Source organism: Propionivibrio sp. (assembly GCF_049316945.1).
GTDB lineage: Bacteria > Pseudomonadota > Gammaproteobacteria > Burkholderiales > Rhodocyclaceae > Propionivibrio.
Map to the genome: position 1 here is coordinate 1 of NZ_JBMOJE010000005.1, position 89,689 is coordinate 89,689.

The following is an 89,689-nucleotide window of genomic DNA, read 5'->3' on the forward strand; positions in this document are numbered from 1 at the left end:
CATAATCAGCTAAAACAAGAACCCACACCTATCGATTGTCATGTTGTTAAAGAGCTTTTAAATCAGCTACTTGCTGATTTGCTGCAGTGCTTCAGCAGCGAAGGGGCGTATTATAACGACGTTTTTGATTGCGTCAACTCTTTTCAGAATTTAGTCTGGAACCGCCGAAGCGCTAACAGAAATAACGTAACCCATTGATTTCCTTACTATTTAACCCTTGCGTTACCAAGGAAAGATGCGAATTATACAGAGCTAAACTGGAGCGTCAACACTTTCACGAAACAAATTTGAAACTATTTCACCCTAAGTCGCCAAGGCCTTGTTTTTAAAGGTTCAGCTAATTTTCACGCGCGCGAATTTTCGCTTCCCAACTTGCAATACAAAATCGCTTTGCGCCGGAAAGGCGAGATTTTTATCTTCAATTTTCGTTCCATCGACCCTGACCCCCCCCTGCCCGATCATGCGCAGAGCTTCCGAGGTACTTGCCATCAATCCGGATTGCCTGAGAATCTGAGCAATTCCCAACACTCCATCTACAGAATCCAGTACCACTTCGCGAATATCGTCAGGAATCGCACCTTGACGAAAACGAGCATCAAAGTCAGAAAGGGCATCCACCGCTGCAGAAGCCCCGTGAAACCGGGCAACAATTTCCTGAGCAAGAAGCACCTTGACATCGCGTGGGTTGCGTCCAGCCGCTATCTCGCGCTTGAATCCAGCCACTTCTCCGATGGCGCGGAAGGATAGAAGCTCGAAGTATCGCCACATTAGGTCATCAGATACAGACATGAGCTTGCCGAAAATTTCGCGTGGCGGCTCATTGATCCCAACATAATTCCCCAGCGACTTGGACATCTTGTTAACGCCGTCCAATCCCTCCAGCAAAGGCATCATCAAAACGCACTGCGGAGCCTGACCATAGTGTTTCTGAAGTTCACGTCCGACAAGAAGGTTAAATTTCTGATCCGTACCGCCGATTTCTACATCGGCCTTCATCGCGACGGAGTCGTACCCTTGGCAGAGAGGGTAAAGGAACTCGTGAATTGCGATAGGTAGCCCCCCCCGATAACGCTTGGCAAAGTCGTCACGCTCCAGCATGCGGGCAACGGTGTGCAAAGCCGCCAGTCGAATCATTCCAGACGCACCGAGCGGCTCGAACCAGGTTGAATTGAAGCAGATCTCGGTCTTTTGAGGGTCGAGTATCTTGAATACCTGCTCCTGATAGGTTACGGCGTTGGCAAGTATTTGCTCACGAGACAGCGGCGGTCGAGTTGAATTCTTTCCGGTAGGGTCACCAATCATCCCGGTAAAATCCCCGATCAAAAACATCACATGGTGACCCAGATCTTGGAAATGCCTCAACTTGTTGATCAGAACGGTATGCCCCAAATGCAGATCAGGGGCTGTCGGATCAAAACCAGCCTTGATACGTAGTGGCCGACCACTTTTCAGTCTATCGACCAGTTCAGCCTCAATCAGCAACTCATCAGCCCCGCATTTAATCAGAGCAAGACTGTCTTCAATACTTAACATGCAAAGCCTCTATCATTTGCTCCCAAGAGAATGTTCTTGTGGAGTCTTTTTTGGTAAACTGCAGTGTGATTTTTCTCGGTAGCAGTTAATGGAAAAACAGAAGAGCAGGATTCTAGCGCATTCCCTTCCAGCGATCGAACGATTGCTTAGGCACCACTGGGCTGCAGCAGGCGTTGGTGGCGTTGCATTATTCGGCATGATGGCGGCGTTTGCACTTGCTCCCTCTAGCAACGACAACCATGTTCAACTGCAGACAGTCCTTGAACTATTGACCACGCATCCTGGCACACTTAACAATACTGAAAGCGCAACATTTCTGCGCGAAGAGCTGATTTTACGTTCAGACACAGTTTCAAGTCTGATGGCTCGCCTCGGAATTTTGGATCAGGATGCCTTGGAATTCATGCTCAAGAATCGGGAAACCCAAGCCATCTCACGCCAACTTCGCCCCGGCAAGGTTGTAACTGCAAAAACTGGAGAACATGGGAAGCTGATTGCGCTTTATTTTCCCCTCAACAACAAGGATGCGATGCTGGTCGTCGAGAAGCGCGACAATAGCTTTTTTTCTAGCGAACAGGCGTTGAGCCTAGAAGCACAAACAGTCGTCAAATCTGGCGAGATCAGTAGCTCGCTGTTTAACGCCACTGACGCGGTAGGGATACCCGATGCGATAGCAACTCAACTGGCTGAAATTTTCAGTGGGGATATTGATTTTTATCGCGACTTGCGCAGAGGCGATCGCTTTTCGCTCGTATATGAATCCCTCACCCACCGCGGACAGCCCATTCGCAGTGGTCGCATTCTCTCTGCCGAGTTTACCAACAATCAAAAGACGTATAGTGCTTATTGGTTCCAGTCAGAAGTTGGAAAAGGGGGGTACTACACGGCAGCGGGAAAAAACCTTCGTAAGGCTTTTCTCCGCTCACCATTGGAGTTTTCCCGAGTCACATCAGGTTTTTCGAGTTCAAGACTTCACCCTGTGCTGCAAATCTCACGCGCCCACAAAGGGGTTGATTACGGTGCTCCAACGGGCACCCATGTTCGCTCTGTTGCTGATGCAACCGTCGAATTTTCTGGGCGCCAAGGCGGCTACGGCAACCTGATTATCCTCAAACACCAAGGCACCTACTCGACGGCCTATGGCCACCTTAACGGGTTTGCTGCCGGAATTCGAAGAGGGGCACGGGTCAATCAGGGCGATACCATAGGTTACGTGGGGCAAACTGGACTATCTTCAGGACCGCATCTTCACTACGAATTCCGTGTCAATTCCCAGCAGGTCAATCCGCTGGCTGTAACGCTACCTGGTGCGATTCCGCTTGAGGCATCACAAATAAGTCAATTCAGGACCGCCACCGAACCGCTTCGGGCGCATCTCGTTCTAGCAAAACAAATCAATCTCGCAGCGATTGAATAGCGACACACCCGAGCGATACTTATCAGTTCCGTGCTCTGCAATAAAAAAGGCGGCCTTGGTCGCCTTTTTTTCATCACTAGACTAGAGATTCAGGCGGTGAAGGACGAACCGCAACCACAAGTCGATGACGCATTAGGGTTCTTGATCACGAACTGAGAGCCCTCCAGCCCTTCCGTATAGTCAATCTCAGCGCCAACAAGATACTGGTAACTCATCGGGTCGACCAAGAGCGTGACTCCGTTCTTCTGCAAGGAGGTATCGTCTTCGTTGGCAACCTCATCAAAAGTAAAACCATACTGGAAGCCTGAGCACCCACCACCTGTTACGAAGACACGGAGCTTCAAATCCGGATTTCCTTCTTCCGCAATCAGATCCTTGACCTTGTTGGCTGCACTATCCGTAAAAACAAACGGCAGGGGAATATCCGTCGCTGTATTCATTACCATTACCTCCCAATTCTCGCGTTTAAAACTGTTCCAGAAACTGCCTTAGCCTAGTTACTGGATGCCAGCTTGAGTTCTACAGTCTTGGCGCTTATCTGATGTACAAGACGCCCCTGTATTACAGATCCTTGCTGCATTTCGATCTGAATATATTCGACATCACCTGTGACACGGGCTGCGGACAAGAGTTCCAGCGATTCACCAGCAAACACCGGGCCTATAACGGTTCCGTTGATAACCACGTGGCCGACCGAGATAGCGCCCTCTACGCTCGCCTTTTCGCTGACAACTAGTGTTCCTTCGCCATTTTCACTACTGATGTTGCCGTGAACCGCGCCGTCAATGCGCAGGCCACCGGAAAAGATCACATTCCCCTCTACACGGGTACCGGCACCGATGAGGCTATCAATACTATTCTTAGTAGCTCTACCTTTTTTTATACCGAACATGGTTTCTCCATCTAGAGATTCACGGACTGCCTTGCGCGTACGATACTATCCTGCAGAAAGCGCGCTTCGACCTCTTTTACTACTACCTCTGAGGGGACAGAGAAAACGCCTTCAAGCCGATGAAAGTGCTTGATTTCGAAACGAAAACGCTGGGGGTTTGGCTCTGTCGCAGAAGGCAGGATGATCATAACATCTTTGCCACCCTGCTGCACTTTGACCAAAATCTGAAGCGCACCCTTGATCTCTCTGGCCTGGCGGCCAGCGTTATTGACCACCAGCATACGATACCGATACTCGCCCAAAACGCCGCTCGGTTCAATCCTCAGGTGATCAATCCTGGCCCCAACCTCATCTCCAGCCTCGGAAGTTGGCATCAGGCCTTCGAAAAACGCCAGATCCTCTTTCAAAATAGCGTTCTCCGCTTCGAGAGCCTTCGCCTGTAGGGACAACTGCTTTTGTGTAGCACGCTCTATCTGTAGGCTGCTTTCACCTGATCCTGCGAGGCTGCGCAATTTGGTCAACTCGGCATCAAGTTCCATAAGATGATTTCTGAGTGACTGAATCTCCCTAATCGACTCATTGCTTTGGAACCCGGCAATGCGCCTTCCTGCATCATAGATCCACGCAGCGAGCGCCAATGAAACTGACAAAATCGTAATTGATGCCAGTGCACGCCAGTACCAAGCCACATACGTTCTGATTGCCAGCCTCGGCGCATTGATGCCAAAGCGCTGACGAAGACGCTTAAGCCTTACGGAAGCACCGGGAGTTGCCATAGTCCGTCAGTTTCCGGCAGTCCAAACATGATGTTCATGTTCTGTACGGCCTGACCAGCCGCTCCCTTGACAAGGTTATCGATAACGGAGAGCACCACCAGCGTATCTCCGCCCTGTGGTCTGTGTACCGCAATACGGCAAATATTCGCCGCGCGAACCGAACGTGTATCCGGATGCGAATTCATCGGTAAGATATCAACAAAGGGCTCGTCTGCGTAGCGCTTCTCAAAGATGGACTGGAAATCGCCTTCCCCCTTGATCTGAGCGTAAAGTGTGGCATGGATTCCGCGAATCAATGGCGTCAGATGCGGCACGAAGGTCAAACCAATGGCGCGTCCTGCAATTCGCGACAAGCCCTGCCGAATTTCAGGCAAGTGCCGATGCCCTGGGACACCATAAGCCTTGAAATTGTCAGACGCTTCGGAGAACAACGATGACACCTCAGCTTTGCGCCCAGCACCGGAAACTCCGGACTTGGCATCTGCGATCAAATGTTCAAGATCAACCAACCCTGACTCTACAAGCGGCATGAATCCCAATTGCACAGCGGTTGGATAACACCCAGGGTTAGCCACCAAGCGTGCAGAACGAATAGCAGCGCGATTGACTTCAGGCAAACCATAGACAGCTTCAGCCACCCATTCCGGGCTGGTGTGCTGCATGCCGTACCATTTTTCCCAGTCGGCGACATCGGTAATGCGAAAATCTGCGGCAAGGTCGACGACGCGAACCCCGGCATTGAGCAACTCGGGCGCCTGTTGCATGGCCACGCCATTCGGTGTGGCAAAAAAAACAAGATCACAGGATTTCAGATTAGCGGCCGCTGGATCTTCAAATCTCAGATCAACACGCCCCCGTAGACTCGGAAACATACTGGAAACAGCAGTTCCTGCATCTCCGCGTGAAGTAATTGCGACGAGTTCAACCTCAGCGTGCTGTGCAAGCAAGCGCAACAACTCAACACCCGTATAACCGGTACCGCCAACAATTCCAACCTTGACCATTAAATCCTCCTCAAAAGGTGTGGAATGATAGTCCGCACGCCCCAAAAACACAAAAGCCACCCTAAGGCGGCTTTTGATGCGTAACAGAATCCAGTATCGATTAACGCTTGGAGAACTGCTTACGGCGACGTGCTTTGTGCAGACCGACCTTCTTACGCTCAACCTCACGGGCATCACGCGTAACAAAACCGGCCTTCGACAACGCTGGCTTGAGCTCTGCATCGTATTCAATCAGGGCGCGGGTAATGCCGTGACGAACAGCACCAGCCTGACCAGACTCACCACCACCGGCAACATTGACGAGAATGTCAAAACTAGAAGTTTGTTCAACTAACACTAGCGGTTGACGAACGATCATGCGACCCGTAACACGGGAGAAAAATTCGTCAACAGGCTTGCCATTAACGACGATATTGCCAGTGCCACGTTTCATGAAAACGCGTGCTACGGCGCTTTTGCGACGGCCGGTGCCGTAGTAAAAATTTTCAGCCATTTCGACCCCTTAAAGTTCCAGAACTTTTGGCTGCTGGGCAGCGTGTGGATGTGTATCACCCGCGTAGCACTTCATTTTCTTGAGCATCGCGTAACCAAGAGGCCCCTTCGGGAGCATGCCTTTGACAGCCTTTTCCAGGACGCGGCCAGGGAAACGCTGCTGCATCTTGGTGAAGTTGGTTTCGTAAATACCGCCTGGGTACCCCGTGTGTCGGTAGTACACCTTGTCTTCAGCCTTGTTGCCGGTGACGCGCAACTTCTCCACATTCGTCACGACGATGTAATCGCCGGTATCCACGTGAGGAGTAAATTCTGGTTTGTGCTTACCACGCAAGCGACGAGCGATTTCAGTAGCAAGGCGGCCAAGCACCTTGTCAGTGGCATCAACTACGAGCCACTCGCGCTTAACTTCATGCGATTTGGCGGAGAAAGTCTTCATTTAAAACGCCGTCCTTGTATGCCTGATAACGGAAAGCCGAGCATCTTATTGCAAATTGACGAATCATGTCAATCGCTGTTTAGAATGTAGGCAAAAAAAACGCGACCCGTATGAGTCGCGTTAAATCCACACCAAAGGAGGAGGGTGGAGGAGACAAATCTAAAACACACTGAAAAATCAAAACACAAAAACAACAAGATGTTTGAATTATGCCTTAACCAGCTACGAAGATCAAGACAGTATTGTTCGACCAGTCACATCACCAAACCATTCGCCACCCGGAACAATGATTATTTAATGTTATTCGTTTCATAGACTTAAAATAAAATAATATAATGCATTTCAAAATAGTAAATTGCAGAATATCATTCTAAAAAAGCATTTTGACAGCAATTTTATTGCACCGCAACATCCTCCCTGACGAGCATTAAAAATGCCACACGCCTTCGCCTAAAATCGATGTATTTTGAAATAACGTGGCCTGCATGTGCAAGGTGAAATGGATCGGAGACGGCATGTCGTTTCTGACCGACACTGACACTGGAAGCAATCACCCTGTGGTAATCGATGCATACCCTGAAGCAGGCGAAAAAATCTGGCTCCACGACCGATGGAAATGCTGGTTGCCGGCAGCGGCGGATGCAGGCAGAACGTGCCATACAGGGCCAAAAGCATTCACCCGGATTCATTCCCACCCCCGGATTAGCGGAAAACAACTGAAACCCGATGCAGTTGCACGCGAATCGAACTATCCAAAGGCAAGTATTGCTCAGCTTCAATCATGCTTGGTAAGACAGTCGAAATCACCCACCACTTCGATATCGTGGAAGATTAACTCGATTGGCGTCAAGATATCGTCAGGAGTTTTCTCAGCGACCAGTGTGCAAACCGAATTTTCAGAGATTTCTTAGAGGTAGTAGGAGGTACGGGTCATTACTCCTGCCATTAGTCGCATGGTTTTCTTGACAATGGTGGGCAGTTCACGTGCGCCGAGGCGAACCGCCATCTCGGCATGAGATTTCTCATCAATCTTCATTTGCAGAACAATCGCCAGAGACTTGACATCTTCCGTCGGCAACTCGGACAAATGGTGGTCAAGATGAGTTTCAACCTGTCGTTCAGTCTCGGCAAGAAAACCCAGACTCCAGGCATCCCCAAGTTTCCCGGCAAATACACCCAGCGACAGCGCCCCCAGATACCACAAAGGGTTTAACAAACTCTTGCGCGCGTCCAGTTCATTGATTCGCCGCGCAGTCCAATCCAGATGCTCGGTTTCCTCGTAGGCTGCCTTATTCATAGCCTGCCGAATCTCCGGATCGTGACAAATCAGCGCCTGGCCCTGATAAAGCGCCTGCGCACAGACTTCTCCGACATGATTGATCCGCATCAAGGCCCCCGCGTGCGCTCTGTCTTCCGCAGACAATTCCGGCTCAACACACTCTCCCCCAGGCATGCTACGAGTTGTCGACGCAGCAGAAAAAAGAGTGCGCAAAGCTCTATCAAACCCCAGAATGATGGGATCAAGCATTACGAGTCCTATCAGCGGATATTGCCTAAAACGAAAAACTAAGGACGTGCCGCCAAGGGTTTACCGCCGTAGCGCAACGCCCGGCGAGCATCGTCGGCATTCTTGATTAAAGCGGTGCCAACAGAGCAAAAGTAATTGGCATAAAGCTCGACGTGATGATTGTTGCTATCACCTTGAATCTTGACCCATTGATTACGCCGCGCCTTTGACCAAGTCTTGTCTGATCGGCCAAACGCATAAAACCTGCGCTCTGCGGTAGCGCAGCGCAAACCTTCATAACTGATGTTCTGCGCCCCTGCGGAACTGATCACGATTAATGTATAACGCAGAACGCCATCGGAGCCAACAGACAGCGAATTTCCATCGATCAGATACTTGGTATCGGTTATCGCGCCTACCTGAAACGGGATCAGGTCGGCTTTCTCAGGGAAAGCTGGGAGTTGCACTTCAATTTCAGCCCAAGGCTTTTCCTCATACTGGTTGTCAAAACTATCCGCCAACGATTGTGCTGACAACAATGCCAGAGCGAGGGCAAAAAACCACTCTATAGTTTTAAAAAAAAACATTGAAACAACGCTCCAGTTGAATCAACAAACTCGCACGGAAAAAAACGAAACAACGCTATTTTTCAGCACTCGACCTCACCCACTCCCACCAAACGCTCAGGTACGTACACCTTCATGACGTGGACGACGGTGATCAGCATCGAGAAAGCGTGCGAGTTCGTTCAATGCCTCCTCATACACTTGGCGTTTAAACTCGATTACTGCATCGAGCGCTACCCAATAATGATTCCAGCGCCATGCATCAAACTCGGGATGATTACAGGCGCGCAAGGAAACATCGCTGTCCCGCCCTACCAGACGCAGCAAAAACCATATCTGTTTTTGCCCTCTGTAACTGCCACGCCATTCGCGTTTTACCCAGTGTATCGGCACATCGTAACGCAACCAGTCTTTGGTTCTGCCAAGGATACTGACATGTTCGGGACACAAGCCAACCTCTTCGTAGAGTTCCCGGTACATCGCCTGCTCAGGGGTTTCACCCCGTTTGATGCCACCCTGTGGAAACTGCCATGAATGTTCACGGATACGCTTGCCCCAAAAAACCTCATTCTTCGCGTTACATAGGATGATGCCGACGTTGGGGCGATAGCCTTCACGGTCGAGCATTTTGTAAACCTGCTAAATTATTAGTCAAATACATTCTTCCACATTTCAAATCGCTTGGAAAGCTCGCCATGGAAAGAAACGCCTAATCACACGACAGAGCACGATTGGCATCGCACTCTACTGATCTGTCTTGTAAAATCTCAACTTTATTTCAAGAAATACGATTCCCATGCGTACCTCGCAATTTTTCATCTCCACACTCAAGGAAGCTCCGTCAGACGCCGAGATCGTCAGCCACAAATTAATGTTGCGCGCCGGCCTCGTCAAACGTCTGGCCGGCGGCATCTACACTTGGATGCCGGTTGGTCTGCGCGTGTTGCGCAAGGTTGAAAACATCGTCCGTCAGGAAATGGATCGTGCAGGCGCCATTGAGCTTTCGATGCCCGCCGTGCAGCCGGCCGAACTGTGGCAGGAATCGGGCCGCTGGGAAAAATACGGCCCTGAGTTGCTGCGACTGAAGGATCGCCACCAGCGCGATTTCGTTATTGGACCAACGCACGAAGAAGTCATCACCGATGTCGTACGCAAGGAAGTGAAAAGCTACCGTCAGTTGCCCCTGCATTTTTACCAGGTGCAAATGAAGTTCCGCGACGAAATCCGCCCGCGCTTCGGCGTGATGCGTGGCCGCGAGTTCCTGATGAAGGATGGCTACTCCTTCCACACCAGTTTCGAGGACTTGCAGCGCGAGTACCGCAACATGTTCGAGACCTACACGCGGACTTTCATTCGCCTTGGCTTGAAGTTTCGTGCTGTTGCCGCCGACACGGGATCGATCGGCGGCACCGGCTCGCACGAATTTCACGTGCTGGCCGATTCTGGGGAAGACGCACTGGCCTACTGCCCCGACTCGGACTATGCCGCCAATGTCGAACTGGCCGAAGCAATGGCTCCGGATACTCCACGAGTTGCAGCTTCCGAGGCCATAAAGAAAGTCGCTACACCGAGCAAGATCAAGTGCGAGGACGTTGCTGCCCTCCTGAATGTCACAGGAATGAAAATGGTCAAGGCCATCGCCATCATGCGGAATCAGCAGGAAAACGGCTCCGCCGAGTTCGTACTGATTCTGTTACGCGGCGACCATGACTTGAACGAAGTCAAGACGCAAAAGATCGTCGGCGAATTCCGCTTCGCTCACGACGAAGAAATCGTTGCTGCACTTGGCTGCAAACCAGGTTACATTGGCCCGGTAGGCACCAACAAAATCCCCGTGTTCGCTGATCGAAGCGTGGCTGTAATGAGCGACTTCGTTTGCGGTGCCAACGAAGCAGGATTTCACATCACCGGCGTCAACTTCGGCCGCGACCTGCCGGAACCCGCTTTAATCGCCGATCTTAGGAACGTGGTCGCCGGCGACCCCTCGCCCGACGGCAAAGGCACGCTGGAACTGTGTCGTGGCATTGAAGTCGGTCACATCTTCCAGTTGCGAACAAAATACGCCAAAGCACTGAAATGCGCCTTCCTCGACGAAAGCGGCCAGAGTCAGACCATGGAAATGGGCTGCTACGGGATCGGCGTGTCACGCATTGTCGGTGCCGCCATCGAGCAGAACCATGACGATAGAGGAATCATATTCCCCCAGGCCATCGCCCCCTTCGAGGTGTGCATTGTGCCCATGGGCTATAGCAAGAGCGATGCCGTAAAAGTGGCAGCGGATACACTTTATGCAGATCTGATGGCAGCAGGTGTCGACGTTCTTCTCGATGACCGGAACGAACGTCCTGGCGTGATGTTCGCTGAAATGGAACTGATCGGCATCCCGCACCGCGTCGTCGTCGGTGACCGCGGTCTGGCGGAAGGCAAACTTGAGTACAAAGGGCGCACGGATGCAGAACTAACCATGGTACCGGTTGCTGAAATCGGTGCTTTCCTGAAGGCCAGGTTGTGCCACTAGCCATTCTGATACTGGCTCTCCTGATTCCCTGTACAGCGATTGCCGGAACACAAAAGTACGAACCGCTGTCGGCCAGCGTACAAGCAGCACTTTCGCGCACCATTTCGGACCAGGCACCGCCAAAGAGTTCATTTCTTGACTCGATGGAGGCCATTGACTGGCTGACCGAGATGTCGGGACGTCTGGAAAAACGAATCGCCAATCGCGAGAGCCGGCTGGAATTCCTGCGTGCAGTCCACTACGAGGCCACCCGCGCGGGACTCGACCCGCAACTAGTGCTGGGTCTGATACAGGTTGAAAGCGGTTTCAAGAAATACGCCGTTTCATCAGCCGGCGCGCGGGGCTTCATGCAGGTCATGCCCTTCTGGCTGAAGGTTATCGGTCGTAGCGATGACAACCTGTTTCATTTACGAACCAACCTGCGCTACGGCTGCACCATCCTGCGCCACTATCTGGACATTGAACAAGGCGACCTCTACCGCGCGCTCGGTCGTTACAACGGGAGCCTGGGGCAAGCCGAATACCCGAATCTCGTGCGTGGAGCCTGGCACAGCCAATGGGTCTATTCAAGAGGCAGAACGGCCCCTAGCCCATTCCGGGCAACATCCCTTTCATGCCCCGCATCAGCTTGGCCATGCCGCCCTTGGAGAACTGCTTCATCATTTTTTGCGTTTGCTCAAACTGCTTGAGCAAACGATTGACTTCCTGCACCTGAACGCCTGCCCCTGAGGCGATACGGCGTTTGCGCGAAGCCTTTAGCAACTCGGGCTTGCTGCGCTCGGAAGGGGTCATCGAATTGATGATGCCTTCAATCCGACTGATCGTTTTTTCTTCGCCTCCAGCGGGCATCTTGCTTGCGGCCTGGGCAAACTGAGCCGGCAACTTGTCCATCATTGATGAAATCCCGCCCATCTTGCGCATCTGGGCGATCTGTTCCTTGAAGTCGTTAAGATCAAAGCCCTTGCCCGATTTGAGCTTCCTGGCGAACTCAACGGCCTTTTGCTCATCAATCCCCTTCTTTGCATCCTCGATCAACGACAGAACATCGCCCATGCCAAGGATGCGCGAGGCCATCCGCTCAGGATGAAAGGCTTCAAGCCCCGACAGCTTTTCGCCGACACCGGCGTATTTGATCGGTCGCCCGGTCACATGGCGCACAGAAAGCGCGGCACCGCCTCGCGCGTCGCCATCCAGCTTGGTAAGAATGACTCCGGTAAGCGGCAAGGCCTCGCTAAATGCCTTGGCGGTGTTGATCGCATCCTGACCCAGCATGGCGTCGACGACGAACAGGGTTTCTATCGGTTCGATTGCCGCATGAAGTTCGGCAATCTCCTTCATCATTGCCTCGTCGATCGCCAGACGACCAGCGGTATCGACGAGCAACACATCGTGATAGTGACGCTTGGCCCAATCGACTGCACTGCGTGCGATATCGACAGGCTTGTCTGTTGAAAGAGAAGGGAAAAAATCGGCCCCGGCCTGTTCGGCAACGGTCTTCAACTGCTCAATGGCCGCCGGACGATAAACGTCGCAGGAGACTACCAGCACCTTCTTCTTTTGCGTTTCGCGCAAAAGCTTGGCCAACTTGCCAACCGTGGTGGTTTTGCCCGCCCCCTGCAAACCGGCCATGAGAATAATCGCTGGCGGCTGGGTAGCCAAGTTTAGGCCGTTATGTGCTTCACCCATCAGTAGCGTCAGTTCGCGATGAACCACGCCGATCAGAGCCTGACCAGGGCTTAATGAGCCAATCACTTCCTCACCAACCGCTTTTTCCTTGACGGCAGCGATCAGTGCTTTGACGGCAGGAAGTGCAACGTCAGCCTCCAGCAAGGCGAGACGAACCTCACGCAGAGCATCGGCAATATTATCTTCGGTAAGGCGTGCCTCACCACGTAGCGTCTTCATGACGCGGGCAAGGCGTTGGGTCAGGTTGTCGAGCATTTGGCTTCCCGCTTGGTGTAGACTGAATAAATGTTGGACATTCTACTGCACCTTCTGCCGCTCATCGCTTCGTGCCTGCTGTATGCGGCGCTGGGCTTCCATTTCTGGCATACACGCTGGCGAGAAACCGAAACACACCTAGTCCCCCTGCCGATGCAGCCGTGGGAACGTGTGGCAATTTTCATTGCCCTGACGCTGCAGGGTATCGGCTTGTACGATGGCTTGTTCGGTGCCGGCGGAATGCGCTTCTCTTTCAGTTTCGCCCTATCGCTGATGCTCTGGCTGGCCGTTCTCATATACTGGCTGGAAAGCTTCCGCTCGCGCATGGACGGTCTGCAGCCGATGGTGCTGCCACTGGCAGCACTTTGCGCAGTACTTCCCGTCATCTTCCCGCAGGTTCACTCTATTGCACATATCGACGCCTGGGGCTTCAAAGTGCATTTTCTGGCGGCCATGCTGGCCTATAGTCTATTTACGTTGTCAGCGATGCACGCCGTGTTCATGGGCTTTGTCGAACGAAAACTGCACCACAGGGAACTCAACAAGTATCTTGCCAGCCTTCCTCCACTCATGACCATGGAAGCGTTGCTCTTTCGCATGATCGGCCTCGCTTTTTTTCTGCTTACCGTTGCGCTGGGTAGCGGAATCATGTTTTCAGAAGCACTTTTTGGAAAAGCCGTATTGCTTGACCACAAGACAATGTTTGCTTTTGCCTCATGGGGAATTTTTGCAGCTCTGTTGATCGGACGCCGCGCCTACGGATGGCGGGGGCGCATTGCACTACGCTGGACTTTGGCGGGATTCCTGCTTCTCTTACTAGCCTACATTGGCAGCCGTTTTGTTTCCGAAGTCCTGCTCGGCCGCATCTAAACATCTGCCCAGAATATATTCGCCCATACAATACCTCTTCCCCGTGTCTTTGCTTCTGTAAAAACTGGCCGACTCAATTCATCATCAAACTGGCATTTTCTGTACAATCAACACAGACATGATTTCTGACGTTACCAAGCGTCTTTTAGCAAACTATGGCAGCTAATCCGCAGCAATCATCACTTAGTGGCCTCGCTCGCGCGCTCGTCCAAGCCGGCCGAATCAAGGAAGCCGAGGCCGAGGCCTTGCTGACACAGGCTGCCGCAACAAAGACCTCGTTCATCGAGCAATTGGTCAGCAGCAGGAAAGCGAGTGCGCCTGATATTGCTCGCTTTGCTGCCGATACCTTTGGCTATCCGTTGCTTGACCTCAACGCATTCGACGACGCACATATCCAGAAGAACGCGATTGACCGCAAGCTGATCGCTACACACCGTGTCATCCCGTTGCACAAACGCGGCAACCGCCTGTCGATCGCCATCGCTGATCCGACCAACCTGCGCGCGCTTGACGAGATTCGCTTCCAGACCGGGATGGCTGTCGACCCGGTAATCGTTGACGAGAGCCAACTCGCTCCCCTGGTTGCCAAACTCTCAGAATCAGCCGAAGACACCCTCAAGAACCTGACCAACGAGGACATCAATCTCGAGTTTACTGACGAAGATGCGGCGGAAAAGACTGACGAAGCCTCAACCCTTGAGGTCGACGACGCCCCGGTTGTCAAGTTCATTCAGAAAATGCTGCTTGATGCCATCAACGAGGGCGCATCCGACATTCACTTCGAACCCTACGAGAAAAGCTATCGCATCCGTTTCCGGACGGATGGAATTTTGCGCGAAGTCGCCTCGCCGCCATTGATCATCAAGGAAAAAATTGCCTCGCGCATCAAGGTGATTTCTCGCCTGAACATCGCCGAGAAACGCGTTCCGCAGGATGGTCGAATGCGACTCGTGCTGTCCAAGAGCCGGGCGATTGACTTCCGTGTCAGCACCCTGCCGACCATGTACGGTGAAAAAATAGTTCTGCGCATCCTTGATCCTAGCAGCGCGACCCTAGGCATCGAGGCGCTGGGTTATGACCCGGTACAGAAAGCGCTTCTTCTCGACGCCATTCAGCGCCCTTACGGCATGGTTCTGGTTACCGGCCCGACCGGGTCGGGCAAAACCGTTTCGCTTTACACCTGCCTCAATATTCTGAACAAACCCGGCATCAACATTTCTACGGCAGAAGACCCGGCGGAAATACCCTTGCCAGGCATCAATCAGGTCAACATTGAGGACAGGCAGGGGCTGACCTTCCCGGTCGCACTCAAAGCCTTCTTGCGGCAGGATCCGGACATCATCATGGTCGGCGAAATCCGCGACCTGGAAACAGCGGAAATCTCCATCAAGGCTGCCCAGACAGGGCACATGGTGCTTTCTACCCTGCACACCAATGATGCCCCATCGACGCTGACTCGTCTCATGAACATGGGAATTCCGACCTTCAACATCGCTTCGAGCATCCTGCTGATTACTGCTCAGCGCCTTGTACGCCGCCTGTGCACCTGCAAGAAGCCGCTTGACACACCGATCGAGACACTGCTGAATGCGGGGTTTACCGAGTCAGACTTAGACGGCAGCTGGTCTCTTTACGGCCCGGGAGAATGCGATCGCTGCAAGGGAAGTGGCTACAAGGGACGGGTTGGCCTCTATCAAGTCATGCCCATTACCGAAGACATACAACGCATGATCATGGCCAACGGGACGGCACTGGACATCGCTGTTCAGGCACAGAAAGAAGGCGTCAACGATTTGCGCCGTTCCGGCCTGCTTAAGGTCAAGCAAGGACTCACCTCACTTGATGAAGTCCTTGGCAGCACCAACGCTTAAAGAACAACCAAGGGGGACAGCATGGCGACCGCAACAAAACCGGCAAAGCGCACCCAGGAAGTCAAGGAATACACTTTTCTCTGGGTCGGGAAGAACAAGGCTGGAAAGATAATTCGTGGAGAACAACGCGCTCCAAGCGAAACCGTTGTTCAGGCTACCTTGCGACGCCAAGGGATTCTTCCCACCAAGATTTCCAAACAAAGCTTCAGGAGAGGCGGCAAGGTCACCGAAAAGGACGTCGCCCTGTTCACCCGGCAATTGGCGACCATGATGAAGGCCGGCGTCCCTCTGCTGCAAACTTTCGACATCGTTGGCCGTGGCCACGACAACCCGGCTGTCGGCAAGCTTCTGATTGACATCAAGACCGATGTGGAAACCGGTAGCTCGCTATCGCAGGCTTTCCGCAAATTCCCGCTGCACTTCGACCAGCTCTACTGCAACCTGATCGCGGCTGGCGAACAGGCGGGCATTCTTGAGACCCTGCTGGAGCGACTGGCGACGTACAAGGAAAAGATGATCGCCATCCGTTCAAAAATCAAAGCCGCACTTTTTTACCCCGTAGCCATCATCGTCGTCGCCTTTGTCATTACTGCAGTAATCATGATCTTTGTCATTCCTGCATTCAAGGAAGTATTCAAAAGCTTCGGCGCCGATCTGCCCGCCCCGACACTGATTGTCATGGCGATTTCGGATTTCTTTGTCACTTACTGGTGGGCAATTTTCGGAGCTATTGGCGGTGGATTTTATGCGTTCTTTTATTTCTGGAAACGCTCCGAACCCATGCAGATTGTCATGGATCGGTTTCTTCTCCGCTTACCTGTTTTCGGCAGCCTGATTCGAAAATCCGTAATTGCCCGCTGGACGCGCACCCTGTCCACCATGTTCGCTGCTGGCGTTCCGTTGGTGGAGTCACTGGATTCGGTCGGCGGTGCTGCCGGAAACTATGTCTACAAGCTCGCGACAAAGCAAATACAGAGCGAGGTCAGCACTGGCACCAGCCTGACCTCTGCCATGCAGAACGCTCAACTGTTTCCCAACATGGTCGTTCAGATGGTAGCCATTGGTGAAGAATCCGGTGCGCTGGACGCCATGCTCGGCAAGGTAGCTGACTTCTTCGAAGCAGAAGTCGATGATGCGGTAGATGCCCTTTCCAGTTTGATGGAACCGATCATCATGGTTGTCTTGGGAACACTGATTGGCGGCATGGTGATCGCCATGTACCTGCCGATTTTCAAGCTGGGCGCTGTGGTCTGATGACTCAAGGCTGGCTGACCGGCTTTCTGGATCCGACCGTATTCAGTATTTCCTGCGGCATTCTTGGCCTTCTGGTCGGCAGTTTCCTCAACGTGGTCATCCATCGCCTGCCCAAGATGATGGAGCGTGACTGGCATAGCCAGTGCGCTGAACTGCGTGGCGAAGAGACGCCGGACAGTGAACCGTTCTCCCTTGCCAAGCCACGCTCGCGCTGTCCTGAATGCGGCCACTCGATCACGGCGCTGGAAAACATTCCGCTCATCAGCTGGCTGGCCTTGCGCGGCAAGTGTTCTAGCTGCCATACAGCGATTTCACCTCGCTACCCTATTGTCGAAGCACTGACTGGCTTACTTTCCGCACTGGCGGCCACGCATTTTGGCTTTGGCGGGGCCGCGGCGGGGGCCATTGTGTTGATCTGGTGCCTGATTGCACTGACTTTCATCGATTTTGACACTCAGCTCTTGCCTGACTCGATTACCTTGCCGCTGCTCTGGCTCGGCCTGCTGTTCAACCTGTTTGGCACCTTTACCGATCTTCCATCGGCGGTGATCGGTGCCATGGGCGGTTATCTCGCCTTGTGGTCCGTATATTGGGGATTCAAACTCGTCACCGGCAAGGAAGGCATGGGCTACGGGGATTTCAAGCTGCTCGCCGCACTCGGCGCCTGGCTGGGCTGGCAAATCCTGCCCTTGACCATTCTGCTATCCTCCTTGGTCGGCGCGGTTGTCGGCATTGCTCTGATTGTACTGACCAAGCGCGGTCGCAATATACCGATTCCCTTCGGCCCCTATCTGGCCGCCGCCGGATTGCTCGCCCTTTTCTGGGGCAAGGATCTCACGCAGAGCTATCTTCGCCTGATGTAGGCGCTTGAAAATACTGCTTTTAACCCAATCTGCTTGCTGACGAAGCCAGCGAATGGGCTCTCCCTTCGGGTATAATTCCCGTTTTTCGAGCGTTTCATAGAGGTTTGCCATGCCGATTTATGCTTATCGTTGCGATCCCTGCGGTTTTCAGAAGGATCACCTGCAGAAGCTCAGCGACCCAGTGCTAAGCACCTGCCCTGAATGCGGCGAGGAAACGTACGCCAAACAGGTCACATCGGCGGGCTTCCAGTTGAAGGGTAACGGCTGGTACGCCACCGACTTCAAGGGTGGTCCGCCCCCTGCTGCCGCCAAGGCACAAGCCAAGGAAAGCGCCCCTCCCTGTGCCGGAGGCACCGGAGCTTGTCCGTGCGCGGGCAGTTGATCAAGCGCTATTTCCTGACTGGTCTGCTGATCTGGGTACCGCTGGCGATCACCACCTGGGTACTATCACTGATCGTCAATACGATGGACCAGTCGCTGCTCCTGTTGCCGACGGCCATCCACCCGCACACGCTGTTTGGGTTCAACATACCGGGGGCTGGTGTCATCCTGACCCTGGCGATCATTCTCCTGACCGGGCTGGTCACCACCAATTTCATCGGCCAGAAACTGGTGATCTGGTGGGAGCGATTGCTGGCGCGCATCCCCTTTGTAAATTCAGTCTATAACAGCGTCAAGCAGGTATCCGACACGCTGTTTTCATCGACCGGACAGGCCTTCCGCAAGGCATTGCTCATTCAGTACCCACACGAAGGGGCGTGGACCATCGCCTTCCTCACGGGCAAGCCGGGCGGCGACGTGCTCAATCATCTCAAGGGCGACTACGTCAGCGTCTATGTCCCGACGACTCCGAACCCGACCTCCGGTTTCTTCCTCATACTGCAAAAAAAGGATGTCATCGAGCTCGAAATGAGCGTCGACGAAGCACTCAAATACATTATCTCGATGGGCGTTGTCGCACCACCCGCCCGCCCCAAACGGCCGTTTATCGCCCCCAACAACCAGCTTTCGTAACCCCGGAAAAAGCATGCGAACTCATTACTGCGGTCAACTCAATTCACAAACCATCGGTCAGGAAGTCAGCCTCTGCGGCTGGGCGCACCGTCGGCGCGACCACGGCGGCGTCATCTTCGTCGACTTGCGCGACCGCGAGGGACTGGCGCAGATCGTCTGCGACCCGGACCGCCCCGAAATGTTCGCCATCGCCGAATCCGTGCGTAACGAGTTCTGCCTGAAAATTACCGGCAAGGTACGCGCTCGCCCGGCCGGCACGATCAACGCCAACATGCCGAGCGGCGAGGTTGAAATCCTCTGCCACGAAATCGAAGTCCTGAACCCTTCGGTAACGCCTCCGTTCCAGCTTGACGATGACAATCTCTCGGAGAACGTCCGCCTGCTGCATCGCGTCATCGACCTGCGCCGCCCGCACATGCAGCGCAACATGCAGTTGCGTTACAAGACGGCGCGAGCCTTCCGCCGCTTCCTCGACGACGCCGGCTTCATCGATATTGAAACGCCGATGCTGACCAAGAGCACGCCGGAAGGCGCACGAGATTACCTGGTCCCGTCGCGCGTGCATCCCGGCCAGTTCTTCGCCCTGCCGCAGTCACCGCAGTTGTTCAAGCAACTGCTGATGGTCGCCGGTTTTGACCGCTACTACCAGATCACCAAATGCTTCCGCGACGAAGACCTGCGCGCCGACCGCCAGCCCGAATTCACCCAGGTCGATATGGAAACCTCGTTCATGAACGAGGATCAGATCATCACGTTGATGGAAGAGCTGATCCGCACCGTATTCAAGGAGGCGATCGACGCTGACCTGCCCAACCCCTTCCCGCGCCTGACTTACGCCGACGCCATGCACCGCTACGGCTCCGACAAGCCGGATCTGCGCGTCACGCTGGAGTTGACTGAAGTCACCGACGCTTTCAAGGAAGTGGCCTTCAAGGTCTTCGCTGGCGTTGCCAACAGCGAAGGCGGTCGCATCGCCGCCCTGCGCATTCCAGGTGGTGCCACCTTGACGCGCGGCGAGATCGACGCCTACACCCAGTTTGTTACCATCTACGGGGCCAAGGGGCTGGCCTACATCAAGGTCAATGATGTCACCCAGATCAACGAAACCGGTCTGCAGTCGCCGATCGTCAAGAACCTCAGCGAAGCCTCGCTGCGCACCGTCATCGAGCGTACCGGCGCGCAATCCGGCGACCTGATCTTTTTCGGCGCCGACAAGGCCAAGGTGGTCAACGACGCTCTGGGTGCACTGCGTGTCAAGATCGGCCATGAAAAAGGCTTTCTCAATGGCAAGGCCTGGGAGCCCTTGTGGGTCGTCGACTTCCCGATGTTCGAATACGACGAAGAAAACAAGCGCTGGTCGGCCTGCCACCACCCCTTCACCAGCCCGAAGGACGAGCATCTCGAACTGCTGGCCAACGATCCGGGCAAGTGCCTGGCCAAGGCCTACGACCTGGCGCTCAACGGCTGGGAACTCGGTGGCGGCTCGGTGCGTATCCACCGCGCCGAGATTCAGGAGCAGGTGTTCAAGGCACTCGGCATTGGCGAGGAAGAAGCCCGCATCAAATTCGGCTTCCTGCTCGACGCGCTCAAGTACGGCGCGCCCCCGCACGGCGGCCTGGCCTTCGGTCTCGACCGCATCGTTACCATGATGACCGGCGCCGAGTCGATCCGCGACGTGATCGCCTTCCCCAAAACACAGCGTGCCCAGTGCCTGCTCACCGACGCGCCAAGCGACGTGGACGAAAAGCAGTTGCGCGAACTGCATATCCGCCTGCGGCAAAAGGTTGAGGTGCAAGTTGAATCCAAGGTAGAAGCCGGCAAGGCATAAACCCTATGCTTCGGTTTACTGCATTCCTCCGGCTGGCGCTTTTCCTGGCGCTGGCCGGATTTTTTGGCATGGCTGGTACGGCGGCCAACACGGCGCAGGCACGCGAGGCCTATTACGACAACCGCAGTATCGCGCTCGCCGATCTACCGCCAGAAGCGCAACACACCCTACGCCTGATCCAGCGTGGCGGACCGTTCCCTTACCCGCACAAGGACGGCAGCACTTTCGGCAATTTCGAAAAGCGCCTGCCGCTGCAAGCTCGCGGCTACTACCGCGAATACACCGTTCCAACCCCGGGCAGCCGCGATCGCGGCCCCCGACGCCTGATTGCCGGCAGCGGCCGAACGGGCAATGTCGCCACCTCCGGCGAGTACTACTACACCGGCGATCACTACCGCAGCTTCCGCCGGATACGCGAACCATGACCCAGCACCGCAACCCGCCACACGAGAAACAGGTGGCAAACATCAGCGCCGGCATCTTCAGACTGGCGCGCAAGGATCTGCCCGCGCTCCGTCAAGCTGCGGACGAGCTCAAGCAGGCCTTTTTCAGCGTTGATCTTGAGCAGGCCCACAATGTCCCGGGCTTCATCAATGCCTTGCAACGTGATCTTGAATTCCCTGACTGGTTTGGCGGCAATCTTGACGCGCTCCATGACTGCCTGACCGACTTCTCCTGGCACCCGGCGCCCGGCTACGTCATTACCCTCGCCGGGAGCGACAAGCTGAGCGCCAACCCGACCAGTTTTGCGGCATTCAACGAAGTCCTCGCCAGCGCTGTCGAGGCGTGGCAAACGAGGAACATTCCGTTCCGCATCTTCTATCTGCAGGACGACCCAGCCCCGGCCATCCGGCAAGATTTCTCTACCGGCAAGTCATGACTGGCGACAAACGGCCAGTCTCCGTACTGGTCGTTATCCACACGCCGGATCTTCACATCCTTCTCCTCGAACGTAGTTCGCACCCCGGCTATTGGCAATCAGTTACCGGCAGCCAGGAAAACGATGAAAGCCTGATTGATACCGCCGCGCGCGAAGTCGAGGAAGAAACGGGCATCGCCGCCAGCCAAAGCGCTTTCAGAGACTGGCAGATCACCAACACCTTCGAGATTTTCGCCGAATGGCGCCATCGCTATGCGCCCGGCGTCACCCAAAACACCGAACACGTTTTCTCACTCGAAGTCCCCGCACAGCAGCCGGTCACCATCGCCCCCGACGAGCATTTGAACTACCAGTGGCTGCCTTGGCGCGAAGCCGCCGAGAAATGCTTCTCCTGGACCAACCGCGACGCCATCCTCATGTTGCCCGAGAAAGTTGCTCGCTAACGCGCTTATCCAGGCACGCCGGGCAATAGCAACTGCCGCCGGCTTCCGCCGCGAAATAAACGGCCGGTTTTTCCATGCACCAGCAGGTCGCCAGCCCGGCCACCGCCCCGCAGACAAAAGAGGCACCGCAGCCGGCACACACACTGGGCGTTACTTTTTCTTCAAGCGCCATGATTATTCCCGTTATTTTTTCGCCAGCATACCGCCTGAAAGCCGCTCCAGCTGGCGTTCTACAGACCGGTAAGCCGGATAGCCATTAAATACGCCGACCTTCAGATACATATCATGAAGATCGTTTATCCATGCGGGTTTAGGCGACATGAGTAAATGAGAAGGCAAAATTTCTAAATCACTCTAGCATCACGCGAGGTGTCTGATCGAAAACGGAATGCCTTCCAGAACGTAGCTGATTTCTCCTTTTGGTTTCCCCTTCCATACGGCAAGTGGATCAATCTCTACGCAGCGACACGCTTTACAAGAGAGTCTCACGGCAACTGATCCTTCACCGTACTCGGCAATAGGCTTGCCTGACCGAGTCCAAGAATAATTTCACGCACTGCCTTCCGTTGCACTGCCGGCAGGCTGAGGTACGCCTCAATTACATCGCGTTCCTGAGAGCTGATCGCCGCCTCCCAACGGGCACGGCGAGTTTCAATCGTCTGGTAAATTTCCGTTCCATAGCGTAATTGGTGTGGAGATACCTGCAACCACTCGGCCAGCACCAGCAGTTTATCCTCGCGGGGAATGGTTTCACCAAGCAACCAACGCCTGACGCCATGCCCATGCAGCGTCACCGGTTTCCCCCAGCAGCGTAGGTTGTACTCCCTTTCCAGCACTGCGGGCTTGGGTTGATACCCAGCACGCGCCATCGCCTCGCGTAACCGATTAGCAAACTTTGTTTTGACGTTTTCCATGCCCGAAAGCTACGTGGAGCGCCAAACCGAAGCGTAACCGGTTATTATTTACGGTTACGCATTTAACGTAACAATCACTCAACTACCATGACTACACATTCTCATCGTCAGCGCATCGAAACCCAGTTTGTGCAGCTTATGGCCGAACTATTCCAACTGGACGACTCTGAAGCGTTGGATTTTGGGCTGTACCGGGTTATTCGCCATCACAACCGGGAGGTGCGCGCGTTTCTTGGTGAAATTGTCAGCACCGGGAAAGAATCCCGTACCTTGCAGGGTGGGCAACTGGGGCAATTGCTCGACGAAGCATTCAGCAAGGCCGACCACGAGACCACCGCCGTCGACCGGGCAACTCTCACCAGAATTGAGGCCGATCTTGGATTAAAACCCGGCATGACCGAAGCGCAACGCGAGAGCCAGCTTGCCGCTGCATCAGCCATCCCGGCCAATAAAGCCCAGGTCGACGAATACCGGGCGCTGAAAGACGCGCTCGACGGCAGCACTACGGCCGACCACGACCGCGCCGAAGTCTTGAACCGCCTGTATCAATTCTTTAGCCGCCACTACCAGGACGGTGATTTCATTGTCGAGCGACGTTACGGCAAGGGCGGATCACGCTACATCCGCTCCACTGGTGAAGACACTGAATTCCACTGGGCAACCGAGGACATGTACTACATCAAGTCCGGCGACATTTTTACGGACTACCCGGTACGACTCGCCAACGGGCAGCGCATTACCTTCACTGTCGATGCCGATAGCCTGCAAACCACACGTGCCGCGCTCAAACCCAACGAAAAAGCGCATTACGAATTTGCCAGCATTGAATCAGCCAACAAGCCGTTTAGCGTCTGCCTCAAGTACCTCAAGGGCCCGCAGAACGACAAGCAGCGTGAAGAGATCGTCACCCGCATTCATACCCAGACCGGTGGCGATCCAGCTGACATCAAGCGGTGGCTCAGTCGCTACATCACTCGTAACCAGAGTGATTTTTTCATCCACAAGCGGTTGCGTGAGGCGCTATCCGAAGACCTGGATATTTTCATCAAAACCGAGGTTCTGGATACCGAGCAATTACTGGTTGATAAAAACCTATCAAGCCGCGTCATCAATGTCGGCCGCATCGTGCGCAGCATCGGACTCAAAATCATCGACTTTCTCGCCGCCCTTGAAGACTTCCAGAAATCGCTGTGGGAAAAGAAAAAACTGGTTTTCGAGACACGCTACGTCATTACCCTCGACCGACTGCAACGCCACTGCCCAGAATGGCTGGAGCAGCATAGTGAACAGATTGTGACCGTTCAGCGCACCGAATGGCTGGCGCTCGGCTTGGGCGAATATGCCACAGCAGCAGACTGCCGTAAGGAAACGCCAGGCGACCTGGCGACGCCCGCAGCAACTCGTTACCTGCCGTTGCCGGCGGATACCGGCAATTTCGACACTGACTTCAAATGGGCCATGCTGGGAGCGGTGACTGCAAGCATCGGCCTTGATGAGGCTTTGGATGGCGTGGCGATTCAGTCGGATAACTGGCAGGCGCTGAATACCTTGCAGACGAAATACCGCGAGCAAGCGAAGTGCATCTACATTGACCCGCCCTACAACACAGATGCTGGTCCGATTGACTACAAGAACGGCTACAGAAGTGCCTCATGGATGGCATTGATGGATGACAGACTGAAGCTTGGCCGTCGCTTGATGAGAGATGATGGCGTGCTTTGTTGCACGATTGACGATTACGAACAGAAGCCTCTTGGGATGTTGTTGGAACGTATATTTGGTGAGAACTCAATTGCTGGGGTGGTTTCTATCCGTATCAATCCATCGGGGCGGCCAAAGCCAAGTGGTTTTGCCGTGTCACACGAGTATGGGTTCTTTGTTCAGAACTCAACCACTAGTGCACTTGATCGGCTAGATCGTACTAATGCGCAAATGAAGCGCTACAAGGAAATAGACAACGATGGTTCCTACATGTGGGAGTTGTTCAGAAAGAGGGGGTCGAATTCTGAGCGGTCCGCTCGCAGAACTCTTCACTACCCTCTGTATGTCAGTGAGAGTGGTATTCGGGTTCCGCACATTGTATGGAACGAATTAGCTCGAAACTGGACTGCCACGGAAGTTCCGAAATCTGGAGAAACACTCGTATTTCCAATTGACGATAACCAGATAGAACGAACTTGGCGTTACAAGCATGACGAGGTGAACGCGAAGCCCAACAATTTCAGAGCGACCAAAGACAGTTCTGGTATTTGGGCAATCTATTACAAATATCGCCCTTCCAACACAGGAGTACTCCCTACAACTATGTGGATAGACTCCAAATTTTCGGCAACTGAGCACGGTACAGGAGTGCTCAAAAAACTGTTCAAGCAGCACGATGCTTTTTCCTACCCAAAATCAGTGTTTGCCGTAGAGGAATCTCTCAAGGTCTCTGGGGCGACTGAAGACAATGCATTGGTAATCGACTTCTTTGCCGGATCGGGAACAACAGCACACGCAGTGCTGCAAATGAATGCGAACTCAGACACCAACACGCGCTTTCTTGTTGTCGAGGTAAACAAATATTTTGAGGCTGTCACACTTCCGCGCATCAAAAAAGTTGCTGCCTCTCTGGATTGGGAAGGCGGCAGCGCGCAGGCCATAACCGGACGAGGCGCATTTGTCCGCGTGCAATCCTTGGAGCAATACGACGACACTCTGGAAAATCTGGCCATTGAGACAAAGACCGGTGATTCCGGTGATCTACTCAGCGAGAACCAATCCCTCGCCCTGCGTTATCGCCTCGACCAGGCTAGCCGTTCTTTATTCTGCGCGGTGGAGCATTTCAGTTCCCCTTTCGGACGCCAGTTAAAACGTGTCGAAGGTGGCGGCGATGCGCCGTTCCGCGATGTCGATTTAGTGGAGAGCCTGGCCTATCTGCTCGGCCTCGACATTGCGCGCCTGTTCCGGGAAACCGAGGGCGTGGTGATGACCGGCACCAACCGCCGGGGCGAATCGGTGGCGGTCTTTTTCCGCGATAGTGGACTGGCTAGTTCGGCAGCCTGGGTCGAACAACAACTTGCGGCACATCCGGCTGACCGGGTGTTCGTCAACGCCCCGGCTGACTTGTCCTTCCCTGGTTGCGAGCAACTGGAAGCTATCGAAACCGCCTTTGCCTTGCAGTTCGGGAGAGTTTGATGGCGCTGGTCAAACGTTCCGGCCACGCCAAGCTGAAGGCGGCGCTGGTGTTGCGCGATGCGCTGCTGGCTGAATTGGGTTTGATGCAGCTTGCCGCGATGCAGCAGTTGCGTAATGTGGAAGAGAACATTGGCGCAGAGCCGGGGCTGGCTGAAGGAAAGTATCTGGATGCGCTGTTGTCGGTGTGCAAGGGAAGCAGTGACCATCTGATCACACTGGATGGCAATGTCCGCGCCGCCTGTCTGAAAGCGGGGTTGTCGCCACGGTACGCGCAATATCTGGCCTTGGTTCTCTTCGCGCATTGGGTGACGGCGCAGCAGGATGATCCCGCCGCATTCCTGATTCGCTTAAACGAGTACCTGACCCAGCACCAGCCGAAAGATGCGGATTTCGTCATCCAGCCCTTCTCAGAGGCTGACCTGCAACTGGCCGCATTCTGGATGGCCACTGCCGCCGGCAAAACGCATGTGCTGCATGCCTGTCTGGCGCTGCTGGAAAAGCTACGTCCCTGGAACAGCATCCTGATCATTACTCCGTCGGAATCACTTACCCGGCAACATGCAGAAAAACTGCGGGCACTGGCGGCCTGGGATGTTTTTGCCTATCCGATGGATGGTGATGCCTCGGCACTTGGCCGATTGCCGCCGGATACAGTCATCGTGCTCGATATTAATAAACTGGCGGTTGAGAAAAAGGGTGATGGCCTTACGGTGCCAACCCATGTTTTCAAGGATGGCTGCAATCTTGTTTTCGTGGATGAAGGCCATAAAGGACTTAAAACCGAGGACAGCACCTGGAAAGCCTTGCAGGCCGACCTGGCCGGCATCGATGCCACCGAGACAGCGCATCGCGGATTGTTGATCGAGTTCTCCGCAACCTTCGGTCAGGTGGCTGAAGGCGAGCATGCTTTTGGGCGTTACGCCAAAGCAGTGATTTTCGATTACGCCTACGACCGCTTTCATCAAGACCGTTACGGCAAGGATTTCTGGCATCTGCGCCTGCAAGGCAAGGAGGACACCAGCGCCATCCTCCAGCAGCAAACATTGACCGCAGCCTTACTTGCTTTCTGGCATCAACGAATCACCTTTGCCAGCAGTGAAGCGCGGGAGGCCGTTTCATATGCGGGCTTGCAGGTCGCTGCACCCTTGTGGGTTCTGCTCGGGTTATCGGTTATTGGCGGCAGTTCGGCCAAGAAGGATGTGGAACAAACATCCGACGTCGTTGATGTTCTGCGCTTCCTGCACATCACGCTCACCCGTCCAAACGAATTGCGAAACAGTCTTGATCAGTTACTCGGGACGGCTGGCATTCTGCTGGATATTCTACCTGGCGAGGTGCGCGCCATTGCCAGCGCCCTGCCGCGAGAGGCGTTGGTCAAGCGCGTTCTGACGGATGTTTTCGGTTGGCACGCCGGGGACAAAGCAGTTTTCCGCATCATCCGCTCGGCATCGGGCGAATTGGGGCTGGGGCTTTTGCGCGGCGATAGCTGCCATTATTTTGGCGTCGTCAATGTCGGCGATGCGAGCGGCCTGAAGAAAAAAATGGAAGAAAATGGCCTGGCCGTGGAAGAGGATGCGATGTCGTCATCGCTCTTTGCCGCGCTGGATGCAGCGGGGAGCAAGGTGAACGTGCTCATTGGCTCACGACGCTTCGCAGAGGGCTGGGATAACTATCGTGCGTCATCGTTAACACTGCTGCGACTTGGTCAGGGTGAAGGCTCGCTGATCATCCAGATGTTTGGCCGGGTGGTGCGCTTTGCTGGCGTCAAAGGCGACGGCAAACGGATGGAAAGCCCACCCAAGGCCATCGTGCCGCTACAAACGGCTTATATTTATGGCCTGAAATCCGGCTATCTCGATACCTTCTTGCAAGGCTTGTCGGACAACGGTGTCAGTAAGCTTACGCGCACCATGGGAAAGATAAAGCCGCTTGATCCCTTCCCGCCATTGTTGCAGACGGTGATTGCTGAAACGCCGCAAGCGCGCGATTTTTCAGTGAGTGCAATGGGCGGTGGATGGCTGAAGGCGGCCAACCCGATTCGAATTTCGCTCGCGGCATCAGTGGCGTCGTCCCAGTTGAAAGCGGGTGATGTCAGTCATTTGAAGGACGAAGTCGGTAGTGATTTGACCGAAGATTTCAAGAAGCGCCTCGCTCTGATTGACGTTGATGCCTTATATCGCCATCTGGTCGATTTTCGGCGCCAACAGGCGCATTGGTGGAACTTCAGATTTGATCGCGCGGGCATCGCCGCCGCACTGCATAGCGATCGGTATGTGATTTTTGGGCTACCCGGCGTGTTGGCCATAGCCCGCAAGGATGATATTGATCGTATCAACCGCATGGCAGGCACGATTGTCCGCCGCTTGTTCGAGAGTGCCTACCGCAAGCAGGAAAGCCGGCATTGCCGTTACCAGCGAAAAGCAGCCGCACCGTTGAATCTCGAATACGATTATTACAAGGAAATCGCCCATGGCGAATAAGCCGAAGCTCCCTGTTCAGAATGGGCTATTCGAGGGCGGCATTACCTGCCCGGACGTGCAGAATCTTCCGTGGATTATCGACCATCGTGGCATAGACACTGTCGAGGTGCGCGTACCAGGAAGTGTTTTTCAACCCGTGCTGCTAAAGCCACATCAGCAGAATATTGAGGTCGGCCCCGGCAAGCTTGATGCACATGAAGAGCAGTTTGTCCGCGACCTGGTGAATTACCTCTATCCGCATGGCGGTCAACCCTGGAGCGAGCAGACACCGCTCAAATGGGGCGACAGTGAAATCTGGCTCAAGCGCAACATTGAAAAGCGCAAGGACTCGTTTTGCCTGAGAGTAGATGACTCGGATTGGTTTTACCCGGATTTCATCTTGTGGATTCTCGATCACAAAACCAAAACCCAAACCTTTGGCTTCGTCGATCCCAAAGGAATGATCATCGGCGCGGGTAAGGGTTGGGCGGATTACAAGATTGTGTGCACGCTGTACATGCCGCATGTACTTGAACGGCAATTGGCAGAAAGCAATCAGCAAGTTGAATACCAAGGCGAGACTTGGAAGTTCCGGGTACGAGGGGCGCTGGTTTCAACCGCGCCGTTTGCAAGCCTTGTAGCGCAAGGGAAATTCCGTGTCCTTGACAACAGCGACACGATGGTCGCGCCGACTCAAGAGGAATTCAGGCGGGGGCGAATCGCATTTCAGAAGCAGGGAGATACGTCCTACATCAAAGATACGCTCGATTTGCTGACCACAGATTCGGTGCTTGATGATTTGCTTGCCAGAACGGCCTTACTCTTTGATAGAAACCACACCTATTTCACACCACAAAGCGAATCGGACTACGACTTGCTAATCCGCAAGGATAATTTACGCGACACGGATTCAGAGTCGGCCTTTGTGCAGAATATCGTTGAGGCCTATCTCAAGCAGAAAGACGCCTCCGCCGCGAACGCGATCATTTCGAAAAGGTGCCGCCAGCAGCTTGTGCATTATGCAAAAGAAGGTGGAATACTCGGCTTCGGTGCGGAAAAAGCACACGAATTGCGAGACCACCCAACCCCGGCCGAGGAATTGTGGAAGCGGAAAGAAAATCAGCCACAGAAATGAAATAACGTAACGACGCAGCCCACTCCCGACAAGAGTAGAGCTCCGGCAATGCGGCGCAAAGAAGAGATTTTGCGCACTAATTCGGCAAGTGCATCAATCTCTGCGAAGCGGTAGCACTTACCAGTATCAAATTTTCCATAATTAAACCGGGCTTGGCGCATTGAAGCATCTCCACCTCGGCAAGCCGCGTGGAATGGCGTTCTACCAAAGTACATGCCGAAGAGCGCCTGTTTACGCTACTCTCCAGGCACATAGCCTGTAGGTCGGGTTAGCCCGAAGGGCGTAACCCGACATCAGCGCAGGCCAATCGATCCGGCAATTGTCGGGTTACGCTGCGCTAACCCGACCTACAGGGTGTCTTACGAACCATGCCAACTCTCCATCTTTTTATTTGCCACCGTGCCGGGTAGAATCAGCCACCCATTTCAAGGACCCCGACCATGAACCTCCCGCAATCCTCCCCGCCCCAGGAAGCCACCATCCTTGCCGAAGCGCTGCCTTATATCAAACGCTTCCACGGCAAGACCATCGTCGTCAAATTCGGCGGCAACGCCATGATCGACGAGAAACTGAAGCAGTGTTTTGCGCGTGACGTGGTGCTGCTGAAACTGGTCGGCATGAACGTCGTTGTTGTTCATGGCGGCGGCCCGCAGATCGAGAATCTGCTGACGCGGGTCGGCAAGAAGGGTGAGTTCATCCAGGGCATGCGCGTTACCGATGCCGAGACGATGGAAATCGTCGAAATGGTCCTCGGCGGACAGGTCAACAAGGATGTGGTCAACCTGATCAATCAGGCGGGCGGCAAGGCGGTCGGTCTGACCGGCAAGGACAGCAACCTGATCCGCGCCAAAAAGCTCCTGCTGCAAAACAAGGAGAATGAGGCTGATCCGATCGATATCGGCATGGTCGGCGATATTACGCAAATCGACCCGTTACTGATCAGCCATCTTGAAGCCGGCGGATTCATTCCGGTGATCGCACCGATTGGCGTCGGCGAAAACGGCGAAACCTACAACATCAACGCCGATGTGGTTGCCGGCAAGATCGCCGAAATCCTCAAGGCGGAAAAACTGGTGCTGCTGACCAATACCCCGGGCGTGCTCGACAAGGAAGGGAATCTGGTGACCGATGTCACCCCCAGGCAGATCGACGAAATGGTCGCCGACGGTACGCTGTTCGGCGGCATGTTGCCGAAAATAAGCTCGGCACTCGATGCCGCACGCAGTGGCGTCAAGAGCGTGCACATCATCGACGGTCGCGTCGAACACGCACTGCTGCTGGAAATCCTGACCAGCCACGGTGTCGGCACCATGATCAAGAATCGTTAAGTGCAGCGCACCTGGCTTTTCGATCTCGACAACACGCTGCACAACGCCACTCCGCACATCTTTCCGCACATCAACCGCTCGATGACGGCCTACATCTGCGAGCATCTGAACGTGGATGAAACCGAGGCGGCACGCCTGCGGCAGGATTACTGGCAACGCTATGGCGCCACCCTGCTCGGGCTGATGCGCCACCACGGCACCGACCCGCACCACTTTCTGCACCATACGCACCAGTTTCCCGATCTTGAGCGCTCGGTCATTGCCGAGCGCGGGCTGAAGGCCATGCTGCGCCGGTTGCCGGGGCGCAAGATCATTTTCTCCAACGCGCCGCTGAAATACACCGAGTCGGTATTGGCGATTACCGGCATCCGCAGCTGCTTTGACACTGTCTATACGGTCGAGCGATTGCGCTTTCAGCCGAAGCCGGCAATCGCTGGCTTTCTTCGCCTGCTGCACGACGAACGGCTTGACCCGCGTTCCTGCATCATGGTCGAAGATACGCTACCCAATCTGAAGACCGCCAAACGGCTGGGTATGAAAACCGTGTGGGTGAGCGCTAGCACCCGGCGTCCGCCTTATGCCGACGTGCGGGTCGCTTCGGTTCTCGACCTGCCGAAACGGCTTGGGCGGCTATAATCCGGCCTGTCGAACAATCGACTCAGGGACGAGACCATGACCAAGCCGGGCGAAAAAAAGCTGCAAATCCTGCAAACGCTGGCCGGGATGCTGGAAAACCCGAAAGCGGAAAAAATCACCACCGCCGCCCTCGCCGCCCGGCTCGAATGTTCTGAAGCCGCGCTCTATCGCCACTTCGCCAGCAAGGCGCAGATGTTCGAGGGGCTGATCGAATTCATCGAAAGCAGCCTGTTCGGCGTCATCAACCAGATTTCCGCCGAGGAAGGGCAAGGCCTGCAACAGGTCGAGCACATCCTCTCCCTGCTGCTCAACTTCGCCCAGCGCAATCCCGGAATGACCAGGGTGCTGACCGGCGACGCGCTGGTGCACGAAAACGAGCGTTTGCAGGCGCGCATCAACCAGTTGCACGACAAGATCGAGGCCGCGCTCAAGCAGGCGCTGCGCGTTGCCGCAACGCAGGAACAGATTTCCGCCGACGCTGATTTTGGCGCGCTGGCCAACATCCTGCTCTGCTACGTCATCGGCCGCTGGCAGCAGTTCACCAAGAGCGGCTTTACGCGTGAGCCGATGACTCACTGGGCGCAGCAGTGGCCGATGCTCTGCTTCACCTGCCTGAGCCAGCGCAGCGCATGAGTGGCGGCGCCGCCATCCCTTCCACCAGCTCACGGCTGGCTTCGATCGACGCGCTGAAGGCCGTTGCCTCGCAACTGATCGTATTGCACCATCTGGCCTTTTACGGCCCGATGTCGGATTACGCCCAGTCCATCGCTCCGGAGCTGATCTCCTGGCTCTCGCAACATGCGCGGATCGCCGTCCAGGTCTTCCTTGTGCTGGGCGGCTTTCTCGCGGCACAGGCGCTCGCACGCCACGGCCGGCTGCTGGAAAAACCAGTGCACACGCTGCTCTGGCGGCGTTACCTCAAGCTCGTTTTGCCCTTCCTCGGTGCGCTGTTGCTGGCCATCCTCGGCGCCGCCATCGCCCGCAGCCTGGTCACGCACGACTCGATCCCCGAGGCGCCGACGCTGGCGCAATTCATCGCGCACGTTTTCCTGCTGCAGAACGTTCTTGGATTTGACGGAATTTCCGCCGGCGTCTGGTACGTCGCCATCGACTTCCAGCTCTACGCCCTGCTGCTCGCCGCACTCTGGCTCTCGCGCCACGCAGGAGAGCACGCACCGGTAGCCGGACGCCTGCTCGTCGTCGGACTGTCACTGGCTTCGCTCTATTACTTCAACCGCGACGCCTCGTGGGATAACTGGGCCATCTACTTCTTCGGCGCCTACGGGCTTGGCGCCATCACCTACTGGACTGTCCACCGCGACGAGGCGCCGCTCTGGCTGGGCCTGCTCGTGGCATTGGTGATTGCCGCGCTGCTGATCGACTATCGCTCGCGCATCGCGGTCGCGCTGCTGGTGGCGATTCCCCTGGGCGTTGCCCGTTACGCCGGAATCATCGAAAACTGGCCGAAATCAAAAATCATCGCCTGGCTCGGGCAGATTTCGTTCTCCATTTTCCTCGTACATTTCCCGATCTGCCTGGTGATCAACGCACTGTTCGAGCGCTTCATGCCGCACACGCCTGCCATTCAGTTTCTCGGCATGTTCGTCGCGTGGGCCGCCAGCATCGGCGGCGGCGAGCTCTTCTACCAGCAGGTTGAGTGCCGCGCGCAGCGGTTGCTGGCGAGGTAGGCGCGCAAATTCGCTACGCGCCGCTGCCTCAGTTATTCGGCACCAGCTCGACGCGACGGTTCCTGGCCTTGCCTTCCTCGCTGGTGCCCGTCTTTCCTGCCTCAAACCCTCCGCAGCTTCGCGCCCGCCGCAGCCAGCGTCGCTTCCTGCTTGGCGAAGCAGAAGCGCACCACGCGGTCATCCCGCCCGTCCTGGTAAAACACGGAGACCGGAATAACCGCCACGCCCACTTCGCGCGTCAGCCACTGGGCAAACTCGCGGTCGGGCCGGTCCGAGATTTTGTCATAACGCGCCAGTTGAAAGTAGGTTCCGCGACAGGGCAAAAGCTCGAATCGGGAACCGCGCAACTGATCGCGGAAAAAGTCCCGCTTCTTCTCGTAGAACGAGGCCAGACCCAAGTGGCGCGAGGCATCGCGCATGTAATCGGCGATCCCGATCTGGCACGGCGTATTGACCGTAAACACGTTGAACTGATGCACCTTGCGAAACTCGGTCATCAGATCCGCCGCGCCAAACACATAGCCGATCTTCCATCCGGTGATATGGTAAGTCTTGCCAAACGAGGAAACGACGAGGCTGCGTGATGCGAGTTCCGGAATGCTTGCCACGCTGGCATGCCGCTCACCGTCAAACACGATGTGCTCGTACACCTCGTCGGACAGCACCACAATGTCGGTATCACGCGTCAGTTCGACCAGCGCCGCCAGATCCTCGGCATCGAGCAGGCTGCCGGTCGGGTTGTGCGGCGAGTTGATGATGATCATGCGCGTGCGCGGCGAAATCAGCGAGCGCACCCGACTCCAGTCCGGCTTGTAATCCGGGAATCCGAGCTGGGCATAAACCGCTTTTCCGCCCACCGTTTCAATCGCCGGCACATAGCTATCGTAGACCGGTTCGAAAACAATGACCTCGTCGCCGCCGCGCACAAAGGCGGCAATCGCGGTGAAGATGGCCTGCGTTGCGCCGGCGGTGACGGTGATTTCCTGATCGCTGTCATAGCGCACGCCATACAGCGCTTCAATCTTGTCGGCGATGGCCGTGCGCAGTTCCGGCATGCCGGCCATCGGAGGATACTGGTTACGGCCATCGCGCATGGCGCGCAACGTCGCCTCGAACAGTGCCGGATCGGCCTGAAAATCGGGAAAACCCTGCGACAAATTTATCGCGCCACAATCGGCAGCGAGTTTGGACATCACGGTGAAGATCGTCACACCAATATTCGGCAGTTTTGAATCGGTCGTAAGCTTATGATTGTTTTTCATATTTCCATACTCAAAGCACCAGAAGATGCGGAAGTCGACAAGTGTTCCTGACCTTACTTCAAAAAAAATTATCGAAGGACATTGTCTCAACTCGGCCGAAGAAGTGGAAGTTGCTTTCGCAAAAGAATTGCCATTGCGATAAATGACTCAGTGCGCAAATTCAGCCGATATCCTCGTTAGGGTGCATCATCAGCCGACATCTTTTTGTCAGATTCGAATTATCCAATTGCCGTCACGACTTTTTCCCCGACATCGGTGTTTGCGGATAAGTCACCGATCGATACGGTTTTGTTGGCCGCGAGACCGAAGCACGCTTTTTCGATCAGCGGCTTCATCTCTCGCCAGATTTGCGACTCCTCGGGCGGGCGATAATCCATTGCTGCCGTGGCAATGCGTTCGATAATTTGTTCAGGATGGTCAACGTAGCAATGAATCTTCCCGAACTCGATCAAATCCTGTGTGGCCGTCCAGAATTTTGATCCGTTAAGTTTTAAAGCCAAGGGGTCATTCGGAATGTAGACAGTCGTGTTTACTATGTCATAAATCGGAGAAAGTCTGACGTCGTTGGTCGTTGGGTCGGTATAAAGCAAGCCGAAATTCTTGAGGTGCGCGTCGCCGTTGCGCAGCAGTACCGATAGGGCCACAGTGGAGAACAATTGCTCAAGAGACTGAGTCTTAAGTTCTCCATTTGTATAAGCGCCGACAGCCTTTGCGAGCAATTCATAACTGCCTGCGTATTTGTCCTGCTTGTCCATCAAAGACGTCATGTCTTCGAATCCGAGATAGCCCTTTTCGCCGAGGTCGAAGCGAGCGACGATGAATAGTTTTTTATCGTCGGAAAGCCAAAACTTCGGGACGTTCAAGCCAGCGCTTTTCGCAATTGACATGCAAAAGTATTCGTTTTCCGCCAAATTGGGATAATCGTCCCCGCTAGATTTGACGATCACGCTTCGGTCTTTCATTGAAATCTTTTCAATGACATCGTTCGCGGTGTCAATATGAAGCGGAACCACTACTTTGGGTTGCACGCCGGAGATGCCAGAAGCCATTGCGTACTGGTTGGCGAGGTGCGAAAAGAGGTCTTCCGTCCCCTTCCACGTCAGGAGTGAATTCAGGTGCTCGCCGGGAATCTTCGGGCTGCCGTCGTCTGTTTCCTGAAGCGTCCGGACACGACCGATCACGTCGCGACCAGTAATGGCGAGAAGCGTCATGTCGTCCATTTTTGTCACCTTGGCAAATCGCTCTTTTATCCAGTCGAGCAAGAAGCCTTCGGGAAGGTTTTGACGAAAGACCCCCGGCAAAATGTTGGTGGTGTAGCTTTTTGAACGAAGGGGCATTGCAAGTGCTATTTCGCAAGCGGGTTCCGCTGTGCGGTAGTTGAAGACGAATTGGCTTTCGCGGATAAGCTCGCCGGAAAAGCCTTGGGTCGTAACGACCTTGAGTTTATTGATCTTTTCCATGGATTATTCATCGTCCTTAAAAAGCTCACCAAGGTCTTCAAGGGTTGGGCGACCGCGACCGGGGCGAATGATCAATTCGAGATCGAGCGCGTCGCACAATCGCAACAGTCGGCGCAATCCAATATCGTGAGCATCATTTTCGAGGCGCGATATCATCTCGCGACTGAGCTTTGCCGATTTCGCAACTTTCTCTTGAGTTGCCCCGCGCTCTTTTCGACGACTAATGAGGACGTCTCTAATTTGTGCAATATTCATGTGATGAATTTAGCACATTAATTCATGCAATGTTAATTATGTGATAATTACGTCACATGAATCTCGTCAATAACCAAGCTTCTGCAATTGACAAAATAGGCAAGGGACCGCTATAGATATCCCTTGTCCTGTCAGCGCGCGTTGAAAAGTGACCAGTTGTACGCGTTGAATTTTGACTAGGGGCGATAGCCGCCTGTCATTGGCTTGGCTGTGGATATGTGTAGCCAAAACGTAGCCGTGTTGAGCCATTTTTTCTGTGCGATCCGATCCTTTATTCGCTACGGCGTAACGAATTCTCCGCTTAATCAGAGGCGTCCCTCGTAGTAGTCGGCACCGCCATCGGATACTGTGGCTGCCCGATCTAGCGCAGCACTTTCAGCCTCACGCAAGCAATCAAACTATTGACTTGGACCTGATTATCAAGATCATGGTACCCACCCAGGGAAGTTTGGAATCAATGGCGATAGAGGTATTGAGCATGGCGATCCGCATTGAATGCGATGGTAACAATGAGATGTGCAGTTTATGAGTACAACGATCGACAGACAAGCGAAACAGGAACAGTGGCAAATCGATTGATCGCCCCCTTGAACCCATGGCGTAAAAACCGGTTCCCCGCTGGGATGCAAAAACTCCCGGAAATTACTCCCGCATCAACCTGCCTGAGCATCATGAGCAATTCATACACCGACGAAGATCTGGAACGTTGCACCCTGAGCGGGCGCCGCGAAATTCTTTTCCAACTGCGCAACCTGATCAGGCAGAGCGAACGAGTTTCCGTATCCTTCGACGAGGGCAGGCAAAGCTTTCTTACCGTGTTGATCGACTTTTCAGAAGACGATGGCTATCTCTACTTTGACATCGGTGGCAGCGAAGAGACCAACGTCGCCTTCCTGAAGGCAGAGCGCTGCTTGTTCGGCGGCATGGTTGAAGGCATTCGCATCCAGTTTTCCGCGAAACAGGCGCGAAAGACGACGTTCAAAGGTGAACAGGTATTTGCCGTCGCCTTGCCGAACAGTCTCCTCCGGTTACAGCGTCGAGAGGCCTTTCGCCTTCAGTTACCCACAAGCAAGCCCTATATCTGCCGGATCCGGAGAGGCTCTCCTGAAGAAATCGCCCTGCCTCTGTATGACATTTCAGTCGGCGGGGTCGGCATCCAGGCATCGGAACAACTTTCGTTCGAACCTTTGGAGAAACTCGAGAACTGCTGGATTGACCTGCGGGATTCCGGGGTACTTCCCGTAACCCTTGAGGTTCGCTACCTATTGGCCAAGGAAAGCCGCACGAGGAAAGCATTCTTTCATTTGGGCTGCCGGTTTCTCAAGTTGTCGCCACTCAACGAAACGCTTATCCAACGCTTCATGGCCCGCATTGAAGCCGAGCGCCGTACTCTGTCTGCCGGTTAGCCCCAAAATCGCGGCGATACGTGGGGAATGCGCCGGCTGTTAAAATGCCGGGCATGAAAATCAATAACGTCCCCACCCGAACCTTGCGGCCAGCACCTGACAAACGCGCCGTAGATATCATCGACCAGACCGCGCTGCCCCACGAATTCCGCACCCGGCGCCTGGCCACACTGGATGATGCAGCACACGCCATCCGCGTCATGCAGGTGCGCGGTGCGCCGCTGATCGGCGTGACCGCCGCCTACGGACTGGCGCTGGCGCTCAAGCACCAGCCCGACGATGCGGCATTGGCCGCCGCTGTTTCCACGCTCGCCGCCACCCGACCGACCGCCGTCAATCTGCACTGGGCGCTGGCGCGCATGCAGGCCCATCTCACTCCGCTCCCCCCTACGGCGCGCGCCGAGGCGGCCTGGCAGGAGGCGGCCATGATTGCCGAGGAGGATGCTGAACAATGCCGCCGCATCGGTGAGCACGGACTGGAACTGCTGCTACCGTTGAAGGGGAAGCACCGCCGACTGGAGATCATGACCCACTGCAACGCAGGCTGGCTGGCCACCGTCGATTACGGCACAGCGCTGGCACCGGTCTATGCCGCCTTCGATTCAGGTATCGACATTCACGTCTGGGTTTCCGAAACCCGGCCGCGCAACCAAGGGCTGCTAACGGCCTGGGAACTAAAGCAGCATGGCGTTGCGCACACCCTATTCGCCGACAACGCCGCCGGCCTGCTGCTGGCGCAGAACAAAGTTGATGCGGTGATCGTCGGCGCCGACCGCATTGCCGCCAATGGCGATGTCGCCAACAAGGTCGGCACTTACCTCAAGGCGCTGGCCGCATGCGAAGCGGTCGTGCCTTTCTACGTCGCTGCACCACGCTCGACCATCGACTTCGATTGCCCAAGCGGTGCCGGGATTCCGATCGAGGAACGCAGCGGCGACGAACTGCGCGTGGCGTACGGCCGCGACGTCATGGGGCAGACCAGCGCATTGCGCCAGTTACCGGAGGATGAAGCGGTGGCCAACCCGGCTTTCGACGTTACGCCGGCTCGATTCGTCACGGCGATCATCACCGAGCGTGGCGCCTGCCCGGCGACGACTACAGGCCTGCGCGGACTTTACCCGGAACACTGCCATGACTGAACTGCGCCAGAAATTGATCGACACCGCCCGCCGCATGGCGGCATCAGGACTCAACAAGGGAACCGCCGGCAATCTCAGCGTGCGTGCCGAAGAGCGAGGTGAAGCAGGCAGCAACGAGAGTGGCTTCCTGATTACCCCTTCCGGCATGGCTTACGCGGCGCTGCAGCCTGAAGATATCGTCTTCATGCACCTTGACGGATCGTACACCGGCCGCCGCAAGCCTTCCTCCGAATGGCGATTTCATCGCGACCTCTACACCGCCCGCCCGGAGGCCGGAGCCGTGCTGCATGCGCACTCGCCCTTCGCCGTGAGCCTGGCCTGCCTGCGCCGCGACATCCCGCCCTTCCACTACATGATCGCCCGCTTCGGCGGCGACACGCTGCGTTGCTCAACCTACGCCACTTTCGGCACACAAGCGCTTTCCGACGCTGCGCTAAGCGCCATGGCAGGGCGCTGCGCCTGCCTGCTGGCCAATCACGGCATGCTTGTTTTTGGTCGTGACCTCGATCAGGCACTTGATCTTGGCATCGAACTCGAAGCGCTTTGCGAGCAATACTGGCGGGCCTGTTCCATCGGCGAACCAGTGCTGCTCGATGCGGACGAGATGGCCACGGTGCTGGAGAAGTTTGGCAGCTACGGGCAGCAATCTTGAGTGAAAGATACGTAGCTTTACAATCCTCTTTGATACGCCTAAAGTATGCGCATCAATTTACCACCAACGGAGGTTTCCATGCGTCGTCAACTAGCTGAAGAATCCCGTGCCACCTATTTCTCACTGGCACTGCTGAGTGAAGGCGGCAAAAAGAAAATGAGCCTCTCGATCAGTGAACCGCTTGCCGAAGCCGCACGCCAACTGAACATCAATCTATCCCGGGCAGCCGAAACAGGCATCCTGCAGGAGATCAAGCGCCGCCGTGACAGCGCCTGGCTGGAAAAAAACCACCTCGCTATCGCCGCCTACAACGAACGAGTTGAACGTGAAGGACTTTTCGGCGACGAGTATCGGGGTTTCTGATGCGGCATCACGTATACATTCTGAAGCAGTCAAAACATCGAGATCGCCCTTATGTCATCGACCTGCAAAATAACCTGCTCTCCGATCTGGGCACCCGTCTGGTCGCCCCGCTGCAACGACTTGCCAGTGTCAATGCGGGCGAGATCATTGATGAACTGATGCCGATCCTGACCATCGGCGGCGAAGATTTCGTTTTGTTGACTCAAGAAGCTGCCGCTTACCCCATCAAAGGGCTTGGTCACGCCGTTGCCGATCTTACTTCCCAAGCTTCCGTACTGACCAATGCACTCGACCGACTGGTCGGCTGAACGGCCCTGCATCGACAGCATGCCGACTTCACCGACTCCATGATCCGCATTACCGAACTCCGACTGCCGCTCGAACACCCGCCGGAAGCCCTGCAGACTGCGGCGGCAATGCGCCTGGGCATCCCTGAAAAGGCCATCCGCAGCCTTACCGTCTTCAAGCGCAGCCACGACGCGCGCAAGAAAAGTGCGCTGACTTTCATCTACACCGTCGACGTTGAAATCGATACCGAGACGGCGATACTCGATAAATTTGCCGACGATCCAAAGATCGGGCCGACGCCGGATACGAGTTACCACTTCGTCACGCAGGCACCGGCCCATCTCGCTGCACGGCCTGTGATCGTCGGCTTTGGTCCGGCTGGAATCTTCGCCGCACTGGTGCTGGCTCAAATGGGCTTTCGTCCGCTGGTTCTCGAGCGCGGCAAGGCGGTGCGTGAACGCACCAAAGATACGTGGGGACTGTGGCGCAAGAATGTGCTCGACCCGGAATCGAACGTGCAGTTCGGCGAAGGTGGCGCCGGCACCTTCTCCGATGGCAAGTTGTACAGCCAGGTCAAGGATCCGCGCCACCTCGGGCGCAAGGTGCTGACCGAATTCGTCAAGGCCGGTGCACCAGAGGAAATCCTCTACGTCGCCAAACCGCATATCGGCACCTTCCGCCTGGTCAGCATGGTTGAACACATGCGTCGCGAAATCGAGTCGCTCGGCGGCGAGATCCGCTTCCAGAGCCGTGTCACTGGCCTGCACATCGAACACGGCCAGGTGCGTGGCGTGCAGTTGGCGAGCGGCGAGGAAATCGAGGCCCGCCAGGTCGTTCTGGCGCTCGGCCACAGTGCGCGCGACACCTTCGAGATGCTGCACGCAACCGGCGTTTTCATGGAGGCCAAGCCCTTTTCGGTCGGCTTTCGCATCGAGCACCCGCAGTCGCTGATCGACCGCGCACGCCTCGGCGCCAACGCCGGCAACCCGCTGCTCGGCGCGGCCGACTACAAGCTGGTTCATCATGCGGCCAACGGTCGCTCGGTCTATAGCTTCTGCATGTGCCCCGGCGGTCAGGTGGTGGCTGCCACCTCTGAACTGAACTGTGTGGTGACCAATGGCATGAGCCAGTATTCACGTGCCGAACGTAACGCCAACGCCGGCATCGTCGTCGGCATCACCCCGGCAGATTATCCCGGCGGCGCTGTTGGCAACCCTCTGGCCGCATTGTCGGGTATCGCCCTGCAGCGCCAACTTGAAAGCCACGCCTTCAAACTGGGCGGCGGCAACTACGAAGCACCGGCCCAACTGGTCGGCGACTTCCTCGCTGGACGCCCGTCAACCCGGCTTGGATCGGTTATCCCTTCGTACCAGCCCGGCGTGCATCTGTCCGATCTCGCTACCGCGCTCCCAGACTACGCCATCGACGCCATACGCGAAGCGCTGCCGGCCTTTGGTCGCCAGATCAAGGGCTTCGACATGGCCGATGCGGTGCTCACCGGCGTCGAGACGCGCACCTCATCACCGCTGCGCATCACGCGCGGAGAGGATTGCCAAAGTCTGAACGTAAAGGGCCTGTACCCGGCCGGCGAAGGCGCCGGTTACGCCGGAGGCATCCTTTCGGCCGGCATCGACGGCATCAAGGTCGCCGAGGCGCTGGCGCTCAACGCTGAGTCAGCGATGCGTTGATAGAGCGCCGGTTCACACGAAAAATTTTGCTACCCCTCGAAAAAAGGAACCGTTGGCGGCTAGTACTGTCTCTGAACTGCAGCAACTGATGCTATTCAAGCAGACTCGTTTGCACCACCCATTCCCTGGAGATTTTGTTGTGAGCCCACCTGTCGACCTGATCAAAGCGATTCGCACGGGCCTTCTGACTGAAGTTGTTGCCGCGCTTGAAGCCGGCGCTCAAGTCGAATTGCTTGACGGCCCGGGTGACCCGGGCCTTCCGCTGGCAATGGCCTGTTTCATGGGCCACGCCGAAATTGTTCGCGAACTGGCTATCCGTGGTGCAAAAGTTAACATTGCCGACAATCGGGAACCGAAGTCACCCTTGTCGATGGCCATTCGTGGTGGCAAGACCGAGGTCGTCAAAGTGCTGATTGAACTCGGAGCCGAAGTTCCGTCCGGAGTACAAACCGGGCTGACCGACCAGGAGTTGATGCTGGCGCGAGGGAAAGCTCAGCATTTCGGTACCGGCACATCAGGAGCAAACCAGCCCGACTCGGACCTGCCTGTCATCGAAGAAATCCAGGTGCTTAGCTGTTATGGCACGGATACGGGCGTTCTTGACGCCGAGATGCGTCGGGCCATAGAGGAAATGAGCAAGAAATAATCATCCTGCTCGCATACTCACGGGCCGCGCCAACAAATGCATCAGGAAAGCTTGCTACTGCTGGTCAGCCGCACCATGCCCTACGGCAAGTACAAAGGCCGATTGATCGCGGATTTGCCCGGTCAGTACCTCAACTGGTTTGCCCGCGAGGGTTTTCCGCCCGGAGAGTTGGGCAAGCTACTGGCGCTGATGCACGAACTTGACCACAACGGCCTTTCATCCCTGCTTGACCCTTTGCGACCGCGGTAGCTGCTGCCCTTGACTTCGCCTGCCCCCTATTTCGGCGCAAGCTTATCCAGTGCCGACAACGGCACATCGCCCAATCGTTCGAACGGGACGTTGCCAGCACCTTCCAGTTCGACGCTTCCAGACACCCGGTAGCCAATCCGGTTACTCCCATCCTTTTGCGCTTCACGCAATGGCTTGAGAACGTTACCCAAGCGACTCACCGTTTTCACTTCGAGTACGGCCTCCCCCTGGCGCGGCACGATCACCGGTTTTTCGGAAGCCCCTTTGGCGAAGGGCCGGCCATTAAGCTCGACATCAACGTTCAGCGTATTGACCGGCAAATCGACGTCATTCGGATTCCGGATGCGAAGTTTCAGCACGAAATGCTGCTCAACCAGCCCCAGCCCGACGAGATCAATGCCCGCCAGACTGATCTCGGGTTTTTGTAATCGCGCCGTGCAGCCGGAGAGCAGGGCGGCAAGTAATACCGCCGCGCATCCGGCGCGAATCAGGTTCAGCCCCATCGGGCAGCCAATCCGCTCAGTCCGGGAAGCACCCGTCGCAAGTCCGGCATCAAGTTTCCCCGCCGGAAAGGCTTTCGAGCAGTTTGAGCATTGCAACAGAATCTTCCTCGCCCATGCCGCTGCCGACCATGGCATTGAACATTTGCGCTGCCGCTGAAGTCGCCGGCAAACAAAGGCCGAGTTCATGCGCACTCTGCATCACGATATTCATATCCTTCTGATGCATCCACGACTTGAAACCCGGCTTGAAGTTGCGGTCGAGCATTCGCTGGCCATGGTTCTCCAGGATTTTCGAATAGGCAAAGCCGCCGAGCAGCGCCTCGCGCACTTTGGCCGGATCCACGCCGTTCTTGCGGGCGAAGTTGAGCGCTTCGGCGACCGTCAGCACGCCGACGCCGGTGATTATCTGGTTGGCCGCCTTGGCCACCTGCCCGGCACCGGAATCACCGACATGAACGATGTTCTTGCCCATGCACGCGAACGCCGGCTTGACCTTTTCAAAAGCGGCAACGCTGCCACCGACCATGATCGACAGGTTGCCGGCAATGGCGCCGACTTCCCCGCCCGAAACTGGCGCATCGAGGAAGTCCACGCCCAGGGCCGCCAGATCGGCTGCAATCTGGCGCGCGGCTGCCGGCAGAATGGTGCTCATGTCGACGGCGACCAGCCCCACTTGCGCGGCCTTGCTGACACCCTTCTCGCCAAGCATCACCTCGCGCACGTCGGGTGCATCGGCGACCATCGAAATGGCCACCTCGACCGCCGCCGCCACCTCGGCCGGGCTGGCCGCGCCCTTGGCGCCGGCATCAAGCAACGGCTGCATCGACTCGGCGCGACGCGCCCAGACGGTGACTTCATGCCCGCCCTTTAACAGATTGAGCGCCATCGGGCGCCCCATGATGCCTAAACCGATGAATCCGACTTTCATTGCACTTCCTTATTGTCTGGCCTGATGAGCGAATCAGTTTAACAAGAAAAAGGCGCACCGAAGTGCGCCTGAAATACCGTTCAAGGAATGAGTTTCCTCAGTTCAGCGACCGCATGAAGTGCCGCCGTTCCCGCTGTCGCCCCGTTTCAAGCCCAGTTTGACCATGATCGACTCGGCCGGGCAAAAGCGGGTAAAGCCGCTCTGGAAAAGATTGGCGCCGACGAAGGCGGTGAACCACAGGAAGTTTTTCGAGACGAAGAGCGGACTGCCGTCGACGCCGAGGGCGAGCGAGATCAGGATGAACGCTCCGGCCATGATGCGGATGGCGCGGTCGGTGGTAAAAGTGCATGTCATGAGGTGTACTCCTTGTTGAAAGCGGCGTAATAAAGCACCGGGATAACCACCAGCGTAAGCACGGTGGATACGAAAATACCGAAGATCAGGCTGATCGCCAAGCCATTGAAAATCGGGTCGTCGAGAATGAACAGGGCACCAAGCATGGCGGCCAGACCGGTCAGTGCGATCGGCTTGGCGCGTACGGCAGAGGACTGGATGATGGCTTCGCTGAACGCCATTCCCTCGGCCACCTGCTGACGGATGAAATCGACCAGCAGGATCGAATTGCGCACAATGATGCCGGCCAGCGCGATCATGCCGATCATCGACGTCGCCGTGTATTGCGATCCGAGCAGCGCATGGGCGGGCATGACGCCGATGATGGTCAGCGGGATCGGCGCCATGATGATCAGCGGCACCAGATAGCTCTTGAAGTGCGCAACCACCAGCAGGTAGATGAGGATCAGGCCGACGCCGTAGGCGATGCCCATGTCGCGGAATGTTTCATACGTCACCTGCCACTCGCCATCCCACTTGAGACTGTAACCGGCGTAAGGGTCGACCGGCTGACGGATGAACCATTCGCCCAGCGTGCCGCCTTGGTCAAGCGACTTGCCGGCAATTTCACCCCGTGCATCGAACATCCCGTAGAGCGGCGAATCGAGCTTGCCGGCCATATCGCCATAAACATACACCACCGGCAGCAGATCCTTGTGGTAGATGGTCTTCTCACGTTCCATTTCGCGCACTTCGACCAGTTCTGAAACCGGCACCAGGGCGCCCGGGTTGTCGTTCATTCGTGAGCGCACTTTTAGCTTGAGAAGGGCGTCGAGCGAGCTTCGCTTCTCGGCCGGCAGCGTTACACGTACCGGCACTTCGAATTTCGACTCGGCGTTATGCACCGGCGTCACATCCTCGCCAGTCAGCCCCATGCGCACCACTTCGACGATATCGCTCTGTGCCACGCCAAGCAGCGCCGCCTTGCTTTGTAGCACATGCAGAACGGTCTTCTTGGCGTCGGCTTGCACCGAGTCGTCGATGGCTACCAGATCTGGGGTTTTCTCGAATACCGCACGTATCTGCTTGGCGACGGCGATCTGGCCCTTGTAGTCCGGCCCGTAAACCTCGGCGACGATCGGCGACATGACCGGCGGGCCGGGTGGCACTTCGACCACCTTGGCGTTGCCGCCGGCCTTGCGGCCAATGGCCTCGACGGCGTCGCGCACCGAACTGGCAATCTCGTGACTCTTGCGTGTGCGGTGTTTCTTGTCAGCCAGATTGACCTGAATGTCGCCCGACTCTTGGGCAGCGCGCAGATAGTACTGGCGCACCAGTCCGTTGAAATTGATCGGGCTGGCCGTGCCGGCATAGGCCTGGTAGTCGGTGACTTCCGGCACCTTGGCCACTTCGGCGCCAATCTCGCGCAACACCCGCGCCGTATCCTCCAGCGGCGTGCCGACCGGCATATCAAGGATGATCTGGAATTCGCTCTTGTTGTCGAACGGCAGCATCTTCAGCACGACCAACTTGACCACGGCGAGCGAAACCGAACCGAGAATCAGCAGGACGATGGCCAGCAGTAGCTTCTTGCGCGCGGCGCTGCCTTTTTCCTGATCGAGAAAAGGGGTGAGGACGCGACGGAAAAAAGAATCCACCGCAGAGGCGCGAAGGCGCAGAGGTGACGCAGAGGAAAGCTCTTCTGGTTCTGGCTCATTGCCCTTCTCTGCGTTTCCTCTGCGACTCTGCGGCTCTGCGGTATGTTCTGGATGCGACTTCATCAGCCGCGCCGCCAGCCAAGGCGTAACGACAAAAGCCACCGCCAGCGAAATAAGCATGCCCATCGACGAGTTGATCGGGATCGGGCTCATGTACGGCCCCATCAGGCCAGTGACAAAGGCCATCGGCAGCAGCGCAGCGATTACCGTGAAGGTAGCGAGGATGGTCGGCCCGCCGACCTCATCGACGGCCAGCGGAATGATTTCAAGCAGCGGCTTGCCCGGATACAGCGTCTGCCAGCGGTGAATGTTCTCGACCACCACAATCGCGTCGTCGACCAGAATGCCGATCGAGAAGATCAGCGCAAACAGCGACACGCGGTTGAGCGTAAACCCATACGCCCACGAGGCGAACAGCGTTGCGGCCAGCGTCAGCGTCACCGCCACGCCGACGATCAGCGCCTCGCGCTTGCCAAGGGCAAAAAAGACCAGCAAGACGACAAAAGCGGTGGCGAAGATCAGCTTGCCGATCAGTTTCTGCGCCTTGTCGGTCGCAGTTTCGCCGTAGTTGCGCGTAACCGTGACTTCGACGCCCTCGGGAATCACCGTGCCCTTGAGCGATTCGATACGGGCGATCACGCCATTGGCTACATCGGCGGCATTGACGCCCGGTTTCTTGGAAATCTGCATGGTGACGGCCGGAAACTCGCCGTCCTTGCTGCCAAACCAGACGTACTTGCCCGGCTGGTCCGGCCCGTCCTCGACCTTGGCCACATCGCCCATGAACACCGGCTTGCGATTTTTGGCATCGCCACGCACGGCCACCACCAGTTGCCGGACGTCGGCCGCCGATTCGAGATAGGTACCGGTCTGCACCAGCACCTCGCGGTTGCCGGCCACCAGGCTACCGGAGGATTGCAGGGCATTGCCAACCTTGAGCGCCGCCGAGAGATCCTGCGGCGTCACGCCAAAGGCGTTCATGCGCTCGCTGTCCATCACCACGCGGATCACATGATCCGGGCCACCCAGGGTTGATATGTCGCGCGTGCCCTTGATCCGTTTCAGCTCGATTTCGGCCGCACGCGCCACCTGCTGCAAGTCGAATGCCGAACGATTGACATCGGCCGTCCAGAAGGTCAGCGCGACGATCGGCACATCGTCGATTCCCTTCGGCTTGATGATCGGCTCGAGCACGCCCAGATTGGGCGGCAGCCAGTCGCTGTTGGAATGAACGGTATCGTAAAGGCGCAAAATCGCATCGTTGTACTTGATGCCGACATCGAACTGCACGGTGATGATCGCCATGCCGGGGCGCGAAACGGAATACACATGCTCGATGCCCGACATGCGCGAGAACACCTGCTCGGCCGGTGTCGCCACCAGGTTCTCGACATCCTTGGCCGACGCCCCCGGAAAGGGGACGATGACGTTGGCCATGGTGACATCGATCTGCGGTTCCTCTTCGCGCGGCGTAACGAGGGTGGCGAAGAGGCCCAGCAACAACGCGACCAGCGCCAGCAAAGGCGTCATCTGCGAGGACTGGAAGTAGCGGGCGATACGGCCGGAAATACCCATCGCTTATTTCCCGGCCGAGTTCAAAGACTTCGAAGACTGTGCTGACTTCAGGGCAATGCCGGCCTTCACCGGATCGAGCACGACACGCTCACCGGACGCCAAACCGGCCAGCACCTCGATCTCGCCACCGGCCGAGGTTTCGCCCAGGCGCAACTGGCGCAGCGACAATGCCCCCTGCTCGTTCTGCACATAAACCGCCGCCACTTCACCGCGGCGAACTACCGTAGCGGCCGGCACGGTCATGCGTTGCGCGCGGCCGACGACAAAATGCACGCGAGCAAACATGCCGGGGATCACATCCTTCATATCTGCCGGCAAACCCACGCGCACCTGCGAGACGTGCGTTGCCACATCAGCCGTCGGCAACAGCGTTACGGCCTTGGCATCGATCCATTTACCAAGCTCGGGAAACTCGACCCTGGCCTGCTTCACGGCGCGCATCTGCGGCAACTGGTACTGCGGAATGCTGGCCGTTACGCGCAAGCCGTCCGGATCGTAGATGGTCAGCAGCGGCCTGCCCGGCGCAGCCGTTTCCCCCTGTTCGATCAGGCGTTGAGCAACAACCCCTGAAATCGGCGCGGTCACCGTGGCATAGCCCAGACTGACGCTGGCCTGCCCATGTGCCGCCTGCGCCGCTTCGAAATCGGCCCTGGCCTTGTCCAGCGCCGCCGCACTGATGAAATTCTGCTGGCGCAGATTCTTCAAGCGCTCGTAATTGGCCCTGGCGTTGATGAATTGCGCCGAGGCGCCAGCGGCCACTTCGCTCGCTTCGCGCGCATCGATGCGCATCAGGAGTTCGCCCTTCTTCACCGTCTGCCCGGCGTCGACCCGCATCTCGGTCACGCGACCGGAAACCTGAGAGGTGAGCGTAGTCTGCGCCACCGCTTCGACGGTGGCCTCGACCGGCAAGGTCAAATCCACTGGATGGGGCTGCACCACTACTGTCGGCAAGGCTTGTGCCCACACAGGGAAGGTCGACACCAGCGCCAGCAGGAAAGAGAGCGTGCGCAAGTGGAAGGAGCGAGAATTTGTTTTCATGAACATTAGAATATTCTAATACGTAATTAAATGCAAGGTCCTGCACGCATACTCTAGCAAGGGCGTCGATCGGTCATCTACCCATGGCATGCCCTGAACACCGCATGGATATTGGTTTGCACGGCATCGTGCCTGAAGATGGCCGTCCTGCTTCCCTTGCAGAACAGCTAGCGCTGCGTAATCAGGATCAGAATCTTATTTGAACTCGCTCTGCTATGCTTGTGGCTGGGATGAGATTAGTCACGCTTTATTAATCTGAAAGGACGGCCAACATGCCACTCGTTTTAACTGAACAGCAGGATTCGACAGGCATCATCTTTCTGAATAACACGGAGAAGCGGAATGCCCTGAGTGAGGCGTTGATCGGAGAAATCATCGACGCACTGGATGGGTTCCGCGCCTTGAATATCCGTGCCGTGATTCTGCGCGCGGCCGCCGGTGTAAAAGTCTGGTCGGCGGGTCACGATATCGGCGAATTACCAAACAGCGGGCACGACCCTCTGGGCTGGAATGATCCCTTGCGCCATCTGGTGCGAGCGATCCAGGAGTTCCCCGCGCCGGTCATTGCGCTCATCGAGGGCGGTGTGTGGGGCGGCGGCTGCGAAGTGGCGATGGCTTGCGACATTCTGGTGGCAACGCCGGAGTCGACTTTCGCCATCACCCCGGCAAAACTCGGCGTGCCTTACAACCTCGTTGGCGTACTGACGATGATGAACATGATTCCGCTGCCAGTGGTCAAGGAAATGCTGTTCACCGCCAAGCCGATCCCCGCCGGACAGGCGCTCAATCTCGGCATCATCAACTACCTCAAGCCAGCCTCGGAAATCGAAGCCTTTGTTCATGACATGGCGGCATCAATCTGCGTCAATTCACCCTTGAGCATTTCGGTAATGAAGGAAGAGTTGCGCCTCCTGACCAGCGCGCACGCGCTGTCGCCGGAACTCTTCGAGCGGATTCAGGGCCTGCGCCAGATTGTGTACGACGGCAAAGATTATCAGGAAGGAATCGACGCCTTCCGGCAAAAGCGCAAACCCAATTTCTCAGGGAAATGATGGCCTCACGGAACTGGCCTGGTTTCCGATTTGCAAGCAGAGAGACTAAATGGGTCAGTTGCGCATTAATTTTTTCGAGAGAAACAAACCGACGCTGACCCTTTGACTGATCGCGCGGCGGCTGAAAGGAGTGAGGTTAAGCGCCATGTTGGGCGTCGTTTCAGCAGATTTTTGCTGGACAGACGGCGGTTTGTTATGTACAGTAATACGTACATATTTGGAGGCAAAAAATGGATGCCATGACTTACACCACTGTTCGCGCAAACCTTGCCAGCACCATGGATCGGGTTTGTAACGACCACGAAGCTTTGATTATCACGCGCAACGGCGATCAAGCGGTGGTGATGCTCTCGCTCGAAGATTACAAAGCGCTTGAGGAAACTGCTTATCTTTTGCGCACTCCTGCCAACGCCAAGCGTCTGCTCTCGGCGGTTGCGCACCTGAACTCTGGCAAAGGCGTGGAGCGGGAATTGGCAAAGTGAAGCTGATTTTTGCTGAGGAGGCATGGGAGGATTACCTGTACTGGCAAAAGCAAGACAGGCGGATGGTTGAGCGGATAAACAAGCTGATTCGTGAAATACAACGCGAACCTTTCGCGGGCATAGGAAAGCCTGAGGCATTGAAGCATGCGCTATCGGGTTTTTGGTCACGCCGCATAACAGACGAGCACCGCATGGTGTACCGAGTTGAAGGTGATGACCTGTTGATTGCTCAGTTGCGATTTCATTACTGAGACGCTCACTGTTTGAATTCACCTGAGAACCACAGAGGGTCAGTTGCGCATTAATTTCTGCAAGAAAGACAAACCAAAGCGCTCCCCTTTGTGCCCCCATCTGCAAACCCGTCAATAGGCCATCCACACCCGGCATTCCCTGAGAGGCGCACAAATACTGGCTCCCACGGCATCATGCCGCAAGATGCCCGTACTACCTGGCTCACAGGATCAACGCTGTTTTAGCTTGCGCTTTATCTGATTTATTCGGGATTTCGCGAGTCGAGGGCAATCGTCACCGGGCCGTCGTTTACCAGATGGACCTGCATGTCGGCGCCAAAAACGCCAGTGGGCACCTTGCGCCCGAGATCGCTCTCCAGTTGCCGTACAAAAAGCTCGAACAGCGGCCGGGAAATTTCCGGCGGTGCTGCGCGACTCCATGAGGGACGATTGCCTTTCCTGAGCGAGGCGAAGAGGGTGAATTGGCTCACGGCCAGCACTTCGCCAGCGACATGGACGATGCTGCGATTCATCACCCCGGTCGCATCCGGAAAGATGCGCATTTTGGTCAGCTTGGCCGAAAGCCAGACTATATCGGCCTCACCGTCGGCTTCTTCGACGCCGACCAGCAGCAGCAAACCGGGGCCGATGGCACCGGTGACTTCACCTTCTACCTCAACCCGCGCCGAGGCGACGCGCTGCACCAGCACTCTCATTTAGATCCCGCCTGTTTTTCAGTCTTGCCGTTGATCGGCGCTATGGCATCGGTGGTGCGTGGCGACCAGCGCACAGCATGGACGTTGGACTCGGGCTGCAGGGTGACATGTTCGATTCCCTGATGCCCCAGCTCGTGCCGCGCTGCGGCAAGAACCTCCGGCCACTGCGAGAAGGCATCGACAACCAGATGCGCCGATAGCGCGATGCGGTTCGACGACAGCGTCCATACGTGCAGATCATGGACCGACCTGACGCCCGGCACCGACGCCAGCGCCTGCCCGATCTGATCGATGGAGAGATGCGCCGGCACGCCTTCGAGCAGCGCGCGCAACACTTCGCGCAACAGACGAAGGCTGGAGCCGAGCACCAGAAAGCAGATAAGCAACGAGAGCAGTGGATCAATGGGCGTCCACCCGGTGAAAATAATCACCGCACCGGCGACCAGCGCCGCTAGCGAGCCAAGCAGATCACCGACCACGTGCAACAGGGCGCCGCGCGTATTCATCGTCTGCTCGCCGTGCATCAGCAGCCAGGCGACGCCGATATTGATGCACAGCCCGATCACCGCGACCAGCGTCACGGCCTCGCCATTGATCGTTGCCGGCTCAAGAAAACGGTTTATTGCGGCCACCGAGATGCCGACTACCACCAGCACCATGAACAGGACATTGAGCAGGGCGGCCAGTGTTTCGACACGGCCCAGGCCGTAGGTGTGGCGGCGCGAGGGAGGACGCCTGGCCAGCCAGACGGCAAAAGCCGCCAGGCCGAGCGAGGCGCTATCGGTCACCATATGCCCGGCATCACCGAGCAGCGCCAGCGATCCGGACCAGAAACCGGTCACCGCCTCGACCACCGCGAAACCGAGCGTCAGCAGCAGCGCCCAGATCAGGCGCGGCCCGGCGTCGGCGTGGTGATGATGGTCGTGATGGCTATGGTCGTGTTGATGGTGGTCGCTCATGGTGCGGCCATTATATTCGCCGCAAGCTGCCCACGCTGGGTGACTGGATGAAGTCGGGGACAACAAACGGGAAAGGCGGTCATTTCCCGCCGGTGGTCGAGCGCGCCACGCCATCCAGCAGCTTGATGAAATTCCGCTTCGGTTTGAACTGCAGGCGCAGTTCGCCGAGGTAGTCACCAAATTGCCTGGACTGGTTCTGCGCCTGCATCAACCCGCCCACCTTGCGCACCAGCCTGATCGCCTCTTCATACGCCGCGTTACCCGTCTGCTCGACGATGGGCGGCACCACCCGCCGGTAGAGGCTGACGGCATTTTCGGGGCGCAAGGATTCGAGTTTTCCGGCCAGCGTGATGAGCAGGTTGCGATGGCAGAAACCCTCATGCGCTGCCGACCAGGCGGCGTCAAGATCGTCCTCCCATAACGCTATTTCCATCCGCAGCGAAAAATCGGGCAGCGATGGTTTTGGCTTCCACTGGCTCGTGGTGCTTGCCGCGTGCGCGATGACTTCGGCAAGCCTGGTCAATGCCCGATTTCGCTGCCCAGCCCAGAGACCAAGTTGGACAGCCACTGCCTGCAGCTTCTTGTAGAGTTCGAGACTGGGCCGTTCCTCGAACTGGACCCAGGTCAATTGCAGCGCCTCGTCATTGCGTTTGCGCTCAAGATAAGCCGCCACCAGAAAATCGCGCAGTCGGTTATCGGGACGCTCGGGGAATGCCTGCAAGCCGCGTTCCGCCCACTCCAGCGCCTTGTCCGGCTGCCCCGCTTTGGTCCAGATTTCGGCGATTTCAAGATAGTGATAGCCCAGGGTGAGATCCTGCGACTTGATCGCCACCAGTTCCTCGACGTCGCCGCTGACCTCGGCCAGTTGCTCCATGATGCCGGTAATCTTCGCCCGCTGGTAATCGTAGCTGTCCTTCGCGTCGCGTGGTTTCAGCTTGCGCCACTCGGCTTCCGCCAGTTCGCGATAGCGCTGCAGTCCTTCCTTTCCGAGGGCGTCGTGATAGGTTTTGACATCGAAGCTGCAAACGCCGAAGGGCAGAGTTGTCTCCAGTTCGAAAAGGCGTTCGGCCAAGTCGGCCGGATCGGGGCGCGCCATGCTGCACGCCTGCACATGCAATTCGCCCAGTCGGCAAATGATGCCGCCGATTTCGCCATTCGAGTCATCAACATATTCCAGCGAAGCTTCCAACTGTTCGACGGCGTATTCGGCCAGTTCCACCAGGATGGCGGCCGTATCGGGCTTCAGCAATTCCGCCAGCGAATCGACCACCTCATCGATATTGCCGGCGAAAGTGCGAGCCTCACGCCATTCAACATAACCGTCGACCTGCGCCACGTGGTCGATGGCCCGACGGAAAGCCTTGGCCACGTCGCCGCCTCCTGTGGTTTGCTCGGCCCTGAGCAACAAGGACTGGTAGAGCCGGTCATCGCGCCGAGCGACATCCAGCAACTGCTCGATCAAGGAATCCTGGGTTAGCGTGGACAGATAGTCAGTGATGTCCCGCCATGGATCACGCAGATCCTGCTGGCCGGGTGCTGCAGCAGAATTTTCGGCGATCACCGCCAATCCGAGCGCGACACAATGCTTGCAGAAATAGCCATCGGCGGCACGTGGGCAAGTGCAGTCGCGGGCCAGATCGCCGTCGTCAACCCACAGTTCGACTTGATAGGTTTCGCTGCCTTTCACGCTGGCAGTGGCTTTGTCCTCCGCAACACTCAGGCATCCGACCGCGCCCTCAGAAAAATATGCTTCGCCACGCTGGAATGCCGTGCTGCCGGCAAGTTCTTCGAGAGTAGCGCGGGAGATCAGTTCATCGAGCATTTTCCTGGCCTTTAAAATTCATACAAGAGGGAATCATAAACTGAAGTGATTAGTTGCAAGCCGAATGGCTGTAGCCCGCATGGATAGGCGATCTGCAGAAGACATACCTGAAGAGTAACGTATTCATTGACTCTTCAGCTTGATACTCCGTAGATCGCCTATTTATGCGGATCACAGAGCAGTTGATTGTTCCATCTGCGTGCGAGGCGAGAATACCAGCTCGATGCAGTTGCGCCCGTCGCTGCGCGAATAGCACGCCGAATCGGCCAACTGCTTGATCAGCAAACGGCCGACCCCGCCCTCAGAACGCAATTCCAGCGGCTGATCCAGCCCTTCAGAGGCATGCACCAGATCGGCAAAGGGATCAAAGGGCGCGGCCGAATCTTCGAAGCTCACGTTCAATCGGCCGGAATCGCAGCGCACCTCCAGCCAGGCCTGCAAGGAGTTTCCTTGCGCGCCACCGTGGCAGACGAAATTCATGAATAATTCCTCGACGGCAATTCGGGCACGCATTAAGGTGTCAGCGTCAACGCCCTCCCGACATTCGTCGACGCAGGCCAGTACCAGGGGCAGCGCATCGAGACTGGCTGGAAATGTTTGGGACGGTCGCGCCATGGTCGTTCAGTCGGTTGAGGAATCTAATTTTGAAGGAGCAAGGTAAATGAGAAACGGCAGAGCGTCTACCCGAAAATTAACGATTCTTGCCGCCGTCGGACTGCTGGCCGTCTGCGGCAGCGCCTTGGCTGCGGACGAAGCCGGTACCATCAAAACGCTCAAGGGAAGCGCCAGCATCGAGCGCGCCGGGCAGAAAACCCCGGCGGCCGTTGGCGGCAAGGTGCTGGTCAGCGACCGCATCCTGACCGGACCGGAGAGTTCGATCGGACTCACCCTGCGCGACAACACGCTGCTTTCGGCCGGGCCCAATTCGACGCTGGTGCTCAACCGCTTCACCTTCGATTCCACGACCCACGCCGGGGCTGTCGATGCCACGGTCAAGCGCGGCACGCTGGCGGTCGTTTCCGGCAAGATCGCCAAGGCTTCGCCCGACAATGTCGTTTTCAATACGCCGTCGGTTTCGCTCGGGGTGCGCGGAACGGAATTCATCATCGAAGCCGGCGACCGCAAAGGAGAGAACTGACATGACGCCATTGGTGATTCCTGTTGTTGCGGCGCTTGCCATCCTGCTCAGCCAGATGTCCCCTCCTCCCGACCGCGTTATTTTGCTTCCCGATGCCGACGGCAAGGTCGGCCAGGTCGTTGTGCACAGCAGCGCCAGCACGCAAGTTCTCGACAAGGCCTATGCCGCCTCGGAGATCGATGCCAAGGGCAACATTGCCGCGCGCAACGAGGACCCCGCCAGCGTGCATGCCCGCTACGGTGCCCTGCTCGATGCCCGGCCACCGCGACCCGTTTCCTTCACGGTCAATTTCGTTTCCGGCTCGGCGCAGGAACTGACGCCCGAGTCGAAACCGGTTTTCGAACAACTGAAGACCACCATCGCCAGTCGCCCGGCACCTGAAATTTCGGTCATTGGTCACACCGACCGCGTCGGCAACCTTGAGGCCAACGACGCCCTCTCGCTAAAGCGGGCGGAGGCCGTCAGGAGTTTGCTGCAAGAAGCCGGGATTCAGGCAGTGATGGAAGTGGCGGGGCGTGGCGAACGCGAACCGCTCGTAGCAACTGCCGATGAAGTTGAGGAAGCAGCGAACCGGAGAGTGGAGATCAACCTGCGCTGAGTTTGTTGAAAAGCCAAGTCAAAAGCCTCACCACCAAGACGACCAAAGGAAGTGCAGAGCCACAAAGGACACCAAGTTACACCAAGAAATTCGAGTGCTTTCCTTGGTGTAACTTGGTGATCTTGGTGACTTGGTGGATCGCACTTCCTTATTAACTCCTGCCCAGACCGCCCCAGCGCAACACCAGCAGCGTCATGTCATCGGATGCCAGGGCCGCGCCGACGAAAGCGGCGAGGTCGTCTTTCACCCGCTGCACGATTTCTGTTGGATTCCCTCCAGGCGAAGCCGCTTTCAGCACGTCAAGCAGGCGTTCCTTGCCGTAGGCTTCGTGGCCGCTGTTGAAGGCTTCGGTAATGCCATCGGTAATCAGGCACAGCGTATCGCCCGGTGACAAGCGCACAGACTGTGCGACGTATTCGAAATCGTCAATAACACAAAGTGGCGGCCCGCCGGCACCCGGCGGGCCCCCGATCTGCTCGCTGCTGCCGTCGACGGCGATACGCCATGGCCCATCATGACCGGCATTGACCAGCGACAATTCGCCGCTCTCGACATCGAGAACGCCGATCAATAGCGTGACGAACAGCAGTTCGGCGTTCTCGCGCGCCAGTTCCTTGTTGGCCAGCGTGACAATGGTGCCAAGGCCTTCATCGACAAGCAGGCTGATGCTCTTGGTCAGCGTCTTGGCGATGGCCATGAACAGGCTGGCCGGGACGCCCTTGCCGGATACGTCGCCGACGACGAAGCACAGACGTCGCGCATCGATCATGAAGAAATCGTAGAGATCGCCGCCCACGTCACGCGCCGGCTCAAGATACGTCGCCAGTTCGAAGCGCTGCTCGCCGGCAAAGACCCGTACCGGATCGGGCAACGAACCGAGCTGGATTCGACGCGCTGCCGCCATTTCGCCAGCCATGCGCGCTTCGTTCTCGCGCAAGCGCTGACGGTCGGCCTCGATCAGCCGCGTCTGCCGGTCGATCTCGATCATCGCGCTGGAAATGAGGCTGCCCAGAACACTGGACAGACCGATGAAGGTCGAAGCCGAATCGAACATCAGCCCGGTGCTGTAGAACACCAGGTAGCCGACCGAAATGATCAGGGCATTCAAGCCCAGCACCGCCCACGTTGGCGCATGCGGCGACTTCTTCAGCACCTCGGCGACCTTGCCCTCGGTGCGCGGGATGGACCAGATCATGATCAGGCCGATCAATCCCATCATGGCGGTTTCCAGCCACTTCATCCACCACGGCCGCAGGATGAAGCGGCCATCGAAGAAGCTCTCGATCAGTTGCGCCTGGATCTCGACCCCCGGCACCAGATCGCCCAGGGGGGTCATGCGCATGTCCACCAAACCCGAGCCGGTCAGCCCGACCAATACCAGCTTCCCTGCAATCCGGTCAGGGTCGGCCTTGCCGGCCAGCACGTCGGCGGCTGACAGGGTGCGTGGTTTTGAGGTCTTGAAGCGCGCGAAATGCAGCCACACTTCGCCATCGCTCTGCGTCGGCACCCGAAACTCGGCAACCTGTACGGCGTCGATGCCCTGGTTGCCGACCTCCATTTCAATGGCTGACGAGCCACTGGCCACGCGCAGCATTTCGATGGCCATGCCGGGTACCGCTTGATCGTTGACCGCCAGCACCAGCGGCACACGGCGAACAACACCGCCTTCGTAGCGCGAGAATGACAGCATCGCCTGCCCGTGTGCCGCCGCCTGTAACTCGGGCAGGCTGGCCAGTACAAAGGGGTAGTTTTTCAGCCAGGGCAGCGGATCACCACCGTGCGCGCTGAGCGGAACCGAGCGCATCCCCGAGCTGGTGCTGTACGTTGAAAAATCAAAACCGGTCGCCCCGAGCACGCTGGGCACGGCGTGCAGCGACTGCGCCAGCCGGGTCTCATGGCTCGGCAAGCGTGCCAGGGCGCGCGCCAATTCCGCCTGCTCCGGCGGCAGATTGGCGGCAACGCGATCGGGCGACGTCTGATCGACCTCCGGCATATACATGTCAAGGCCGATGGCGGCGGGCTGGAGTTTGCCGATGGCATCGATCAGATCGGCCAGCCGGTTGCGCGGCCACGGCCACTGACCGATCTGCTTCAGGCTTTGTTCATCGATGGCGACGACGGTGACCGGCTGCAACACCGGCTGGCGCGGAAAGGCCCGCTGATAGCCGTCGAACAGGAACTGGCGTCCGGTCTTGAAAGGGTGGGCGGCCATTTCCATCGCCTGACCGGGTAGCGACTCGCTCCACCACGCCGGCAGATCGGCTTCGCTGATCAGGCTGGCAAAGAGCATCCAGAGAAGGATTCCCGCCGCCGCTGGGCGGCCTTGCCCGGCCAGGAAGATTTTCTTCATCCGGGCGATCAGCAGTCTCAAAGCGTCAGTTCCAACCCATCCCAGGCGGAAAGAACCTCCACCGCATGCCCGTCACGCGTTATTTCCTCGAAGCGGCGAGTCTCCTCCAGCACTTGCTGAATGCGCCCATCGTCGTAAGCCGGCTCATGGTGGAACATGACCAGCCGCTGCGCTCGGGCCATCTGACACAGTTCGACGCCGACGATGTTGCTCGAATGCCCCCAGTCGGCCTTCACCGAAATGGCATCGGCCAGCGAGTACATGGCATCGAAAATCACGGCATCGGCGTACTCGAAGAAACGGACAAAACCGGCGCATTCCGCTTCGTCTTCAAGCTTGTGCTCGGAGTCGGTCGAATAGATGACGCTCTTGCCGTCCTTCTCGAACCGCCAGCCGTAGGAATCACCGGCATGGCGCTGAAGTTTGGCGCGAAGCGTCAAGCCGGCAATCGAATAAGGTGTGTCCGGCTGCAAGACGTCGAAACTGATCTCGGCGCCCAATTGCTGGAAATCGACCGGAAACGACGGCCCGCGTTGCTGGCGGCGGAAAGCATGCTCGACGTTGGCATGACAGGAGTGCACCACGATGCGATTGCCGGGAATGTAGATCGGCGTAAAAAACGGGAACCCCATGATGTGGTCCCAGTGCAGATGCGACATGAAAATGTGGTAAGTCTGCGGCTGGCCCGGACCGAAGCGTTCGATCATGTGCTGCCCGAACGGACGTGCACCACTGCCCATGTCCAGAACGACATGCTCATGGCCGCCGGTCTCGATCTGTACGCAACTTGAATGCCCGCCGTAGGTCCCGGCAATGTCAAAACCGAGGCCATCGATGTAGGCTTCGATATCGGCACGATGATCGAAACGCCGGTCACGCGCACCTTCCAGGGCCTTGATCAGCTTGGCGCGAATGTCTGCCGTGGTCATCGAAACCGGGATCGACCCGCGCGTTCCCCAGAAGCGGATTTTCATTTGGCCAACTCGGTCGCAGCGGCTTCTACTTTCTCGAAAACGCTGAAAACCAGATTGAAGCGGCTGATCTGAAACACTTCGGCAACCACGGGCGTCAGTGCCGCAATGGCGATCCTGCCTTGTTGCGCCTTGACCTGCTTGGCGGCGAGCATCAGGGCGCGCAAGCCGATGCTGCTGACGTAATCGACGCCGCCGAAGTCGAGCACAAGAGGGCTGCCCTGCGCGCTGCAATCTATCAGATACGGTGTAAGCGCCTGCTGAAAGTCCGCGGCATGCGCATGATCAATACGCCCCTGAACCGCCACCACGCGCACCGCGCCGATCTCGCGACAAGTCAGCTCCATAACCGCCTCACTTCAAATAGGTGTCCGCTGATTATAGCGGCACGGTTACCGTGAAAGTCGCGCAAGCGACTCTCGAACCTCCCCTCGCCCTCTGGGAGAGGGGTCGGGGGTGAGGGAAACGGGCAAGACTTTCATAATTTTGTGTGCCTTTCAAAGCCATGCCCGTCAGGAGAAAAGCAGGCTGGCGCCGACAGCAGATTGCAGCCCTTCCACCGCCGCCTCGCCGCCATGCAGGATATTGAAGACCCCGCCCGGAAAACCGCAACGCCCGGTCAGTTCGGCCAGCGCAAAGATCGACGATGGCGTTTCCGGGCTCGGCCGGATAACGACGACGGCACCGGCCAACAAAGCGGGGACGGCGATCCGCAAAGAACCGAGCAGGGGCGAGGTGACATCACCGACAATGCCCACCACGCCCGAAGCATTACCGGCCACCGCTGCACGCAGCAGCGCCACGGCCTCAGCCACCTCGGCATCGGCAGCTGCTGCGTCCTTTCCTGATTCTTCAACAATCAATTTGGAAAAATGGCCGGCATACCCTGACAACGCTTCACCTGCAGCAGCGAGCAAGGCGGCGCGCTCTGTTGCGGCCCGTGCCGCCCACGGCGCCAGCGCGGCCTGTGCCGACTCGACCGCCTTCAGCGCCTCACCGGCACCGCAGAGTGGTGTGCGCCGCAACACCACTCCACTTGCCGGGTTACGGACATCCAGAAAGGCCGGAGCCATCGTGAGATAAGCATGACCATTGATCCACAGTGGGATGGCAAGCGGCTCGTCAATTTGTAACATCGCATTCCTTTGGCTTGGGAGTAATTTCCTGCTGTTTTCCTGCTGTTTGGCGCACAATGCGCAGCAAGCAATAAAATGACATTTCAGGCAAAACGACGAATAATATTCCGCTACAGGGCAAAACGAAAGGTCCGACAGGAAGCTGATGGCTCAACAACAGCAAGCCAAGGGGTCGATTCAGGTCATCGATCGCATGATGTCACTGCTCGATGTGCTGGCCAACACCCCGGAACCGGCAACACTCAAGATGCTGTCGCAAGCCACCGGGTTGCACCCATCGACGGCACACCGCATTCTGGCGGCGATGACCCATTCACGCCTTGTGGAACGACACGATTCCAGCACCTACGCGCTCGGCATTCGCCTGCTGGAACTTGGCAATATCGTCAAGGCGCGCATCAACATACGCGAAGTTGCCCTGCCCATCATGCAGAACCTGCACGAAACGATTGGTGAAGCAGTCAATCTTGGCATTCGCGATGGAGACGAAATCATCTATGTCGAACGCACCTCAGGCGGTCGCTCCCTGGTGCGCGTCGTCTATCTGGTCGGGGGCCGAGCGGCCTTGCACCTGACCTCGCTGGGCAAGCTGTTTCTCGCCGCCGAGAGCGTCGCGGAGGTTCGTGCCTACGCCAAACGCACCGGCCTGCCGGGCAAGACACCGCATTCGCTGACCAAACTGGATACGCTGGAAAAAGAACTCGACAAAATTCGTCGGCACGATCTGGCCTACGACAACGAAGAAGCAGAAATTGGGCTGCGCTGTGTCGCTTCGCCAATCCGCAATGACGAAGGATCGATCGTCGCCGGGCTTTCCATCTCGGCACCAACGGATCGACACAATCCGGTATGGGCGGCTCAAATCAAGGGCGCCGCCGAAGAGATTTCACGCGCCCTGGGCTATCGCCAGCCACGTACAAGGTAGCTTGCCCGAAAAGAAAAAAGCCACGGATGCCGTGGCTTTTTTCATGGGCACAATCTCAGGAATCAGCCCGGAACGTGGACAGCCTCCTTCGCTAGTGAGGCATGAGTCAGCAGTTTACGCGAAGCCTGGGTGTATTCCATCCAGCGCTTGATCCGGTTGGCATCGCCCACCCGCGTCTGTTTGCCTGAAGAATCAAGCAGAACGATGACTACCGGCCGGTCGGCAACGCGCGCCTGCATGACCAGGCACTTGCCGGCTTCATGAATGTAGCCGGTCTTGGAAAGGCCGACATCCCAAGCCGAGTTCTTCACCAATGGATTCGTATTGCGATAGGCCAACTCACGCCCGCCAACGTCCACCGTGGCCTCGGACGTGGTCGAAAATTCCCTGATCAGCGGGTAACGATGCGCCGCAACAACCATCTTCGCCAGATCATGGGCAGTAGATACATTATTGCTGGTCAATCCGGTCGGGTCTTCGAAATGAGTGTCCCTCATTCCAAGCGATTGCGCCTTGATGTTCATCGCGGACAGAAAAGCTGGCAGCCCTCCCGGATAATGCCGGGCCAGCGAGTGAGCCGCGCGATTTTCGGAAGACATCAGGGCGAGTAACAGGGCGAATTCGCGCGTCATTACCGAACCCACGTGCAGACGCGAACGACTGCCGCGAAGATAATCCACATCATCATCCGATATGGTGATGGGCGCTTGCAGGCTCGGCGAACTGTCGAGCACGACCATGGCCGTCATCAGCTTGGTGATCGAGGCGATCGGCATCACAAGGCTGGCGTTTTTCTGGTACAGGGCGTCTCCGCCTCCCTGGTCGATGACCAGCGCAGAACCGGATTGCACGACCAGCTTGCCCGTTTCATGCCACTGCGATGCATTGCTCGCGAAAGCCAAGTTGGAGGACTTTTTATGAGCCAGGCGTGAGTGCTTGCTTTTCTTGGCGACGGGCACGGCTTTACTCTTTGGCGCCACCGAACTGGCCTTTTGCTTCTGTGAGACATGCTTGGATTTGCTTTTTTCAACGGCTTGGGTGCTTTCAGCCGCCGTAAAACCAACACCCAGCAATGCAACAAACAGCAATGCTGTTTTCAAACGGATCCACATCTCAAGAGCCTCCTGCAATATTTCATGGTTAAGACAATTTCGAACAAGTCTAGCATCGGGCTAAATAAAATCAATAAAAAATAAAGAGATAGCATAAATAGTTGAGAAATAACATGAAATAAATTCAGACGGCAAGAAAAGCCTCGACTTCCTCACGACGAGCCATCGTGTCCTTGTAACCAAGATCGATCAGAACGCAGGTATAGGAGCGTTCAAACAACAGATAACTGGCCAGGGCTCCTCCCCGACGGTTCATAGCACCAATTCCCCGGAATAACCAGCGCACTGGCCAGGGAAGCGCTTTGACATGGCGTGCTGCCAGGTAATCGAGCCGCTCCGAGGGTGAGATGACCAGTGACTGAATGGGTCGCAGCGGAATGTTACCCAGTCGCATCACCTCATCAGGAATGGCCGACAAGGTGCGGTTGATTCGCTGCATTCGCTCGATATCTACTGCAAGACTATCGACTAAAATTGAGGAAAGTGCGTGACCGCCAATCTGCGCCAGCGTCGGATAGGTAGAGGAACGTTCGCGCTCCACCTTATCCAGCATCCAGCCCGCAGCAATAACCAGAACTTTTTCTGCCCCAAGGTGAATCGCCGGCGAAATCGGTGCCAGTTGGCGCATTGAGCCATCACCGAAATATTCACGATTCAGATGAACGGCGGGAAAAATGAAGGGGATGGCGCTTGATGCCATCAAATGATCCATATTGAGCTGTTGTGTGCGACAGCCGAAGCGATTCGTTCGCACCCAGGTCTCCACATCAGAACGTGCCTGAAAAAAACTGACACTTTGACCTGAGGTATATCCGGACGCCGTTAGACTGACGGCATAGAGCGAACCGCCGGCAATTGATCGGCCGATATTGTGAAAGTCCAGCTTTTGTTCCAGCAACTGGCGCAATGGCGTGTTGTCGAGCAATGAGCGCGGCGTTCGCTTGAATAGCCAGCCAAACATCAGCGCACCAAGCCAGCGCACGCTGGAAGCAGCGATCCCCGCTGGGTCAGCGCGATAAACCTGCCCTGCACGGAAATTGCGCCAGACATCTGCCAGCGCTTCGACAGCAGCGCTAAAGTTGTCGGAATTGCAGGCCAGAGCAACTGTATTGATGGCGCCGGCCGAGGTGCCACAGAGAATCGAAAAAGGATTCCGGCTGGCTTCGGGCAACAGATCGCGGATAGCGAGCAGAACCCCGACCTGATAGGCCGCACGCGCGCCACCACCCGCAAGAACCAATGCCGTTCTGCCGTTGCTTTTAGTAAATGAGCCTGCGTCCTTCATGGTGTACAGAATGATAACTGGATTGGTGGTGTGCGGGGCGACAGGGATCACTACAGTTGGAAAGTACGCCAAGTCGCTGAAAGAAGCGGCTTCGATAGGCGATCGCGCGAAGCACCGTAACAAATCAATCCCGAATTACATTCCCCCGGGACAGCATGGCCGTATTTAGCTATGGTATTATTTTATGCAGCCAAGCTTTGCAATACCTGCATTAAGCATGACTGAACCATCTCCCCATTCGCTGGTCAAGCTTTTCACCAGCCGCTATGGTTCATACAAAGCTTGCCGGCCTGTTCTGGATGCAATGGGGCATTTTCTCAAAACCCCGCACAGTGTGGGTCACCTGTTTTTTTAACTGTCCTTTAAAGAGTGAGAGTATTGCCATGACACAAACCATATCCATCAATACCCCTGACTATGTAAAGCATGAAGGCCTGAAGAAGTGGGTTGCTGAAATCGCCGCTCTGGTCACTCCTGACCGTGTTGTATGGGCCGACGGTTCGCAGGAAGAATATGACCGCCTGTGCAACGATCTGGTCGAAGCCGGCACCTTCATCAAGCTCAAGAAGCGCAAAAATTCTTTCCTGGCCTTTTCCGACCCTTCCGACGTAGCTCGCGTTGAAGACCGCACCTACATCTGCTCCGAAAAGAAAGAAGACGCCGGCCCAACCAACAACTGGGAAGACCCGGCCAAGATGCGCGAGACACTCAAAGGCGTGTTCAAGGGCAGCATGAAGGGTCGTACCATGTACGTTATCCCCTTCTCGATGGGCCCGATTGGCTCCCCGATCGCACAGATCGGCATTGAGATCACCGACAGCGCTTACGTCGTAGTCAACATGCGCATCATGACCCGCATGGGCAAGGATGTCTTCCCTGTGCTTGGCACCAACGGCATGTATGTGCCCTGTGTTCACACCATCGGTGCACCGAAGGAAGCCGGCCAGAAGGATCCAAAGTGGCCGTGCAACCCCACCGTCAAGTACATCGTTCACTACCCGGAAACCCGCGAAATCTGGTCCTACGGCTCCGGTTACGGCGGCAACGCGCTGCTCGGCAAGAAATGTCTGGCGCTGCGCATCGCTTCAAACATGGCGCGTGACGACGGCTGGCTGGCCGAGCATATGCTCATCCTCGGTGTCGAATCGCCTGCCGGTGACAAACATTACGTCGGCGCCGCCTTCCCTTCGGCCTGTGGAAAGACCAACTTCGCCATGCTCGTTCCACCGAAGGAAATGACAGGCTGGAAAATCACCACCATCGGTGACGACATTGCCTGGATCAAGCCGCGCAAGGACAAGAACGGAGTCACCCGCCTCTACGCCATCAACCCGGAAGCCGGCTTCTTCGGTGTTGCCCCAGGCACCAACGACAAGACCAACTTCAACGCCATGGCCTCGCTGGCCGAAAACACCATCTTCACCAACGTCGCGCTGACCGACGACGGCGATGTGTGGTGGGAAGGCATGGGCCCGGCACCGGCGCACGCCATCGACTGGCAGGGCAATGACTGGACGCCGGAAATTGCCAAGGAAAAAGGCACCAAGGCCGCGCACCCGAACTCACGCTTCACCGCACCCGCTTCGCAGTGCCCGTGTATCGACAAGGACTGGGCGAACGCCGACGGCGTACCGATCTCGGCCTTCCTGTTTGGTGGCCGTCGTGCTTCGACCGTGCCGCTGGTCTGCCAGACCGCCGACTGGGAGCACGGTGTTTTCGCTGCGGCCACGCTTGGTTCCGAAACGACTGCTGCCGCTTTTGGCCAGCAAGGCGTTGTCCGTCGCGACCCGTTTGCCATGCTGCCGTTCTGTGGCTACAACATGGCCGACTATTACAGCCACTGGCTGAAGATGGGCTCCGTTGCCGACAAGCAAGTGCCGATTTTCGTGGTCAACTGGTTCCGCACCGACGAAAAGGGCGGCTTCGCATGGCCTGGCTTCGGTGACAACGCTCGCGTTCTCAAGTGGATCATCGAGCGCTGTGAAGGCAAGGTTGCTGGCCAGCAAACCGTCCTTGGCGTAATGCCCAACTACGAAGACATGGACTGGACCGGAGCTGATTTCTCCAAGGCGCAGTTTGCCAATGTCACCAGCCTCGACAAGCAAACCTGGCTGGGAGAGCTTGAAGGCGTCAAGGAATGGTTCGGCAAGATGGGCGCCAAGTTGCCTGCCAAGCTGTCAGCCATCCGCGACGATCTCGAAGCCAAGTTCAAGGCCTAAGCAGCAGCCCCAGGTACTACGCAAGGCCGCCTCCGGGCGGCCTTTTTTTCGTCCGGGTTCCGGTTAAACTCCTTGCTTCGTCACTGTCTCAATCATTCTGCCATGCCAATTTTCCCCGCCAGCCGTCTTGGCCACATCGAACCTTTCCACGTCATGGAATTGCTGGCACGTGCCAAGGCACTGGAAGCCGAGGGTCGGGACATCATCCACCTGGAAGTTGGCGAACCGGACTTCCCGACGCCGGCACCAATTATTGCCGCGGCCCAGGCACACATCGCCACCGGTCGCGTGTTCTACACGCCGGCGCTCGGGCTTCCCGAACTGCGTAGCGCAATTTCCGCTTTCTATGCAACTCGCTACGGGATTTCCCTGCCGGCCTCGCGCATCGTTGTTACTGCCGGCGCTTCGGGCGCGCTGCTGCTGGCACTGGCTTGCCTGGCCGAACCCGGAAGTGAATGGCTGCTAACCGATCCTGGTTATCCCTGTAACGCCAACTTCGTGCGCAGCTTCGAGGGTGTGCCCGTCGGCATTCCCGTGCGCGCCCAAAACAATTTTCAACCGACGCTCTCCGACCTCGAACAGCACTGGAACGAGCGCACGGTCGGTGCTCTTTTCGCTTCGCCAGCCAACCCCACCGGCACTCTGCTCGATGACGCAGTGCTGGCTGCTATCGCCGGCTTTGTCCGGCGCAAAGGTGGGCAACTGATCGTCGACGAGATTTACCACGGACTGACCTACGAGCGTGAGGCTTCTACGGCATTGCAATTCGGCGACGATATCTTCGTCGTGCAGAGCTTTTCAAAGTTTTTCAATATGACCGGATGGCGTCTCGGCTGGTTAGTCGTTCCGGAACGTTTTGCGCGGGACATCGAAAAACTCGCACAGAATCTTTTCATCGCTCCCTCAACGCCGGCGCAACACGCTGCACTGGCGGCATTCCACCCGGAGACAATCGCCATTCTTGAAAACCGGCGTTCCGAGTTTCGCCGGCGCCGCGACTTTCTCATCCCGGAAATCGAAAAGCTGGGATTCCGTTTGAGCGCCAAACCGGAAGGTGCTTTTTACATCTACGCTGACTGCAGTTCATTGACCGCAGACAGTGAAATCTTTGCCCGTGATCTGCTCGAGACCGTCGGCGTCGCAACCACGCCGGGGCTGGACTTCGGTTCCCATGCACCAAAGTCTCACCTGCGCTTTGCCTACACCACCGGCATCGAACGCCTGAGCGAAGCCGTGGATCGCATCCGCCGGTATCTCGGCAGATATGTATAAAACCACTTCCGCAAAGAACTTCAAAAGAAAAAAAGCGTAAAAAACGTTACGCCTCGAATAAAACATGTGGGGCCAGCAAGTTGCCCCTCCCCCATGCAGGACTTACTTCGGACGCGACCCCGTCGGGAATGGCCAGGCGCCTGTCGGATTTAGCGCTGTTTTGAGGCCCGGCGTTGCTGCCGTTGACGGAGCAGGCGCTGCCGATGCAGGGAACGCTGTTGCCGCTTTTTTTCCTTCTGGCTTTTGGGTAACAGACTTCTTGGCAACCGGTTTTGCAACCGGTTTTTTCGCTACGGGTTTGGCAGCCGCCTTGACCACTTGCTTCGCCGCAGCTTTTTTCACCACCGGCTTCTTGGCAACAACTTTGGCCACCGGTTTCTTTGCTACGGGCTTGGCAGCAAGCTTCTTCTCTGCCGGTTTGGCAGCCGCCGCCCTGGGTGCGGCCTTCTTGGCCGCTGGCTTTGCAGTCGCTGCGGGTTTCTTTGCACTTGTTGCCATATCAACCTCCATCTCTGATTTCAAGGAAAAATTCAAGTTACAGCACGGCAAGAAACGGCCCTTTAAAACCGGACCATTCAATGGGCGCATCGGAAATGCACTGATTGAATCCATGAGCGGCAAATTCTGCCGAAAAACAAGAAAACCACTTGGCATGCATACGAAAATTCGAAGACGGATTCGCCTGAATAGAAGATCGAGCACAGAGCTCGGCGGAAGATTCAAGCGAGGGAGAAAAATCAATGGACGCTGTGCCGCTCTTGCTATTTGCGTCCAATTCTAGAAGTACGCCGCACTTGACGCAAGAATATTTTTATGATCGACAACAAAAGACCATCATGTTGTCTCAATTCGACAACGTCAGATCAGGCCATCATAAATACGCGATCCGCATATTATTTCGGCATGATCGATTAGGCAGCCCTGGGATCTTAACAATGACAAGCAGGAAACAATCGCGCACGGCAAACATCAGCATGGATACACAAGCGAGGTGCCATGCAGCGCAGGGTGCTGCCAGTCAAAGCACGGGCCGGGATCAGTCTTGCGCCCTGGTGAAATATCGGAATGACCAACCACAGCGTCAATCGGGTAGCACGCTCGCAGCGACTCGATCAGCTTGCCAAGCCGGATGTACTGCACGTTCTCGAAGGGCAGTTCATCACAACCTTCCACTTCTATACCAATCGAGAAATCATTGCAGCGCTCACGCCCCTTCCAGGACGATGCACCGGCATGCCATGCGCGCCGTTTGCAAGACACGAACTGTATCAATTCACCATCGCGACGAATCAGGAAATGTGCCGAAACGCGCAAGGTGGAGACCTTGGAAAAATAGGGATGTGCGTCCGGGTCCAGGGTATTGGTGAACAAGCGCGTAATATCATCGCTGCCAAACTGAGAGGGGGGCAAGCTGATTGAATGCACGACCACCAGCGAAATTTCCTCCCCCTCGGGGCGATCGTCAACGTTTGATGATTCGATGCGCCGTACTGCATTCATCCAGCCATCAATCGAGAGGCTGGAGGTCTTCACCACGTTTCTCTCGTCGAAGGTGCTCACTCTTCGATACCGAGCCGTTCAATGCGATAACGCAGAGAGCGGAAGGTCACGCCAAGCAACCTTGCCGCCGCAGTCCGGTTAAAGCCGGTTTTCGCCAGTGCCTCGATAATCACTTGCTTTTCGATACGGCTCATATGGTCATCAATGGTTTCACCCTCGCGCCCGACGACTCCCTCAACAGCCGACTCAGCCGCCAGTTGAAGATCATCAAGCACCACCTTGCCGTCAACACATAACGCTGTTGCCCGCTCGAGAATATTTTCAAGCTCGCGCACATTACCGGGATAAGAATAGGCACAAAGTCCGTGCATCGCTTCGGGTGTCAACTCAGGTGGCTTGGCACCACAAATCCGCGCAAGCGCCGTCTGAACCAGAAGCGGAATATCATCCTGCCGCTCACGCAGGGTAGGCATTTTCAACTCGATGACATTCAGCCGGTAATACAGATCCTGGCGAAACGTACCCGCGCCAACACATTCCTTAAGTTTCCGGTGCGTTGCCGAGATGATGCGAACGTCCACACCCTGTTCAGTGGCACAACCCACCTTGCGCACTCTCTTTTCCTGAATTGCGCGCAAAAGCTTGACCTGCATGGCCAATGGCAAATCGGCCACCTCATCGAGGAACAACGTTCCACTGTCAGCAGCCTGAAAGAACCCGTCCCGATCACTGTCGGCCCCGGTAAATGCCCCCTTACGGTAACCAAAGAACTCACTCTCCATCAGATTCTCGGGAATTGCACCGCAGTTCACCGGGACGAAAGGCGCCGCATGGCGTGCGCTCTGACTGTGGATCAGGCGCGCCGCAAGTTCCTTGCCGCTTCCCGATTCTCCCGAAATGTAAACCGGCGCCTGACTTCGCGCCAGTTTGCCGATCATCTCGCGCACATGAACGATTGCCGGAGAATTGCCAATGAGTTGCCCGGCCATTGCGGCATCAGCCGAGGTACCGTCCTGCAACTCACCGGGCTGCGGAAGATTGAGCGCTGATTTGATCAAGGTGCGCAGTTGATGCAGCGCGACCGGTTTGGAAAGATAATCGAAAGCCCCGGCCTTCAACGCCGCCACCGCATTATCGGCGCTACCGAATGCAGTTATGACGGCGACCGGCGTTTCTTCATAATGCGCGCCGATCAGGCGCACCACATCCAGACCGTCACCATCGGGAAGGCGCATATCGGTCAGACACAGGCTGTAATGCTCTCGCTCGAGAAACTTCCTGGCTTCGGCAACCGTTCCTGCACAGTCTGCCGCCAGCCCCATGCGAGCCAGTGTCAGGTCGAAAAGTTCACGGATATCCGCCTCGTCATCGACCACCAGAACCCTTGCCAACTGGCCACGCTGCCGGCGCTCCATTTTGCTCGTTGTCACTCGACCGACCTCCCCGAAATACAAAAGTCAGCACCCGGCTTAGAACTTGTCAGATCAAGGTGGGCGCCATTTGCATCACATAATTCACGAGCAATATAAAGCCCCAGACCGGTGCCAAGGCTATGCGTGGTGAAGAAGGGCTCAAAAATTTGCTCACTGTGGCTCGCATCGACCCCCTCGCCATCATCGATGACATGCAAGTCCACCCATCCTACAAGGCTGCCATCTTGTACGCGCAATACGATACTTCGCTCCATGCCGCGCGAGTGGCGCAGTGCGTTGCTGATAAGATTCCAAAGCACCTGATAAAAATGGGCGCGGTCGAAAAACATCGTAGCCAAGCCCTGAAACTCGAATTGCACCACACCGGTCGCCACATTCTCTTTCACTGTGTATTCGTTGACGAGAATCGGCAGAGTTTTTCGCAGATCGATCTGTTCACGGTAGGCACGGTCGCGTCGCCCTAATTCAAGCACATCGCTCACGATCCGTTCGACACGCTGTGTATTGTCGAGCACGATGCGCAGCAGGCGATCATTCACCCGACCACGGGACTCTTCACGCATCAACTCTCCGGCATGATTGATTGCCGAAAGCGGATTACGAATCTCATGCGCGATATTCGCTGTCAAGCGCCCGAGTGCTGCCAGCTTGAGTTGTCGAGCCTGCTCCTTCAACCTTCCCATGTCCTCAAGAAAAACCAGCACATCACGTTCCGAGCTATCTGTTGAAACGAAGCGGGCACGCAATTGCATCCCGCTGGCGGGAGCTCTCACCAGCATCGGCACATCGGTGACATGTTCGCACCAATCGGAAAAGCCTTGCGCTAATTCGGTCGAGTAGTTAATCAGCTTGCGCTCCGAGGGATCGCCCAAACCCAGCAGTTGTTCTGCACGCGGATTGTGTTGCTTGACCCATCCACTGCGGTTAAGCACGAGAATACCGTCCTGCATTTCCTCGATTACCCGCTGACTGACCAGGGTCTGGTTTCTAAGATCCTCCCCGCGCTTTTGAGCCAGTTCTTCGTTGATGATTACGCGACGCGCCAGCAAGCGGGCTGATATGGCGACTGCAAAAAAACCGGCACTGAACAGACCCGCCTGAAAAAAATCGACCACTTCAAAGTCAACCACCATCGCCCGATAGGATTGCTCGAACAGAACCGATATGGTCGCTATCGCCGCGTAAAACAACACCAACCGCCCCTGCCCGACCAGCCCGGCTCCGGCCAATGTTACCAGCAACATGGCACCAAGGCCGCTGCGCAAGCCACCTCCGGTATGCATCAGCAAGGTCAGCACCAGCACGTCGACCAATACCTGCAAACTCAATTGCATATTGAAACGCCGACGGTAGTAATGCAGCCCGGTCAAGGAAAAAATCGCGGCCAGAAGGTAGAGGGAGGTCACCGCCAGATGAAACGATCCTCGATCCGGGCTGAGAATCGAGAAAGGAGACGGGTGAAGAACGGCGGAAATGAATAACAGTGCGGCGATGCAAAAACGATAAAGATTGAAATAGCGCAGCGATTTCCAGTGCATTTCAGAAAAATAGCTGGATCTGGTATCAGCCCCCTTCAGCATTGAGAATCAGGGCTCACGTGATTCGGCTTCATGCCGATGGGCGGGGCAGCAATAATAGTGCCCATTGGTCAGAATACTTTCGCTGACCGGCTGGTTGACGCCGCAATGAGCACACTTGACCATGCTTTCCGGCGTCCGCGAAACAGGTGGCGATTCCCCGCCCGCGCGAGAAGCCTTTGCCTTGCGCCACAACCACAAAACAACAAAAAATAGCGCAATCAAGAAGAAGTATTTCATGATGTATTAGCTGTTCTATAAACGTTTTTAAGCATAGCAGAAGCTCGCCACAACAGCGATTTTCGTCAATGAAACCAATAACGAAGCCATCACCCATTGTCGCTGGTGGCAAAGGTGTTAGAGACGTCGTAATTGACGCGATCTGTACTTGGTGAGTGGTCTGGCTGACATGGCAGTAACTGGGGAGGGCACACATTGCAGCACCGCGCTGGTGCAAGAAAGCATTCGTGGATTACGCTCGTAAGATAATACGGCGCAAACCATGCTGGAGACATTCACAACCGGCGTTGAAAGTTTTTGTTATTAGTGGTCGGGGCGAGAGGATTCGAACCTCCGACTCCTGCGTCCCGAACGCAGTACTCTACCAGGCTGAGCTACGCCCCGACCGAAACAAAGGCAGTACTAGAAGGCTCTAGCAACCGCAAAGAGGCATAATTCTAGCAAAGAATCCTTGTATATGGAAGCGGGTAGCGCCTCAAGTGCAGCCGTAGCGAGATTTGCCTCCGCCTGCGCGCATTTCTTTGCATGTTCCAGCGCACGGGTGGCACGAATCGCCTCCAGCACTGCCGGGAAATCATCCCGGCCGCCATTTTCGATGGATCTGCGAACACAGGCTGCATGTTCGGCAGTGCCGTTCTGCATCACATAAATCAGCGGCAGCGTTGGCTTGCCCTCGGCCAGATCGTCACCGAGATGCTTGCCAGTCTCCACCTCGTCACCCGAATAGTCGAGCACATCGTCGATGAGCTGGAAGGCGGTTCCCAGATGCATCCCGAACTCGACCATGCCATGCTCGATCTCCGGGGAGGCCCTGCCGATGATAGCGCCGAGCTGGGCTGCAGCCTCGAAAAGCTTGGCCGTTTTGTAGCGTATAACCTGCAGGTAGCGCGCCTCATCCACATCGGCATCGTGGCAGTTCATCAACTGTAAAACTTCGCCCTCGGCAATGATATTGGTCGCATCCGACAGCACACGCATCACGCGCATGTCGTCGACTTCAACCATCATCTGGAAAGCCCGCGAATACAGAAAATCGCCAACCAGCACACTGGCGGCGTTACCAAACAGGCCATTGGCGGTTTCACGACCCCGCCGCATATCGGACTCATCAACCACATCGTCGTGCAGCAGCGTTGCCGTGTGAATGAACTCAACCACCGCTGCCAGCTCAAGATGTTGCTTACCCTGATAACCAAGGGCGCCAGCAGAAAGCAGCACCAATGCCGGGCGTAGCCGCTTGCCGCCACTCTGAATAATGTACTCGGCTACCTGCCGAACAAGCGCCACATCGGAATGAAGACGTGTGCGAATCACCGCGTCTACGGCTTTCATGTCCGATCCAATCAGATTGTAGAGTTTCTCCAGTTTCACTGCATCGCGCCCAGGCAAAAAAACCTTTGGATATTAGGCGCGGTCTCTCGTTGCGTCAAGCTGCCGCCGCTTGCTACCTGCCACTCCCACCACTTCCCGAAGACCTTCGCTATAAGCCTCGCCAGATGGCGATCTACGAGAGCACATGCCCTGGAGCCAATAAAAACGTGGCTCTCCAAGACACCAGCGTGTAGACCGCCTATCCATGAGCCTCCCAGACCACCTCTACTCACCAACCACCACTTTTCCGTTCGGTATCTCACCGAACACCTCCGGCGCGTACATCGCTTCGACGCGCGTGGCCGGCAGCGAGAATTCGCCGGCGTTGTTCAGCCGCAGCGTGTAGTCGATGTAAAACTTGCCGCGCGGGACGTAGCCGTAATAGGCGCGGTAGGCGCTGAAGGTGCGTTCGACGTAGGTCGGCCAGGCCTTGTTTTCTCCTTTCGCGCCTTCTTTCTCGCCCATGCCGGCAATGTGCGAATCGCGGCCGTCGCCTTCGCCGAGAATGCGGGCGCCGCCGGGAATCGGGTCGCTGAGCACGACCCACGACATCTCCTGATCGGACTCGACAGTCAGGCGCACGCGCCAGACATCGCCGCGGCTGACCTTGCCGCTCTGTTTCTCCTGCACCGGGGTGACTTCGCGTGTGACGCGGAAGCCGTTGGCCTTGGGCTCTTTCACTGGCACGGCGGCGAGAACCTGCATCGCCGCCCAGGGTTTGCCGCTGCCTTCGTGGATGAGTTGCAACTTGTCGGTTGCCCCATTCTTCGAAGGCCAGGGTAGCAGCAGTTTGTTGATTTCATCAGTCTTGCCCAACCAGGTGAAGTTCTGCAGCGGCAGCGCTCCGAGCGTTGCGTGCGTATTGCCACTCACCGCGTCGCGCTCGAACTGGCGACCGAACTTGTCGAGGGCAATCGTTGCCCAGACGTTGGCCACCGTGGTCAGCCAGCGCCCGCGCTGCTGGCGCAGCATGGCACCTTGCACGAGGGCCGGCAGATCGTCTTTCCAGGCCGGGTCGTCGACCACCGCTTCGATCAGGCGGAAGGCGTTGGCGTCGCCGCTGACCATCAGCCACCACCAAAAGTCCGAGCGCTCGCTGGTGAATGTCAGGCGTCCGCCAAGATACGACAGCCGGTTGCGGATTTCGCGCTCGGCCGCCGCCAGCTTGCCCGCACGATCCGGCAGTTTCGTCAGCCGCTTGGCGACCAGATACCAGTCGATCAGCGCCGAGGTTGGCAGGCGCAGCGGTTCGATTTCCAGGCTGGAAATCGCCGACAGCGGGGACTGCCCACGCCGGGTGAGCGCTTCAATCGCCGAAAGTTTGCGCACCACCAGATCGCTCTGCGGCGACCAGTGCTCGGGCTTGATGCGCCCTTCGGCAAAGGCCGCCAGGCCTCGTTCCATGCGTTGTGCCAGTTCCGGCGGAATGGCGAAAGCGGCGGCGTGGCTGGCATCGAGCAGGTAGGCGGTGAGCGCCGGACTGCCGGCGTTGCCCGGGCCACCATTGCTTCCCTCTCCGGGGAAGTAGCGCGCCAGCCCGTTGCTGTCGAGATAGGTTGGCATCGCCTCGACCACCTGCTGCCAGCGCGCCGCATCGCGCAGGCCGATGGCCACCGAGGTTTTCTGTTCGAGACAGACAAACGGATACTCCTCGAAGAAGCGCTTCAAGCCCGGCGGCGGTGTCGATAGCCGGGCAGAAAGAGCGACTTCGATACCACCGAGCGGACCGGACTTGCCCGAAACCGCGCCGCTCGGCAGCGCGACGGGAAGTTCCAGCTTGCCGTCGATGCGCGCAAACGTCGCCTGCTGCACGGTAATTGGCACCGCCGGGGCGACCTGTTGCGTGATGCGCAGGCGATCCTTGGCGGTTCCGGATTTATCGGCGATATCGAAGGCAGCGAACTCCCAGACAAGGGAAGTCTCGCCTTCCGGCGCGTCGGCCGGCCAGACCAGTTCGGCTGCGCTTTCCGCTTCGAGTTTGACCTCCTTCGTTTCGAGCGAGCGCTCGCCGGCCTTGGCCGAAACGCTGGCGACCATCGCCTTCGCCGTGCCATTGCGCAGGGTCAGCAGGGCGCTATAGCGATCCTTCTCGCGCACCAGCGGCGGCAGGCCGGAGATCAGTTGCAGATCCTGTCTGGTACGCAGGCTGGCGCTACCGCTGCCAAACAATCCGGCACCGGCATCGGCCACCGCCACCAGCTTGAACTCGCTCAGCGAATCATTGAGCGGCACCGTAATCGTGGCGCTGCCCGTGGCGTCGAGCACCACGCGCGGGTCCCACAGCAGCAAGGTATCGAACAGTTCGCGCGCCGGCGCACGGCCGCCGCCACCGCCCGGCGGCACCGCCTTCTTGCCGTAGTGCCGCTTGCCGATCACCTGCGATTGCGCGGTCGCGGTTTCGACCTGATAAGCGCGTGTCGGCAGCATGGCGTCGGGCAGTTTCCAGCTCTCGTTCGGGCGCAATTCGAGCAGAGCCTGATCGACGGCGGCGAAGGCGATTTCCGTCCCCGCCGGCACCGGCTTGCCGTCCGGCTGTGTCACCCTGATTTTCACCTGCGCCTTGTCGCGCGGCTGGTAGTCCGCCTTTTCGGGCGTTACTTCAACCTTCAGCTTGAAGGCCTCGACACCGACCTCAATCGTCGCCAGGCCGAGTTTGTAAGCGGGCTTGGCCAGATCGACCATGGCCGTCGGCTGCAGGGGATTCCACCATTCCTTGAACCACGCCGTCGGTTCGCGCCAGCCCCAGGTGAATAATGAATACCATTTGAGCGGCTCGACCCGGCCGCGCACGACCAGCACCGAGACAAAGACGTTCGGCCCCCATTCGCCCTTGACCGGCAACTCGATCACCGGCTTGAAGCGCGACAGCGGCACGACCTGCGTTTCGATGATGCCGCCAGCTTCGACCGAAACCAGCGCCGTCGCTTCGCGGAAGGGCGTGCGCACCTGGAAGCGCGCCGTCTCGCCCGGCGCATAACTGCGCTTCTCGGGGATGACGTCGATGCGATCCTGATTGCCGGCGGTGAACCACAGGTCGCCACCGCCCGTCACCCAGTAGCTGGTGCCGGCAAAGGCGAGGTTCCCGGCCTTGTCTCGTGTTTCGGCCAACAGGTAAACGTTGCCCGGCTCGCTGCTGCGCGGCTCGCACAGGAACTTGCCGCGCGAGTCGGTGCGCCCCTTGCAGACTTCGCCCATATCGACAAATTCGGTGTGATTCTCGTAGGCGTAGAAACCGCCGACGATGCGTTTGCGATGGCTGTAATCGATACGGCGCTTGGCGTTGACCTTGACCGGCGCATCGGCCACCGGCTTGCCCTGCGTATCGAGCACGACGATCTCGACCTTGCCGCTTTCCTTGACCGACGCCCAATCCTTGACGTGGATGCCGGCCACCAGACTGGCCGGGGAGAGTTCGACCGAACCATGCACGGTTTGAATCTCGCCATTCGGATCGGCAAAGGTCATCTCGGCGTACAACTCGCTCGGCCCCTTGACCTTGGCTGGCAGCGGTACCGAAAGCTTGCCGGAACCGGCCTGGTCGAGTGTCACCGGCAGGCGGTTGGCAAGCAGTTGCTCGCGCTCGCGGCCATCATCGACGGCAAAGGCCGAACGACCCTGTTCGTCGAAATCAACCTGGAAGTTGAAACCGTCGTAACCCTTGTACTCCGGCCAGCGCGGACGCAGCGTCGCCGACACCTCGACCTTGGCGCCCTTGGCGGCACCGCCGTTGAGGAAGGAAAGGCCGAGCACCAGCGGCACTTCTTTCGGCGCCACCAGCCGCCCCGGAACACCCTGCACACTGCCGGCGAACACCGGCAGGCGGAAGTCGGAAACACTGAAACGCCCGGTTTCGGCGCTGCCGCCCCGGCCATTCGGGGCACTACGCAATTCGACCTGATAGGCGCCGCGCTTGGCCGATTCGGGAATCTTCCATTGATTGGTGGCCACGCCACGGCTGTCCCAGCTCAATGGCTGGCGGAACTCGTCGCCGCTGCCGTCGTGGCGGATCACCAGTTCGGTCGGCAGGCTCTGCGCCTCGGGGAAGGCGAAGGAACGGCTGTTGCGCTCGCGCGCGATGTGCTTCATCGATACCGTCTGCCCGGCACGAAACAGTGTTCGATCAAAGATCGTATGAATCTTGAGCGCTTCGGTTTCGCCCCAGGTTTCAACGCCGAAACGCCAAGCTTCGATGCCCTCGTTCCAGTCCGAGCGAACGAAGCTGTAATCCTCGCCGAGTCGCGCGCTGGCAAAGATGAAATTGGCCTCATCGCAACTGGACTCGGGGAGCGCCACATCGACCAGCGCCCGCCCGGCGTCGTCGCTGCGCCCCTGCCACAGCGACTTGCCATCGCAATTGGAAACACGCACTTCGGCACCAGCGACCGGCTTGCCGCTGTCGAGCGCCGTCACCCAGACCAGCGCATTGTCCTTGCCACGCTTCAGATGCACGGCCAGGTTGGTGACCAGCACCGAGGTGCGCACATACATCGGCGCTGGCGTCGACAGCAGCGCCGCGCCAAGCAGCCGGCTTTCGATTTCAACGATGTGGTAGCCGGGCTTCTGCAAGGGAATGCCGACCACTTCGAACTCGGTGCTACCGCCCGGCTTGGGCAATTCGCGGCTGAGCACGCCGGCCTTGCCCTTGAGGAACGGCAGTTCACGGGCGTAATAAGGGTCTTCGTAGTCGTGCGCTTCTTTGCCCTTGCCGATCTTGAGCAGGCGGGTCTGTTGTTCGAATTTTGCCAGCGCCTTGATCGCGGCAATCACTTCGGCATCGTCAGTCAGGCGTTGCGCGGTGAAGCGATGCGCGTTTTCAGCCGGCAGCTGCAGGTTGACCACCGGCAGCTTGACCTCGACGTTGCGCAGCGTCACCGGAACCACGCCGCCCTCTTTCAATTCGACGATGCCGAACGCGCCAGGAAATTTGGCCAGCGGCGGCAGGCTGCCGGTACGCACCTTGAGCGGGAAACTGGCGGCATTGCTCAGCGGGCGTCCAGCCTCATCCTTGATATCGGATGGCAGCTCAATCTTGAGCTCGGCGTTCTGCGGGAAAGGTCGTTTGAAGGTGAGGGTTTGAACAGTATTTTCGCGGTCGCCTTCCTGATTCGGCGCCATGGGCGAGCGGGCGCCTTCCGGCGAAACCAGGCGGGCGCTGCCTGCTTTCTTGGAATCCACCGGCACCGAAAACTCAATGCGCAAATCGGAAAGTGGCGAGCATGGCGCGTTCGGCTTCTCGCGTTCGCAACTGAAGCTGGCGCGGAAAGGCTCGCGCACGACATAGTGGAAGCTTTCGTTGCGGCTTGATTTTGCGCCATTGTCGGCTTCGACACCCTTGCCCCACACCAGACGCATTTTCGCGCCGGCCGGCAGACGTTCGGAACAGGCGATGGCCAGCGTACCCGGCTGAACATCGACATGCAGAGTGGCGAGAATTGCGTTGCGCGTGGCATCGTCGAGGATGCGCACCGGGATGCGGTTGCCGACGCCATCGGCCTCGCACCACACATTGCGTTCGACCGATTCACGCTTGAGCGCACCGCTGGCCTCGATGATGAAGGCCTGATCCTCTTCAATGGCCCCGCCCGGACGCGGCGTCAGCGAACGCGGCCACGGGCCGGGGGCAAAGAAGGCGTAGCTCGATTCGCCGGAAACGGCTTCGCCATTGGCCGCCTTGAGATTTGACTTGAGCCGGAAGTCGCAACGCTCGCCCGGCTGCAAGGGGCGCTCCAGCGCATAAGACCAGCTTCGTGCATCGCCCCAACGCCCCTTGCCTTTGACCTCGCCGCAATCGACGCTAAACGGCGGCGGCGCATCGGGGCGGCCAAGCGGCACCATGTCTGCCGAAAAAACCGCCGTCGCCCGAACCTGCTGATCGACCTGGCCTTGCGGCGAAAACTGTCGCACCCCGGCGGCGCTGGCGGCCCCGCAGAACAGAACGACAGCGGCAAGGCCGCAGAGCAAACGGAAGGTGGATTGAAAACGCGAAAGCGACATGGCGGCAACCCTTGCTGAAAATCGTCATTCCGGGCTTGACCCGGAATCCAGGGGAGCACAACTGGATTCCGGGTCAAGCCCGGAATGACGGGTATGAAAATTGATGCTGTCTGCTTTACAAATGCGTCGGCTTACACCGGCCCGAATTGCGTGGTGATTTCGCGCAGACGCTCGATTTCGGTCGCCATGCGCCGCGTTTCACGTGCGGCAGCCTCGCGCGTGGCGCGCAGCGTGCCTTCAAGGCTGGTAGTCTGCTGGGCTTCCTTGGCGACTTCGCGCTGCAGCAATTGTTCCAGTTCCGAAATCTGACGACGGATCGCGGCCGTTGTGCTCTCCAGACCCGATTTGATGTCTGCGATCTGTGTGCTCACCTGTTGCTCGCTGCCGGCCACTTGCGCTGCCAGATGTTGCTTGTAGGCTTCAATGGCGGCGATCTTGCGCTCGGCATCACTTACGCAATCGGCAATCTGCCAGTTGTCGTCAGCCGCATCCATCGCCAGCACGGCCGCCTTGCGCGTTGACGCATCCATGGCACGCAGGCCATCAAGCAGGCGCAGCATTTTTTCTGCGGGAAAAGGCGATGCGGGGATGCCGGCCGAACTGAATATTTCTTCCAGCGGCCGGTCACCGGCTACTTCGCATTCCTCGTCATTGAGGACGGGCGGCGGTGGCGCCTCGGGTGCAGGCTCGGGTGATGGCTCGGTTGCGACCGGGATGTTGTCCGGTGTATCTGCGACATCGGCAACGGATGCGTTCACTCTTTCTTCTTCCGACAACTCCACCAGATTGGCGCGTGCCAGAAAGCTCATTATTCCCTTCATACCACCTCCCCGTTCATCCCAGTTCCTTGGCTACCGCAACGATCGATCCGGTATCCGGCAATCGGGCGAATTGAGCAAGCATGTGATCCTTGACCAGCGCAAGCACCTGGGCGAAACGGTCATTGTCCACACCCAGCTTGACTGCGATACTGCGCACCGCCTCGTCCTCCTTGGGCGAGAAAGCACCGTCGGCCCAGGCCACCATCAGGCAGGTGGCCAGCGCCATTTCGCGCTGCCCCTGGTCGGCGAAGTCGGCTGCGGCGATGGCGGGCACAACAGATTCGCCAGCCAGACTGGCGAAGTCCTGCCAGCCGTTGCCGGCTTCGGCGCAGCTTTCGTAAAACCCGCGAATCAACACCACCTCCTCAGCAGTCTTTTCGCCATCCACATGCGCCACCTGCAGCATCAGCCGGGTAATGGCCACGACTTGCGCCTGCATCAGCGGGGTATCGGTCTTGAGAGGGAACATAAGGGACTCCTATAGTGTGGAAGTCGCGCGAGCGACTCTCGAACCTCCCCTCGCCCTCTGGGAGAGGGGTCGGGGGTGAGGGAAACGGGCATGACTTTCATTATTTGGGGCGCCTTTCAAAGCCATGCCCGTTAGTGATTGAGTTGGCGCCGCAGGGCAGCCAATTGATCCTGCACTTCCTGCGGGGTTAGCGAGCGGTAACGTGGCGGTAACAGCGAACGGCGCGATGTTTCGAAAACGGCGAGCATTTCCATGTAGCTGAGCATGGCGGTTTCACGCGGCGGCATGAAGTCGTCGACGGCACGGGCAAAGATCGCCTCGCTCAGCACGCCGCCTTCACGCCCTGCGAATTCGACCGCCAGCAGCGCCAGGGCTTCAAGATCGGCGTTGGAATAGCCTTCGAGCGGCTCGCACAGGGACTCCCAACTCGCCAAGGCGATAGGGCAATCGACACGATAGCGGCGCAGGATGGCGGTGACGATTGCGGCCCGCTCGGCGCCCGTTTCGGCATAGAAAAAGGGAATTTTCCGATCCAGACGACCGGGGCGCTTGATGTCGGTGTCCAGCTTGTCGGGGCGATTGGTCATCAGGATGAACAACACTTGCCCACGATTTTCGGTGTCCGACATGAATTCCTTGAGCCGGGCGATGACCCGCGAGCTGGTGCCGCCGTCCGAGTCTTCGCTCTGGTTGCCGAAGCTGCGGTCGCCTTCGTCGATGACCAGCGCAATCGGCCCCATGGCCTTGACGGTGGCCAGCACGCGCTCCAGATTGGCTTCTGTCGAGCCGACCCACTTGGAACGGAAATTCTTCAGCGCAATCCCGGACAGCCCGGCCTCCTTGAGAAAAGCCTTGATGACGAAGGTCTTGCCGGCCCCCATGGCGCCCACGGCGAGCAAACCCATCGGCGCCCGGCTGCGCTCGCCACCCTTGATCAGGCGGGCGATTTCCATCAGTTCGGCCTTGATCAGCTCGTTGCCGCCCACCGCCTCCAGGCCATGCCTGGCTTCGATGAATTCGATCAGCCCCGAACATTCCTTTTCGATCAGTTCGCGCTTGCGTTTGCGCACCACTTCCAGCATCTCGCTGTAGGGATCGTCCGCATCGGGCAACGGGCGGGTCGGGTCGACCAGTTGGCGGATTTCATCGGGCGTCATGCCGGAAGTGATCGCCGCCAGCTTCGCCGAGCGCTCGGCGGCATTGGGGGTACCTTGCAGCAGATCGCCGATCAGCTTGCTGCGCTGCGCTTCATCAAGGCCTTGCGGCCCTTCACTGGCAACGATGCTGGCGAGCTGGATGAGGCGCAGCCCGGCGGTCTGGTCGGCCAGGATTTGCACCTGTTCGGCCGGCATTTTCGGCGCGTAGTGGCGAATGGCCAAGTCGCGCGCCGCACGGTCTGGGATCGGCAGTTCGACAGCGGCAACACGCGGGTTGGCGAGCAAGGCAGGGTTGATTTCGGCCAGCGATTCGCTGATCAGGATGATCACGTTGTCCTTGGCCGACAACTCGTCGTCGAGTGACCAGCGGTGCAAAGCGGTAAAGGCGCCCCGCTCTTCCAGCGAGAGCATGTGCAGTTCGGCCGCCGGCAGGAGCGTTCCCGCATAAGGCAGAATCACGGCGTTGGAGGGTTGCGCGCGCATACGGCGTTCCAGCGACTCGAAAATTCCTGACAGCCCCTTGCCTTCGAGCTGCCGGTAGATTTCCTCTTTTTCTTCCAGGCTCGCCTGATGCAGCGCGCGCACGCCACGATCGATGCTGACTTCGAAAATCCGCTGCTTGTTGTCCTTGAGCAGGATCTCGGACAGGAAGTCGACCAGGGCGTAGGGTTTATCTCCGATCAGCGTACGGTCAAAGACGTTTCCGTAAAGGACGAAAACCGAAGCCTCGCCGGCCAGGTATTTCTGGCGCACAGTCTCGGCCCAGGCCGGCAGTGGATGCCGGCTTGGCGCTTCATTCGGCAGGGTGTTCATCACATGCTCTTGCTGCTGCCGGCGGCCTGCGTGGCCTTGAGGCGTTTCATCTCTTCCAGTTGCTGGCGGGCGGTGATGGCGCCGCTGCTTTGCCGCAGCTTGTTCAACTGAACATCCAGATCGCTGTCGCGCAGTTCGCTGCCCATCTTGGCTTCGGCAACAGTGTTCTTGATGTGCTCGCGGACATTGTCCAGCGCTCGCACTTCGGCATCGACCGACAGCCCTTCGAGCTGATTCTGGATTTTCATGCGCGCTTCGGCGCTGAGCATCTGCGCCAGCATGCGGTCTTTCTCGTCCTTGAGTTTCTGGATCTCGCTCTTGACCTGGATCAACGAGGACTTGGCTTCATCGGCATCGGTTCTGGCCTGCTCCATGTCCTGTTCGAGCGTCTTGATGCTGGTTTCCAGCGCATTCTTTTTCTGGATCAGGACAATCCCCAGTTCATCCTGCCCGGTGGCCAGGGCTGCGCTGAGGTCGGCGTTGATGGCGGCGAGCTCCTGCTGCTCGGTGTTCAGCCGTGCCGAGACATCCTCGCGCCGCCGCATGATCGAGGCAGTGGCCGACTTGAGCTTGCCGTACTTGTCGATCATCGAATCAATGGCGTTCTGGTAGGCGATCTCCGGGTGACGCTTTTCCACGTCGGTGATCCACAATGAAACGAATCCCGACCACAGGTTGGAGAGGCGGGAGATGAAGTTGATGTCAGCCATGCGATGCTTCCTTTCTTCTGGAGGTATTAGTGATTCCGACTGCCGTTAATGGCCGTCAGTTGCGGTTTTTTTGCGCCCGGTCGTGAGGCCTGTGCAACGATGCCTGGCATGATCCTGTCGAAACCATTGATCTCGCCGGCCAGTTCGGCTTCGATGTCTTCCTGCAGACGCAGCTTGGCGATGGCATCGTCCAGACGAGAGCCGACGTCCTCGGTGTCCGAGGTGGTCATGATGGTCTGGTAGATTTCTTCCATCTGGTCGGGCATCGAAAGCATGGCCGCCTCAAGGGCGCGCTTGCGGCTCGTCATGCGGTGATAGCGTTCGATAATGGCCACATACTCGGCGCGCGCCTTCTGCAATTGGCGAAGGTCGCTGCCCGGCCGGGGCGATTTCAGTTCGCGATCCAGGCCGGCAATGCGCTCTTCGATATCGGAAAGGTTGATCTGCGTCGCCCGGTCTTCCATCACCAGTACCGCCAGCCATACGCGCAAATAGTCGAGGCCGGCATCTTCCAGCTTCTCGACATCCTGCAGCGAAAGGCGATTGCTGCTGCTGTCGGCATGGGCGTAGAGGGCGGCGATGCGCTCGGACATCCGCGTGTAGACACGGGTAAGCTGCTGAAAGGAGTTGTCCCTTTTAGTGCAGCGCGCCTCGATTTCCTGCAGCAACTGATTGCGCGCCGCCACCCGCCCCTGACGGCGCAGTTTGCGGTCAACGCGATCGCGGAAGGAAATCGACGAGGGAAGGTACATCGCGGCGATGATTTCTCCTGCCGCAAAGGCAATCAGCGGAATGGCGCCAACGCCGAAACCAAAAGGAATCGACAGCACCACGCCGACCGCCGTCGATCCCAGCAGGGCGTACAGATTGCCCTGGCTGGTGAGCATCTCTTTCAGGTATGCAGGTTTGTCTTCCGCCACGTCTTTCTCTTATCTCTGCTCAGAGGCTGTGAAAAAATACCTGAACACCCACCGCAGAGGCGCAAAGGCGCAAAGGTTTCGCAGAGAAAACCTTTAAAACCAATGCGGTTACTCCGCCCCACGGGATTTGCTTCGCGGCATGTTTTCTCTGTGGCTCTGCATTTCCTTCGGTCACCTTTGCGCCTCTGCGGTGGATTATTGATTTTTTCATAAGTTCTCAGACCGTTACGCGAACCGAGCCCTTGCCCGGGCTGGCCTTATGCAACTGGCTAAGGATGCTTTCCTCCATTTTCACCGCTTCGCTCGAACGCTGCCAGGCAACGGATCGCGGGCGCGGCGTGTCGATGGTGAAATCGTCTGCCACCTTGGCCGGCTGCGAGGACAGCACGATCACCCGGTCGCCCAGGATCAGCGCTTCCGTCACGTCATGGGTAACAAAAATGACCAGGCAGGGCCAGGCGTTGTAAAGCTCGATGAGCAGACCCTGCATCTCTTCGCGCGTCTGGGCATCGAGCGCACCGAAGGGTTCGTCCATGAGCAGGATGCGCGGCCGCAAGACCAGCGCCCGCGCCAATGCCACACGCTGATTCTGCCCGCCGGAAAGCTGGGACGGGCGCAGCTTCTGCTTGTCGGCCAGACCAACGGCTTTCAGCATATCCTGGACTCTTTGCCGCCATTCGGCTTCGGGCACCCTGTTCTTCCAGAGCTTGAGCCGGAAAGGGAAGGCGACGTTCTCGAACACCGTCAGATCGGGGCGGTTGGCGTAACGCTGGAAGACCATCACCGAATCGTCGTGCGGACCTTCGCATTCCACGCCGTCGATGAGGATGGTGCCGGAAGTCGGCGTCTTCACGCCCATCGGCCGCACGCCGCCCATCATGTGCAGGAGCGTGCTCTTGCCGCAACCCGAAGGCCCCAGCAGCATGTTGATTCCCGGCCTGGAAAAATCGATATTGACGCCATCGACCACACGCGTCGTGCCACTGCCCGGCGCCGGGTATTCCTGAACGATATTCTTGAGAGTGACGGTGATGGCCGGCTTTTTTCCGGAGCTAACCGGGGTGCTGTCGGGTGCGCTGTTGGGTATGCTTTTGGGTGCACTCACAGTTGCGTCTCCCACGGGTAAAGCCGCCGTTTGGCGTAAACCATCAACTGATACGTCAGCAATGCCAGCGCCACGATGACGATGATGCCGGCAAAAACCTGGTCCCAGGCGCTGAAACGACGGGCGTTCTGGATCAGTTGCCCGAGCCCGACCCGGGCGTTCACATATTCAGCCACCGTGATGTAGGTCCACATCACCGAGAAGGCGACGATAACGCCGTCGGCAATGCGCGGCATGGCCATCGGAATGACCGATTTCTGTATGCATTCCCAAGGCGTCGCGCCCAGATCGCGCGCGCCGATCCAGTAGCTTTGCGGTACCGCCTGGATGGCGTCACGCACCATCGGGATCAGATAAACCACGGCACCGAGGAAAAGAAACGCTATTTTCATTTCCTCGCCGATCCCCAGCCACATCACCAGAATGGGCAGCAGCGCCACCACCGGCGCCGAGCGGAATGGGTCGATCAGCGGCGAGAGGGCGGCATTGAGGCGCGGAGCGGCACCCATGGCAATGCCAATGGGGATGCCGATGACGATGACGAAGATGCCGGCCACCGCCAGTCGGCCGACCGACCACAGCGTGGCGGTCAGCAACATGCTCTGGCCATCGTTCCACGCCAGGTAGGAGAAAGCCTTGAGCACATCCCACGGTGCCGGTAGCCGGGTCGGGCTGACCAGCCCGAAGCCGGCCAGCGCGCTCCAGATAAGCAGCACCGTTACCACCGAGCAGAGGCCCAAGAGACGCGCCTGCCCAGGTTCGGGCCGCGAGTAAGGATTCCAGAAATCGGCCATCGCCTAGCGTCCGCCAAACACGCCAATGCGGGTAGTGCGGTTCACCGCCCGGCATTCATCAAGCGAAAGTCCCTCAGCAGAGAAATTGGACTCGTTGCACAGCGGACGGTCCGGGCCGTTGCCGACGATCTTGAAACGATCGCGCGAAAATTCCCACTGCCCGTTCAGATAATCGACCACTGCCTTGGCGCGGGCAGCCGAAATCCGCAGGTTCGCTTCGCGCGAGCCAGTGGAGTCGGAATTGCCGCTGATTTCAAAATACGCCTTGCCGTTGTTTTCGATGAACGGAACCATTTCCTCGTCGATGGTCTTTTGCGCCCGCTTGGTCAGCTCAGCCGTTCCGGTTGAAAAGCCGACCATCACCGGCTTGGTGACTATCGCCGACTTCTGCGTAGCCTCTTTCAAGGCCGCTTGCGAGAAAGTTTCCTGCGGTTTTGCCGCGGCTTCGCTGGCCGGCTTGTCGCGGCTCAGCATGGACTTGATGAAGCGGTAGTCGAAGCTGTCCTGCGGCGTAATCACCGGCGACTTGGGATTGGCCAGCGCGCCAGCCTTGCGATAGATTTCGTCGAAGCGCCGATACACCCGCTCGTAGTGGTTGGGGCCGCCGGCCAGCCCGAGAATGCGGGCATTGTCCTCGACGCCAGTCCACACCACGTTGGCAAACAAGCCCTTGATGAACGGCTTACCTTCCTTGTCGGCCAGCAGCTTGAAGAATTCCTCGGTATTGACCAAGGCATCGACGGCACTGTCCGGATTGGAGCGCGCCGCCTGGACGCCTTCCATCCAGCCCTCGACAAATTTCTGGACAACCGCCTGGCCTTCCGGTTTGGCGAGGAGGCGGGAATCGCAAACCATGACGTCAAAAATCAGGTTGGTCGCCGTCTTGGTTGAATAGACGACGCGCGAGCCCTTGACATTGCGCAGAGCCAGCGCCAGATCGGGGTCCCACAGCACGGCCGCATCGACATTGGCCGATTCGAAGGCGGCGCGAACGCCGGCTGTGCCTTCCTCGGCGTTGATGAAGACCATCTTGATGCTCTCCTTCTTGCGCGCCGAGAGCGAAGAACTGTCGATGGCATCGATCAACATGCCGTGCGAAGGGGTGAATTGGAGCAAGGCCACCGAGCGCCCGGCCAGATCCTCGACCGAAGTCACCGCCGGGTTGCGGGCGATGACGGCGTCGCCGCCCTGGGTGTTGTCGACAATCATCACGGCGCGCCCATCGAGGCCGGCGTTACGCAGGTTGGGTTGTTCCTGCGCCCAGAAATCGGAAGTACGCCAGGCGCACTGCGCCGCACCGGATTCAAAAATGGTCGACAGGGTCGGAATGTCATCCTGGACGACAAACTGGACATTGACCCCCTTGGCCCCGTAAATCGAATTGGGCTGGGTGTTGAGACTGTTACCGTTGGCGACCAGCGCCGGCGCGTAGCCGTGGAAACTGACGATGCTCACGCGCAGCGGGTTGGGCGCGGAGCCGAGCGCTGCGTTCTTGTCCTGCCTGACGGGCGGAGCTTTTGTAGCCGGAACACTGGACGCTGCGCCATTGGCCGGCAGCGCCTTGCCGGCCGACTGCACCACCGGCGGTGGCGTCTCGCCCTGGCGGTTCTGCCACTGTTCCTTCAATCCGAAATTCCATGCCACCGAACCGGCGATGCCGAGCACGATCACAGTGACCAATCCTTTTGCCATGGGGGTTAACTGAGCCATTTATTTCTCCTTGACTGCGGTGCTTCCGGTCGTCTGGACAGCCACCGATGCTGGATAAATTGAAACCAGAGAACAGGATTGATTCTCTGGGTGCTGTTGAATTTTCTATGATGGATGAAATGCTGCCGTTCCCCAGAAAGGCTGTCAAGGGAAACGTAAGACCCATGCGTTCAGCGTACAGCCAATCAGCAAGCGATGTTCGCCAGCCATGTCATTGCCTGAGCAGCATTCTCAACTATTCAGCGAGCGAGGTTCAATATTTGTGTTCGCGGTGAAACGCCTTCGGTTGAAGTACTTGAACGCTGTCATGGCCGTGGCAAGGGTGGCGCCAAGTCATGTCACGCTCAGCACTTGGCTTATTGAGGAAGGCATGAACAGCAAGTTTGATGCGGTGCACTGCCGCAGGATGACAGCGAGGGTATTGAAGAGGGTTTGATTCCTGCAAGAGACAATCTGAGAAACTGCAATGAGAACAAGAGCCGTCATTCGATTCTTGCGAGCCTCCATGACTGGGATGGATGGTTCTGGGTCAAGACCAGTTCCGTTTCGAGGCTGGCAACCTATGCGGTCGTTACCGAGAAGCGGTACCCGATGAGAGTCCGCCGGATAGACCGAATACCCAGAACAACGCCATCGCTGGAAGCCGCTTCGGTTGGCGTTCTACAATGATGCAGCCATGATAACCAATGAATACGCCACTCTTCAGGCATACAGCTTGTAGATTGCAGCGAGGAGCGCGACATCGCGCCGCAGCTTCATGAAATGAAACTGGAGTTCAAGGGGCAAGCGTATCTGCTCGACTGGGTGCTGCCCAATTTCTACTTCCACGTCACCACGGCGTACAACATCCTGCGCCACAATGGCGTCGAAATCGGCAAGAAGGATTTTCTGGGCGGCTGAAGGATTTTTTAGCCGGGTGTCACGCGCCCGGCCGTTGCGCCCCTAGTCACCAGACTTCTTCGGCGCATCGACATCAAGCGTTTGCCACCCTTCAAATCATAGGGAACAGATAACGGTTTCCCGGTTTTCAGAGCAGAAAAACAGAAAACCGTGGTCGCGGCAGGAATGCCAGTTACCTGACACCACCGCACAGATCCGTACGAGAGGAATTACCGCATACGGCTCCTGCCTCGGGTCATGACGCAAAACGCTGTGACGGATAAGGATGCACCCGTCGCGGATACGGCAAATATTTCTTTGCCAAACGGCCAAACTGCGCATACGTCATCTTGCCTTTCTGGCTGCGCCGACTCAGTGCTGCTCGCCGTGCGCGACATACTTCGTGACGGAAACCAGCCAGCCTTTGCAGGTTGTCCGGTACCGCAAAATAATTGAAGTAGCCGCGCAGAACCTTTGTCAGCCGTGAGCCAACTTGCTCGATCGGCTCGTGCCGCCTTCGTTTCAGTGTTTCTCGTAGCGAAGCGAGCGTCGCCCGCAGCCGCTTTTTCACCGTCAGTCGCAGTATCTTGAAGCGCCCTTGGCGAGTCTTCGAGCAGCAGTGCGTGAAGCCCAGAAAGTCGAAAGTCTCCGGTCTTCCCAGTCCTCGTTTCTTGCGTCGCTGTTCCGCGTAGCGGCCAAATTCAATCAGCCGTGTTTTCTGTGGGTGTAGCGTCAGTCCAAACTTCGCGCAGCGTTCGAGCATTGCGGCCAGAAATCGCTTCGCTTCGTCTTCAAACTGAAATCCGAGCACACTGTCGTCAGCGTATCGAATAATGATAACGTCGCCCTTGGCGTGATGTTTGCGCCAATGCTGCGCCCAGGTGTCGAAGACGTAATGCCGGTAGATGTTTGCCAATAGAGGCGAGATCACCCCATGGACGCAAAAGATAGTTTTTCGAAGGCGACAATTTTCCACCGTCG

85 protein-coding genes and 1 tRNA gene are annotated in these 89,689 nt (G+C 57.3%); 39 read left to right on the forward strand and 47 right to left on the reverse strand.

All coding sequences use genetic code 11. From position 1 onward, the window contains the following. The coding region (locus tag ACOYNV_RS01970; RefSeq protein ID WP_422898053.1) for a hypothetical protein at window positions 1-198 on the forward strand (198 nt) is incomplete at its 5' end. Window positions 199-333: 135 nt separating this feature from the next. On the opposite strand, the gene tyrS is transcribed toward ACOYNV_RS01970, so the two are convergent. Next, window positions 334-1,533 (reverse strand): tyrosine--tRNA ligase, encoded by a 1,200-nt coding sequence (gene tyrS, locus ACOYNV_RS01975; protein ID WP_422898054.1) that lies wholly within the window; start codon window positions 1,531-1,533, stop codon window positions 334-336. A gap of 88 nt (window positions 1,534-1,621) precedes the next feature. Between tyrS and ACOYNV_RS01980 the strand changes: the two genes are divergently transcribed. Next, complete coding sequence (locus ACOYNV_RS01980) at window positions 1,622-2,950, forward strand: peptidoglycan DD-metalloendopeptidase family protein (protein ID WP_422898055.1); 1,329 nt, start codon at window positions 1,622-1,624, stop codon at window positions 2,948-2,950. 89 nt (window positions 2,951-3,039) lie between these two features. On the opposite strand, the gene erpA is transcribed toward ACOYNV_RS01980, so the two are convergent. From erpA to ACOYNV_RS02025, 9 genes are all read right to left on the reverse strand, one after another. Beyond that, complete coding sequence (erpA, locus tag ACOYNV_RS01985) at window positions 3,040-3,390, reverse strand: iron-sulfur cluster insertion protein ErpA (RefSeq protein ID WP_422898056.1); 351 nt, start codon at window positions 3,388-3,390, stop codon at window positions 3,040-3,042. Between the two features lie 53 nt (window positions 3,391-3,443). Beyond that, entirely contained in the window at window positions 3,444-3,842 is a 399-nt protein-coding gene (locus tag ACOYNV_RS01990) for a bactofilin family protein (protein ID WP_422898057.1), read from the reverse strand. Window positions 3,843-3,853: 11 nt separating this feature from the next. Continuing rightward, window positions 3,854-4,618: a DUF6776 family protein gene (locus ACOYNV_RS01995; RefSeq protein WP_422898058.1), complete on the reverse strand. Its 765-nt coding sequence runs from the start codon at window positions 4,616-4,618 to the stop codon at window positions 3,854-3,856. Continuing rightward, window positions 4,594-5,622: an N-acetyl-gamma-glutamyl-phosphate reductase gene (gene argC / locus ACOYNV_RS02000; protein WP_422898133.1), complete on the reverse strand. Its 1,029-nt coding sequence runs from the start codon at window positions 5,620-5,622 to the stop codon at window positions 4,594-4,596. The genes ACOYNV_RS01995 and argC overlap by 25 nt, the downstream gene beginning before the upstream one ends. 100 nt (window positions 5,623-5,722) lie before the next feature. Further along, the gene (gene rpsI / locus ACOYNV_RS02005) at window positions 5,723-6,115 is read right to left on the reverse strand and encodes a 30S ribosomal protein S9 (RefSeq protein ID WP_422898059.1); all 393 of its coding nucleotides are present in this window, start codon (window positions 6,113-6,115) and stop codon (window positions 5,723-5,725) included. A gap of 9 nt (window positions 6,116-6,124) precedes the next feature. After that, entirely contained in the window at window positions 6,125-6,553 is a 429-nt protein-coding gene (gene rplM / locus ACOYNV_RS02010) for a 50S ribosomal protein L13 (RefSeq protein WP_422898060.1), read from the reverse strand. A 907-nt stretch (window positions 6,554-7,460) separates the two neighbouring features. Beyond that, window positions 7,461-8,081 carry a 2-polyprenyl-3-methyl-6-methoxy-1,4-benzoquinone monooxygenase gene (coq7, locus tag ACOYNV_RS02015; RefSeq protein WP_422898061.1) on the reverse strand — a complete coding sequence of 207 codons (621 nt, stop codon included), beginning with the start codon at window positions 8,079-8,081 and terminating at the stop codon, window positions 7,461-7,463. Window positions 8,082-8,119: 38 nt separating this feature from the next. Then, window positions 8,120-8,647, reverse strand: a complete 528-nt coding sequence (locus tag ACOYNV_RS02020) for a CNP1-like family protein (protein ID WP_422898062.1) — start codon at window positions 8,645-8,647, stop codon at window positions 8,120-8,122. A 96-nt stretch (window positions 8,648-8,743) separates the two neighbouring features. Continuing rightward, entirely contained in the window at window positions 8,744-9,253 is a 510-nt protein-coding gene (locus tag ACOYNV_RS02025) for an RNA pyrophosphohydrolase (RefSeq protein ID WP_422898063.1), read from the reverse strand. 169 nt (window positions 9,254-9,422) lie between these two features. On the opposite strand from ACOYNV_RS02025, the gene ACOYNV_RS02030 reads away from it, so the two are divergent. After that, window positions 9,423-11,144, forward strand: a complete 1,722-nt coding sequence (locus tag ACOYNV_RS02030; protein WP_422898064.1) for a proline--tRNA ligase — start codon at window positions 9,423-9,425, stop codon at window positions 11,142-11,144. After that, a complete protein-coding gene (locus ACOYNV_RS02035; RefSeq protein WP_422898065.1) occupies window positions 11,135-11,833 on the forward strand; it encodes a lytic transglycosylase domain-containing protein in 699 nt (232 codons plus the stop codon). The genes ACOYNV_RS02030 and ACOYNV_RS02035 overlap by 10 nt, the downstream gene beginning before the upstream one ends. Here the strand turns inward: ACOYNV_RS02035 and ffh are convergent. Continuing rightward, window positions 11,730-13,085, reverse strand: a complete 1,356-nt coding sequence (gene ffh, locus ACOYNV_RS02040; protein ID WP_422898066.1) for a signal recognition particle protein — start codon at window positions 13,083-13,085, stop codon at window positions 11,730-11,732. The genes ACOYNV_RS02035 and ffh overlap by 104 nt on opposite strands. A 30-nt stretch (window positions 13,086-13,115) precedes the next feature. Between ffh and ACOYNV_RS02045 the strand changes: the two genes are divergently transcribed. The 10 genes from ACOYNV_RS02045 to nudB all read left to right on the forward strand — a co-directional run bounded on the left by ACOYNV_RS02045 (window position 13,116) and on the right by nudB (window position 22,108). Beyond that, window positions 13,116-13,955, forward strand: a complete 840-nt coding sequence (locus tag ACOYNV_RS02045; protein ID WP_422898067.1) for a cytochrome C assembly family protein — start codon at window positions 13,116-13,118, stop codon at window positions 13,953-13,955. Window positions 13,956-14,110: 155 nt separating this feature from the next. Then, complete coding sequence (pilB, locus tag ACOYNV_RS02050) at window positions 14,111-15,826, forward strand: type IV-A pilus assembly ATPase PilB (protein ID WP_422898068.1); 1,716 nt, start codon at window positions 14,111-14,113, stop codon at window positions 15,824-15,826. Window positions 15,827-15,847: 21 nt separating this feature from the next. Then, complete coding sequence (locus tag ACOYNV_RS02055) at window positions 15,848-17,080, forward strand: type II secretion system F family protein (RefSeq protein ID WP_422898069.1); 1,233 nt, start codon at window positions 15,848-15,850, stop codon at window positions 17,078-17,080. Continuing rightward, entirely contained in the window at window positions 17,080-17,943 is an 864-nt protein-coding gene (locus tag ACOYNV_RS02060; protein ID WP_422898070.1) for a prepilin peptidase, read from the forward strand. Before ACOYNV_RS02055 ends, ACOYNV_RS02060 begins: the two co-directional genes overlap by 1 nt. A 109-nt stretch (window positions 17,944-18,052) precedes the next feature. Then, window positions 18,053-18,325, forward strand: a complete 273-nt coding sequence (locus tag ACOYNV_RS02065) for an FmdB family zinc ribbon protein (RefSeq protein ID WP_422898071.1) — start codon at window positions 18,053-18,055, stop codon at window positions 18,323-18,325. After that, the gene (locus ACOYNV_RS02070) at window positions 18,325-18,957 is read left to right on the forward strand and encodes a DUF502 domain-containing protein (RefSeq protein WP_422898134.1); all 633 of its coding nucleotides are present in this window, start codon (window positions 18,325-18,327) and stop codon (window positions 18,955-18,957) included. Before ACOYNV_RS02065 ends, ACOYNV_RS02070 begins: the two co-directional genes overlap by 1 nt. Window positions 18,958-18,970: 13 nt before the next feature. Beyond that, window positions 18,971-20,785 carry an aspartate--tRNA ligase gene (aspS, locus tag ACOYNV_RS02075; RefSeq protein ID WP_422898072.1) on the forward strand — a complete coding sequence of 605 codons (1,815 nt, stop codon included), beginning with the start codon at window positions 18,971-18,973 and terminating at the stop codon, window positions 20,783-20,785. Window positions 20,786-20,790: 5 nt separating this feature from the next. Then, complete coding sequence (locus tag ACOYNV_RS02080; RefSeq protein ID WP_422898073.1) at window positions 20,791-21,210, forward strand: ribonuclease domain-containing protein; 420 nt, start codon at window positions 20,791-20,793, stop codon at window positions 21,208-21,210. After that, window positions 21,207-21,665 carry a barstar family protein gene (locus ACOYNV_RS02085; RefSeq protein WP_422898074.1) on the forward strand — a complete coding sequence of 153 codons (459 nt, stop codon included), beginning with the start codon at window positions 21,207-21,209 and terminating at the stop codon, window positions 21,663-21,665. Before ACOYNV_RS02080 ends, ACOYNV_RS02085 begins: the two co-directional genes overlap by 4 nt. Further along, a complete protein-coding gene (nudB, locus tag ACOYNV_RS02090; protein WP_422898075.1) occupies window positions 21,662-22,108 on the forward strand; it encodes a dihydroneopterin triphosphate diphosphatase in 447 nt (148 codons plus the stop codon). The genes ACOYNV_RS02085 and nudB overlap by 4 nt, the downstream gene beginning before the upstream one ends. Here the strand turns inward: nudB and ACOYNV_RS02095 are convergent. Together ACOYNV_RS02095 and ACOYNV_RS02100 are read right to left on the reverse strand one after the other, a co-directional pair. After that, a complete protein-coding gene (locus tag ACOYNV_RS02095) occupies window positions 22,080-22,280 on the reverse strand; it encodes a cysteine-rich CWC family protein (protein ID WP_422898076.1) in 201 nt (66 codons plus the stop codon). The two genes, nudB and ACOYNV_RS02095, sit on opposite strands and share 29 nt — an antisense overlap. 313 nt (window positions 22,281-22,593) lie before the next feature. After that, the gene (locus tag ACOYNV_RS02100; protein WP_422898077.1) at window positions 22,594-23,022 is read right to left on the reverse strand and encodes a hypothetical protein; all 429 of its coding nucleotides are present in this window, start codon (window positions 23,020-23,022) and stop codon (window positions 22,594-22,596) included. An 87-nt stretch (window positions 23,023-23,109) separates the two neighbouring features. Here ACOYNV_RS02100 and ACOYNV_RS02105 point away from each other — a divergent pair, with 87 nt between their 5' ends. The 7 genes from ACOYNV_RS02105 (at window position 23,110) to ACOYNV_RS02135 (ending at window position 33,445) form a co-directional block, all read left to right on the forward strand. Next, entirely contained in the window at window positions 23,110-26,199 is a 3,090-nt protein-coding gene (locus ACOYNV_RS02105; RefSeq protein WP_422898078.1) for a site-specific DNA-methyltransferase, read from the forward strand. Further along, window positions 26,199-28,679 (forward strand): DEAD/DEAH box helicase family protein, encoded by a 2,481-nt coding sequence (locus tag ACOYNV_RS02110; protein ID WP_422898079.1) that lies wholly within the window; start codon window positions 26,199-26,201, stop codon window positions 28,677-28,679. The genes ACOYNV_RS02105 and ACOYNV_RS02110 overlap by 1 nt, the downstream gene beginning before the upstream one ends. Further along, window positions 28,669-29,793, forward strand: coding sequence for a hypothetical protein (locus ACOYNV_RS02115; RefSeq protein ID WP_422898080.1), 1,125 nt, complete (start codon window positions 28,669-28,671; stop codon window positions 29,791-29,793). The genes ACOYNV_RS02110 and ACOYNV_RS02115 overlap by 11 nt, the downstream gene beginning before the upstream one ends. Window positions 29,794-30,233: 440 nt before the next feature. After that, window positions 30,234-31,121 (forward strand): acetylglutamate kinase, encoded by an 888-nt coding sequence (argB, locus tag ACOYNV_RS02120; RefSeq protein WP_422898081.1) that lies wholly within the window; start codon window positions 30,234-30,236, stop codon window positions 31,119-31,121. After that, on the forward strand, window positions 31,122-31,757 hold the full coding sequence (locus tag ACOYNV_RS02125; protein ID WP_422898082.1) for a pyrimidine 5'-nucleotidase: 636 nt from the start codon (window positions 31,122-31,124) through the stop codon (window positions 31,755-31,757). 36 nt (window positions 31,758-31,793) lie between these two features. Next, window positions 31,794-32,390 carry a nucleoid occlusion factor SlmA gene (gene slmA / locus ACOYNV_RS02130; RefSeq protein ID WP_422898083.1) on the forward strand — a complete coding sequence of 199 codons (597 nt, stop codon included), beginning with the start codon at window positions 31,794-31,796 and terminating at the stop codon, window positions 32,388-32,390. After that, window positions 32,345-33,445: an acyltransferase family protein gene (locus tag ACOYNV_RS02135; RefSeq protein ID WP_422898084.1), complete on the forward strand. Its 1,101-nt coding sequence runs from the start codon at window positions 32,345-32,347 to the stop codon at window positions 33,443-33,445. Before slmA ends, ACOYNV_RS02135 begins: the two co-directional genes overlap by 46 nt. 101 nt (window positions 33,446-33,546) lie before the next feature. Here the strand turns inward: ACOYNV_RS02135 and ACOYNV_RS02140 are convergent, their stop codons facing one another. From ACOYNV_RS02140 to ACOYNV_RS02150, 3 genes are all read right to left on the reverse strand, one after another. Then, window positions 33,547-34,707, reverse strand: coding sequence for a pyridoxal phosphate-dependent aminotransferase (locus ACOYNV_RS02140; protein ID WP_422898085.1), 1,161 nt, complete (start codon window positions 34,705-34,707; stop codon window positions 33,547-33,549). 218 nt (window positions 34,708-34,925) lie between these two features. After that, window positions 34,926-36,167: a type II toxin-antitoxin system HipA family toxin gene (locus tag ACOYNV_RS02145; RefSeq protein ID WP_422898086.1), complete on the reverse strand. Its 1,242-nt coding sequence runs from the start codon at window positions 36,165-36,167 to the stop codon at window positions 34,926-34,928. Between the two features lie 3 nt (window positions 36,168-36,170). Beyond that, window positions 36,171-36,422, reverse strand: a complete 252-nt coding sequence (locus ACOYNV_RS02150) for a helix-turn-helix domain-containing protein (protein WP_422898087.1) — start codon at window positions 36,420-36,422, stop codon at window positions 36,171-36,173. A 671-nt stretch (window positions 36,423-37,093) separates the two neighbouring features. Between ACOYNV_RS02150 and ACOYNV_RS02155 the strand changes: the two genes are divergently transcribed. The 8 genes from ACOYNV_RS02155 to ACOYNV_RS02190 all read left to right on the forward strand — a co-directional run bounded on the left by ACOYNV_RS02155 (window position 37,094) and on the right by ACOYNV_RS02190 (window position 42,853). Beyond that, complete coding sequence (locus ACOYNV_RS02155; RefSeq protein ID WP_422898088.1) at window positions 37,094-37,828, forward strand: flagellar brake protein; 735 nt, start codon at window positions 37,094-37,096, stop codon at window positions 37,826-37,828. Window positions 37,829-37,881: 53 nt separating this feature from the next. Beyond that, the gene (gene mtnA / locus ACOYNV_RS02160; RefSeq protein WP_422898135.1) at window positions 37,882-38,967 is read left to right on the forward strand and encodes an S-methyl-5-thioribose-1-phosphate isomerase; all 1,086 of its coding nucleotides are present in this window, start codon (window positions 37,882-37,884) and stop codon (window positions 38,965-38,967) included. Further along, the gene (locus ACOYNV_RS02165) at window positions 38,960-39,619 is read left to right on the forward strand and encodes a class II aldolase/adducin family protein (protein WP_422898089.1); all 660 of its coding nucleotides are present in this window, start codon (window positions 38,960-38,962) and stop codon (window positions 39,617-39,619) included. The genes mtnA and ACOYNV_RS02165 overlap by 8 nt, the downstream gene beginning before the upstream one ends. Window positions 39,620-39,697: 78 nt before the next feature. After that, a complete protein-coding gene (locus ACOYNV_RS02170) occupies window positions 39,698-39,982 on the forward strand; it encodes a type II toxin-antitoxin system CcdA family antitoxin (protein ID WP_422898090.1) in 285 nt (94 codons plus the stop codon). After that, a complete protein-coding gene (locus ACOYNV_RS02175; protein ID WP_422898091.1) occupies window positions 39,982-40,290 on the forward strand; it encodes a CcdB family protein in 309 nt (102 codons plus the stop codon). Before ACOYNV_RS02170 ends, ACOYNV_RS02175 begins: the two co-directional genes overlap by 1 nt. A 39-nt stretch (window positions 40,291-40,329) precedes the next feature. Beyond that, a complete protein-coding gene (locus ACOYNV_RS02180; RefSeq protein ID WP_422898092.1) occupies window positions 40,330-41,958 on the forward strand; it encodes an NAD(P)/FAD-dependent oxidoreductase in 1,629 nt (542 codons plus the stop codon). 139 nt (window positions 41,959-42,097) lie between these two features. Further along, window positions 42,098-42,604, forward strand: a complete 507-nt coding sequence (locus tag ACOYNV_RS02185; RefSeq protein ID WP_422898093.1) for an ankyrin repeat domain-containing protein — start codon at window positions 42,098-42,100, stop codon at window positions 42,602-42,604. Between the two features lie 36 nt (window positions 42,605-42,640). Next, window positions 42,641-42,853, forward strand: a complete 213-nt coding sequence (locus tag ACOYNV_RS02190) for a DUF3820 family protein (RefSeq protein ID WP_422898094.1) — start codon at window positions 42,641-42,643, stop codon at window positions 42,851-42,853. A gap of 26 nt (window positions 42,854-42,879) precedes the next feature. On the opposite strand, the gene ACOYNV_RS02195 is transcribed toward ACOYNV_RS02190, so the two are convergent. From ACOYNV_RS02195 to ACOYNV_RS02215, 5 genes are all read right to left on the reverse strand, one after another. Next, window positions 42,880-43,452 carry an LEA type 2 family protein gene (locus ACOYNV_RS02195; RefSeq protein ID WP_422898095.1) on the reverse strand — a complete coding sequence of 191 codons (573 nt, stop codon included), beginning with the start codon at window positions 43,450-43,452 and terminating at the stop codon, window positions 42,880-42,882. Further along, a complete protein-coding gene (locus ACOYNV_RS02200; protein ID WP_422898096.1) occupies window positions 43,406-44,284 on the reverse strand; it encodes an NAD(P)-dependent oxidoreductase in 879 nt (292 codons plus the stop codon). Before ACOYNV_RS02200 ends, ACOYNV_RS02195 begins: the two co-directional genes overlap by 47 nt. A gap of 102 nt (window positions 44,285-44,386) precedes the next feature. After that, window positions 44,387-44,638 carry a YgaP family membrane protein gene (locus ACOYNV_RS02205; protein ID WP_422898097.1) on the reverse strand — a complete coding sequence of 84 codons (252 nt, stop codon included), beginning with the start codon at window positions 44,636-44,638 and terminating at the stop codon, window positions 44,387-44,389. After that, window positions 44,635-47,910 carry an efflux RND transporter permease subunit gene (locus ACOYNV_RS02210; RefSeq protein ID WP_422898098.1) on the reverse strand — a complete coding sequence of 1,092 codons (3,276 nt, stop codon included), beginning with the start codon at window positions 47,908-47,910 and terminating at the stop codon, window positions 44,635-44,637. Before ACOYNV_RS02210 ends, ACOYNV_RS02205 begins: the two co-directional genes overlap by 4 nt. Before the next feature lie 3 nt (window positions 47,911-47,913). Beyond that, window positions 47,914-48,948 (reverse strand): efflux RND transporter periplasmic adaptor subunit, encoded by a 1,035-nt coding sequence (locus ACOYNV_RS02215; protein WP_422898099.1) that lies wholly within the window; start codon window positions 48,946-48,948, stop codon window positions 47,914-47,916. Between the two features lie 272 nt (window positions 48,949-49,220). Between ACOYNV_RS02215 and scpB the strand changes: the two genes are divergently transcribed. The 3 genes from scpB to ACOYNV_RS02230 all read left to right on the forward strand — a co-directional run bounded on the left by scpB (window position 49,221) and on the right by ACOYNV_RS02230 (window position 50,733). Then, window positions 49,221-50,000, forward strand: a complete 780-nt coding sequence (gene scpB, locus ACOYNV_RS02220; protein WP_422898100.1) for a methylmalonyl-CoA decarboxylase — start codon at window positions 49,221-49,223, stop codon at window positions 49,998-50,000. 230 nt (window positions 50,001-50,230) lie between these two features. Continuing rightward, window positions 50,231-50,482, forward strand: a complete 252-nt coding sequence (locus tag ACOYNV_RS02225; protein WP_422898101.1) for a type II toxin-antitoxin system Phd/YefM family antitoxin — start codon at window positions 50,231-50,233, stop codon at window positions 50,480-50,482. Then, window positions 50,479-50,733 carry a Txe/YoeB family addiction module toxin gene (locus tag ACOYNV_RS02230; protein ID WP_422898102.1) on the forward strand — a complete coding sequence of 85 codons (255 nt, stop codon included), beginning with the start codon at window positions 50,479-50,481 and terminating at the stop codon, window positions 50,731-50,733. Before ACOYNV_RS02225 ends, ACOYNV_RS02230 begins: the two co-directional genes overlap by 4 nt. Window positions 50,734-50,975: 242 nt before the next feature. Here the strand turns inward: ACOYNV_RS02230 and dtd are convergent, their stop codons facing one another. The 4 genes from dtd to ACOYNV_RS02250 form a co-directional block, all read right to left on the reverse strand. After that, window positions 50,976-51,428, reverse strand: coding sequence for a D-aminoacyl-tRNA deacylase (gene dtd, locus ACOYNV_RS02235; RefSeq protein ID WP_422898103.1), 453 nt, complete (start codon window positions 51,426-51,428; stop codon window positions 50,976-50,978). Further along, window positions 51,425-52,387 (reverse strand): cation diffusion facilitator family transporter, encoded by a 963-nt coding sequence (locus tag ACOYNV_RS02240; RefSeq protein ID WP_422898104.1) that lies wholly within the window; start codon window positions 52,385-52,387, stop codon window positions 51,425-51,427. Before ACOYNV_RS02240 ends, dtd begins: the two co-directional genes overlap by 4 nt. A 79-nt stretch (window positions 52,388-52,466) precedes the next feature. After that, window positions 52,467-54,209 carry an SWIM zinc finger family protein gene (locus ACOYNV_RS02245; protein WP_422898105.1) on the reverse strand — a complete coding sequence of 581 codons (1,743 nt, stop codon included), beginning with the start codon at window positions 54,207-54,209 and terminating at the stop codon, window positions 52,467-52,469. 171 nt (window positions 54,210-54,380) lie between these two features. Next, window positions 54,381-54,824 carry an ATP-binding protein gene (locus tag ACOYNV_RS02250; RefSeq protein ID WP_422898106.1) on the reverse strand — a complete coding sequence of 148 codons (444 nt, stop codon included), beginning with the start codon at window positions 54,822-54,824 and terminating at the stop codon, window positions 54,381-54,383. A gap of 46 nt (window positions 54,825-54,870) precedes the next feature. Between ACOYNV_RS02250 and ACOYNV_RS02255 the strand changes: the two genes are divergently transcribed. After that, window positions 54,871-55,347, forward strand: a complete 477-nt coding sequence (locus ACOYNV_RS02255) for a FecR family protein (RefSeq protein ID WP_422898107.1) — start codon at window positions 54,871-54,873, stop codon at window positions 55,345-55,347. Window position 55,348: 1 nt separating this feature from the next. Then, a complete protein-coding gene (locus ACOYNV_RS02260) occupies window positions 55,349-55,945 on the forward strand; it encodes an OmpA family protein (RefSeq protein ID WP_422898108.1) in 597 nt (198 codons plus the stop codon). Between the two features lie 151 nt (window positions 55,946-56,096). Here the strand turns inward: ACOYNV_RS02260 and ACOYNV_RS02265 are convergent, their stop codons facing one another. From ACOYNV_RS02265 to ACOYNV_RS02280, 4 genes are all read right to left on the reverse strand, one after another. After that, window positions 56,097-58,316 (reverse strand): CHASE2 domain-containing protein, encoded by a 2,220-nt coding sequence (locus ACOYNV_RS02265; RefSeq protein WP_422898109.1) that lies wholly within the window; start codon window positions 58,314-58,316, stop codon window positions 56,097-56,099. Continuing rightward, on the reverse strand, window positions 58,313-59,269 hold the full coding sequence (locus ACOYNV_RS02270) for an MBL fold metallo-hydrolase (protein ID WP_422898110.1): 957 nt from the start codon (window positions 59,267-59,269) through the stop codon (window positions 58,313-58,315). The genes ACOYNV_RS02265 and ACOYNV_RS02270 overlap by 4 nt, the downstream gene beginning before the upstream one ends. Further along, entirely contained in the window at window positions 59,266-59,613 is a 348-nt protein-coding gene (locus ACOYNV_RS02275; protein WP_422898111.1) for an STAS domain-containing protein, read from the reverse strand. The genes ACOYNV_RS02270 and ACOYNV_RS02275 overlap by 4 nt, the downstream gene beginning before the upstream one ends. A 165-nt stretch (window positions 59,614-59,778) precedes the next feature. Further along, window positions 59,779-60,402, reverse strand: a complete 624-nt coding sequence (locus tag ACOYNV_RS02280; RefSeq protein ID WP_422898112.1) for an aldehyde dehydrogenase family protein — start codon at window positions 60,400-60,402, stop codon at window positions 59,779-59,781. Between the two features lie 145 nt (window positions 60,403-60,547). Between ACOYNV_RS02280 and ACOYNV_RS02285 the strand changes: the two genes are divergently transcribed. Further along, complete coding sequence (locus tag ACOYNV_RS02285) at window positions 60,548-61,327, forward strand: IclR family transcriptional regulator (RefSeq protein ID WP_422898113.1); 780 nt, start codon at window positions 60,548-60,550, stop codon at window positions 61,325-61,327. A 62-nt stretch (window positions 61,328-61,389) separates the two neighbouring features. Here the strand turns inward: ACOYNV_RS02285 and pbpG are convergent, their stop codons facing one another. Further along, window positions 61,390-62,439, reverse strand: coding sequence for a D-alanyl-D-alanine endopeptidase (gene pbpG, locus ACOYNV_RS02290; protein WP_422898114.1), 1,050 nt, complete (start codon window positions 62,437-62,439; stop codon window positions 61,390-61,392). Window positions 62,440-62,563: 124 nt separating this feature from the next. After that, window positions 62,564-63,724, reverse strand: coding sequence for a patatin-like phospholipase family protein (locus ACOYNV_RS02295; RefSeq protein ID WP_422898115.1), 1,161 nt, complete (start codon window positions 63,722-63,724; stop codon window positions 62,564-62,566). Window positions 63,725-64,107: 383 nt separating this feature from the next. On the opposite strand from ACOYNV_RS02295, the gene ACOYNV_RS02300 reads away from it, so the two are divergent. From ACOYNV_RS02300 to ACOYNV_RS02310, 3 genes are all read left to right on the forward strand, one after another. After that, window positions 64,108-65,943 carry a phosphoenolpyruvate carboxykinase (GTP) gene (locus tag ACOYNV_RS02300; protein ID WP_422898116.1) on the forward strand — a complete coding sequence of 612 codons (1,836 nt, stop codon included), beginning with the start codon at window positions 64,108-64,110 and terminating at the stop codon, window positions 65,941-65,943. A 102-nt stretch (window positions 65,944-66,045) separates the two neighbouring features. Continuing rightward, the gene (locus tag ACOYNV_RS02305; protein WP_422898117.1) at window positions 66,046-67,215 is read left to right on the forward strand and encodes a pyridoxal phosphate-dependent aminotransferase; all 1,170 of its coding nucleotides are present in this window, start codon (window positions 66,046-66,048) and stop codon (window positions 67,213-67,215) included. 160 nt (window positions 67,216-67,375) lie between these two features. Next, window positions 67,376-67,996 (forward strand): hypothetical protein, encoded by a 621-nt coding sequence (locus ACOYNV_RS02310; protein ID WP_422898118.1) that lies wholly within the window; start codon window positions 67,376-67,378, stop codon window positions 67,994-67,996. A gap of 188 nt (window positions 67,997-68,184) precedes the next feature. On the opposite strand, the gene ampD is transcribed toward ACOYNV_RS02310, so the two are convergent. The 15 genes from ampD to ACOYNV_RS02385 form a co-directional block, all read right to left on the reverse strand. Beyond that, on the reverse strand, window positions 68,185-68,727 hold the full coding sequence (ampD, locus tag ACOYNV_RS02315) for a 1,6-anhydro-N-acetylmuramyl-L-alanine amidase AmpD (RefSeq protein ID WP_422898136.1): 543 nt from the start codon (window positions 68,725-68,727) through the stop codon (window positions 68,185-68,187). A gap of 44 nt (window positions 68,728-68,771) precedes the next feature. Next, a complete protein-coding gene (locus tag ACOYNV_RS02320; RefSeq protein WP_422898119.1) occupies window positions 68,772-70,145 on the reverse strand; it encodes a sigma-54-dependent transcriptional regulator in 1,374 nt (457 codons plus the stop codon). Beyond that, window positions 70,142-71,728, reverse strand: a complete 1,587-nt coding sequence (locus ACOYNV_RS02325; protein ID WP_422898120.1) for a two-component system sensor histidine kinase NtrB — start codon at window positions 71,726-71,728, stop codon at window positions 70,142-70,144. Before ACOYNV_RS02325 ends, ACOYNV_RS02320 begins: the two co-directional genes overlap by 4 nt. A 6-nt stretch (window positions 71,729-71,734) precedes the next feature. Next, window positions 71,735-71,965 carry a PP0621 family protein gene (locus ACOYNV_RS02330; protein ID WP_422898121.1) on the reverse strand — a complete coding sequence of 77 codons (231 nt, stop codon included), beginning with the start codon at window positions 71,963-71,965 and terminating at the stop codon, window positions 71,735-71,737. Between the two features lie 307 nt (window positions 71,966-72,272). Further along, window positions 72,273-72,349 (reverse strand) — tRNA-Pro (locus ACOYNV_RS02335). Window positions 72,350-72,367: 18 nt separating this feature from the next. Next, window positions 72,368-73,336: an octaprenyl diphosphate synthase gene (gene ispB, locus ACOYNV_RS02340; protein WP_422898122.1), complete on the reverse strand. Its 969-nt coding sequence runs from the start codon at window positions 73,334-73,336 to the stop codon at window positions 72,368-72,370. Window positions 73,337-73,561: 225 nt separating this feature from the next. Next, window positions 73,562-79,330 (reverse strand): alpha-2-macroglobulin family protein, encoded by a 5,769-nt coding sequence (locus ACOYNV_RS02345; protein ID WP_422898123.1) that lies wholly within the window; start codon window positions 79,328-79,330, stop codon window positions 73,562-73,564. Between the two features lie 131 nt (window positions 79,331-79,461). Then, window positions 79,462-80,139: a hypothetical protein gene (locus tag ACOYNV_RS02350; protein ID WP_422898124.1), complete on the reverse strand. Its 678-nt coding sequence runs from the start codon at window positions 80,137-80,139 to the stop codon at window positions 79,462-79,464. A 25-nt stretch (window positions 80,140-80,164) separates the two neighbouring features. Further along, a complete protein-coding gene (locus tag ACOYNV_RS02355) occupies window positions 80,165-80,620 on the reverse strand; it encodes a TerB family tellurite resistance protein (RefSeq protein WP_422898125.1) in 456 nt (151 codons plus the stop codon). A 131-nt stretch (window positions 80,621-80,751) separates the two neighbouring features. Beyond that, window positions 80,752-82,590: an ATP-binding protein gene (locus ACOYNV_RS02360; protein WP_422898126.1), complete on the reverse strand. Its 1,839-nt coding sequence runs from the start codon at window positions 82,588-82,590 to the stop codon at window positions 80,752-80,754. Then, entirely contained in the window at window positions 82,590-83,300 is a 711-nt protein-coding gene (locus tag ACOYNV_RS02365; protein WP_422898127.1) for a PspA/IM30 family protein, read from the reverse strand. The genes ACOYNV_RS02360 and ACOYNV_RS02365 overlap by 1 nt, the downstream gene beginning before the upstream one ends. A gap of 26 nt (window positions 83,301-83,326) precedes the next feature. Next, a complete protein-coding gene (locus ACOYNV_RS02370) occupies window positions 83,327-84,220 on the reverse strand; it encodes a hypothetical protein (protein ID WP_422898128.1) in 894 nt (297 codons plus the stop codon). Window positions 84,221-84,437: 217 nt separating this feature from the next. Beyond that, window positions 84,438-85,325: an ABC transporter ATP-binding protein gene (locus tag ACOYNV_RS02375; protein ID WP_422898129.1), complete on the reverse strand. Its 888-nt coding sequence runs from the start codon at window positions 85,323-85,325 to the stop codon at window positions 84,438-84,440. Beyond that, window positions 85,322-86,119 (reverse strand): ABC transporter permease, encoded by a 798-nt coding sequence (locus tag ACOYNV_RS02380; protein WP_422898130.1) that lies wholly within the window; start codon window positions 86,117-86,119, stop codon window positions 85,322-85,324. The genes ACOYNV_RS02375 and ACOYNV_RS02380 overlap by 4 nt, the downstream gene beginning before the upstream one ends. A 3-nt stretch (window positions 86,120-86,122) precedes the next feature. Then, window positions 86,123-87,829 (reverse strand): OmpA family protein, encoded by a 1,707-nt coding sequence (locus ACOYNV_RS02385; protein WP_422898131.1) that lies wholly within the window; start codon window positions 87,827-87,829, stop codon window positions 86,123-86,125. A 708-nt stretch (window positions 87,830-88,537) separates the two neighbouring features. On the opposite strand from ACOYNV_RS02385, the gene ACOYNV_RS02390 reads away from it, so the two are divergent. Next, entirely contained in the window at window positions 88,538-88,729 is a 192-nt protein-coding gene (locus ACOYNV_RS02390) for a DUF1993 family protein (protein ID WP_422898137.1), read from the forward strand. Window positions 88,730-88,964: 235 nt separating this feature from the next. On the opposite strand, the gene ACOYNV_RS02395 is transcribed toward ACOYNV_RS02390, so the two are convergent. Beyond that, on the reverse strand, window positions 88,965-89,689 hold a 725-nt coding region (locus ACOYNV_RS02395), incomplete at its 5' end, for a reverse transcriptase domain-containing protein (protein WP_422898132.1).

Coding starts and splice junctions, on each gene's coding strand:
- ACOYNV_RS02225 (WP_422898101.1), top strand. CDS start 50,231: ATGGATGCCATGACTTACACCACTGTTCGCGCAAACCTTGCCAGCACC.
- ACOYNV_RS02080 (WP_422898073.1), top strand. CDS start 20,791: ATGCTTCGGTTTACTGCATTCCTCCGGCTGGCGCTTTTCCTGGCGCTG.
- ACOYNV_RS02210 (WP_422898098.1), bottom strand. CDS start 47,910: ATGGGTATTTCCGGCCGTATCGCCCGCTACTTCCAGTCCTCGCAGATG.
- aspS (WP_422898072.1), top strand. CDS start 18,971: ATGCGAACTCATTACTGCGGTCAACTCAATTCACAAACCATCGGTCAG.
- ACOYNV_RS02190 (WP_422898094.1), top strand. CDS start 42,641: ATGCATCAGGAAAGCTTGCTACTGCTGGTCAGCCGCACCATGCCCTAC.
- ffh (WP_422898066.1), bottom strand. CDS start 13,085: ATGCTCGACAACCTGACCCAACGCCTTGCCCGCGTCATGAAGACGCTA.
- ACOYNV_RS02115 (WP_422898080.1), top strand. CDS start 28,669: ATGGCGAATAAGCCGAAGCTCCCTGTTCAGAATGGGCTATTCGAGGGC.
- ACOYNV_RS02270 (WP_422898110.1), bottom strand. CDS start 59,269: ATGAAAATCCGCTTCTGGGGAACGCGCGGGTCGATCCCGGTTTCGATG.
- ACOYNV_RS02360 (WP_422898126.1), bottom strand. CDS start 82,590: ATGAACACCCTGCCGAATGAAGCGCCAAGCCGGCATCCACTGCCGGCC.
- ACOYNV_RS02280 (WP_422898112.1), bottom strand. CDS start 60,402: ATGTTACAAATTGACGAGCCGCTTGCCATCCCACTGTGGATCAATGGT.
- ACOYNV_RS02200 (WP_422898096.1), bottom strand. CDS start 44,284: ATGAAAGTCGGATTCATCGGTTTAGGCATCATGGGGCGCCCGATGGCG.
- ACOYNV_RS02295 (WP_422898115.1), bottom strand. CDS start 63,724: ATGAAGGACGCAGGCTCATTTACTAAAAGCAACGGCAGAACGGCATTG.
- ACOYNV_RS02380 (WP_422898130.1), bottom strand. CDS start 86,119: ATGGCCGATTTCTGGAATCCTTACTCGCGGCCCGAACCTGGGCAGGCG.
- ACOYNV_RS02150 (WP_422898087.1), bottom strand. CDS start 36,422: ATGAATATTGCACAAATTAGAGACGTCCTCATTAGTCGTCGAAAAGAG.
- rplM (WP_422898060.1), bottom strand. CDS start 6,553: ATGAAGACTTTCTCCGCCAAATCGCATGAAGTTAAGCGCGAGTGGCTC.
- ACOYNV_RS02105 (WP_422898078.1), top strand. CDS start 23,110: ATGACTACACATTCTCATCGTCAGCGCATCGAAACCCAGTTTGTGCAG.
- ACOYNV_RS02055 (WP_422898069.1), top strand. CDS start 15,848: ATGGCGACCGCAACAAAACCGGCAAAGCGCACCCAGGAAGTCAAGGAA.
- ACOYNV_RS02385 (WP_422898131.1), bottom strand. CDS start 87,829: ATGGCTCAGTTAACCCCCATGGCAAAAGGATTGGTCACTGTGATCGTG.
- ACOYNV_RS02085 (WP_422898074.1), top strand. CDS start 21,207: ATGACCCAGCACCGCAACCCGCCACACGAGAAACAGGTGGCAAACATC.
- ACOYNV_RS02300 (WP_422898116.1), top strand. CDS start 64,108: ATGACACAAACCATATCCATCAATACCCCTGACTATGTAAAGCATGAA.
- ACOYNV_RS02365 (WP_422898127.1), bottom strand. CDS start 83,300: ATGGCTGACATCAACTTCATCTCCCGCCTCTCCAACCTGTGGTCGGGA.
- ACOYNV_RS02305 (WP_422898117.1), top strand. CDS start 66,046: ATGCCAATTTTCCCCGCCAGCCGTCTTGGCCACATCGAACCTTTCCAC.
- ACOYNV_RS02175 (WP_422898091.1), top strand. CDS start 39,982: ATGCGGCATCACGTATACATTCTGAAGCAGTCAAAACATCGAGATCGC.
- ACOYNV_RS02170 (WP_422898090.1), top strand. CDS start 39,698: ATGCGTCGTCAACTAGCTGAAGAATCCCGTGCCACCTATTTCTCACTG.
- ACOYNV_RS02345 (WP_422898123.1), bottom strand. CDS start 79,330: ATGTCGCTTTCGCGTTTTCAATCCACCTTCCGTTTGCTCTGCGGCCTT.
- nudB (WP_422898075.1), top strand. CDS start 21,662: ATGACTGGCGACAAACGGCCAGTCTCCGTACTGGTCGTTATCCACACG.
- ACOYNV_RS01995 (WP_422898058.1), bottom strand. CDS start 4,618: ATGGCAACTCCCGGTGCTTCCGTAAGGCTTAAGCGTCTTCGTCAGCGC.
- ACOYNV_RS02030 (WP_422898064.1), top strand. CDS start 9,423: ATGCGTACCTCGCAATTTTTCATCTCCACACTCAAGGAAGCTCCGTCA.
- ACOYNV_RS02240 (WP_422898104.1), bottom strand. CDS start 52,387: ATGAGCGACCACCATCAACACGACCATAGCCATCACGACCATCATCAC.
- ACOYNV_RS02285 (WP_422898113.1), top strand. CDS start 60,548: ATGGCTCAACAACAGCAAGCCAAGGGGTCGATTCAGGTCATCGATCGC.
- ACOYNV_RS02145 (WP_422898086.1), bottom strand. CDS start 36,167: ATGGAAAAGATCAATAAACTCAAGGTCGTTACGACCCAAGGCTTTTCC.
- ACOYNV_RS02025 (WP_422898063.1), bottom strand. CDS start 9,253: ATGCTCGACCGTGAAGGCTATCGCCCCAACGTCGGCATCATCCTATGT.
- ACOYNV_RS02330 (WP_422898121.1), bottom strand. CDS start 71,965: ATGAAATACTTCTTCTTGATTGCGCTATTTTTTGTTGTTTTGTGGTTG.
- argC (WP_422898133.1), bottom strand. CDS start 5,622: ATGGTCAAGGTTGGAATTGTTGGCGGTACCGGTTATACGGGTGTTGAG.
- erpA (WP_422898056.1), bottom strand. CDS start 3,390: ATGAATACAGCGACGGATATTCCCCTGCCGTTTGTTTTTACGGATAGT.
- ACOYNV_RS02095 (WP_422898076.1), bottom strand. CDS start 22,280: ATGGCGCTTGAAGAAAAAGTAACGCCCAGTGTGTGTGCCGGCTGCGGT.
- ACOYNV_RS02245 (WP_422898105.1), bottom strand. CDS start 54,209: ATGCTCGATGAACTGATCTCCCGCGCTACTCTCGAAGAACTTGCCGGC.
- mtnA (WP_422898135.1), top strand. CDS start 37,882: ATGAAAATCAATAACGTCCCCACCCGAACCTTGCGGCCAGCACCTGAC.
- ACOYNV_RS02065 (WP_422898071.1), top strand. CDS start 18,053: ATGCCGATTTATGCTTATCGTTGCGATCCCTGCGGTTTTCAGAAGGAT.
- dtd (WP_422898103.1), bottom strand. CDS start 51,428: ATGAGAGTGCTGGTGCAGCGCGTCGCCTCGGCGCGGGTTGAGGTAGAA.
- scpB (WP_422898100.1), top strand. CDS start 49,221: ATGCCACTCGTTTTAACTGAACAGCAGGATTCGACAGGCATCATCTTT.
- ACOYNV_RS02350 (WP_422898124.1), bottom strand. CDS start 80,139: ATGAGCTTTCTGGCACGCGCCAATCTGGTGGAGTTGTCGGAAGAAGAA.
- coq7 (WP_422898061.1), bottom strand. CDS start 8,081: ATGCTTGATCCCATCATTCTGGGGTTTGATAGAGCTTTGCGCACTCTT.
- slmA (WP_422898083.1), top strand. CDS start 31,794: ATGACCAAGCCGGGCGAAAAAAAGCTGCAAATCCTGCAAACGCTGGCC.
- ACOYNV_RS02100 (WP_422898077.1), bottom strand. CDS start 23,022: ATGGAAAACGTCAAAACAAAGTTTGCTAATCGGTTACGCGAGGCGATG.
- ACOYNV_RS02260 (WP_422898108.1), top strand. CDS start 55,349: ATGACGCCATTGGTGATTCCTGTTGTTGCGGCGCTTGCCATCCTGCTC.
- ACOYNV_RS02275 (WP_422898111.1), bottom strand. CDS start 59,613: ATGGAGCTGACTTGTCGCGAGATCGGCGCGGTGCGCGTGGTGGCGGTT.
- argB (WP_422898081.1), top strand. CDS start 30,234: ATGAACCTCCCGCAATCCTCCCCGCCCCAGGAAGCCACCATCCTTGCC.
- pilB (WP_422898068.1), top strand. CDS start 14,111: ATGGCAGCTAATCCGCAGCAATCATCACTTAGTGGCCTCGCTCGCGCG.
- ACOYNV_RS02255 (WP_422898107.1), top strand. CDS start 54,871: ATGAGAAACGGCAGAGCGTCTACCCGAAAATTAACGATTCTTGCCGCC.
- ACOYNV_RS02205 (WP_422898097.1), bottom strand. CDS start 44,638: ATGACATGCACTTTTACCACCGACCGCGCCATCCGCATCATGGCCGGA.
- pbpG (WP_422898114.1), bottom strand. CDS start 62,439: ATGTGGATCCGTTTGAAAACAGCATTGCTGTTTGTTGCATTGCTGGGT.
- tyrS (WP_422898054.1), bottom strand. CDS start 1,533: ATGTTAAGTATTGAAGACAGTCTTGCTCTGATTAAATGCGGGGCTGAT.
- ACOYNV_RS02180 (WP_422898092.1), top strand. CDS start 40,330: ATGATCCGCATTACCGAACTCCGACTGCCGCTCGAACACCCGCCGGAA.
- ACOYNV_RS02045 (WP_422898067.1), top strand. CDS start 13,116: ATGTTGGACATTCTACTGCACCTTCTGCCGCTCATCGCTTCGTGCCTG.
- ACOYNV_RS02325 (WP_422898120.1), bottom strand. CDS start 71,728: ATGCTGAAGGGGGCTGATACCAGATCCAGCTATTTTTCTGAAATGCAC.
- ACOYNV_RS02020 (WP_422898062.1), bottom strand. CDS start 8,647: ATGTTTTTTTTTAAAACTATAGAGTGGTTTTTTGCCCTCGCTCTGGCA.
- ACOYNV_RS02215 (WP_422898099.1), bottom strand. CDS start 48,948: ATGAAAACAAATTCTCGCTCCTTCCACTTGCGCACGCTCTCTTTCCTG.
- ACOYNV_RS02250 (WP_422898106.1), bottom strand. CDS start 54,824: ATGGCGCGACCGTCCCAAACATTTCCAGCCAGTCTCGATGCGCTGCCC.
- ACOYNV_RS02155 (WP_422898088.1), top strand. CDS start 37,094: ATGAGCAATTCATACACCGACGAAGATCTGGAACGTTGCACCCTGAGC.
- ACOYNV_RS01980 (WP_422898055.1), top strand. CDS start 1,622: ATGGAAAAACAGAAGAGCAGGATTCTAGCGCATTCCCTTCCAGCGATC.
- ACOYNV_RS01990 (WP_422898057.1), bottom strand. CDS start 3,842: ATGTTCGGTATAAAAAAAGGTAGAGCTACTAAGAATAGTATTGATAGC.
- ACOYNV_RS02060 (WP_422898070.1), top strand. CDS start 17,080: ATGACTCAAGGCTGGCTGACCGGCTTTCTGGATCCGACCGTATTCAGT.
- ACOYNV_RS02140 (WP_422898085.1), bottom strand. CDS start 34,707: ATGAAAAACAATCATAAGCTTACGACCGATTCAAAACTGCCGAATATT.
- ACOYNV_RS02165 (WP_422898089.1), top strand. CDS start 38,960: ATGACTGAACTGCGCCAGAAATTGATCGACACCGCCCGCCGCATGGCG.
- rpsI (WP_422898059.1), bottom strand. CDS start 6,115: ATGGCTGAAAATTTTTACTACGGCACCGGCCGTCGCAAAAGCGCCGTA.
- ACOYNV_RS02355 (WP_422898125.1), bottom strand. CDS start 80,620: ATGTTCCCTCTCAAGACCGATACCCCGCTGATGCAGGCGCAAGTCGTG.
- ACOYNV_RS02110 (WP_422898079.1), top strand. CDS start 26,199: ATGGCGCTGGTCAAACGTTCCGGCCACGCCAAGCTGAAGGCGGCGCTG.